Below are 112,132 nucleotides of genomic sequence, written 5' to 3' on the forward strand. Positions count from 1 at the left end.
GGCTTATCGCGGCGGATCTGACAATGATTTCTGCGCGCAACGGGGGAACCTTCCCACGTCAGGACATTATGGCGATCATCGACGGTTTGGACCGCGATCCGCACTTTTCCAATGCGATGCCGGAATTTGGCGCAGGTGATCTCGGCGAAGCTGTGATTGTCGAGGGTGAAGATGGTCTTGGGACGCCAACGCCAGTCGGGTTGATCGCGCTCGCCGATTACCTTGAAAGCATCCAAGAGCTTTAACATTCCCGTGACCCACGCAAACGTGTGGTGAAACTTTGGGTGATCCTGTTACGTGACTTGTTCAACAGGTCACCTAAAGGAGCACCCCATGACGTTTTTCCGTACTTTAGCGATTGCAGCGACTTTGGTCGCAAACACCGCGGCCGCGGGCCCGGTCAGCTTTTCCAGCGGCTGGTCCGAGCAGAAGTTGTCGCTGTTTTCCAACAATCGCTACAGCTTTGGAAACACGTTGAGCATGACGTCCGACGGCGGCGTATCAATTGCGTGGAAACGCATTCCACAAAGCGACTGGCAGGCGACAAACGGGCGGTGGAACTGGACGGTTGAACAATCCGTGCCAGCGACGGACCTGCGCCAAAAAGGCGGCGATGATCGCAATATGTCGCTCTACTTTGTATTTGTGCCCGATGATCAGGCGGCAGGTCTGCAAAACGCGAGCATCCGGCAACTACTCGGCAATGACGACGTCCGCGTTCTGCTGTACGTGTGGGGCGGAAACCATGCACGTGGATCACAGTTCCAGTCACCGTATCTGCGGGGCCAAGGCGTGAATGTGATGCTGCGGCAGGCGGGCACAGGATCGTATAGCGAAAACGTCAATCTGGCTGCGGACTATGCGCAGGCGTTTGGTGGTCAGCCGGGATCGCTTGTGGGCATTGCCGTGTCCGGCGACAGCGATGACACGGACAGTACGATCCGGGCCGCCATCGGCAACCTGACGCTTAACTGATGCGGTGGTTTGCTGCATTGGCCCTTGCGATCCTTCCGACAGGAGGGATGGCATGCGGCGCTGACACGGATTGTGTGGTGGGCGACCGTAGCTACCGGATCGCAATGCCGGACACCGTGGAAAACCCCGGTGCTATCGTGTTTTCGCACGGGCATCGTGGGTCAGCGCGCGGGGTTATGAACAATGGCGGGCTGCGCAGACTTGCGGCGGACATGGGTTATGCGCTGATCGCGGCAAATGGTGTGGATGGGACGTGGGACCTGCCGGGTAGCCCGTCAAATCCGTCATCGGACGGGGCAGGGGAACTGGCCTATTTCGAAGCTGTCTTAGACGATGCAGCAACGCAGTTTGGCATCAATCAAGACAACATCATCGCAACTGGTTTTTCGGCGGGCGGGATGATGACGTGGAACTTAATCTGCGACCGATCCGATCTGCTGCGGGCGGCTGTGCCGATGTCCGGCACGTTCTGGGAAGACATCCCAAACACCTGCGATACGCCACCCATCAGCGTTGTCCACATTCACGGCGACAACGACCCAACCGTACCGCTATCAGGCCGCGCGATCAGGACGTCGCATCAAGGCGACGTCCCGACGGCCCTTGGCATGTACGCACGCCACGGAGGCTTTGGGAACGCGGTTTCACAGCAAGTGGGCGGACTTGACTGTGCTGTGCGCGATAATGCCGAAGATCAAACGTTGGGATTCTGCATGTTTGAAGGGGGACATTCGTTCCGGCTTGAACATCTGCGTGCAGCGATCGAGATGGTGGATAAGGGGCGCCCTTAACGCGCGCCCCGACCCGGATTAATCTTGCGTCGTGACGAAAACGCCGGTTTCGGTCTGGTCGCGCGTTGTGCCAGTGTACGCGTGATTGATCGAAACTGAACCCGTGATTGCTTCAGCCGCATCGCCGGACGCTGCCGCATTCCATGACCCGTTGATCGTGGAATTCTGCGGCGTATATCCGGACGCCTGAATTGTACCACCTAACGTGCCACCACCATAAGGGGCATTGCTGCGTCCGCCCGTTAGCTCCAATCGACCAAGCGTCACATCCGCAAGATCGAAAATCTCATTGTTGCTTGCCGTTCTGTACGCGGTACGGTTCGAAATGCGCCCATCCAACACTTCGTTTCCGAAATCGGCGGTGATAGAGACGTCACCGGTCACATAGTTCGAAGTATAATTCGGGTTTAGCGTGCCCGATCCCAAGGTCAACGTGCCCACATAATCGCCGCTATAATTGGCGTTGCCGGTCAAGGGGATGGATCCGCCTGTCGTGATAAATTCGGATTGGGGGGCGTAAGACAGGTTGCCCCGATCATCCATAAATCCGGTCAAACGGGCCACAGCGCCTCCTGGACCCTTTGCTTCGAACATCCGCCAGCGGGGGCCGCTATCGGTGTTGGAAAATGATGAAAACGTGGAACCGTTCAAAGCATCCACATCCTCAAGGGTCAACGCATAGGTGGTCGTGTCCCCATCCGATGGACGGGTGCGCAAAACCGTACGGGTATCACCTGCCTCGACCCAATCGGAAAAGACCGACGCAGAGGCAACATCGGCGCGGGCCACCGCCTGGGTTGTCGGGGCAGGGGGATCAGGATTGTCGAATTCGGGTTGCGTCGTCGTGCCGCCACAAGCGGCGAGGGTTAAGGGGACGAGTAATAGCGCGAAATTGCGTGAAAATGTCATGATCAAAGCCTTCCGTAATAAGTTGATACGGAAAGTGTTAACGATTCTGACGGGGGAGGGATGTGACGGGCGTCACAGGGGGCAAGCATTAGCTCAGGTGTCGGGCAGCGCCCGACACACAAGGTCATTCAAGGTAGCGTAATTTATTCTTGATGATTTGGGTCTTTTTCTGACGCAGTGATCAGGGCCTCAGCGAGTTCTAGCGCTTCGTGCCTCTTTAGATCGTAATAAGATACAGCACCCATCTTTGATGTGCGCAAGCAGTAGTTCGTTTTTCCATCCGCGTAGCGCATTTGGACTTTCATACGTACCGAAGAAGTCGGAACTTCAAACTCAAGGTCTGGCTTGGAGAAAGATCGAAGGAATCCTGCAAATGAGCTAAAATTAAATGTGAAACTCAAACATCCAACTCCTCCACGAACCGCGCGTTTTCTTGGATGTATTGGAACCGCAGCTCGGGTTTCTTGCCCATCAGCCGCTCTACCAGATCGCCTGTTTCGCCCGGCATGTCGTCGTCGATTGAGACGCGGATCAGTTTGCGGGTTTCGGGGTTCATCGTCGTGTCTTTCAGGTCTTTTGCATCCATCTCGCCCAGACCCTTAAAGCGCTGCACGTCGATTTTGCCTTTGCCGCCCAGACCTTTCTCCATCATCACATTCTTCTCGGCGTCGTCGGCCACGTACAACCGTTTCGCACCTTGCGTCAGGCGGTACAGCGGCGGGCAGGCCAGATAGAGGTGCCCGTTGTCGATCATCGGCCGCATCTGCGTAAAGAAGAATGTCATCAGCAGCGCCGCGATGTGCGCGCCGTCGACGTCCGCATCGGTCATGATGATAATCTTGTCGTAGCGCAGGTCATCGACCACGAATTTCGGCCCGAGTTGCACGCCAAGTGCTTGTGTCAGATCGTTGATTTCCGCGTTGGAACCCAGCTTGTTCGACGCGGCCCCCAGCACGTTCAAAATCTTACCACGCAGCGGAAGTAGGGCCTGCGTTTTGCGGTCTCGCGCCATTTTGGCAGAACCACCCGCGGAATCACCCTCGACGATAAACAGCTCTGTGCCCTCGCGGTTCGTGGCCGAACAATCGACCAGCTTGCCGGGCAGGCGCAGCTTCTTTGTCGCTGTCTTTCGTGCGGTTTCTTTTTCCTGTTTGCGGCGCAGCCGTTCTTCGGCCCGCAGCACAAGGAAATCAAGGATCGCGCCCGCTGATTTCGTGTCCGCCGCCAACCAGTTGTCAAAGTGGTCGCGCACGGAATTTTCAACCATACGCTGTGCTTCGGTCGTGGCCAATCGGTCCTTCGTCTGCCCCACAAATTCCGGTTCGCGGATAAAGCAGGACACAAGCGCACCAGCCCCCGTTGTCAGGTCGTCGCGGGTGATCGTGCTGGCCTTGCGGTTGGATACAAGTTCACCGTATGCCTTGATGCCTTTCAGGATCGCGGACCAGAAACCAGCCTCGTGCGTCCCGCCTTCTGGCGTTGGCACGGTGTTACAATAGGACTGGATGAAACCGTCGCGTGTCGGGGTCCAGTTCACGGCCCATTCGACCTTGCCCGGCACGTTGAATTTGTCTTTGAAATCAACCGTTCCGGCGAAGGGTGCATCCGCATATGTCGTCGCGCCTGACAGCGTTTCGTTCAGGTAATCGGCTAGACCGCCGGGGAATTTGAACATCGCCTCTTTCGGCGTTTCCCCATCGTCGATGCCCGTTTTCCAACGGATTTCAACGCCCGAAAAAAGGTACGCCTTGGACCGTGCCATTTTAAACAGGCGGGCAGGTTTCAGCTTCAGCGACCCAAAAATTTCCGCGTCAGGATGGAAGGTCACAGATGTTCCGCGCCGGTTCGGGGCGGCTCCGATTTTCGCCAGCGGTGCTTGTGGCACACCGCGCGAAAATTCCATCATCATCAGTTCTTTGTTGCGCGCCACTTCAACCCGTAGGTGATCGGACAGCGCGTTCACAACGGATGAGCCCACACCGTGCAAACCGCCTGAGGTTTCATAGCTATCGCCCGAGAATTTACCACCAGCGTTCAGCGTACAGAAGATGATCTCGAGCGCGGTTTTTGATGGGTCTTTGGGATGCGGATCGGTCGGGATGCCGCGTCCGTTGTCACGCACCGTGCAATGGCCATTTTCGTGCAGTTCGATTTCAATCCACGTGGCGTGACCGGCCACCGCTTCATCCATCGAGTTATCGACGATTTCCGCGACCATATGGTGCAACGCGCGGTCGTCTTTACCGCCGATGTACATGCCGGGGCGCAGACGGACGTGTTCCATATCTTCCAGCACCTGAATGCTGGACGCGTCATATGTGTTTTTCTCGTTGCCGCCAGAGCCTGAAAGAAGATCGCTCGCCATACTGCCGCCCCTTATTTGTTTGGACGCATTATGATGTGCGGCGTGGATAAGGGCAATCGCATCCTTGCCCTTATCCACAAGATGTTGGGTCTACTCGCCTTGGGTGAGCGTTTCGAACCGTAGCCCAACGGCTGTTCGATCCGCAAAACCGGCCCAATAGGTGTGATCCGCACCGACGGTGCCGTCTTCCGCGATATCCCAAACACCGTCAGTGGCGTTTGGTGTCAGGTCGAAGAATTCAGCGGTATCCGCCCCCTTGAGATGTTGATCAAGGTAAGCAGTGACAAAATGCTGGGTGATATTGTTCATCCGCACGTTATCCCAAACCGCATCGCTGTAGTGATCAAAGGTGCTGCGCCCCAAGGTGTCCGAAATGCCGTAGCTTTCGGCGGGGGCAGGGATTGGCGCTGCGGCGTTGTGGTTGGCGTTGTCAAAGGTCAGCAGGTGACGCGTTGTGTTGACTGTACCTGTGAAAATTTCGCGGATTGCGCCGTAGATGGACACGTCATCAATGCCACCAGCAATCAACATCAAGGGCTTGGTGATGCCTGCAAGACCCGTATCGTCCCAGAACCCCGTGTTCTTGCCCCACGGACCGATGGCCACGAATGCTTTCACGCGGTTATCGTCCAGTGCAGCATGGCTTTCTGATCCGGCGAGGTTCCGGCCAAGCAACCCTTGCGGCGCGCCCCATTCGTAGGTCGTGCTGACCTCGGTCACGCCTGCGCCTGCATAGATCAACGCCCCGTATCCGCCCATCGAATAGCCTACAACGGCAGCGTTATCCGCGTCCGTCATCGCGCCTAAATCACCGTCGAGCGCCGCGATTTGGTCCAATACAAACCGTTGGTCCCATGGTCGGTTTACGAGTGTCGATCCAAACGCTGCCTGATCCGAATAAGTGCTGTCTGTGTGGTCAATCGACGCTACGACGTAGCCCTTGGATGCCAGGTTTTCGCCCAAATGGGACATCAGGAAGCGGTTGCCCGGATAGCCGTGGCTGAGGATCACAAGCGGATAGGTTTCGCCCGTCATCGGTGCTGCATCACGCGCGGCCTGACCGTGAAGTACGACGGGCGTGACGCCGTCGCGGGTGACGGTTTCATAGGTGCCGCCCGCCTGTGTCGTCGCCTCGGCTGGATACCAGATTTCTACGTCCAATGTCCGATCCGCGCGGGCGATGTCACCTTCTGCGGCCGTGTTGACGATGTCGATCTGATCGGGATTGGTGAAGCTGAATGTCTGCACCCCCACATTATGATCGCCGAGTGCTGCAAGTGCTGGCGCATCGGGTCGCATCCCGTCAACGCGGTTCGTGGCATGGCCATCGGCAAGGGCAGAACCTGCCATAAGGGACAAGGCAAGGGCCGTGGTCTTGGTTTGCATCGGGTATCTTCCTCCAAAGATGAGACATGAGCGGCACACCGACAAGCATTGCTATTCGGGGCGTGCGCTGCTCAGATAACCAGAACGATAGTACAAAGCTGAAGGATATCTAGATGCGTGTTTTGACGATCGGCTGTCGTGACGTGACGCAACTGCCATGCGGCGGGGCAAAAGCGTGAGCATTGGGGCATTTGATCTTGCAGCATTCGAAGCTGCGACAGGGGCTGACCGTAAAACGCGTGCTGCCGCTCTTGACGAAATGTGCTGCATGACGGGGTTTATCGTGCTGTCAGGTCACGGCGTCGCAGCAAAAACGATCCACGACATGTGGGCTGCAGCCGATGCGTTTTTTGCACTTGATAACGCATCAAAACAGGCGGTCCGTCCTCCGGTAGCTGGTGGCCCTTATGGTTACCTTGGTCCCGATCAAGAAGCGTTGGCGAAAAGCAAAGGCGTGGATACCCCGCCTGACCTCAAGGAGAGCTTTAACGGACGTGCGTTTCCGCTTCAGGTTCAAGTCGATGATCCGCAATCGCAGGCATTTGCGTCCGCGCGAACGCCTTGGCCCGAATTGGTAGGGTTTCGCGAGGCATGGGCGGCCTATTATCAGGCCGTCGAAGATCTAGGTGGCCGCATCATGTGTGCCTTTGCCGAAGCACTTGATTTGCCGACGGATTTCTTTGCCCCCTTCGGCACAGAACCGGCGTCCGCCTTACGTGCTTTGCATTATCCAGCCACACGGGGGCAGGCGCTCGTCGGCCAGCAACGGGCGGGCGCGCATACGGACTATGGCGCACTGACAATCCTGTTGCCGCAGCAGGGATCGCAAGGCCTGCAGGTAAAGCAAGATGACGGTTGGATTGATGTCAATGCGCCGAAAGATACGTTTGTGATCAATATCGGTGACCTTATGGCGCGTTGGACCGCGGACCGTTGGGTCAGCACATTGCACCGTGTTGTGGCCAAACCTGACCAGCCGAAACGCCTGTCGCTCGCCTACTTTTACCAACCGAACTGGGACGCGGTGATCAAGCCGCTGGATGGATCAGCGGCGTATCCGCCTATCGCCTTTGGGGATTACCTGATGGGCAAATTCAACGCGGCATCGGGGTGAATCTGTCGCACCCGAAGACCGTTGTTATCTGATCAGCGTGGGAGCATCGTGCGCCTGTACATGATGAGAGGATCAATCGATGCCTGCCAACACCGCCGTACACGCAATCCCGTTACCAGCAGACGCGCTGCTGCAACGCTACACAGCAGACCCGAAAAACTACACTGATTGCTACGTGAAGGACATCGCGGGGCATGTTAGTCTGTCAGACTTTATCACCGCTTTTTACACGACGCCGTTGTTCAGGGCGGAACGGCTGATCCTTAAATATGCCGTCCGTCGGCCATCGACAGACGAAGATGTCCACGCCGTTGCACATGGCGACACCCAAGAATTCGCAGCATGGACCGTCGAAGATCGCACCGAAGACCAAGTGCTGCTGTGCGACATGGCTGGACACACACGGTCGTGGTTTATGGTTTCGCCCATAGAGGGTGGTACGCGGCTACATTTTGGATCGGCGGTCACACCGGGTGATGGGGTTGTCGTGCGGGCCATTACTACGCTTCACAAACTATACGCACGCTCGCTGTTGCGCGGTGCCAATCCCGCGCAATCGGTTTCGATCATGCAATAGGCCTGATCGGGTTCCTGGCTGCAGGCTGGACAGCATCCAAAATTTGCGCCCATAGGGCGATAGGGCTGGACGCATACCAACCCTAGGCCTAAGCCTACGGCATGCAACAAATAGCCACCACATATCCGGAACATTCACGCGCTATTATGAAGCTCGGGATGCCGTTGATCCTTAGTAATCTTGCGCAATTCGCGATCCACATCACGGACACTGTGATGCTGGGGTGGTATTCGGTCACCGCACTTGCAGCATCAACGATTGCGGGGACATTTTTCTTTCTGACCTTCATCGTTGGATCCGGCTTTGCGCAGGCCGTGACACCATTGGTCGCAGCCGCCGCAGAGGCAGGCGACGACCAGCAGGTCCGCCGCGCAACACGCATGGCACTGTGGTTGTCGATTATTTATGGCGGGGTGATCATGATCCCATTTATCTGGACTGAGGCGCTCTTGATCGCGATTGGCCAAGACCCGGCTGTCGCTGCAGAAGCCCAGATTTACCTGCACATCGTGGCATTCCAGATGATCCCGGCTTTGCTGGTGATGACGCTAAAGAGCTTTCTTGCGGCACTGGAAAAAACGGCCATTATTCTATGGTCGACGATTGGATCAGCGGTTCTGAACGGGTTCGTGAACTACGCACTGATCTTCGGTAACTGGGGTGCACCTGAACTTGGGATCAAAGGGGCCGCGATTGCATCGCTGAGCCTGACGATCTTGAACGTCGTGATCCTGTTGATTTACGCATTGTGGAAAACGCCGCAGTTTCAACTGCTGCGCAATGTCTTTGCGCCAGACACAGAGGTCATGAAGCGGGTCTTTGCGCTGGGCTGGCCCATTGGTTTAACGGCCTTGGCAGAAGGCGGATTGTTTAGTGCGTCGGCTGTGATGATCGGATGGCTGGGGCCGTTGCCATTGGCGGCACACGGCATCGCAATCCAGTTGGCAAGCCTGACGTTCATGGTTCACATCGGATTTTCCCAAGCAGCAACTGTGCGGGCGGGACGCGCATTGGGGCGGCGCGACGAAGACGGTCTGCGGCGGGGCGGTAAGGTTGCGATCACATTGTCGGCTGTCTTTGCCGTGTTCACAATGTTCGTCTTCTTATTATTCCCCGAACCCCTGATTTCAGCCTTTATCGATCCGGATGAACCAGCCAAAGCGGAGCTGTTGAAAATTGGGGTCGCCTTGCTGGCTTGCGCCGGATTGTTCCAAGTTGTGGACGCATTGCAAGTCATGGCGCTTGGCCTGTTGCGCGGGGTTCAGGATACACGCGTGCCGATGGTCATGGCGACGATCAGCTACTGGGTGATTGGACTGCCGATCAGTTACATCCTGGCCTTCCCGCTTGGCCTAGAAGGCGTAGGGCTATGGCTCGGGCTGGTCGTGGGGCTGGCGGTTGCGGCGGTTCTGCTGTTGTGGCGGTTTTGGGGACGGTCGGTGCGGATCAACAGTCACGCCTAAAACGATAAAGGGCGCACCATTGCTGGTACGCCCCATAATATCTCACTTGCGCGAGACGCTGGATTTAGGAATCCGCATCATCGTCAAGGATTTCCGCAAGGTTATCGTCGTCACGTCCGTTACACAGTACCGCGATCTCTGCGATTGAATCGTCGTCTTTCATTACGCCGTCAACTTCGCCAGTCAGCGCGTTCAGTGCCTGTGTCTGGTCAATGCGTTCCATTTCCATGAATTCAGCACATGTCAAATCAGTTGCTGTTTCGTGTGCGTCGGCAAATGCTGAATTAGCAGCAGTAATTGCAAAAAGGCTCAGGGCAGCTGGTTTAATAAGGTTTTTCATTTTCGTCTCCGTTAGTTCGTTATCCGCTTGCTGCGGTTGATATAGCAACTGGGCGGAACGAAAATGGTTGCGGTGAAATTCAAGAAAAAGGTGGGGAGGATGGGATCTTTTCTTTAATATCTTGATTTTTAACGATTAAAAACTTTAAGCGTTCAGTTTTCACGGGCGGCCATCTTGAGCGCTGGAAATTCTATTGAAGGCAACGACCTGAATTCGTCTATTACAGATTTCAATTCGCGTCGTCGTTTTGGGCGATTGTGATGCGCTAATAGAATTAAAAGAACCGCGGCATCTGGATAGAGATATACAGCGCAGGAGCTGAATTATTCATTGCTGCTTTCGCGCAAAAGACGGTCTGCCTTTTTCCGTACAAGCACAGTCCGAAGATCATGCATCGCCAGCAGTAAGGAATCCGTCACCTGATCCAGTTGCTCTTCTGTTGCCCGTGATTGAACCCATTGCGTTGTCAGGTTCATGTGATCCACGGCGCGCAGAATGTCATCGACATCACGTTCGGCCAGCAAAGCGACGCGGTCGTTTAACCAGTCTTGGATGGCTGCAATGTCCGCTTCTGATAGTACGCGGTCGCCGTGTGGTTTGACCTCGCCGTTGCGCACATTCACGACCGCAATCTGATCCATCTCGATCCGACGCTGACGGTTTTCCGTGTCGACACGAAACACAAACGCGCCGTTTTCGCGAACGCGGAAGTAGTAGTCTGGTAATTCGGCGGACATGGCGAAACTCGTGTGATCAACAGGACTTATGCATGAACCTTAGCAGTAGGATGATGCACAAGCTACCTTGCTTTGCTGATCAGGAAAGGCCTTCACAGAACGTGATAATCCGGTTGCAGGCCTCGCGCAGCGACTCGTTCGAGGTGGCATAGCTGACGCGAAAATTCGGTGACAAACCAAACGCTGCGCCAAACACGACAGCGACGCCCGTTTCTTCCAGAAGCGCTGTTGCAAAGACTTCGTCATCAATAATCGTCACGCCCGCTTTCGACGTTTTTCCGATGCAGCCAGCAATCGACGGATAGACATAGAACGCGCCTTCCGGTTTCGGGCAGACGATACCAGGGGCCTTGTTCAGCAGGTCCACCACCAGATCGCGCCGGGTGATGAACAGGTCGTTGTTTGGCGCAAGGTAATCTTGTGTGCCGTTCAGGGCCTCCACCGCCGCCCATTGGCTGATCGTGCAGGGGTTCGATGTGGACTGCGATTGGACCTTGCGGATCGCCTTGATCAGCATCTCGGGTCCTGCCGCATAGCCGATCCGCCAGCCTGTCATCGCGTAGGCCTTTGAGACGCCATTGATGGTGAGCGTGCGGTCATATAATGCGGGTTCAACCTGTGCCGGGGTGCAAAATTTGAAGTCGCCGTAGGCCAGATGTTCATACATATCATCGGTCATCACCCAAACATGGGGGTGGCGAACCAGCACATCAGTTAGTGCTTTCAACTCGTCCCACGAATAGCCCGCACCAGTCGGGTTGGACGGCGAATTGAACAGAAACCATTTTGTCTTGGGCGTAATCGCGGCCTCTAGCTGGTCTGCTGTGATCTTATATCCTTGTTCCATCACGCCTTCGACGAATACAGGTTCGCCGCCGCCCAATTTCACCATGTCAGGATATGATACCCAGTAGGGGGCAGGGATGATCACCTCGTCGCCCGCGTTCAGCGTTGCGATAAAGGCATTGTACAACACCTGTTTGCCGCCCGTACCCACGGTGACTTGGGCTGTGGTATAGTCCAGATCGTTGTCGCGTTTGAATTTGGTGCAGATTGCCTGCTTCAGCTCTGGGATACCATCGACCGCGGTATATTTGGTCTTGCCCGCGTTAATTGCAGCGATGCCTGCGTCCTTGATGTTCTGCGGCGTGTCGAAATCAGGTTCGCCAGCGCCCAGACCGATTACATCGCGGCCAGCTGCCTTCAGTTCCTGCGCTTTCGTGGTCACTGCAATGGTCGGTGACGGCTTAACGCGGTCGAGTGTCGCGGACAGAAAGGTCATGGCGCTGGTCCTGTGGTCAACTAAGGTTAGCCATGTCATAGGGTGGACACGGCCCCTGACGCAAGCGACAAGGACGAGATGATGACTGACGATGATAATTGGTACGGCGACGACGCAGCAACGCTAGGGGACCGGTTGGTTGCGGCACGATCTGCAGCCGGATTGGACCAAGTGGAACTTGCAACGCAACTTGGTGTCAAAGTGACGACGCTTGATGCGTGGGAAAACGACTGGAAAGAACCACGGGCGAACCGGCTACAAATGCTGACAGGCCTGTTGGGCGTGTCTTTGCGTTGGTTGCTGACAGGCGTCGGCGAAGGGCCCGAGAACCCTGAAGACGGCACCGAAATTTCGAATGACGTGAATGATATGTTGGTCGAGATGCGCCGCCTACGGGCACAAATCGCAAAATCGTCCGTGAAGCTGGGCGAGCTGGAGAAAAGGCTGCGTAAGGCGCTGACTGAATGATGACAGAGACACGAGACACCAAAATCAAGCGGCTTCATATGCGGTCGATCCGCCGTGGGATCAAGGAAATGGACTTGATCCTGACGGCCTATGCCACGGACTATATGCCGGATCTGTCGGATGCAGAGCTTGAGACGTACGACAGCTTTCTCAAAGAATACGATCACGATATTTACGGTTGGATCACGGGTCAAGGCGAGGCACCGGAAGAATACGCAGGTATTATGACCGTGATCATGGGCCTCGCGTCAGGATTGACCCGACCAAATTAGGCCCCCCGTTTTTGGGGAAAATTTAACGAAATGTTGGGATTCTCCTGTCATTGCTCAATGAAGCAGTGATTGACGGAGATAGTGATGAGCATTCATTCCCATTTGGCGACAGAAGAAAAAGCGCCCGAACAGGCCAGCACCGTCGCGTTTATGGCCAGTTACCTTGAAGGTCTGACGCTGGTGGAACGGCTGCATCGGCTATTGCTCGATGTGATCAAAGACGAATTTGAACGTGTCGGGGTATTGGAAATTAATGCGGTGCAGGCGCTGCTGTTGTTCAATATCGGCGACAACGAAGTGACGGCAGGCGAACTGAAGTCCCGCGGGTATTATCAGGGATCTAATGTCAGCTATAACCTGAAGAAACTCGTTGATATGGGATACATGCACCATCAACGTTCCGAAGTTGATCGCCGGTCAGTGCGGGTTAGTTTGACGGAAAAAGGGCGGCACATCCGAACTATCGTGGCGAAACTATTTGCGACACATGCCGATGGTCTGATGGGACGCGGCGTGCTTGATCATCAGGGTATGGACGACATCACGACAGCTTTGCGTCGAGTCGAACGTTATTGGACTGAACAAATCCGCTATATCTATTGATCAACCGCGTGGATTAGGGGATGGCGGTGGTGCCGCATCCCCGATCATTTGAGATAGAAGTTCTCTGATCAATTTCCGACGCATTGTGTCTTCGTAATCAGCAAAGCCATCGGCGACTTCGGTGAACGATCCTGGTCCCCGAATGACTTCGTCTTGGAAGAAAGCCACAAGGTCGTCCCGCGTTTCAAGAATGGACGCATCGACGACCAAACCATTCACCGTCACGTTGTCAAACGCAAAAGCATTGTAGGCTTCGGCAGGGCCAAAACCGTCATTGTTTTTACCGTCTCCGGCGATATCAACGGTTTTTGCGAAACAATCAGGCCGTTCGCGTAGCCGCGTTGCGGCATAGCCAAGCGCGTAGCCCATTGCGGTTGGGAAATCGCGCTGACCGCGCGTCGAATTTGCGATATTTCTCGATACGTCCTGCAAATCTTGTTCACGCGTTATGTCACGCCATTCGACCAAGACTTTTTGGTGATAACGCCCGCTCCATTCATAGACCAGCAAAGCAACGGGATCGTCTGTCACGAAAAACGCGCTTTGTACGTCAGGGGCAAGTAGGGCGCTGGCAAGACCTTGGCGCTGTAATTGATCTTCGGCTTCGTCGACAGAATTCGAGACATCAATCGCGAGAACCAGCGCCAAACGGCAGGCTTGCGCGGGCAATGCTGCCCACGCAAATATCAAACAAAAGACAGCGTGTCTTACCAATGGCCGGTGTTTTCCATGCTCGCCCATGGTTCTTGAGCGGGTAGGTTTTCACCTTCTTGCAGCAGTTCGATAGACACATTGTCTGGTGAGCGGACAAAAGCCATATGGCCATCGCGTGGCGGTCGGTTAATTGTCACGCCATTGTCCATAAGATGCTGGCACAACGCATAAATATTGGATGTGCGATAGGCGAGGTGACCAAAGTGGCGGCTGTCGGATGGCAGGCCATCGTCGCCGTCCCAGTTATACGTTAGCTCAACCGGACAATCTTCGTCGCCGGGGGCGGCCATGAATAGTAGCGTAAAGCGACCACCTTCATTTTCGTGCCGCTTTGTTTCTTTCATCCCGAGCAGTTCAAAAAACGCGATAGACGCGTCTAGGTCTTTCACGCGCACCATGGTGTGCAAATATTTAAGTGACATTAAAGGCTCCTTGATTGTGGTCACAACCTAGGGCGCTGTTGCGCTTTGGCCAAGCGCAATCGGTCAGAACGATGACGTGATATCAAACCCAAAGTTCGTGAATTCGCGGTCAAACAGGTCGATCGACGATTCTTGAACTGTGCGTTCGATGTTCACAACCGGCTGGAAGCCAAGATATTCGATATCAGTGAAAACCGCACGAACGCTGGCGGATTTGATCGTCTCATCTCGCCCAAATAAAGGACTAAAGCGGGACGCTTCGAAATCGCGTGCTTCGTAGCTGAAGGTCGTGCCGATTTGCACACCGAATAGCGGCTCTGGGAAATCATAGTTGATGCCAACGCGGGCGGAATCATAGTCCGCGTCACGGTTGTTTGACTGGCTATCGCGCACCGCAATCGACACCGCCAAGTTACCATAGTCGGCAAGGTCACGCGCCCAAACCGTTTGCAGGTTATAGGTCATGACCGGATCACTGTCTTCGAGGCTGGTTTGCTTTTGCGCAAAGCCGGACAGCAGGATCGTATCTCTATCCGACAACTTCCACGACTGGGATGCCGATGCTGTTACAAAGCGCGCGTTCGCATCGCCGCCATACCAGCTTTGTCCAAAGGACAGCGTCGCACTGGTCGGTTGCATGTCTGGCGAAAGGATGAAGCGGTGCGTAGCGCCAAGACTGAGCGTCGCGTTTGAAAAATCACTGCCTGTGACGCCTTCGCCAGCTTGGTCTTTTGCATTTTCCGTTAGCCAATAGGTGCGGCCGGAAAACCCGAGGTCCAAGAATGTCGCTGACGTTTCATTCGTATGGGCGCGATAACGCAAGTTTGCACTCGCTGAGGCTTCCCAACCGGATAACGCGCGTGCATCGCCGTTGAGTACGAAGGGCAGACCAAGATCGAAAAGATCGGTCGTCTCGCTGGAGCTGCCATTGTTTACGTTTGTCGATGGCGTGATGCCGAAACGCAAATTGACGGACAGCGGATTGCGCGACCGAACGGCGCGGAAATCGCGTGCGACCGCTTCACGCGCCTGATCGTTTGGCGCATCTTGCCGCGCCAAACGCAACCAAGCTTGGGACCGCGTATAGTTTTCTTGTTCGACGTGCGCGAATGCGACCAAACGTGCCGCCGAGAACCGTTGATTTGCTGTCGCTGCATTCCAATGTGCACGGCTACCGAATTCAACAGCACCCGCAAAATCCTCCGCAAGTAGTGCAGCTTCGGTGCGTAAAATGAGCGCGCCTGCGTTTTGGGGATCACGTTCAAGGAGCGCGTTGGCCGCTTGTGCGGCTACGCGTGCATCACCTTGTTGCAGAGCGGCAAGCGCGATTTGCTGAACTTGTCCTGCAGTCAATTGCACCTGCTGGGATACAGCCGGTGAAACGCTTAGGGTTGCCGCAACAATGGCGGCGCAGACGCGCCGCCCCAATTGTTTAACGTGTGGCAATAAAGCCTCCGGTCTCTTGGAAGTTTACACCCTGAAAACGCGAATCTTCGGATTCGATCACGATCACACCAACAATTTCACCACCATCAGCCGCATCGGTCAGGTCACCTGCGATGATACCAGCGTATGTTCCCGTTTCGTAGACACGGATCGCGCCAGTACGGTCGATAATTGTGTTGGAAAGGTTGCCGCCAATTTCGCCATTCTCGGAAATTGTCGTGCCGCCTTCGCGGATAATGAATGGCAGGTTCGGCAGTTGGACTGCATTTGTGCTGCCAAGCGACGCATCAATGTTGCGGTTCGTTTCAATGGCAGAACCGAATTCGTTATAGGCCTGGCGGTTGCTAAGGACGCCTTTGATACCAGGTGTTCCGTTAAAGTCGTCAAAATCGATATCAATATTGATGTCAGCGGACGTCAGGATATCACGCACGGGCAAGTCAGACGTTGAGAACGTGTCCGAAACGCGAAGTCCGGCATATGTGCCGTTGAACGTGGCTTGGCCTGTCGTCGGAACGGTGAAATCACCCGCGCGCTGATACGCAAAGGTACCAAAACCGTAGTCGCCATATCCGCCGGTCCGTACAACTGCGAATGATGTCCGGAAAGCTTGATCATCTTCACCTTCGCCAACGATGACGTCACTGACGTCGTATAAAGCAAAATATGGAACGATCTGGTCGATTTGGTTACCTGACAAGGAATCCGTAACTTGAAGATCGCCTTGATAGACCGCAACCGTACCAATTTGCGGCAGCGCTTCGAACCGTTCGTATTGGTTCAGGCCATCAAATGCGATGCCGTCGATGACAAAAACGTCGCCATCGCCGCTATAGTTGAACAGTGATGTAACGCCCCCACCGATTTCATTCGGGGCCTCGACACGCACAATGTCGCCGCGATCAGACAATACGCCGCGCAGCGGTGGCGCAATGGTACCGGCGTTCAAGACGTCTTCTGGTTCGTCAACGTCATCCGGCTCTACGTCCTGAAAGGGGATGTCTGTTTCGGTCCCATCTGTCGCGTCTTCGACATCAAAAAGCGGCTGTCCATCGCCACAAGCCGCGAGAACGGCCAGCATGGCCAGTGTAAGTGGGGTGCGTGTCATAGGTGGCGTCCGCTTTTTCTGCAAAGTCAAGATTTGTGTCACTCTCGTGTTTGGGGGGCTGCGTGTCAACGTGCGAGAGGCGAAAATATACGCATTTTCCACGTGATATCGCGGATTTTCGGCAACGCCGCCCTATATGTAGTTGTCTGATGACAGATCAAAATGGCAATTTTTAGGCCTGAAATAGCTGTAGCAAGACATTTCCATTCCACCACACGTTGCGCGAAAATGGTTAATTATTCATGTGTTTGCACGGTGTTTTTGTCTGGATCGGCGGTAAATCGCGGGTCTTGATTCCAGTAGTACCCTTGTCGGTCCTGCCTGCTCCGTTAAGTCTTGCCCTCACAAGGCGCCGCGATTCGAGCGTCACAAGGGGACCGGCATGCAAGAATATCTTAACGCACTTCGAACCGTTCTGGACAAAGGGGTGCCGTCTGATGACCGGACCGGCACCGGCACGACGTCGTACTTCGGGATGCAATGTCGCTACGATCTGCGCGACGGCTTCCCACTAGTGACGACGAAGAAGCTGCATCTCAAGTCCATTATCCATGAACTGCTGTGGTTTCTCGCTGGTGATACAAACATCGGGTATTTGACGGAAAACGGTGTCCGCATCTGGGATGAATGGGCCGATGCCGATGGTGATTTGGGGCCGGTATACGGTTACCAATGGCGGCACTTTCCACAGGTGAAGAACGGGGCGCTAGTGGGCGAGATCGACCAGATTTCAGCGCTGGTGGAGGCGATCAAAACCAACCCATCGTCGCGCCGTCATATCGTGTCCGCATGGAACCCCGGCGACGTTGACGACATGGCGCTGCCGCCGTGCCATACGTTGTGGCAGGTGCGCGTGCAGGGCGACACGATGCACATGCAGCTTTATCAACGCTCTGCCGATATGTTCCTTGGGGTGCCGTTCAACATCGCGTCCTACGCACTGCTGCTGGAAATGCTGGCCCATGTGACGGGATACAAAGCGGGTGAATTCATCCACACGATGGGCGACGCGCATATCTATTCGAACCACATGGATCAGGTCGCGACCCAGCTTGCGCGCACGCCGCACGAAGCCCCGCGTTTGGTCATAAAACGGAAAGTCGACAGCATCTTTGACTTCAAGTTCGACGACTTTGCGTTCGAAAACTACAATCCAGAACCGGTGATCAAAGCGCCGGTGGCGGTTTAGACCATGATTTCACTGATCGTAGCACGGGCCAAAAACAACGCAATCGGGCGAGACGGGGACATGCCTTGGCACCTGCCGGAAGATCTCGCGATGTTTCAACGCGAGACGCGGGGCGGGGCGGTCATCATGGGACGGCGGACATGGGACAGCCTGCCCGAAGCCTACCGCCCGCTCAAAGGGCGCCATAATGTCGTGGTCACGCGGTCTGCGCTTGATGGACCCGATGATGTCGTCGAATCAATCGAAGCGGCCATCGCGGCATGCCATGCAGCAGGCTACACCCGCGTCTACGGGATTGGCGGCGCGGGTATCTATGCGGCGCTGCTTCCATTAGCGGACAGGCTTTTGATCACAGAAGTAGACCTGACTGTGTCGGACGCCGATACGTTTTTCCCTACATTCGATGAAACCGAATGGCGTCAGATCGGCCAGCACGTGTTGCGCCCTGAAGGACCAGCCTGCGTGTTGCGCGAATTAATTAAGTGAGGCGACCATCACCTCCGCACTTTTGGGTGCCATATGGACTAGGGCGCTGACAGGCCCGCAATAGTCTTATTGCTTCACAATGTTCCCGGCCATCTGACGACCATCGCGTCCGTCGATCAGTTCGTAGGTGACCTTTTCGTCATCTGCCAAGCCCGTCAGGCCTGATTGTTCAACCGCAGAGATATGCACGAAAACGTCGGCGCCGCCTTCTTCAGGGGCAATGAACCCGAAACCCTTGGCTGTGTTGAACCATTTTACTGTCCCGCTTGGCATTTGGACGTCTCCCAGTCATTCGATGTTGTCTTCAAATTTGATATTGCTTCACGTAAGGATAGGGCGATTTTTGAGAAGGCAAATCTGAGCGACAATAAAATCTAAAGGCGCTCGAATTGCCTAAAAAGGAGGCGGAAATGCGCTTTATTGGACTAAAAACCTGCGACACGTGCCGTAAAGCGCTGAAGGCGTTAGAGGCTGCTGGAATTGATGTGCAGGTCACCGATGTCAGGGCCGATGGATTGACCGACGCCGAAATTGAGCAAATCGTCGAGAAATTCCCCGCTAAGGCGATTAACAAGGCATCAACCACGTGGCGTGGGTTGAGTGATGCCGAAAAAGAAAGCGATCCCAAAGACTTGCTGCGGGCCCATCCAACATTGATGAAACGCCCGGTGGTGATCGGTGACGATTGGACCATCGGCTGGGACAAAGCCACGCAGGCCAAATGGCTTGGCGCATGAACATGCCATGCATATCTGCAGGCAAAGGAGAACGACATGCGTAATGCTGCTGGCATTTTAGGAATTATCGCGGGCCTGATGGGGATCGTGGTTGGATTGGTGGGCTACGGCTATGCCGAACTGACTGCGAATGTACCTGAAGTAGGCGAGACATTCTGGTTGCTTGAAAACCCTGATTACATTCGCGCGATGAGCTTTCTAGCCCCGCTATTAGCGATTGCGGGTGGTGCGATGGCCAAGACCCGCGCCTTGTGGGCCGGGATCGCGTTGCTGCTGTCTTGTGCGGCGTTCTACACGGCGTTCGGGTTCAACATCGGTACGATGTTCCCGATCGGGTTCGCTGGTTTGGGCGGTCTGTTGGCGATTGCTGCGGGTAAACCTGACGAAGAAAAGGCCCACTTTTAGGGGCTGTATTTTGGCGCAAGCGGTGATTGGGGGCCGGCCCCCAAACCCCCGAGATATTTATGACCAAAAGAAAAGGGGGCCGCGGTGGCCCCCTTTTGCGTCAGCTTCGTAGGTCGGGTGGGGTGGCTTCTAGGCCGAGATCTTTGACGATCTCGTCGAGGGCAATCACCTTGGTCTGCTTTTCACCCAAACGACGCAGGTTGACGGTCCGTTCTTCAACTTCACGCGCGCCGATCGCGAGGATCGCAGGCACCTTGCCAAGCGAATGTTCGCGGACCTTATAGTTGATCTTTTCGTTGCGAATGTCGGCTTCAGCCCGCACGCCCGCAGCTTTCAGCGCCGCAACAACTTCATGCACGTAGTCATTGGCGTCCGAGATGATCGAGGCCACGACGACCTGACGCGGTGCCAGCCAGAACGGCAGTTTGCCCGCGTGTTCCTCGATCAGAATGCCGATAAAGCGTTCAAAGGATCCGAGGGTCGCGCGGTGCAGCATGACCGGCTGATGTTTGTTGCCATCCTGTCCGATATAACTCGCGTCGAGCCGTTCGGGCAGGTTTGCGTCCACCTGAAGTGTGCCACATTGCCAGTCGCGGCCAATCGCGTCGGTTAGTGTGAATTCAAGCTTTGGCCCGTAGAACGCGCCTTCACCTTCGAGGATTTCAAACTCATGCCCTGCCGCACGACATGCATCGCCAAGCGCTGCTTCCATCTGGTCCCAAGTCTCGTCCGACCCGATCCGTTTTTCAGGACGTGTGGACAGTTTGATGGTCCAGTCGTCAAAGCCGAGATCGCTGTAGACGCGGGACAGGAAGTCGATGAAGACCTTGGTTTCCGCAGTGATCTGGTCATCGGCGCAGAAGATGTGCCCATCGTCTTGGGTAAAGCCGCGCACGCGCATGATGCCGTGCAGCGCGCCTGACGGCTCATACCGTGCGCAAGACCCGAATTCGGCCATGCGCAGCGGCAGGTCGCGGTAAGATTTCAAGCCTTGGTTAAAGATTTGCACGTGGCACGGGCAGTTCATCGGCTTGAGCGCGTTGACCGCTTTTTCACGTGCATGATCTTCGTCAACTTCGACGATGAACATGTTTTCTTGGTACTTTTCCCAGTGACCTGACGCTTCCCACAATTTGCGGTCCACGACTTGTGGCGTGTTCACTTCGACGTAGCCGCCTTTGCGCTGTTGGCGGCGCATGTAGTCTTGCAGTTCGGTGTACACCTGCCAGCCGTTAGGGTGCCAGAAGACCTGACCGGGCGCTTCTTCTTGCATATGGAACAAGTCCATTTCGCGACCCAACTTGCGGTGATCACGCAAGGCAGCTTCTTCCAGACGGTGCAAGTGTTGTTTCAGACCTTCTTTGTTGGTGAAGGCCGCGCCGTAGATACGTTGCAACATCGGACGGTCGCTGTCGCCGCGCCAGTAGGCACCTGCGATGGACATCAGTTTGAAGCAATCACCCGCGATCTGCCCAGTGTGCTGCAGGTGCGGTCCACGACACAGGTCTTGCCAGTCGCCATGCCAATACATGCGTAGCGGTTCATCACCCGGGATGCTTTCGATGAGTTCGACCTTGTACGGTTCGCCCTTATCTTTGTAGTGCTGGATTGCCCGTGGGCGATCCCAAATCTCGGTTCGGACTTCATCGCGCTTGTTGATGATTTCCTTCATCTTCTTTTCAATAGTCGCGAGATCTTCGGGAACGAAAGGTTCTTTGCGATCAAAGTCGTAGTACCAACCGTCTTTGATCACAGGCCCGATAGTGACCTGCACATCTGGCCACAATTCTTGGACTGCACGCGCCATGATGTGCGCTAGATCGTGGCGAACAAGTTCCAGTGCTTGCTCTTCATCTTTCATGGTGTGCAGCGCGATGGACGCGTCTTCCTCAATCGGCCAATGCAGGTCGAAATGCTGCCCGTTCACGGTCGCAGAAATCGCCTTTTTGCGCAGGCTGCTTGATATATCAGCAGCTACGTCAGCGGCAGTGATGCCAGCCTCGTATTGGCGCGCGTTGCCGTCAGGAAATGTAAGAGAGATTTGGGCCATGCTATTGGGCTCCTCGTCAGTTTGGCGCCTACGAAGCGCCCGGTTGCGGGTTATGTGTTTGGCCTAAATGGCGAAACTTCGCGAAGCGGTCAAGGCACCACCTGTGCGCCCGCGGTCCGCCATCTTGAAAGGTGACGGCGCGCGACACGCAATCGCCATTCAGCATCCGTCCTTGCGCCACAATTGGGCGGCAAAACGACCCCATGCAGTATTCTTATGAGCAAGGTGTCATCTAATGAGAGAGATTTTACTGGGTTTTTTCGCTTTGGCGATCCTGTCGGCCTGTGGCGGGGGAAGTACGTCAAATCCGCCGCCAATATCTGGGATTAATGCGCTCCGCGCGGAAACGTCCCGACTTGCCGCAATAGGCGAGACGCTTGATGTCACGCCCGCCGATTCAGTTGCAGTCACCGGACGCGCCGAATTTAAAGGCGTTTTGGCGGTTGGATTGCTGCCTGACTCATATGGTGGGATCGGGTTGGGCGGTGATATGATCATGGGCGTCGACTTCGATACCGGCGATGTGACTGGCGAAGTAGTCGACTTTTACAGCCGCGATGGTGATGCACTTGACGGTGCATTGGCCCTATCGAATGGCGCGGCTTTTGCCTTTGCTGATGGCGTTTTCGTCGGTGCTGAGGTATCCGGTGACCTAGAGATTTACGGCGAAGTGAAAGACGTGGAAGGCATCATAGCCGGAGGTGTCGCAGGCGACAGCGGCGATATCGTGGCTGGGCTTGTCGAATTGGACTATGACTGGCAACTGCCAGGCGACGGGCCAATCATTACTACGACGCTTGAGGGTGGATTCATCGTCGAACGTCAGTAGTCGCACAACCTGCACAATACGATCTTGCGGGGCGGTGGGCTGTGTGGTCATTTGGCCCCATGACACAGACATCTGATCCCGCATTTTTCGTGACGCCGCAGGGGCGTCGTATTGCTTATCACCTGACGGACGGCGCCGCGCCTGCGGTTGTTTTCCTAGGCGGTTTCAAATCCGATATGATGGGCACAAAGGCCATCCACCTTGAAGAATGGGCGCGTCGTGAAGGTCGCGCTTTTTTGCGGTTCGATTATTCGGGGCATGGAGAAAGCGACGGCGCGTTCACGGACGGCGCGATTGGCGATTGGTTCGAAGATGCCCGCGCCGCCATCGGTTTGATCGCTGGCAAGGTTGTCTTGGTCGGGTCCTCCATGGGCGGGTGGATTTCGTTGCTTTTGGCCCGCGATATGCCTGAACGGATTGCAGGGTTAGTGACCATCGCTGCCGCTCCTGATTTTACCGAAGACAGCATGTGGGCCGGATTTGATGATACGCAAAAGGCGGCGCTGGAAACTGACGGGCAGGTCGCATTGCCGTCAGAGTATGGTGATCCCTACATCATCACGAAGCGCCTGATCGCCGAAGGGCGTGATCGCCTTGTCCTGCGTGATCCGCTGGATCTGCCATTCCCGACGCGTTTCTTGCAGGGTACGGCGGATGCCGATGTGGATATGTCCGTCGCATTGCGCCTGCTTGATCATGCCAGTGGCCCTGACATGCGGCTGACGCTTGTGGATGGGGCGGATCACCGGTTTTCTGATGAGACCTGCCTTGATCTGATCCAAACTTCCGTCACAGACGTTCTGCAATCCCTGACCTAAAGCCGATCAAACGTGACGTCACGCTAGGGACAGCGCCACAGACCGCTTAGGCACGATCCAACCAAATACGTGGGAGGATTGGGGCATGGCGTTATCTTTGGGACAAAAGGCGGGCTGGGGGCTGGCCGACATGGGCATCGTGGTCTTTGTCGTGGTCAAACAACTGCTCGTGCTGGTTTTTCTGACGTCCGTTTTGGGGGTCCCTGTCGGGATCGCGGGATTTGTCACCACGGCTGTGTTGATCTTCGATATGATTACAGACCCGCTTGTTGGTCACTACAGCGACAGAACCCATAGCCGGTTCGGGCGACGCGCCCCGTGGATGGCGGTTGGCGCGGTTGTGATGGCAGCAGGAATGGCCGCATTGTTTGCTGTGCCCGATGGGCTGCCGTTGGCCGGCGATCTGGCCTGGGTCATCGCATTTTTTGGTGTCGCCACCATTGGCTTCACGATGGTTGCGATCCCGTTTAGTGCGCAAGCGGGCGAAATGACCCAGGATCCGCGTGAACGGTCCGCCATGACCGGCTGGCGCATGGGGTTCGCGAGTGTTGGTATCCTAATCGGCGGCGCATTGGTGCCCGGATTGGCCGCAAACATGGGATACGCCATGGCTGCTGTGGCTGTTAGCCCCCTCATCATCGGTGCGATCTGGATATCCCTGTTTGCGACGCGCAAAGCCCCGCGACTGGCGCAAACCGCCCCGATCCCATTGAAAAAAGCCTATCGTTTGGTTTTCGACAACCGCGCCTTCATGGTGTTGGTCGCGTTATATGGCGTGATGACTCTTGCAATTGCACTGATCACCGCCGGATTGCCGTTTGCTGCGATCTATCTCATCGTTGATGCGGGGGACAACGCGCTGTCAGGCGTGGCCGAGGCGTTGACGACGCTCAGCTTGATGTTCGCGGCCTTTGTTGTCGGTTCTATCGTCAGCCAAGCGTTTTGGGTTCGGCTGTCTAATCGGATCGGCAAATTAGCGGCGTTGCAAGGCGGGCTGGTTTTGTATGTGACGTTGCTGTGCGGGCTGTTTTCTGTGCTGCCGTCGGTCAATGTCACGGCGATGGCGGGGATGTTTGTGCTCGCTGGTTTTGCGAACGGATCGTACCAGCAAATCCCTTGGGCGTTGTACCCTGATCTGATGGATGTCACGCGGGCCAAGACGGGGGCTGCGATCGAAGGTGCGTTTTCTGCGGTCTGGCTGTTCGGTCAGAAATTGGCAAACGCGTTGGCACCGCTGGTGTTGGGGCTTTTCTTGCAGGCAGCGGGCTGGTTAGAGACAACAGCAGGCGTGGTCACCCAAGAACCGAGCGCGATCACAATGCTGCATGTCGCAATCACATTGATGCCTGCTGCCATTTTGGTGATTTCTCTTTTGGGGCTGGCTTTGGTATACCGACCGTTGGCACAGGCAGCACTTGGCAGATAAATGTATGAGATCCAAACGCTAGAAGCGGACATCGCGGCGGCGGAAGCAAAGGTAGACCATCTGCGTGATGGATGTGCCAAATGTATCAGTTGGGCAGGGGACGCGGGCGTACAAACGGATTTAGCGGTCGTGTTTATCCACGGGTTTTCTGCGACATGCGGTGAATTGCGCCCATTGCCCGAAATGATAGCAGAGGCGCTGGGCGCAAATCTGTTTTGCACGCGTTTGATGGGGCATGGCCTAGACGGCGACGCAATGGGCCGCGCCACCTTGGAAGGATGGCGCGCTGATGTGCGCGAGTCAGCAGCCATCGGGCAAAGCCTTGGCAAAAAAGTGCTCTACATCGGCTGTTCGACCGGGTGCACGCTGACGACCTTGGGGCTGACGAATGGTGACATTCCGACAGACACGGCGCTGGGCGCGGTGTTTGTGTCACCCAATTTCGGACTGCGGCACAAGGCGGCACAGGCCGTGTTGGACATCCCGTTCTCGGAATACTGGGCCCCTTATTTAATTGGTAAAGAACGCAAATTCGACGTTATCAGTGACGGGCACGCTCAGTTCTGGACGACACGCTATCCGACCAAGGCGGTGAAACCGATGGGGGATGCGGTGCGGGCGGCAATGCGATCTAAATTGTCGGGCATTCACACACCAATGTTTATGGCCGTGAACCCGGATGATCAGGTGATTAACCCGACGCGTGCCCGCAAAGTGATGATGGAATGGGGCGGTCCGACGTATAAGTTGGCGCTGAAACAGACCAAGGACGACGACGCCATGGGGCACGTCATGGCGGGTGATGTCTTTAGTCCCGGCCAAACTGCGCCACTTGCGGCACGTATTGTCGAATGGGCACATAATCTCTGACTTTCCCCCTTCCATTGGGGAAAGACTTGCGCCTAAAGAATGCGGACGGCAGTGTCGTCACAATCAAAAAAGTATCAGGCAAGCAGACCCATGAAATTGTTCAAGGCCCTCAAATAGTATGGGCGATCCGGTAGTCTTTATTCCGCCAATGTTGTGCGATGCCCGTGTTTTTGCGGATCAAATCGCCGAATTGTCGCGCGATAATCCCGTCCTGTTTGCGCCGACGCGCGGGATGGATACGATCGAGGCGATCGCGGCCCAGATTTTGTCATGGGCACCGCAGGAATTTGCTTTGGCTGGCGGTGGCATGGGCGGCATGGTTGCGCTTGAATTGCTGCGACGCGCGCCCAAACGTATCACGCGTGTGGCGTTCATCAATGTGAATGCCCAAGCCGATACACCTAAAACCGCCGCAGACCGCGAACCGATCATCATTGCCGCCAAGGCCGGCCGCTTTAACGATGTGATCGCCGAACGCTTCGCACCAGAACGGTTTTGCGAAGACACCGATGTCACAGCCTTGATGCCGTTGCTGCATGATATGGCAGAGGGCATTGGCGCAGAGGCGTTCGTAAAGCAGGCGCGTGCGGTCCAGCGCCGCAAAGACCAACAAGCAGTGCTGCGCAAGATCAAGCAGCCTGCGTTGGTGATATCAAGCGACAGCGACCCAGATAACACGAAACGCAGGCAAGATTTCGTGGCCGAGATGATCCCGTATGCCAAACACGAGGTGATCAAAGGCGCAGGGCTTTTGCCATCGCTTGAACAGCCCGCGCAGTTGTCGAAAATACTCAGGGACTGGTGCCGCCAGCCGCTGGTGCTGCGCTAAAGAAAAAGGCGGTCACTGGGACCGCCTTCTCTTATTTCTTGCTGTTTGCCGCTTTGCGTCCGGCCCTTGTTTTGGGGGCTGCTTTCGCTTTGGTCGGTTTCTTTTCCGTCTTTTCCGCAGCTTTCACCGGTTCGGCCTTTGGGGCAGCTTTGGTCTTTTTGGCGGCAGGCTTCTTCGGTGGATTGTCTGCGACGACTTTCAGGTCAGCCTTAGCTGGTGCTGGCTTGGCCGCGGGTGCAGGGTCTTCGGAATTGGCATCGATGAAATCCAACACCAACGGGCGGATGTTGTCCCGCCAGCTGCGCCCCGCAAAGATACCGTAGTGACCAGCGCCCGGTTCGAGATGTGACGCTTTTTTACTGTCGTCCAATCCGGTCAAAAGCCCCAACGCCGCAAGGCATTGGCCCGGCGCAGAGATATCGTCTTCTTCACCTTCGACAATCTTCACCGCGACATTATCAATTTTGCCAATATCGACCTGTTGGCCGTTCACAACAAAGGCATTACGCGCAATGTCGCGGCCTTTGAAAATACGTTCAACCGTCGACAGGTAGAATTCGGCGGTCATGTCCATCACGGCAAGGTATTCGTCGTAGAAGATGTTGTGTTTGTCATGATCGCGGGCTTCGCCCTTGGCGGACTTGATGATCTGGTCGCGGAATGCGTTTGCGTGGGTTTCGCCGTTCATCGAAATGAAGGACGCCAATTGCAGCAAACCTGGGTACACCATGCGGCCAACGCCTGCATATTTGAAGCCAACGCGCTGGATCATAGTCTGTTCAAGCTGGCCCATGGTGACGGACCGACCAAAATCTGTGACTTCAGTATGGTTCGCTTCGGGGTCAACTGGGCCGCCGATCAACGTCAGGGATTTAGGCTGGGCAGTTGGATCTTCGCCAGCGAGATAGGCGGTCGCAGCAAGCGCAAGAGGCACGGGCTGACAAACAGCAATCACGTGGATGTCTGATCCAAGCTCTTTCATGAAATCGACGAGGTATAATGTGTAGTCTTCGACGTCGAACTTGCCTGCGCTGACGGGGATGTCGCGCGCATTGTGCCAGTCGGTCACATATACTTCGCAATCGGGCAAAAGGCTGATCACCGTTTTGCGCAGCAATGTCGCGTAGTGGCCGGACATCGGCGCGGCCAGCAGAACACGACGCTTCATCGGTTCGCGGCCTTGGACCTCGATATGGATCAAATCGCCAAAATCGCGTTCCAGCACAACTTTGACGTCGACAGGGTGGTCGCGGCCGTCGCCTGTCGGGACAGGCGGGATATTCCAATCCGGTTTTACAACCATGCGACCAAATGTCCGCTCAGTTACTTCGCCCCAAGCGCGCAACCAGTCCATTGCGGGGTTTGTGGTAAGCGACATCATCGGGTAGTCTGCAAATGCGCGTGCTGTTGCGCCCAACCATTGGTTGGTGTTGCGAGTGGCTTCCATGAGGTCGTATGTCATCATGTATTTCATTTGAGACGGCTCCTGTTCGCGCGCACTTGGTATTTATTAACGCCTGTTAATACAAAAGTAACGAAATGCTGCAACTGCACGGTAGGACGCATAGATTAAGATGACAACAACTGAATCAGACGACCGCGCAATAAATGAAACAAATGCAACGACGCTTGAAGCGAATCTTTCGCGAATAGAAGAGCTTACCCAGCGGTTGCTTGTTGCAATGAATCCCAAACGGCACGTCCCAACGTCGTTGCAAGGTCCGTCTCCAGATCTTTATGCAAAGGCAGCATCCGCATACGTCACCGAAATGATGAACAATCCGGGCAAGATTATCGAACAGCAGGTCGCGTTCTGGGGCAAATCGGTCAAACACTATATTGAGTCGCAGCATCTGCTTGCCCAAGGCAAATTGGCGCATCCTGTAGATGAAACCGCACCGGACCGCAGGTTTGCCCATGAACTGTGGGACACGAACCCGTATTTCAATTTTATCAAGCAGCAGTATCTGATGAACGCGGACGCCGTACGTGATGCGATTTCCGCGATTGATACGATGGACGATGGCGAAAAGCGCCGTCTTGAATATTTCGGCGAACAGATTGTCGATATGTTCAGTCCGACAAACTTTCTTGCCACCAATCCCGAAGCATTAAGTCTCGCCGCTGAGACAGAAGGTGAAAGCCTTGTCGCGGGGTTAGAAAACCTGATCCGTGATCTTGAAGCAAACGACGGCGATCTGGTTGTGACGCTAGCCGATAAGGAAGCGTTTGAGGTGGGGCGCAACCTTGCCACGTCGCCCGGAGAGGTCGTGTACCGCAATCACCTGTTTGAATTGATCCAGTACACCCCGAGCACCGAAAAAGTGCATGAAATCCCGTTGGTGATCTTCCCGCCGTGGATCAACAAGTTCTACATCCTCGATCTGAAACCAGCCAACAGCATGATCAAATGGGCGGTAGAGCAGGGGTACACGGTCTTTGTGGTGTCTTGGGTCAACCCAGACGCAACCTACCGTGACACGTCGATGACAAACTATGTCGAAGACGGTTACCTGACGGCGATTGATCAAGTGAAATCGATCTGCGGCGTCAAGAAGGTGAACGCAGTTGGTTATTGTATCGCAGGCACAACCCTGTCGATCACACTGGCTTTGATGGCGCAGCGTGGCGATAAATCGATCAATTCAGCCACCTTGTTCACAACTCTGACCGATTTCTCGGATCGGGGCGAAGTTGGTGTGTTCTTGGATGACGATTTTGTTGACGGGATCGAAGCCGAAGTTGCGGAAGCAGGCGTGCTTGACCGGTATTATATGTCGCGGACTTTCAGCTTCTTACGTTCGAATGACTTGATCTACGGTCCGGCGATCAAAAGCTACATGCTGGGCAAAGCCCCACCTGCGTTTGATCTGCTGTATTGGAACGGGGACGGGACGAACTTGCCTGCGAAAATGTCGGTCGAATATCTACGGGGCCTCTGCCAAGGCGATAATTTCGCGACGTCCGGTTTTGATATCGCGGACACGACTGTGCGCCTGTCAGAGGTGACTGTGCCGATCTGCGCGATTGCTTGCGAAACCGATCATATTGCGGCTTGGAAAAGCAGCTACCGTGGGGTTCAGGGGATGGGGTCGAAGGATAAGACGTTCATTCTGTCAGAGTCTGGTCACATCGCGGGTATCATCAATCCGCCGTCCAAGAAGAAGTATGGACACTATACCAACCCCGAACTGGGGCTGACGCCTGATGATTGGCTTGCTGATGCGGACAAACACGAAGGGTCTTGGTGGCCACGTTGGGATGCATGGCTTGCGCCACGGTCAGGTAAACAGGTGAAGGCGCGCACGCCGGGGGACAAGAACCACCCGGTTCTTGGGCCTGCTCCGGGGACATATGTGGCCAAGTGAGTCGCGAAATCACGTTCGCCTGAAGCGTGTTTTTTCCAATTTTTCTGTGTGTTTGATCCCTGTTTTTTAGGGCTATACGGCTTAACCCTACGTAAAGATTGGATAATATGCAGGTGCAGAATTTTTATGCTGCAATGCAGAAAAAGACTTGAAATGCCGCATCGCAGCATGCATATTGGTGTCAGACGAAATGATGCGGTCCTCCCCCGCGAAACCATTTACCTGAAAGGTCAGTACCATGGCTAACACACAAGATTTTACAGCTGTTTTCAAAGACATGATGGGTTCTTTCCCAATCGACACAAAAGCAGTTGAAGAGCAGTTCAAGTCTTCTACGACATTGGCTGAAAAAATGTCCGGCGTTGCAATCGACGCTGCTGGCAAATCTGCTGAGCTGTCCGCAAAATGGACACAGGACACACTTGCTAAAGTTGAAGCAATGTCCAAAGCAAAGGCAGAGCCTGCTGATTACGCAAAAGCAATGACAGACTTCGCGTCTACATCTGCCGAAGCTGCTGCAGAGCACATGTCAGCATTCGCTGAAATCGCGAAAAAAGTTCAGACTCAGACAATGGAACTGATGATGGCTGCTGGCAAAGACATGTCCGAAGACATGACTGCTGCTGCGAAGAAAGCACAGACAGAACTGACAACAGCTGCGAAAAAAGCGACTGCTTCTGCAAAGTAAGCGTTGTAAGAAATTAACCGCGCCTCTCCTCCCTTAGGTGTCGGTATTTCGAGGCGGTCTGCAATGCGGGCCGCCTTTTTTCGTACAGAACAGCCGTCACATCCGGTTAACGATTTGTGAAGGTTGTTCGTGCAAAACAATCCAGATCACGTCGCGCTGAAGTGCTGTGATTTGCAACTTTTGTCGTAAGTGCGTATAACGTTTCCAATAAAAATAATGACTTGAGCGGTTTCTTCGAATGTTCACAATTTTAAACAGCGTCTGGGATAACATCCTCGGCCCGCTTTTGCAGCGTCCTAAACGCCAGCAAGTTGCTGCCCTTTGCTATCGTGGCGATGGGGCTGACAAAGAGGTATTGCTGATCTCTAGTCGTGATACCGGCCGCTGGATTATTCCAAAGGGCTGGCCGATCCGCGGCAAAAACGGCCCGCAATCTGCGATGCAGGAAGCATGGGAAGAAGCTGGTGTGCGTAAAGGCACAACTGATGCTGATGCGATTGGCACGTATACATACGACAAACGCCAGTCGACCGGTTGGTCCTTTCCCGTTGAGACGATGGTATATCCTGTCGCTGTGGAAACCATCGAGGATGAATTTCCAGAGGTGGCACAGCGCAAACGTCAATGGGTAAGCCCAGACGACGCCGCTGATCTGGTGCAAGAACCGGAATTGCAGAGCATCCTGCGCAGCATCTGAAACGCTAGGCTTTTGTTGCTTTATTGCGAATAATCGTTGAAAGCTGCCCCCGAATAGACGGGAGTGGGACATGACCAACAGAAACGATGACGGGCGTCACTTAGATACGCTTGATCGTGATTTAGCACGATTTTCAAATTTGGAACTTGCGACGCAATACGTGTCCCGCCCGATGGTCGGGCCCGGGATTTCGATCTTGTTCGTCGTATTGGCCGGCCTGTTGGCCTTGTTGTTTCTGGGACAGACGACGAACACCTTGATCGTTGTGATCGCAGCATGTTTGGGCGCCTACATGGCCTTGAATATCGGTGCGAACGATGTTGCCAACAATATGGGGCCAGCCGTTGGTGCCAATGCGTTGTCGATGGGCGGCGCGATCGGGATCGCGATTGTCTTTGAAAGTGCTGGCGCGTTGATTGCTGGTGGCGATGTGGTGTCCACAATTGCAAAGGGCATCATTGAACCAGAAAGCATGGGCGACGCCCAAACGTTTATGTGGGCGATGATGGCAGCGCTTTTGTCTGCCGCACTTTGGGTGAACCTTGCCACGTGGGTCGGCGCACCTGTGTCCACGACCCATTCGGTCGTTGGCGGTGTAATGGGTGCGGGGATCGCTGCGGCTGGCTTTGCTGCGGTGACTTGGCCGACAATGGGCGCGATTGCCGCAAGCTGGGTGATTTCGCCTGTGCTGGGTGGTGCGATTGCCGCCGGTTTCTTGTGGTTGATCAAGGCTAAGATCATCTACACGCCTGATAAAATCGCCGCTGCACGCAAGTGGGTGCCAATTTTGGTCGGCATCATGGCGGCTGCTTTCGCCGCGTATCTGGCGCTGAAAGGCATCAAGAAGCTGATCAAAATCGACATCCTGACAGCCTTGATGATTGGTGCTGCGATTGGTGTGATCACGTGGCTGGTAATGATCCCCGTCATCAAAAAGCAGTCCGAAGGTCTAGAAAATCGCAACAAATCCCTGAAGGTTTTGTTCGGTATTCCGTTAGTCGTGTCGGCTGCATTGCTCAGCTTTGCGCACGGTGCGAACGATGTTGCGAACGCCGTTGGCCCATTGGCTGCGATTGTGCAGGTGGCTGAATCCGGTGATTTTACGCAGGCGTTTAGCATCCCTGCTTGGGTTATGATCATCGGTGCCTTCGGGATTTCCTTTGGTCTGTTCCTGTTCGGGCCGAAACTGATCCGCATGGTGGGTGGTCAGATCACAAAGCTGAACCCGATGCGTGCGTATTGTGTGGCGCTGTCCGCGGCGATCACCGTGATCGTGGCCAGCTGGCTGGGGCTGCCCGTTAGCTCTACTCACATTGCCGTCGGTGGTGTGTTTGGTGTTGGTTTCTTCCGCGAATGGGACGCGGAACGCCGGATCAAAGCCGCACGTCAAGCAATGCCAGATCGGCCAAGCTATGGACCAGAAGAACGCCGTCGCCGCAAATTAGTACGCCGTTCACACTTCATGACGATCATCGCCGCATGGGTCATCACTGTGCCTGCTGCCGCGATTTTGTCTGCGCTGATCTTCTTCGGGATCACTGCGATCGTTGGTTAAGTAAACCAAAAAAGGGGGCCGCGCGGCCCCCTTTGCTATCTCCAAAACGACCCCTCCCGTTTTCTTTTCTTTTCTTTTGCGGCACTGCCGCTTAGGCTTTGCTGCAATGCAGTACGTCTAGGGAGGGACAGCATATGGCCGAGGCTAACAAACCATTGCTTATCAAGCGCTACGCGAGCCGTCGTCTCTACAACACCGAGACGAGCGATTACGTGACGCTGGAAGATATCGCGACGTTCATTCGTGAAGGGCGTGAGGTCCAGATCGTTGACCTCAAATCAGGTGATGACCTGACCCGTCAGTACCTGCTGCAAATTATCGCAGAACACGAAAGCCGCGGCGAAAGCGTGTTGGGCGTTGATATTCTGACCGATCTCGTGCGCAGCTACACCAGTCAGGCGTCTTCCGTCGTTCCGGATTTTCTGCGGGCGAGCTTTGAGATGCTACAAAACGGTCAATCCAAGGCGATGGAGAACATGACCAAGGTGAACCCGATGGCCGCGATGCCCGGGTTTGACGCGATGCGTGCGCAGCAAGAAATGTTCATGAAGGCGATGACCGGTGGCATGATGCCTGGTGGCACCACACCGGACAGTTCGTCCCCTGAAAAATCATCCGGCGACGACCTGAGTGACATCAAGGACCAGCTGTCCGCATTGCAAGAAAAACTAGCCAAAATGGGCAAATAACGCCTTTTCGGCGCGAAGGATAAAACGATGGTTACGACGGCCGGACGTGTCACCTTATGGGGGATCGAAGTCTTTGTGGCGACGGCAGAAGAAGGGGCGATTTCAGCAGCTTCGCGCCGGCTGGGCACTTCTGCAGCGACGGTCAGCCAACAGTTGACGAACCTTGAAGGCGCGATTGGCACGACCCTACTTGATCGGGGCGCACGTCCTGTGACGTTGACACCTGCTGGCGAAATGTTCCTTCGCCGCGCGAACACCATCTTGAACGAAGCAGAGCAAGCCCGCGCTGAATTGGCGATGGCAGATTTGTCGCGTCTGACGCGGTTACGTCTGGGGATGGTCGAAGATTTCTCGGCGGATGTGACGCCAGCGCTGCTCGCTGAAATGTCCGCTGATCTGATGAACTGCCACTTCCTGCTTGAGACGGGCGCGACCCATCAACTGACCGAACTTCTCGATTCTCGGGCCTTGGATATCATCGTTGCTGCTGAGACAGGTCGCCATGATCCGGGCGTTGAAGTTTACCCGCTGATGGAAGAACCGTTTGTCGCCGCTGTGCCAAAGGGCCGGATCAAGGAAGGCGACATCGCCAAACAGCTACGCCGCATGCCGTTGATCCAATACACGACGCGCCATCATATGGGGCGCATGGTCAAAGCGCACTTGGATGAAGAAGGCATCACATTGTCCCACAGGTTCGAACTGGACAGCTACCACGCGATTATGGCTATGGTCGCTGAAGGGGCAGGGTGGTCCATCCTGACGCCGCTGGGTTGGATGCGGGCTGCGCGGTTCCGCGATGATGTGGATCTGATTGAACTGCCATTTGCGCCAATTTCACGCAAAATCACACTGACATCCCGCAAAGATGTGCTGTCAACGATGCCCGCGACGATCGCCGAACGGTTGCGCCCGTTGCTCAAAGACATGATTGTTGATCCGGCTGTCGCAGAGCATCCTTGGTTGGCTGAAAAACTCCGCCTGATTTGATTGCCGTTTGTGCGGCGACCCCTTAGACATTTTGAAAAGGGGGACGTGATGCAAAACAACGATGTCGCTGAACGGGGTTTGGTCTTGCTGGGATGCGGTAAGATGGGATCTGCAATGCTGGCCGGATGGCTGGCGGGTGGTTTACCTGCTGCGTCGGTCTGGGTGTTGGACCCGCATCCGTCGGATTGGGTGAAGGCCCAAGGCGTTCATATCAATACAGATTTACCCGCTAACCCCGCGATCATTTTGGTCGCTGTGAAGCCGCAGATGATGGGCGATGCTTTGCCCAGCCTAAAGGCGCTTGGCAATGGCGAAACATTGTTCGTGTCCGTTGCTGCGGGCACCTCAATTACGACATTCGAAGACGTCTTGGGGGCGCAAACCCCGATCGTGCGCGCCATGCCAAATACACCGGCGGCCATCGGGCAGGGGATCACTGCACTGATCGGCAACGCCCGTGTGACGGACGCCCAGCTTGATCTCGCGGATCAGTTTTTGGCGGCCGTAGGCCAGACAGTGCGTTTGGAAAATGAAGGACAGATGGATGCGGTGACGGCTGTGTCGGGATCAGGCCCAGCTTACGTCTTCCACCTGATAGAGACCTTGGCCGCAGCGGGGACTGCGCGTGGTCTGCCCGCGGACATGGCGATGCAACTGGCGAAAGCGACAGTCGCGGGCGCGGGTGCACTGGCCGCGCAAGCAGAAGAACGACCGGATCAATTGCGGGTAAACGTGACATCGCCGGGTGGTACGACGCAGGCGGCACTCAATGTGCTTATGAATCAAAATGATGGTTTTCCCGCGCTATTAATGCGTGCAGTTGATGCAGCTGCCGACAAATCAGAGGAATTGGGCCGTGACTGACGAGATTACATTTGATGATTTCCTGAAGGTGGATGTGCGTGTCGGCACCGTCCGACGCGCCGAAGCCTACCCAGAGGCACGCGTGCCCGCGATCAAGCTTTGGATCGATTTTGGCGAAGAGATCGGCGAGAAAAAAACGTCTGCCCAGATCACTGCGCATTACGATCCCGATATGATTATTGGCAAACAAGTTCTGGCCGTTGTGAACTTTCCACCGCGCCAGATTGGTAAGTTCATGTCAGAGGTTCTTGTGCTTGGCATGCCTGACAAAGATGGTGGCGTGGTGCTTGTTGGGCCAGACCAGAATGTACCCGTGGGAGGGCGACTGCATTGAAAACACTTCTGATAACGCGCCCGATTGCCGAAGCGGTGATCGACCAAGCCCGCGAATTGTTTGATGTGACCGTCAGCGAAACGGGCGCATTGGACGAAGCCGCAGCAGAACAAGCGTTACAAAGCTACGATGCTATTTTGCCGACTTTGGGCGATCTATTCAGCGCGCAGGCGTTTGCAGGTGCGGCTGGAAATATGCGTTGCAAAATGCTGGGCAATTTTGGCGTGGGCTACAACCATATCGACGTGGCCGCTGCGAAACAGGCCGGCGTTCTGGTGTCCAACACGCCTGACGTGCTGACCGACGCGACAGCAGATATCGCGATGACGTTGCTTCTGGCAACCGCGCGGCGTGCAGGAGAAGGCGAACGACTTGTCCGGTCTGGCAACTGGGCCGGCTTTGGCCCGAAGGACCTGCTTGGCACGCATGTGACAGGGAAAACCGTCGGGATCGTTGGTATGGGCCGGATCGGCCAAGCGATTGCGCGACGGTGTCACTACGGTTTTGGAATGGACGTCGTGTTCTACAACCGCTCCGCGAAGGCTGTCGATTTCCCCGCGACGCAACTGCCAACGCTCGCAGACACGATGGGGGGCGCTGATTTTGTCGTTGTGGCAACCCCTGGAGGTGCCGCGACAACCCACCTGATCGACGGCGCCGCCCTATCGGCGATGAAACCGTCCGGCATTTTTGTGAATATCAGCCGTGGCGAAGTTGTTGATGAACCTGCGTTGGTCGCGGCGCTTGAAACGGGGCAGATTGCGGGTGCTGGTTTGGACGTCTACGAAAACGAACCGGCCGTGCCTGAGGCGCTGAAAGCAATGGATCACTGTGTGCTACTGCCGCATCTTGGCAGCGCGACAGTCGAAACACGGCAGGCGATGGGCCAAATGGCTTTGGACAATATTATTGCGTGGTCAAATGGAAACGTTCCGCCGCAATCCGTTTGAATTGAAACGATTGTTGCGCAGAACAAACAAATTTCCGTGACCGACGGAAATTCTTACGGCTAGGGTCGCTATTCTTTTGGGTAGTTAATTCGTGTCGCCAACGGCGGCGCGCCAATGGCGCCTGCACAAAGAAACATAGCGTTCATTTCCGCCGATGGATACTTGATCCCCGTCCGTTAATACGCGGCCAGTGTCGTCTTTGCGAACGACCATCGTCGCCTTTCTCCCGCAATGACAAATCGTGCGGACTTCGCGCATTTCGTCACAAATCGCGAGCAATGCGGCAGAGCCCGGAAATAGTTTTCCTTGGAAATCGACCCGCAGGCCAAAGCACATAATCGGCACTTTCAGATCGTCCACTGCACGGGCCAATTGCCAAACCTGATCTTCACCTAGGAATTGTGCTTCGTCGATAAAGACGCAGGCGCATGGACCTGCGTCGAGGCGCGTTTTGAGCTTAGAAAAAAGGTCTTCGCCGGGGCAGAACGTGTCGGCGTCTTCGCCAATACCAATGCGGCTGGCAATACGTCCTTCGCCCGCACGATTGTCGAATTGGGCGGTCAGCAAATAGGTCTGCATGCCCCGTTCGATGTAGTTATGGGATGCCTGCAAAAGGACAGTCGATTTGCCTGCGTTCATTGTCGAGTAATTGAAATAGAGCTTTGCCATGCGCCCAAATAGCGTCGCCTGGCGACTAAATGCAAGATCGTCATCTGCGCTTTAGCCACCAGACGTCAGACCCTTACCACCAACCGTGAGTGGCCAGTTGTTGGAAACTGGCTGCACCGCGTTTCAAATCAGAAAGCGAATGCAATAGATGGTCGGGTCTTCTGTGTGCCCCCGTCCCAAGGACACTTTCCAAATGACAAACAACCGTGATTTGAATAATGGGAATGACAGAATGCTTTTCCCCTCCATTGCCTATACGTGGTGGGGTGCGTAAAGTGCATGAAACACCTTGGGGGACGCGATGGCCGAATATAACGGTTACCTAAAGAAGCACACCGAAGCCTTGGTCAAGGATGTCGGTATTGAAAACGCATGTAAGCTAACTGGTCGGTCCAAGGCGACGTTGGGACGGTACTATTCGGACAGCGAAGAACATTCTGATCGGTTCATGCCTGTTGATGCTGTTGCCGCATTGGAAGCAGCTGCATCCTATCCGCATGTCACGTCAGCATTGGCAGAAATGCGCGGCATTACAATGTCTTACAATGATGAACGCCCGAATAAAGAAGGCGGCATCAATTCTGATGTGATCATGCTGAGCCAACGTTTTGCGATGTTGATGGGTGAATACAACCAGTCGATAGAAGACGGTGTGATCTCTGCAAACGAAGCAAAGCGCCTGCTGCGCGAAACGCTCGCTTTGCAAAAAGTTCTGATCGAAATGAAGTTGCATCTTGAAGATGAGCACGAGTGATTACGATCCATCCGCACCGATCGATCTAGCCGATCTTCCCTTGATTGTGCCGGATGCGCTGCATCCAATCGACGTTACGTCACTCGCTGGGCCGGATGGGCCGCAACATCCGCCACGCATCCTGATTCTATACGGAAGCCTGCGTTCTGGTAGCTATTCGCGGCTTGCCGCCGAAGAAGGGGCGCGTGTTTTGCGTGTTCTGGGCTGCGATGTGCGCTTTTTTGATCCGACGGGTCTTGGCGCGCCGGATGATCCAACAGCGGACGAAGGCAAGGTTCAAGAATTGCGTGATCTGGTCATGTGGTCCGAAGGAATGGTTTGGTCCAGCCCCGAACGGCATGGCGCGATGACGGGTCTGATGAAGACGCAGATCGACCATATTCCGTTATCTCCGATTGGCGGAATTCGCCCAACGCAAGGCAAGACGCTTGCTGTGATGCAGGTGTGTGGCGGTTCGCAATCGTTTAACACTGTGAACCAGCTTCGCATTCTGGGGCGCTGGATGCGTCTGATCACGATCCCGAACCAGTCGTCCGTACCAGCCGCTTACAACAAGTTTGAAAAGGGCCGGATGCTGCCCGGGTCGCATTACAACCGGATCGTTGACGTCATGGAAGAACTCGCGCGTTTCACGATCATGACGCGGGGTCGTCCGCAATTAACGGATCGCTATTCCGAACGCGTTGAAACGCTGGAACAGACGCACGAGCGTGTCATCAAGCTTTAGCTGCGTGTGACGATCACGGAACCGACGGAATAGCCCGCGCCGAACGAACAGATGATTCCAGTGTCACCTGCCTGCAAATCCTTAGAATTCTGAGAAAACGCAATGATCGATCCCGCAGAGGACGTGTTGGCGTAATCTTGCAGGATGTTCGGTTGTTCACCCTCGGCAGGTTCACGGCCCAGTACCTTTTTGCCAATATAATCGTTCATCGTCTTGTTGGCTTGGTGCAGCCAGAGGCGGTTCAGATCGTCCGCTTGAACGCCTTCGTCGGCCATGTGTTCTGCAATATGTCGGCTGACAAGCGGCAGGACCTCTTTGAAGACTTTCCGACCGTTCTGCATGAATTGCATGTCGCGCTGATCATCCATTTGGTCATGGGCGCGGCGCAAGAATCCATTGTTGTTGCGAATGTTGTTCGAAAACTGTGTAGCGCACCGCGTCGACTTGACTTTGAAATGCGGCTTGGTCAGGCGTTCGTCGCGTTCCAGCAAAGTCGCTGTGGCGACGTCGCCAAAGATGAAGTGGCAGTCGCGGTCGCGCCATTCCAGATGCGCCGAACAAATCTCTGGGTTCACGACCAACGCGCGGCGGATCGATCCGGATTTGATCATGTCGGCGGCTGTCTGGATGCCAAAGGTGGCAGAGGAACAGGCGACATTCATATCGAAGGCAAAGCCGCTCGCACCAAGAAGCTGTTGGATTTCAACCGCAATGGCTGGGTAGGCGCGTTCATGGTTGGACGCTGCACAGATCACCAGATCCACATCTGCGGCATCGATGCCTGCTTCGTCCAACGCCTTTTGACAGGCGTCGACACCGATCTCTGCCATGATGCTTGGTGCGTCGTCGTCGCGTGGCGCCAGTGATGGGGACATGCGGTCCGGATCAAGAATGCCTGACTTATTCAAGACATAGCGCTGTTCAATGCCCGATGCCGCAAGGATGAAGTCCGCAGATGAATGCGGTACGGGGTCCATATCACCGGCCGCAATCGCGTCTGCGTTTTTGGCGTTCTGCTTATCCGCATAGGCGTTAAATGCGACGACCAATTCGTCGTTGGTGATCGCGTCTTTAGGGGTAAAGACGCCGGTGCCGGTGATTGCAACTTTGAACATGTGACCATCCATTTTAGGTCCGCAAACCTTATGCGCGGTTGGGCGAAGCGTCCATCTTAACGACACGTTACTCTACGTTACGTATGCGCCAAAATGTACCGTCGCCAAAGGGAACGGGGGACAGCATAGGGCGACTTGCCGCTGGCAGTCCGTCGTTGATCAATCCGCTCATGTCGTCGATGATCCGCGCATTATCCCCGAAATACGTGTGTCCAAAGAAATCGCTTTCCGCACCTGTTGCATCGACGATCTCAATCCCATCGATCAGAACAAGCCCGTCACTACTATCGCCAATTCGTGGAAAACCGCGTGCGGCCTGTGATGCCTTCAGGGCGGTGTCTTCGGACGATGCGTATAGCGTGACGGTCGCGTTGGTCATGGCGGTCAGGCGCGGCGCGATATCGTCGATGAAAACCGCTTTGTCGATGTCAGGGGCGGCAAGGATGACTGTTGTGATCCGGTCCGCCGCCGGGTTTCGTTCGGCGACAAGTTCTTGCAACGCGCGGCTTAAAACCCGCGTCCCCATCGAATGTGCGATCAGAATGATCCGGTCGGCATCTGCGGACGTTCCGAGGTCAGTCAGCACTTGTTTCATCACCCTGACGGATCGTTCTGCCGTCGTGTCATCAACCAGATAATCTTTCGCCTGACCCTGCGATGGCCAGCTGTAAAAGAACGTCCCGCCCGTCCAATTCAGGTCATACGCCATCTGCCCCATGCGCCGCGCCGCTTTGTCAAAACTGGTGTTGTAGCCATGGATATAGGCCAGAATTGCACGGTTCCCATCGGCGGCTTGACCGTTCAGGATCGACAAAACAGTGTCGCGGTCAATGACTGCAAGGTCTTGGACCAATACATGGCTTTCCGGATTAGGCGCGACGATCAGCGACATGAACCAGTTCTGACTTTCCAGCACGCCGGGTTCGTGGTCGTGTGGGATCGATACCGTCGCAGTACCATAGACGAGTTCAGCCAGTTCCCCGCCAAAGCGTTCGGGGAGTGGGGCGTTGGGAATTTCCGCCCGGTTTGTTGCAAAGGTCAGATCAACGGTCGCGTAGTTTTCGTCTTGCACTGGCGGCGGCGCGGCAGCCACCGGTGGTGGTGGCACCGCTTGGGGGAATAGTTCGGCGATTGGGGGCTCCGAGCCGCGGTTGATATCGCCGCCATCCCATGGCGCATCTGGCACCACGATCATTGCCTCAGGCACAACGGGTTGCGGGCTGGCTGTCCAGTTGTACCCCAAGAGGGCCGCAATCATTGTAATCAGTCGCAAAAGGATCATGATAATGCCAAGCGTCTTACTATAATTGGAATGTATGGAGTTTGGCAGCGACAGCTGTGATTGCATAGGGGGCATTTTGCTGCCACCAGTGAACACCTGTGTAGTAATGCTTGAAATTTTACACCAGTGTTGCTATGTTGATCCTGTAAAGGAGCACCAATGACCTTACAATTGAAACCACGTGACGTTGATCAAAGGGCAACTGTGTTGACCAAGGCGGTGTTGCGCGCTGCGGCATTGTTAAAGGTCACGAATAGGGAACTGTCTGAAATTATTGGCGTTTCCCCCTCGTTTGTCAGTAACCTGAAATCTGGGTCCGCCGTTTTGGCGATGGAAAGCAAACCTGCGGAACTTGCGGCTCATTTTATCCGTGCGTATCGGTCATTGGATGCGATCGTTGGTGGCGATGAAGCGACTGCTGCTGCTTGGTTGCGTCATGAAAACACGGCATTGGGTGCACCGCCATTGCAGTACATGAAATCTGTTTACGGGCTCGTTGATACCGTCAGCTACCTTGACCAACGCCGCGCCCCCCTTTGAATTAAGCCCCTATCTGGGGGCCTGTTGGCGGTTTGTGGAGGATCAGAATACATCCTCCACGATGAAACTTGTCGATAGTGTGGATGAACAGGCGTTGCTGGAAGACATGCTGGATCTGTCCAAACCGCCTGTGCCTGCGGCCTGCCAACACCTGCACTATCTGCAATACACGCCCTTCAGATACACAGCCCGCCATGCTACGCGATTTCGCGAAAAGGGGGACCGGCGCGGTGTCTATTACGCCTCTGAAAAGGTCGAAACATGCGCGACCGAAGTCGCCTTCTATCGTGTGCTATTTTACCTCGAAAGCCCCGATACTTCCCCATCACCACGCCCCTTTGAGATGACGGCGTTTCGAACGCAAGTAGGCGGGGCAACTGTAGACATCACAACTTTTGACGACGTTGGGCCATATGTGGACCCTACGAATTATGCGGCACCTCACACGTTGGCAGCACAAGTTCGCGCAGCGGATGGACAGATTATCCGGTTCCCGTCGGTTCGCGATAAAGGCGGGGTCAACCTTGCCGTGCTCACATGTGCCGCGTTCAAATCTGGCATCGGTGAAACCCAAGGGTGGTGGTTTCGATTTGGGGAACACGGCCTTTTCGCGACCCAACGGTTCGGGGAAGGGCGGTTAGAATTCCCGTTTACCATGTTCGCGGACGACCCGAGGATCATCATCCCATAAAAAATGGCCATGCTTTTCAGCACAGCCATTCTTCAAACCGATTGTTGTCAGGTTAGCCCTGCAAAGACCGCACACCAACTTCACCACCTGCTTGTTCGCGCAGGGCCAAGGCGGCAGCGTGGGAAGCCGCAGCCGTAGTGAAGTACGGGATCTTGTCGTAAAGTGCGACGGCGCGGATTTCACGACTATCTTCAACAGCTTGCGCACCTTCGGTGGTGTTCATGACAAGCGCAATATGCCCGTCTTTCAGGCGGTCAACGATCGTCAATCCGCCTTCATAGACCTTGTTCACAACTTCGCAGGTAACGTTGTTCTCTGACAGCCACGATGCTGTCCCGCGCGTCGCCACGATGTCATAGCCAAGCGATGTCATAATGGTGCAGGCTTCGATCATCGCGTCGGTTTTGTCCATATCTTTGATCGACAGGAACACGGTGCCTTCAGTTGGCAGATCAACGCCTGCGCCCATCTGCGCTTTCAGAAATGCGCGGGCAAAGTTACGATCCCAGCCCATGACTTCACCAGTCGACCGCATTTCTGGCCCAAGGATCGTATCCACGCCGGGGAAGCGTGCGAATGGCAGCACGGCTTCTTTCACAGAGAACCACGGTGTTTTTGGATCGGCCAATGTAAACGCGTCGCCCATCGGCAGCACATCCATTGGATTTTCAGACACAGGATATGGCTCGCGCAGCGGGAAGTTGGACAGCGGTTCACCCGCCATCAGACGCGCAGCGATAGATGCGATTGCGCTGTCCGTTGCTTTCGCGACAAACGGTACGGTACGGGATGCGCGTGGGTTCACCTCGATCAGATAGACCTCTTCGTCTTTCACCGCGAACTGAATGTTCATCAGGCCAACAACGTTCAGCGCCTTTGCAAGTGCTTCTGTTTGCTTGCGAATTTCAGCAATCATCGCGTCGGACAAGCTGTGCGGCGGCAGTGAACAGGCACTGTCACCGGAATGAACGCCAGCTTCTTCAATATGCTGCATGATGCCTGCAACATGGGTCGCTTTGCCATCAGACAGGCAGTCAACATCGACCTCAACAGCGCCAGACAAGTAGCTGTCGAGCAGAACAGGGCTGTCGCCAGACACCACAACGGCCTCAGAAATATAACGGCGCAGCTGGTCCATATCGCGCACGATCTCCATCGCGCGGCCACCCAGAACAAAGGACGGACGAATGACCAGCGGGAAGCCGATGCCTTCAGCAATTTCGAGCGCCTCAGCATCTGTCGATGCGATGCCGTTCACAGGCTGCTTAAGACCAAGTTTGTTCACAAGCTGTTGGAAACGCTCACGGTCTTCCGCCAGATCAATTGCGTCTGGCGTGGTGCCAAGGATCGGAATACCTTCGGATTCCAGCGCGTTCGCCAGTTTCAACGGCGTCTGACCGCCAAATTGGACGATCACACCGTGAAGCGTGCCATTTTCCTGCTCAACCCGCAGAATTTCCATCACGTGTTCGAACGTCAGCGGTTCAAAATACAAACGGTCAGAGGTGTCATAGTCAGTCGACACGGTTTCTGGGTTGCAGTTGATCATGATCGTCTCATAGCCCTGATCGGTCAGCGCAAAACAGGCGTGACAGCAGCAGTAATCGAATTCGATCCCTTGGCCGATCCGGTTTGGACCACCGCCAAGAATGACGACTTTCTTACGATCAGACGGACGCGCCTCGCATTCCACGTCGCCCATCACGGGGGCTTCGTAGGTGGAGTACATATAAGGCGTTTGCGCCTCAAATTCTGCCGCACAGGTGTCGATCCGTTTGAACGATGCATTCACGCCGAGGTTCTGACGCGCGCGGCGCACGTTATCTTCATCGCGACCCGTCAGCTTTGCAAGGCGGGCGTCGGTAAAGCCCATCATCTTAACGGCACGCAAACCAGACTCGGTCACGGGCAAGCCGTTCACCGCGATTTCGGCTTCTTTCTGAACGATCTCGCGAATACGCGCGAGGAACCAAGGGTCGAATTTGGTGACCGCATGGATATCGTCGTCGGACAAGCCGTGCCGCATGGCTTGGGCGATCACGCGGATACGATCCGGAGTTTGTTTGGCCAGCTCTTTGGTGATCGCAGGAATTTCAGGTGCACCGGGGATGTCGATTTCGTCAAAACCGGTCAGACCCGTTTCCATCGACGCGAGCGCCTTTTGCATGGATTCGTGGAACGTCCGACCAATTGCCATCGCTTCGCCAACGGACTTCATCGCTGTGGTCAGATGTGGTTCAGAGCCAGCGAATTTCTCAAACGCGAACCGCGGGATCTTTGTGACGACATAGTCGATTGTAGGTTCAAATGACGCAGGGGTGACGCCTGTGATGTCATTGTCCAGCTCGTCCAACGTGTAACCAACCGCCAGTTTCGCGGCGATTTTCGCAATCGGGAAACCTGTGGCCTTGGATGCCAAAGCAGACGAACGCGACACCCGCGGGTTCATTTCGATGACGACCATACGACCGTCAGCAGGGTTCACAGCCCACTGTACGTTAGACCCGCCAGTCTCGACCCCGATCTCGCGCAGAACGTTGATCGAATGGGTCCGCATGATCTGATATTCTTTGTCAGTCAGCGTCAGGGCAGGGGCCACCGTGATCGAATCGCCGGTGTGCACACCCATTGGGTCGACGTTTTCGATGGCACAGACGATGATCGCGTTGTCGGCTTTGTCCCGGACGACTTCCATCTCGAACTCTTTCCAGCCGAGCAGTGATTCATCGACGAGGATCTGACCGACGGGGGACGCTTCCATCCCAGAGCGGCAGTAAAATTCGTATTCTTCGCGGTTGTATGCGACGCCACCGCCGGTGCCGCCAAGAGTAAAGGCAGGGCGGATAATGGCTGGCAGACCCACGTATTCGATAGCATCAATCGCAAGCTGAAGACCCGCTTGAATGTCGAATTTACCGGCATCATTTTTTGGTGCTGTGACGATCGTGGCCTTCGGGTTTTCGATACCAAGGCGATCCATCGCTTCGCGGAACAGTTTGCGATCTTCTGCCATTTCAATGGCTTCGCGGTTTGCACCAATCATCTGAACGTTGAACTTTTCCAAAACGCCCATTTCTTCGAGCGCAAGCGACGTGTTCAAACCAGTCTGACCGCCCATTGTTGGCAGCAGCGCATCGGGACGTTCTTTTTCGATGATCTTGGCGACGACTTCAGGCGTGATCGGCTCAATATAAGTCGCGTCTGCCAGACCCGGATCAGTCATGATCGTCGCAGGGTTAGAGTTCACGAGAACGACGCGGTAGCCTTCTTCGCGCAGCGCCTTACAGGCCTGAGCACCGGAATAATCGAATTCGCAGGCTTGCCCAATAATAATAGGGCCTGCACCGATAATCATGATCGACTTGATATCATCACGTTTTGGCATGGTAGACCCCCAGTATATGCAAATTGTCCTGCGTTATAGGGATGGCGCGGGCATGTGCAAGGTAGATTTTGGATGTTTTTCACAGTCGACACGGCAAGGCGATCTTTCCGGAAAAGTCGGATGAAATTTCGCGAAAAATCGGGGTGCGTCGCGCTGATTGCACAAAACAAGCCATGTCGCGGTTTGGTTTGCTTGACTTTGGTTGTGCAACAAGGTGTAGACGGGGCAAATTCGTCTCGTGAAGGACCTTATAATGCACGCCTATCGTTCCCATTCCTGCGCCGCCCTGACTGCCGCCAATGTTGGCGAAACTGTTCGTCTGTCCGGTTGGGTCAATCGGGTGCGCGATCATGGCGGTATCCTTTTTATCGATCTGCGCGACCACTACGGCATCACACAGGTGTTGTGTGACCCGGATTCGGCGGCCTTCGCGGACGTGGAAAAGGTACGGTCGGAATGGTGTATCCGCATCGATGGCGAAGTGAAGGCGCGTGACCCTGAACTGGTGAACAGCAAATTGCCAACCGGCGAAGTCGAAGTGTTCATCCGCGCGATCGAAGTGTTGGGTGAATCCAAAGAACTGCCTTTGATGGTGTTCGGCGATCAGGAATATCCTGAGGAAACACGCCTGAAATACCGCTACCTCGACCTGCGTCGTGAAGCGATGCAAGAGAACATGAAGCTACGGTCAGACGTTGTGGCGTCCATGCGCAAACGCATGTGGGACACCGGTTTCCGCGAATACCAAACGCCGATCATCACATCGTCATCGCCAGAAGGTGCGCGCGACTTCTTGATCCCGTCTCGTCTGCATCCGGGCAAATTCTACGCATTGCCGCAGGCCCCACAGCAGTTCAAACAGCTGATCATGGTGTCTGGCTACGACAAGTACTTCCAGATCGCGCCGTGTTTCCGCGACGAAGACCCACGCGCTGATCGTTCGCCGACAGATTTCTACCAGCTCGACCTCGAAATGTCGTTTGTTGAACAGCAGGACGTGTTCGACACGATCCAGCCTGTCATCACGGGTATTTTCGAAGAATTCGGCGGTGGCCGTAAGGTTGACCAGACGTGGGAACAGATTTCTTACCGCGATGCTGCCCTGTGGTACGGGTCTGATAAGCCTGACCTGCGGAACCCGATTAAGATGCAGGTTGTGTCCGAACATTTCAAAGATTCCGGCTTTGCGATCTTCGCGAAGTTGCTGGAACAAGACGGCACCGAAGTCCGCGCCATTCCTGCTCCAACAGGCGGATCGCGTAAATTCTGTGATCGCATGAATGCCTTTGCGCAAAAAGAAGGTCTGCCTGGCATGGGCTATATCTTCTGGCGCGAAAAGACAGCGGATGCCGTGGCTCAAGAGCTTGGGATCACTGTAAAAGAAGCGCAGGCCAAACTGAAATCCGGCGAAGTTGAAGGCGGCATGGAAGCGGCTGGACCATTGGCGAAAAACATCGGGCCAGAGCGGACCGAAGCGATCCGTCAGCAGCTGGGCCTTGGACTTGGCGATGCGGCGTTCTTCCTTGGCGGTAAGCCGAAAGCGTTTGAAGCGGTCGCTGGCCGTGCTCGTGTCACTATCGGTGACGAACTTGGCCTGACCGACACGAACCGTTTTGCATTTGCTTGGATCGTCGATTTCCCGATCTACGAGCGTGACGAAGAAACTGGCAAAATCGATTTCGAACACAACCCGTTCTCAATGCCGCAAGGTGGTATGGCCGCACTCGAAGGCGATCCAGAGGACGTCTTGGGCTACCAATACGATCTGGCCTGTAACGGCTACGAATTGGTGTCCGGTGCGATCCGGAACCACCGTCCTGAAATCATGTTCAAGGCGTTTGAAATCGCAGGTTACGGCGCAGACGAAGTTGAAAAGCGCTTCGGCGGGATGGTGAATGCGTTCCAATACGGTGCCCCGCCACACGGTGGTTGCGCCGCTGGGATCGACCGGATCGTGATGCTTTTGGCCGACGCCACCAACATCCGCGAAGTCATCATGTTCCCGATGAACCAACGTGCCGAAGACCTGATGATGGGCGCGCCAAACGATCCGCAGAACGAACAATTGCGCGAACTGAACCTGCGCGTTCTGCCAGTCGAAAGCTAAAGATCATTAGAGTTTGGGAATGGGCGCGGGCATTGGCTTCCGCGCCCATTTTCGTTTTTGATCGCTGTCTTGTTGTTTTGCCCTAGCAAATGCCCACCAAGTTGGGCCACGTTGGCCAAAATCGAGAAAGAAAGTGAATTATGTCCCGCCCTCTTGGTCCGATTGTCGAGAACTGGAAACCTGCCCGACGTCCGACAGATTTAACATTGTCTGGTCGATGGGCTGCTATTCGCCCGCTCGACGCGGCGACCGATGTCGATGGTTTGTGGGACGTCTTTCAGGATGCGCCTCAGGTCTGGGATTACCTTTACGGGGAAGCGCCCGCCAACAAAGCAGCGTTTACCAAGATCGTGCACGACAACGCATCACGCCCCATGCAACCTTGCTATACGATCACCGCGGCAGATGATCCAAAACCGCTCGGCTATGCCTGCTTTTGGACGGTCGACCCTGATATGGGCAGCATCGAGATTGGGAATGTGAACCTGTCGCCCGCGTTGCAGCGCACACCCATCGCGACAGAGGCGTTTTTCCTGATGATCGATTGGGCGATTGCCAACGGGTATCGCCGTGTCGAATGGAAATGTAACGCGCTGAACATGCCATCGCGCAAAGCGGCGCAGCGTATGGGTTTTTCGTATGAAGGCGTGTTTCGTAAACATCTGATTGTGAAAGACCGGAACAGGGATACAGCTTGGTTCGCGCTGACGGACGATGATTGGCCCAATGTGCAATCCGCATTTGTGAAATGGTTCGCCCCATCCAATTTCGATGCGTCTGGCCAACAACGGGTGTCGCTAGCCGAATTGACTCGGCCACATCTGTTTCAAGCCGATCCAGTCACATAAATTCCGCGCTCGCCAATCGCGCCTGCACCAGCGCTGCAAGCTGCGCAATTTGCGGCTTTAGCGGTTCACCGTTGGTGCGTCGCAGGGCAAGTTCGTCGACCGCGTTACCTAGATCAGGGTCTGATACACTACGCGCAACGCCGCCAAGGAATTGGGTTACATAGTCGATTGAGGCAAGTTCCTGACCGCCATCAAGCACTTGCGCCACGTGGCTTAGGTCGTCGTGGAACGCGATCATGTCTGGCTGCACTTCTTCATCGCTTAACAAACGCGGGCCGGGCGGTTGCCTGTCCTGCGGCAAATGCGACAGGATCGCGTCTTGAAACGCAGACAACGACAGGATCGGTTTCGCGAGAAATCCATCGGCCCCGTTCGCCATGACCTGCGATGCCATCGCGTCGTCACCGCTGGTGCCCAGAATAACGTCGATCCGTGGCACGGCGCTGGACATGTCATTGATCAGTTTCAGCCCCGATCCGTCCGGCAGGCCAACATCGACGATCATCACGCAAGGTCGGTAAATGCGCAGATGTCGTTCTGCATGTGCTAGGCTGTCGGCGCGCCGAATACGTGCACCTGAACGTAAGCAAAGCAGGCGAATTGCTTCGCTTGCAAAACGACTGTCTTCGACCACCAAGACGGTCAATCCCAGAAGGGGCCGTCGCGCGGTGGCGGGTTGGTGTAGAAATAGATCCTCTGTGCCGTCCATGTTATTCCCCGATTCTGATAGCTGTCCCTATTGACGCATCACAAGGTGAACAGGTCCTTAAGACAGGCCAGAATGCCGCAGCTTGGCCAATTGCGGGGGCAGGGGTTGGCTGGCATAACACCCCAAGCCAAAGACGAATACCTGATCCAAAGGAGACCCGATATGATCGGTCGCTTGAACCACGTTGCTATTGCCGTTCCTGATCTAGAAGCCGCAAGCGCGCAGTATCGCAACACGCTTGGTGCAAATGTCGGCGCCCCGCAGGATGAACCGGATCACGGTGTAACTGTTGTCTTTATCGAATTGCCAAATACGAAGATCGAATTGTTGTACCCGCTTGGCGACGAATCCCCGATCAACGGCTTTCTGGAAAAGAACCCAGCAGGCGGTATCCATCACATCTGCTATGAAGTTGATGACATTCTTGCTGCACGCGACCATTTGCTTGCCGAAGGCGCTCGGGTTTTGGGGTCCGGCGAGCCAAAAATCGGTGCGCATGGCAAGCCGGTTTTGTTCTTGCACCCCAAGGACTTCAACGGATGCTTGGTTGAGCTCGAACAGGTCTAAACGACTGATTGCGCGATTGGCCCTTGCCGGAGCCTCCGGCGAGGATATTTAGAGCCAAAAGAAACAGGGCCCTGTGCCCGGAAAGGTCCATGATGGGCATTACGTCTGCGATTGTTCTGTTTGCCGTGATCTGGTTCATGGTGTTTTTTGTGGTGCTGCCCCTGCGCATGGTCAGTCAAGGCGACGAAGGCGAAATCGTGCCGGGCACCCATGCGTCCGCACCCGCCCATCCGCAGGTTAAACGTAAAGCCAAGATCACGACCTATTGGGCATTTGGTCTTTGGGTTATCATCGCGGGAACGATCCTGTCAGGTGCGATCACCGTGCGCGATCTTGATTGGTTCGACCGGATGGCCACCCCTGCAGTCAGCGCCGACTAAGCCTGTGAAACAGATGGGTGAATGTCGCCGCGCCTAAGATTGGGATCACAAGATTGATCAGCGGGATCGACAGCGGGACAGCCATCAGGCAGCCTGCCATCCAGATTTGGCCTTTGTGCTGTTTGCGCAGGTCTTTTGCGCCTTGGCGTCCCAAGCGCCGCATCGCGACGACTTGGAAATATTCCCGACCTAGCAGATAGCCGTTGAGACCGTAAAAGATGGCAAACGACAGAAACGGCAGCGCGATATAAGCAAATATCGCAAGAATATTTGCCCCGATCAGAACGCCCAGAAAATTAACGGTGTCCCGCAATCCGTCAAAGAACGGCACGCGCGGCACAGGTTTGAGATGCGGGTAGTGTTTGTCTTCGACGGCTTGGGCGACGTCGTCCAGAAAGAGCGATGTAATTGCTGACGCCACAGGCACCATCAGGAACACTGACAGGACCAGCATGATCGCAAGCGACCCCCAGCCAAGCAAATCACCGATCCATGTCACCGGTCCATCAACGCCCGGAATCTCGATCCCTTCGCTGGTGGTGGCTGAAATGAACCAAAGGATTAGCGCATAAGCACCGACCAGCAATGCAATCGTCAGCATAATCCCAAGCCACAAAACGCGACGGAATCTTGGGTCCGGCATTTGGCCGATGGCTTTGAAGAAGTCGTCAAATATCATTCGGCTACCCATGTGGTGATCGTATCAATATCCGGACGCGGGCGTTCGGGCGGGGCAGATGTTTCTGTTCCGATATGGATAAAGCCCGCAATCGTTTCGTGATCGGCCAGACCAAGCCCTTCGCGCGCGAAAGTCGCATCGTGCGATGCCCATCCGGACAGCCAGTTCGCGCCCCATCCAGCAGCGAGTGCCGCGTTCAGCAACGACAAACAGACCGCGCCCGCCGAATAGATTTGTTCAATCGCAGGGATTTTTTCGGACGGTTTTGGTGCGCTAATCACCGCCACGGCCAATTCTGCATTCGCATATTGATCGATGGCTTTTGTGATCATGTCTTTGTCTTTACCCAAAGCAGTTCCACGATCCAGAACCAGCGATGACAAGCGCAACAACGCCTGCTTTTCCAGAACGATAAAGCGCCAAGGTTCCAGTTTACCGTGATCGGGCGTGCGGGCTGCGGCCGTCAGCAATGTCAGCAATGTGTCCTGATCTGGCACAGGCCCAGTCAGCGTCTTCGCAGGACGTGATCGGCGGGTCATCAGGAAATCGAGGGCAGCGTCGTTACGTGTAGGCATGAAAGCTCCGAAGGACCGTTTGGACGTGTTATAAGGTTAACCCAGCGCTTGTGCCATATCTGTAATGATCCCGTCGAGGTAAGCATCAAAACGTGCATCAGGTTGGCGTTTGATCCAGGTTTCACCGTAGGGATCAGGTGCCGTGATCCCGCTGCCCGACATTTCCGACAGCACGGCATGGCCGCAAAATGGGACATAGGTTTCTGAATATCCGCCCTCATGCACCATGACCAGATTACCCGCGCAAACCTCTGCGGCGAGGTCCATGACGCGGGCGGTCATGGCTTGAAACGTGCCTTGATGCGCCATCGTGCGCGACAGCGGGTCTGTCGCTGCGGCATCAAAACCGCAAGCAATGATCAATACGTCAGGGGCAAAAGCACGGATCGCGGGCAGGGCAAGGCGATCCATCGCTTGCAGATACCCAATATGACCTGTTCCGGGGGGCAGGGGGATGTTCAGGTTAGCGCCTTCGCCGGCGCCACGCCCACGATCTGCAAAGTCGCCGGTATCAAGCGGGTAATTGCGTTCTTGGTGCAGGGACACGGTCAGCACATCTGCACGGTCGTAGAAAATCGCCTCCGTGCCATTGCCGTGATGCACGTCCCAATCCAGCACCGCGACCTTTTGGGCCTTGCCTTGCGCCATGGCGGCTTCAATCGCGATTGCGATATTGGCCAGCAGACAGAACCCGTTCGGGAAATCGGGTAGGCAATGATGTCCAGGCGGACGCGACAAAGCATAAGCATTGCCGACATGACCGTCCAAAACATCAAGCAAAGCCTGTTTCGCAAGCCCCGCCGACAAGGCTGCGATTTCGAAACCGCCCTGACCGAACGGCGTGCGCAGACCGATTTCTCCGCCGCCTGCGTCTGACATCGCTTTGAACGTCGCCAGATAGCTTTCGGGATGAACGCGCAAAAGGTCTTCCATGCTAGCAGGGACTGCGCCGCGCAGATCGAGATCGCGGGCCAGCCCCGTCACGTCGATCAGATTCTTCAACCGCCGTTTTGTCTCGGGACTTTCGGGAAGGCCGCCATCCAAGGGCTGAACCAAACCACCGACGGGCAAGGTGCCAGCATAGTTGCCGCCGCCATGCCAAAAGCACCGCTCATCCCAATAAAACCCAGTCGTCATCATCGGTCCCTTTGCTAATTTAGGCGTTAAATACCCCCGCCGGAGCGGCCTGCGCCACGCGCCTAATCTTGCTCTGGCCTGATCCGGTAAATACCTTCTGGCAGATCCAGAGCGGCCCCCAGATCACGGACTTGTTCAAGGGAAAGCGTGATTTTGACAGCTTCTTCAGTGCGCGGATCAAACTGCGTGACTGTGATGCAGTCTTCAAATGCATTCAGGATCACGTCTTCGTTCAGGGGGGCCTGTCCTTCGTCCACTAGGGTGATAACGGAACAGTCAAATGTGTGCTCGATTGTAAACATATCAGAAGCTTACCTGTGTCCGGACGGTTTGCAAGCGACAGTATGCCAATCGTGTGATCACGGGCTGTGAAGGGCTGGAAGAACTGTGTGAAGCTTCGTAAACTGCTGCCGTACAAGGATTGTTCATGAATGGTCGCTAGAACACCATGCAAACGATAAGGACGCCGATCAACATGGTCAGACACCTCCCATTGCTTCTGTGTGGTTTGCTTGGCGCATGTGCGGTTCCAATTGATCGCAGCGGCAACACGCCCGATACGATCGCCAAAACGCCCGTAGAGGTCAGCGCACCTGATCCCGCGACCATTCCCGAAGGTTCCCGCGCATTTGCCCGCAATGCGGTCCGCAGTTTTATCGAAGTGATCGAAACCGTCGAACCGGTCGCCGAAGCCGAATGCCGCGCAAGAGCCCCGCAAGCCAACTGTGATTTCCGTATCGTTGTGGACGACCGTCCTAACCTGCCGCCCAATGCCTATCAGACGTTGGATGACAGCGGTCGACCGATTGTCGCCTTCACAATTCCGCTGATCGTCGAGGTCCGTAATCGCGATGAAATGGCTTTTATCCTTGCGCATGAAGCGGCCCATCACATCGAAGGGCATTTGATGCGGCAACGTCAGAACGCGACCGTGGGGGCTGCGGTCTTTGGACAGGTGGCAGGCTTGATCGGGGGGGCAAATCCGGATGCCGTGTTAGCAGCGCAAGAATTTGGTGCGGCCTTGGGGGCGCGGACCTATTCGAAAGACTTCGAACTCGAGGCCGACGCGCTAGGCACCATTATCACCGCAAAAGCAGGGTATAACCCGTTGCGCGGTGCTGACTTCTTTTTCCGTATCCCTGATCCGGGCAATTCGTTCTTGGGCACCCATCCGGCCAATGCTGATCGGGTCGCAATCGTACAGCGGACCGCCGCGCGGTTTGGTTTCTAGCTTTTGGATTGGTGGGCAAAAACGGGGTCAACGGGTTTGCGTAGGCGGATGATGATCGCGATGATGGAGATCACGATCCAAAAGATCTGGATCAACGCTGCGGCTAGGTTAAAGGCGCTCATGAGGCCGATCAGCACCATAGCGGCGGCCAATCCATTGATCATGAAATACAAGGCCTGATGGGACTGGATGCGTTGAACGGTCAAGAGCCCGTAATTCATCACGTATAAACCGAAGCCCGCGACGCCTATGGCGTCGAGAACTTCGGTTGGGATACTGCTAAAATACGTCATCGTTCTATGTGTCCTGTCAAAAAGAGCACCGTGAACAAGGAAGCAAATAGTCCTTTGGGAGGCCGTCCACGGTGCGGTATAAACACTGTAGAAACGGCCATCCTTGACGTCAGGTCAGGCAATCCTGACTTTCAGGGGAATGCAGGGTAAGGTTTCCCCGCCTTTTCGGAATGCGCTGTTAGATTGACGACATCGCACCGATCAAAATCGCGGCCCAGAAACAAGCTGACGCTGCCACGACAAACCCATGCCAGATCGCTGTCGTGTACTTTTTCTTACTGATGTAGAACAGAACGCCGACCGTGTAGGTCAGCCCGCCCGCCGCGATCAGCGCGATGACAGAGCCGGGCAACACAGGCCAGATCGACCAGATCAGCCCGACGCTGAGCCAGCCCATCACCAGATAAAGCGCCGGACCATAACGACCGGGTGTCTGCCAGAAGAACAGTTTTAGCGTCATGCCGATCAGCCCCAGCAGCCAGACAATACCAAGGATCGTATAAGCAAATGGCGTACCGACCATGACGACCAAAGGCGTATAGGTGGCGGCAATCTTAAGATAGATCGCGGCGTGATCAATCCGGCGCAGGATCGGGCGGATCGTGGGCCACGGCGTCATATGGTAAAATGCAGACGCGGCAAACGTCGTGATCAGCCCAACGCCATAAACCGCCAACGCGGTCATCTGCCACGCCGATACATCGCCCGCCGTCCAAACCATCAACAGGATCGTTCCGGTCAACGCGCCGATCACGCCAATTGCGTGCATGCTGCCGTCGGCAATACGTTCTGATTTCGCGTAGGTAGGGTACATCTGGGCCTCTTTATCGTTTGGCGGCAGGGTGCGACCCGCGAGGCACTGGGTCAATCGTTCCCTTAGGTCACAGCCTTGCGTTGGCGGCGCTTGTGCCAGCCATAGATCAGCGGGGCAACCACACGATCGTACAGAAACACGGTCGCGGGCCGGACGACGGGCCATGAGCACAGTGTCGCAAGCCACCCATAACGAGGCAAATCCCGCCACAGCAAGATGAACGCATCCATACCAACATAAATCTGACCATCGCGGCGCACATGAATGCGCTTTGCTGCATCATCCGGATCAATGCCCCAATCGGCGGCGTTGTCCTTCAGCGGTTGGAACGTCATCGGTAGATCGTCGCGATCCGCGATTTTAGCGTAATGGTCCATCTCGAACGAACAAACGGGACATTCGCCATTATATAATACGTCGGTCTTTGTCATAAGACACAGATACCGTCTGGGCAGCACCGGACAAGGGGGTGCGTCATTAAGACTATCATGAATGCGTTAACAGACCGTGGATCGAAATACGCGGTGTCTGGCGGACCTGTGACGACGCAGGACGACGCCAAGGCCTTTGTTAAGCAGCTGTGCCGCAACAAGAAATTCGCCAAGGCCACGCATAACACTTGGGCGGTGATCCTGCCGGACGGGACGCCGATCAAGAACGACGACGGCGAAAGCGGGGCGGGGATCGTGATCTTGCGGATGCTCGAACGCGAAGACCTGACGGGCCATATCATCGTTGTCACCCGCTGGTTCGGGGGCACAAAGCTGGGCGGAGATCGGTTCCGCCGTGTCCAAGATGCGGTCCGCGTCTATCTGGACGATTTGGCCTAAAACCAATTGTGATTTGCGTGCACAAGGCGTGCACAACCCGTGCACTGCGGTGTCGGGGTTGGCGGCGTTTGGGCGCGTCATTTGATCTAGCGCAAAGCGCAGCGTTTTCCGGCAGGGCAGGCTGACCCCACCAAAGGAGAACGCGATGGATACCAAACCAAACCTGAAACCCTTGGGCGCGGCCCGGGATCATTACTGGAAAGTGACCGATATGGCTGCCGCCGTGGGGGTGTCGTTAGCAGATGCTTGGGACAAGGGGGAGCTTTCGACAGCCGACCACGCAGCCATGATCAATCGGTGCCGCGGATGTACTGGCGTCGCGGCCTGCGGACGTTTGTTGGAGGACAAACCCACGCTCGACGCGGCGCCAAGCTATTGCGAGAATAAGGATGTGTTTGCGGGGTTGAAGGGTCGGTGAAAATTAGAAATTGATTAGCTTTTGAATTGGGCTGCAGTCACGAGTTTCCTTGTGTCTCATCCTTGGTAGTATACGTCACAAAATTCATGACCTGTCGCATCGCTAAATCCCCGCGAGGTGAAAACTGATGACCTGCTTTCCCCTCTTTGTCGAAAAAGAATTGCATTATGTCTTCATCACCGGCGAAACTGTCGCTCGAAAGTGGCGTTTCGGCATTGGGGTTGTGGAAAACGCGCAATCCGTCGGCTAACGTTTCGTAGTATGTTCCAGATGGTTCATGTATTTGTATCGGGGTAGTCAAATTTTTGATACGCGTAGCCCTGAAGATGCTTGAGCCCGACTTGTCTCTAAGAGCTCTCGCTTTGCCTGTAGTTGCAGTACTGCTGTATATGACGGCACTGACGGTTTTGAATTCGTCTTTCTTGAACAATCCGAGATCAATGCTTGCACCGTTTCTTTTTGTAAGCTGCATCTCATTGTCGTCATCATACAAAAGCTTTTGTAGAGCAACGTCACCAAGTTGAAAGAAATCTTGCGTCGAGTAATTTCCAATCGCGATGATGAATGCCTTATCGCTGCACTGAGAAAGCTCGCGATAGCTCCTCAAGTACTTTTCGTGCTTCGAATGGACGCTATTTGACAACCGTTCAATAGATATCGCTTGCTGGACTTTGACATCCGCCTCGGCAACTCCTTCAAATGTCTTCTGCCACTCCGGAAGATCCCCCAAAGCTGCGTTCGCTGTGACGGCTTCAACGACAAAGTCAGTTCCTTTGAAGCAAAAATCAGGGGCGTTGTGTTCAAAGTCTACGTCATATCCCAACGTTTTAAAGATCGCGAAAAGGTAGAGTTCCCAAAACGAGGAGTTGAAGGTGGTTTGAAACTCTTTTCGAAACTTATCGTTTCCATCCCTATCAATGAAGCCTTCTGCCCAGACTAGAATTTCTTCGACGATGATCCGTCGGTCAGCTTGTTTCAAAGCTATAAAATTGGGGTGTTGCTGCTCTAGATCAACAACATCCTCGAAAAGGTTTCTCATTTCAAACTCCCCCACAAGTCATACTCCCCAGCTTCTTCAGCTTCAACGCGAACGACGTCTCCAACCGAAAGCCCTTCAAACCCTTCGTCGATGAACAGGTTCCCGTCGATCTCTGGCGCGTCGGCCCATGTGCGGCAGGTGGCGGCTTCATCGTCGATCTCGTCGACGATAACCTCTAGCGTCCGCCCGACTTTTGCTTCCAGCTTCGCCGCTGAAATCGCTTGTGCTTTGGCCATGAAACGGTCCCAGCGGTCTTGCTTTACCGCTGCATCAACGTGGTCGGGCAGGGCGGCTGATCTTGCCCCTGCGACGTTTTCGTATTGGAAGCAGCCCACACGGTCCAGTTGTGCTTCGTCCAGCCAATCGAGCAGGTGTTGGAATTCGGCTTCGGTTTCACCGGGGTAGCCGACGATGAAGGTCGACCGCAGGGTGATGTCGGGGCATTGGGCGCGCCAAGCTGCGATTTCGTCAAGCGTTTTCGCCCCCGCCGCAGGCCGCGCCATGCGCCGCAGCACGTCGGGGTGGCTGTGTTGGAACGGGATGTCGAGGTAGGGCAGAACGCCATTCGACGGGTCCGCCATGACCGGAATCAGGTCGCGCACATGCGGGTAGGGGTAGACGTAATGCAGCCGCACCCACGCTCCGAGCGTCCCTAATTCCCGTGTCAAATCAAGGATATGGCTGCGCACATCGTGATCTTTCCACGGGTTTACGTCGTATTTACGATCCAGCCCGTAAGCTGAGGTATCCTGAGAAATCACGAGGAGTTCTTTGACACCGGCATCGACCAGTTTTTCCGCCTCGCGCAGCACCGCGTGGGCGGGCCGTGACGCGAGTTTTCCGCGCATGTCCGGAATGATGCAGAACTTACATTTATGGTTACAGCCCTCTGAAATCTTGAGGTAGCTGTAGTGGCGCGGCGTCAGGGACACGCCGGACGCAGGCAGCAGGTCGATAAACGGATCGGGCGCGGGCGGCACGTTGGCATGCACAGCGTCGAGCACCTGTTCGTATTGATGCGGCCCCGTGACGGCGAGGATTTGCGGATGATGTTCGCGGATGTAGTCCGGTTCGGCGCCCAAGCAGCCCGTCACGATGACCTTGCCGTTTTCCTGTAGGGCCTCGCCAATGGCATCGAGGCTTTCCGCCTTTGCGCTGTCGAGAAACCCGCAGGTGTTCACGATCACCGCTTCGGCGCCTGCGTAATCAGGTGAGATCGCGTATCCTTCAGCCCGCAATCGCGTGAGGATACGTTCGCTATCGACCAAGGCTTTTGGACAGCCCAGCGACACCATACCGATGGTCGGCTGATCAGGGCGCTTTGGCTCTGTGAAGGTGGCTTTCGGGGCAAGGTCGGGGCGAAGATTTGGCGGATTCTGGGACATTTGGCGGGTTTAGCCGATGTGTGGGGCGTTGGGAATGGAAAGATATCGCGTGGGCCGCGAGGGCTTGATCGGGCACTCTTTTTTGTAATAGGTATCCCTCAGCGACGGTTGTAATCTATGGAGCGGTGTACGCATGCTAAAAGGAATTTGTAGGGGGCTTGTTGGCTTCGTCTTTATGTCTGCTTGTGGTGGATCAGGCGGACCGGCCATCCAAAATGTCGAAACGCCCGACCTACCGGTGGATGAGGTAACTGAAGAGATCCTCGCGTTCGATGAAGAACAAGGCAATGTCGATGATGGTGCGCCGACCGAACCGACGGTACCAGTTGTTGAACAGCCAATCATTGTCGAGACGCCTTCATTTCAGGCGTTGGATGAACTGCAGAACAACGCATCTGATGTTGCTTTAGCGCTTCGCAATGGTGACTTTTCGGGCCCGGAATTGACGAACATGGACGCGCCAGTTGGCCGCGCTTTTTATCACGGAATAATGACAATTCGACGTGCTGACGGCTATACTGGGCCAACGTCTAATGATTTCGTTTCAGGCCAATTTAACCTGACTGTCCCATTCAACGGCGATGACATGAGTGGCATAGCGAGATCGTTTGTCTATTTCCCTGAAGGGGCCACCATTTTGGGCGATACCGCTGGGGCACGTTCTGTCTTGGGCTCAGTTTCAATGACGGGCAACGTGAATGATACAGGGGTCAACCCGTCCGCACCGATTGGTGCCAGCCTTAGCTTAAACGGTTCGGTGGTCTTTCCCGATGCGCCGGATGACATGCAAAATACATTCGTTTCTGTCCGAGGGCCGAATGACGTATCATTTGTCGAGGGCGGAATCGCGTTCGGTGGTCGGGTGGACGGTAACCTCGCAGATCGGTCATCGCTGCCAACACTTGTCGTCGGCGCAATTGGGGTGACGAACTAAGACCTCCCTGTCCCGACGGTGTGCGATGCCTGCGGCAATACGCTGGTATTATTGTTTGATCTTCTTGACGCAGGTCAAAGCCGTGGCCGCTGCTCTTTGTTAGGTAGACCTTAACAAAGAGGGGGCCGCGATGGTGGATGATCAAGAGACGACGCTGGGCGAGGATCGCAAGGTCCGGTCCCAACAGATAACTGGTTTTGAACAGGGCGAATATCCGTATGCGACGCGTTTGACGCGGCGTGCTTATGAAGCTGAGAAGGCTGCGTTGCAGGTCGAATTGTTGAAGGTGCAGCACTGGATCGAGGAGACGGATCAGAAGTTTGTTCTCTTGTTCGAGGGCCGTGATGCTGCTGGTAAGGGCGGCACGATTAAGCGGTTCACGGAACATCTGAACCCGCGACAGGCGCGTGTTGTTGCGCTGAACAAACCAACGGACAAAGAACGCGGGCAATGGTATTTCCAGCGTTATGTCAAACACTTGCCGACTGCCGGTGAAATGGTTTTGTATGATCGGTCGTGGTACAACCGCGCGGGCGTCGAGCGCGTCATGCAGTTTTGCGAGCCGAATGAATACCTCGAATTCATGCGTCAGACGCCCGAATTTGAACGGATGCTGACCCGCAGCGGGATTAGGCTGTTCAAATATTGGTTCTCGGTCACGCAAGAAGAGCAGCGGCTGCGTTTTGCGTCACGCGAAACCGACCCGTTAAAGCAATGGAAATTGTCCCCGATTGATCGCGCCAGTTTGGATAAATGGGGCGCGTACACCGAAGCCAAGGAAGCGATGTTCTTTTACACCGACACCGCCGACGCGCCATGGACGGTGATCCGATCCAACGACAAAAAACGGGCGCGTTTGAACTGCATGCGTCACTTTCTATCCGTGTTGGATTATCCGGATAAGGATCTGAAGGTGGCCAAGGCACCTGATCCCAAAATCGTTCACAACCCCGATGATGTGGTGCACAGCGCCCCGCATTTCTAGTGGAAGTTGAAAACAATAAATCTATCCAAAAGAGAGGCTTACAATGTCACATACCCCACACGAACTCGCTGCGGACTTTCCTGAGTTTGCAGATAAAATTCACAGCCTGCGCGAAACGGATGCGCATTTTGTGAAGATGGCCGATGCTTATCATCAGCTGAACCGCGACGTTCATCGTGCCGAAACCGATGTTGAACCAACGTCGGATGATCACCTTGCGCAGATGCGGAAAGAACGCATTGCATTGAAGGACGATCTGTTTGCGTATCTGAAGAAATAGTTGGTGGGGCTTGGCCTGAAACGTCTGGCCAAGCCGCCGCTTTTAGCTGGATTTTCCCTGCATTTTGCGGACTTGCTTCAGCTTCATGCGGTTTGGCAGCCATGGGAACACCCAGTTCAACATAAACCGCAGTTTTCCGTCATTGATCGCGCGCAATTCGCCGCGCCGCATGGCGTCGTAGCCGTATTTCGCGACCGAACGCGGCGTCGCGCCGGATTTGGTCAGAGGCGTATCTTCGAGGTTTGCGGAGGCCGCGAATTCTGTTTCGACGTAGCCCGGTTCAAGCGCTGTGACGGTCACGCCCTTGTCTCGCAGTTCTTCGTCTAACGCCATCGAGAAGCTGGACACAAAGGCCTTTGTCGCAAAGTAAGTCGCTTGCAACGGTCCGGCCATGTAGGATGCTGTGGACGACACGTTCAGGATTTTCCCACCGCCGTTTTTGACCATGTCAGACCCGATCATGTGGCATAACGATACCAAGGCTTTGACGTTCAGGTCGATCATCGCGAGGTCCGCGTCGAGATCGCGTTCAATGAACAAGCCGTGCCCGCCGAACCCTGCATTGTTGATCAGAATGTCGATCTTGTGGCCTTTCACCGCATCATACAGCGCCTGCGCGCCATCTGCGGCACCTAAATCAAGGGCGACGGTTGTGACAGTGACGCCGTGCGCTGCTTCGATTTCGGTTTTGAGCGCATCTAACGCGTCGCCACGTCGTGCCGTGATGATCAGATCGCCGCCTTTTTCCGCGTGATACCGTGCAAATTCCGCGCCAATCCCAGAGGAAGCGCCAGTTACAAGTGCTGTATTTGCCATGTGATGTCGTCCTTTTGTGACAGGCTTTGAGAAGATGTAAGTCGTCGGATGGTGTTTGTAAGTGGGTCCGACGCCCGTTTGTCATTGCGTTAGAGGTACCGCAGTCCGGTCGATTGGTTCCCGTCCGTTGCAAAAGTCTTGGGCGATTGGGCGAAAAACCTTGTGTGTTTCAGGTGCGTCCGGTTTGCTGGTCGCATCAATTGGGGGGACGAACTGATGCTGTCAGGAACAATTGGGCGGGTGCAATCGCCGCGGATAATTCGGATTGGTGGCGGTGTTGCGGGTGAAGTCGCGGAAACCTTAGCGCAGCTTGGTTTGTCCCGTCCGTTGATTGTGACGGACAAGGGCGTGCGGTCGCTGGGGCATCTGGGCGCCGTGACCGGACCTTTGGATGCTGCGGGGATGTCCTATGCGGTGTTTGATGGCGTTGTCGAAGACCCGACGGATACCTGTGTCGATGAAGCCTTGGCTGCATTTCGTGCGGGTGATTTCGACTGCGTGATCGGATTTGGCGGTGGTAGTCCGATGGACACCGCGAAGGCCGTATCTTTCATGGCGGTTAACCCTGGTCATGTGCGCGATTATAAAGCGCCGTTTCAGATTGATCGGTGTGGCGTCGCGATTGTGTTGATCCCAACGACGGGCGGAACAGGGTCTGAATTGACGCGTTGGTGCGTGATTACCGATACGCAAAGCCCTGAAAAGTATAACCTGTCCGGCCTTGCCTGCGTTGCGACGGTCGCGTTGATCGATTGGACGTTTAGCGTGACAAAGCCGCCGCGTATCACGGCCGATACCGCCGTTGATAGCCTGACCCATGCGATTGAAGCTTTCGTCAGCCGTCGCGCATTTCCCTATACCGATGCTTTTGCCTTGTCCGCGATGCCGCTGATCGCGGATCATGTGCGCCGCGCCTATGCCGATCCAGAAGATGCCGTCGCCCGTGAGGCGTTGATGTTGGCGGCAGGACAGGCCGGAATGGCGTTTTCGAATGCCTCTGTGGCGTTGGTACATGGCATGAGCCGCCCGATCGGCGCCCATTTCCACGTGGCCCATGGGTTATCGAACGCGATGTTGTTGCCCGCTGTGACCGCGTTTTCTGTCGATGCCGCGCCGGACCGATATGCGACCTGTGCGCGTGTCATGGGGATGGCGCAGGACACGGACACAGACGCTGTGGCATGCGGCAAGCTGATCGACGGTTTGCGGCAGTTGAATGATGATCTGGCGGTGCCATCGCCGTCCGCGTTGGGCCATGTTGCAGATGATGACATGCTGGGATTGATGGCGCGACAAGCGCTGGCATCAGGGTCGCCCGCGCATAACCCGAAGGTGCCGACCGAGGCGGAGATTGTCGGCCTTTACAAGGAAATGTGGTGAAATGAACCGCTACGTCGGCCTTCTGCGGGCGGTGAATGTTGGCGGTACGGGCAAGCTGCCGATGGCGGATTTGCGTGCGATGTGTGCAGACATCGGGTTCGCTGACGTGGCCACCTACATCGCGAGCGGGAACGTCGTATTTTCATCTGCGTTGGATGCGGGAATGGCCAAAGTGAGACTGGAACAAAGCCTCGCGCAGTATGCAGGAAAGGCAGTTCCTGTCATGATCCGGACAGCGGACGAAATGGCGGCTGTGCTGGCGGCTAATCCATATGCCGACGCGGCCGGCAATAAGGTCGTCACCATCTTTTGCGACGACCTGATCCCGGCGGATGCAGCGGCGCAGGCGCGCAACATCAAAGACGAAGCCATTACGCTGGGATTACGCGAAATTTACGTGCATTATCCGCTGGGGCAGGGTGGGTCGAAATTGATGATCCCAGCCGCCGCGGGAGGGACCGCGCGAAACATGAACACGGTTGCAAAACTGGTAGCGATGACGGGACGATAACGTGGCGCAATTTCTTTGGGGTCTTTTGAAAGACATTGCATTCTGGACGCTAACGCCGCTGGTCTTGATTGCGCTCGGTGTTGGTATCGGTTGGTTAGGCGGGGTGCTGTCCAGTCCTGTGCTTGGCGTTGTGGCTATCATCTTTATTGGCGTCGGCGTGGTATGGCTGGCGCTTCTTTGGCTAGGGATCACTGACTGATGGATGCTGCGTTCTGGCACGATAAATGGGAAAAACAACAGATCGGTTTTCACCAGCGCGCAGGAAATCCGCTGTTGGTCGCTTTCTTCGATCACCTGAAGTTACCTAAAGGGGCGCGCGTTTTTGTGCCCCTTTGCGGCAAGACCCGAGACATCGCATGGATCAGGGATCAAGGCTGCAAGGTCATCGGGGCGGAACTGTCCGAAATCGCGGTGCAGGACCTGTTCGCAGAGATGGGCGTCGTTCCCGAAGTCGTCGATTTGGGGGACCTCAAGCGATATGCGAGCGGTGATGTCACCGTCTTTGTTGGCGATGTCTTTGCAGTGACTGCACAGCTGTTGGGGCAGATTGATGCGGTGTTTGATCGTGCGGCTTTGGTTGCTCTGCCGGATGCGGTGCGCCGGAAATACGCGATGCATCTTCTTGAAATTACAGGAAATGCGCCGCAACTGGTGGTCACATTCACCTACGATCAAAGCCAAATGAATGGCCCGCCATTTTCGATATCTGAGGATATGATCAAAGTGCTGTATGCGGACAGCTACACACTGACGAACCTGAAAACGCAGGACGTTCCGGGGGGATTTAAGGGTGAAGTGCCCGCAACGGAAACCGCTTGGCTTCTTAGCCGATAAGTCGTTGGGGTGATCGTTCGGTATTGCAGCCGAAACGAAAGGCCAGGCACAAAAAAGGCGACAGTTGATCTGCCGCCCTTTTAAATCTGTTTTGCTCGTCGGTCTTACCGACGGCGATCGCGACGGCTGCTCATCGGCTGGAAGGCCACGCCGACGTGGGCTTCGCAGTATGGTTTGCCAGATTGTACAGGCAGGCCACAGAACCAGAAGTCAGGTGTCGCAGGATCACCAACAGGCCATTTGCAGGTCTTTTCGGTCAATTCCATCAGGCTGATCTTCTTGGCCGTCTTTTCAACCTCATTAACCTTTGCCAATGCTTCCGGCGAAATTTCGTTCGCAGACGGCTGCGGCGGCAGCGGCTGGCCGGCTGGAATAATCGCGCGACGGGCGGCGGAAATAGGAATACCGTTTTCGTCCAGCAAAACCTCTTCCTTCACCGCAGGCACGGATGCCTTTGGCGTGGCTGGCTTTGGCTTGATCGCGGGTTTTGTTTCCATCTTTGTGGGTGCAGCGGGTGCTGCTTTTTCCTTGGCCGCAGGTTTAGCAGGCGCAGACGCACCTGATCCCGCACGGTTGGAAAGCCCAAGCCGATGCACTTTACCGATAACCGCGTTGCGGGTGACGCCGCCAAGTTCCTTGGCAATCTGGCTTGCCGACTGGCCTTCGCCCCACATTTTTTTGAGCGTCTCGACGCGCTCGTCTGTCCAGGACATGCAATTTCCTTATGTCAGGGTGCCGAATGTTTTGACATCTGGCCTTGTCTAATTCCTTGATCCCCTATTCTAAGCATTGCAAGCGGGGATGTGAAGCGCATCCGCTGAAATGAAATGAGGTATGGCAATGTCGGAACAGACAACTTTAGCAGCAAACATGGGTGAACGCCGGTTTGGGCGCGTGAACTGGACTGGCACAGCGACCTTAATGGAGCGTGAAGTCCGGCGGTTTATGAACGTCTGGTCGCAGACAATTATGGCGCCGTTGATCAATGCGGGCCTGTTGTTGATGATTTTCACCATCGCGATTGGTCCGAATCGTGGCGATGTGATGGGTGTCGATTTCATGACGTTTCTGGCCCCCGGTATCCTGACGATGACCGTTATTCAGAACGCTTTTGCAAACACATCGTCGTCGATGGCGTCTGCCAAAGTGCAGGGCAATATCGTCGATACGTTGATGCCGCCCTTGTCCGCGGGCGAACTGCTGGCAGGGTATATCTTCGGATCGTTTGCGCGGGGGGCGATGGTTGCCACAGTGATCGCGCTTGGGTCTTGGTTGTTCTTGGGTGTGGGCATGCAGAACCCGTTTTGGGTGATCACATTTGTTTTGCTCGGGTCCATCTTTATGGGCGGTTTGGGTTTGATTGCCGGTATCTATGCGAACAAATTTGACCAATTGTCCGCGATTTCGAACTTCATCGTGACGCCGCTCGCGTTTTTGTCGGGGACTTTTTATTCCATCGATGCGCTGCCTGCGTTGATGCAGACGCTGTGTCACATCAATCCGTTCTTCTACATCATCGACGGTGTCCGCTTTGGCATGATCGGCGTGAGCGACAGTAGCCCGTGGGTCGGGCTTGGCATTGTGGCGCTGGCCTGTGCGGTTGTGATGGCGATTTGCTGGACGTGGCTTGATCGCGGGTATCGGCTGAAGGCGTAACGCCTTTTCGCAAATATTTGGGGGCGGCAGCGCGTGTTACGACCGCTTTGCGCGGCCTTCTCGCCATGCCAGCAGCGCGGCGCCCCCGATAATGATCGCAGCACCCGTCCAACTGATGATGTCGGGGACTTGGTGGTAGAATAGCGCGTCGTAGATCGCCGCAAAGATCAGGGTCAGATAGCTGAAGGGCGTCACAAAACTGGCGTCCGCCCGCGCCATTGCGTTGATAAAACAGGTCTGGGCACCGGCCATAAGAACGCCGATGCCGGCAAGTGCCGCCCATTGGCCCATCGTCGGCATGGTCCAGAACGGGATCACGGCAATTGACGCGATCAGCAGGCCAAGCGCGTTGTTGATCAGCAATATCTGAAAAGGTGGCTCGCGGTCTGCCAGCTTTTTGATGAAAATCAGCTCCATCCCTAGCAGTGCAGCGGCCCCCAATGACAAAAGCCCGGCCCACTGAAACGTCTCAGGCCCGGGGCGTAACAAGATCATCGCGCCCAGCAAAGCCAGACCTGCCGCGGTCCAGCGCCATGGCCCAACCCGTTCGCCGAGCAGCGGGATTGCCAGCAACATCCCGAAGACCGGATTGAGAAAGCTGATGGCGGTTGCGTCGGGCAGGGGGATGAAGGCGACTGCCGCGAACATCAACGTTACGCCGCCCCAGCCGAACAAAGTACGTCCGATGTGGATCGGAAGCGCAGGTCGCGAAAATGTGGGCCGCATCACAAGGGTCGCAGTGCCAATCGCAAGGAATGCAAAAACAAAACGGGCGTGGCTGACTTGGAGCGGATGCAAGGGGTCGCCCAACACGCCCGTGCCGATGGTCTTGGCCAAGACCATGGTGCCCGCGATAAACGCGGTCGCGGTCAGCATAAATGCGATGGCAAGTGGCGGGTTCGGGCGTTTCAAAGTCATGCGACGGTCATTGTCCCAAACTGGGCCGCTGTAAAGCACCTGATTTAAGGGGTTCACAGGTCGTCCGCTGTCCGCTAAGTCAACCGTCATGAAGACACTGACCACACAGAACATCCGACGCCGACGCTAAGCCCGTCCGCCGTTTCTGCACGTCCTCTCTTCTTTTTCACAAATATCGTTGACTTAGCCCCTGCCGCTTGGCACCACTCGGGCTTCATTTTTCGCAAAGGCTGATCGCTATGATCCCCTCAATCTTGCCTACCTATTCTCGTGCTCCGATGTCCTTCGTCAAAGGCGAAGGGTCTTGGTTGATAGAAGCTGACGGACGACGTTTTCTGGATCTAGGCGCAGGGATCGCGGTGAATTCTTTGGGGCACGCGCACCCCAAATTGGTTGCAGCCCTGACAGAACAGGCGCAAGCGGTTTGGCACACATCGAACCTGTATCACATTCCGGCCCAGCAAAAGCTGGCGGATATGTTGGTCGAAAAGACATTTGCAGACACCGTGTTCTTTACGAATTCCGGGACAGAAGCCTGCGAATTGGCCGTGAAAATGGCGCGTAAGTACTGGTTTGAGAAAGGCCAGACCGATCGAACCGAGATCATCGCGTTCGAAGGATCGTTCCATGGGCGGTCATCCGCAGGGATTGCGGCGGCCGGGTCCGAGAAGATGACCAAGGGTTTTGGACCGCTTTTGCCGGGCTTCACGCATTTACCTTTGGGTGATCATGATGCGCTACAGGCGGCTATTAGCGACAAAACGGCGGCGATTATCGTGGAACCTGTATTGGGCGAAGGCGGGATTATCCCGCTGCCAGACGCCTGCCTGAAAGGGCTGCGCGACCTGTGCGATAGCCACGGTATTCTGATGATCCTTGACGAGGTGCAATGCGGTGTGGGCCGGACCGGTAAGCTGTTTGCGCACGAATGGGCAGGGGTCACACCTGACATTATGATGGTGGCCAAAGGCATCGGTGGCGGCTTCCCACTGGGCTGTGTGCTGGCGACCGAAGATGCGGCATCCGGCATGACGGCGGGCACGCATGGGTCCACTTATGGCGGCAACCCGTTGGGCTGTGCGGTCGGTTGCGCGGTCTTAGAAGAAGTCGGCAGCGACGCTTTCCTTGCAGAAGTGAACCGTAAGGCAGGTTTACTGCGCCAGAAATTGGAAGGTTTGGTTGCAGCGCATCCCGACGTGTTTGAACTGGTGCGCGGGTCTGGTCTGATGATGGGCATCAAATGCAAAAAGCCAAACATCGACGTGGTGAACGCGGGCTACGCGGCGGGCGTCATGACGGTGCCAGCGGCTGATAACGTGATCCGCCTGTTGCCAGCATTGAACATCCCGGACGAAGACATCGCTGAAGCGGTGACGCGTCTTAACATCGCGGCGGAAAGCCTTGGCTGACTTCTTTTGGCCCAAAATATCCCACGGGGGTTTGGGGGTGTGAAACCCCCAAGCGACCTCGCAAACAAGAGCATACAATGACACATTTTCTCGACATTCACACAACCGATCCTGCTGATCTGCACAAGATTATCGACCAAGCGAAATCAATGAAGACGGCACGCAAGGGCCTGCCCAAGGGCACACCGGACGCCGATACGCCGCTGGCCAATCACATGGTCGCGTTGATCTTTGAAAAGCCATCCACACGGACCCGCGTCAGTTTTGACGTTGGTGTGCGCCAGTTGGGCGGTCAGACAATGGTGCTGTCTGGTGCCGACATGCAATTGGGTCATGGTGAAACGATTGCAGACACTGCCCGCGTGTTGTCGCGTTACGTTGATTTGATCATGATACGGACATTTGAAGAGCAGACACTGCTCGACATGGCGGAATACGCAACTGTCCCTGTGATCAACGGTCTGACAAACCGCACCCACCCCTGCCAGATCATGGCGGATATCATGACGTTCGAAGAACATAACGGTCCAATCAAAGGCAAGAAGGTTGTGTGGTCCGGTGACGGGAACAACGTTTTTGCGAGCTTCGCCCATGCCGCCAAGCAGTTTGAATTTGATCTTGTCTTTACGGGGCCAGAACCGCTGGACCCAGAGCCTGCTTTGGCTGGTCTGTACACCACGGTGCGCGATCCGAATGAAGCCGTTGAAGGGGCTGATCTGGTCGTGACCGACACGTGGGTGTCGATGCACGACCCGCAATCCGCACGTGAACGTCGCCATAACCAACTGCGCGGTTATCAGGTAAATGACGCGTTGATGGCAAAGGCAAAGCCGGATTCATTGTTTATGCACTGCCTGCCGGCACACCGTGATGACGAAGCCACCAGTTCGGTGATGGATGGCAAACATTCGGTGATTTTTGACGAGGCCGAGAACCGGTTGCATGCCCAAAAGGCGATTATGCGTCACTGTTTGGGAGTCTAAGCGAGGATTTGCGCCGCCTTTGGCATAGCACCGCTGGAGGGGCCAGCCCCTCCAGACCTCCCGGGGATATTTTTGACCAAAAGAAGGGTCAGGTGCCGCGGGGTTTTGCCCTTAGCGTGGGGTCCGCTTGTGTTGGGTCTTCGGGCCATGGGTGGCGTGGGTAGCGGCCCCGCATGTCTTTGCGCACATCTGCGTAGGATGTTTTCCAGAAGTTCGGCAAGTCGGTTGTCGTTTGTACCGGCTTTTGTCCCGGTGAAAGCAGCGTGATCCGCAGTGGAGTTTTGCCGACTGTCGGGTGGCGGGTCACACCGAAGAGTTCTTGCAAACGCAGCGTGATTTCAGGGGCTTCGCCGTCGTAGTCGATGGGTGTCTTGCGCCCCATGGGGGTTGTGAAATGCGGTGGCACGGTCGTGTCGAGCCGTTGCATTTGCCCCCAGTCGAGCATTGATCGTAGCGCTTGCAATGCGTCGAAGTTTTTCCAATCGGCCGTGGTTTTTACGCCGTCTAGGTGCGGGAGAAGCCAGTCGTCGAGTGTCGCCATCAACCTCTCATCGGTCATGTCCGGCAGGCTGGGGTCACTGTCGCGTCCTAGTGCGACGCGGGCACGGAAACGGTTGGCCGCTGCTGAAAAACGCAGGCCGAGCTGCCTGATGCCGTCGCACATGGCGGTAGCGACCATCATCGGATCGGGGTCAGTCCAGTTGCGGTCGTCGAGGATGAGCGCCCCGAAGGTTTCTTGCTTGCGCGTCAGAACCCGCCCATCGCGCTTGGACCATGTGCAAATGTCGTGCCAGTGGATTTGATCGCCGTAGAGGTCGCGCAGAGTGGCTTCGTCGATTGCGGCGGCCTGTCTGATCTTTGCTTCGCGGGTGTCGCCGTCCAGATCTGTCGCGACGATCAGGCGCTGGCCCGCGAGGGTGTCGGCCGCGTCAAACACCGCCCCTTTGCCCCCTGACAGAACGTAGCGTGGCGCGTCCCCTTTGCGCCGTAGCCCGATCCGATCGGGATAGGCTAAGGCCAGTTGTGCGGCCAATTCCAGATGAGGTTTGTCGTCCAACCCTTTGGCAAGGCGGGGAATGTCAGCTTTGATCTGCTGTAGGGCCGCATGGTTGATTTGACCGGGGCCGTCGTAATTGCCACGTAAGGCCTTCATCCGCAACGACAGGTCAGCTGGTGCGCCACGTAGCGGATCGCGGGCGGATAGAAGGGCGGCTGTCGGGGCTGCCTGTTTGCCTGCAGTGAGAAGCATATGCCCCAAGCGCGGCTGGACTGGCAGCGCGGCGAGTTTACGGCCGTGCGCCGTGATTTTACCCTGTCCGTCGCGTGCGCCAAGTGTGGTGAGCAGCGCGCGCGCTTCGGCCAATGGTCCCGGTGGTGGTGGCGTCAGGAACGACAGGTCGTCGCTGCCCCAGACGTCAAGTTCTATGGCCAGCGGGGCGAGGTCTTCGACTTCGATGCCTGCGGGCGGGAATGCCGCGAGCGCCCCGTCTTCGCCTTTGGTCCAGAGCGCATATGCGTCCCCTGCCGCGACACGACCCGCCCGACCTGCGCGTTGGGTGGCTTCGGCGCGGCTGACTTTTTCGGTGACAAGGCGCGACATGCCCGAGTTCGGGTCGAACCGTGATCTGCGCGCGCGGCCTGCGTCGATGACAACCGTGATGTCTTCGATGGTCAGCGAGGTTTCGGCGATGGATGTGGCCAGCACGATTTTGCGACCCTGTGTGACTGGCGCGATGGCGGCGCGTTGGTCTTTGAAGGGCATCGCCCCATAAAGGGGGCGGATGTGATGGTCGGCGGGCAGGTTCAGGCGTTTCGCGGTTTCGCGGATTTCGCCCTCACCGGGGAGAAAGACGAGGATGCCGCCTGCGGATTGCGGCGCAATCTCGTGGATCATATCCGCCGTCGCATGTGCGATCCGCGTTTTCGGGGGCAGGGCGCGGGGTAGGTAATGGCGAGTGACGGGGAAGGTCCGGCCTTCGGAGGTGATGATCGGCGCGTCGTCCAAAAGAGCCGCGACGGGGGCTGCATCCAACGTGGCGGACATGACGACAATCTGCAGGTCATCACGCAGGACTTGGGCGATTTCCCAAACGAAGGCGAGGCCAAGGTCAGCGTTTAGTGACCGTTCGTGGAATTCGTCGAATATCACGGCACCGATGCCCGGTAGTTCGGGATCGGATTGGATCATGCGGGTCAGGATGCCTTCGGTCACGACCTCGATCCTGCTGCCCGATTTGCTATCGCCGCGCATGCGGTAACCGACGGTTTGGCCTGTTGTTTCCCCGAGTTGTTCCGCAAGGCGATCCGCTGCCGCCCGCGCGGCAAGGCGGCGGGGTTCGAGCATGATAATTTTGCCGGGGGTCACCTCCGCGTCGAGCATCGCCAATGGCACCCGCGACGTCTTACCTGCGCCAGGTGGGGCTTGCAGAACGGCGCGGTTGTGGCTGCGCAGGGCGGCAATCAGGTCCGGTAAGACGATATCGACGGGAAGTTTGGTCATGCTGCTTGGTGCGTGTTTGTGCGCATGGGGTCAAGCTGGGGGCGGATTTTCTGGAAAAATCCGTGCCTAGATCGCCATGCGAAATCTGGGGCCGCCGGGGTCTGGACGTGCCTCAAAACCACACGCGAGGTATGCGTTTTGCGCCGATGTATTTTCAGCCGCTGTTGCGATGTGCAGGTAGCTGCAGGCGTTGGCCGCCGCAAACCGCGCGGCTGTCTCGATGAAAGCACGCCCGACGCCTGCGCCCCTGTGCCCGTCGCGCAGGTAGAGATGGTTGATGTCGATCCCGCGCGCCCCGTCTGCGATCTTGGAGAGCGGAAGCAGCACCATGTAGCCGATCAATTGCCCGTCCAGAACCGCGACAAAGACATGCCACCACGGGTTTGGGCCTGTGGTGTCGCGTGTGACCGTTTCAATACTGGCGGTGCCGGTGTCATTGTGAAACGCGGTCAGTTCGTGGATCATCCGCACGACATCCGGAATGTCATCCGTTTCAAGCGGGCGGATTGTGAAAGGGGGCATCGGGGATCCTCAAAACGAAAAACCCGGCTGTTCTAAAACAACCGGGCCTTCCAATTCAAATCAACGGGACTGGCTTAAGCCGCAGTCGCCTTTGAGATCTCTTTTTTGACTTTGAGCGCGCCATCGGACAGCTCAGCGTCTTTTGCTTTCGCCATGAACGCGTCCAGACCACCACGGTGATCAACGGTGCGCAGGGCAGCGTTAGAGATACGGAATTTGAAAGAGCGGCCCAGAACGTCGGACTGCAAAGTCACGTCCTGAAGGTTTGGCAAGAACCGACGACGTGTACGGTTTTTCGCGTGGCTGACATTGTTGCCAGACATTGGGCCTTTTCCGGTAAGTTCGCAACGGCGCGACATATGATCATTCCTTGTCTTAGCAGGTGTCACACGCCCCTATGGCGGGTCACCTCGGTATCAGCAAAAGGGCCATGCGGGGCATAGCCATAAATCAGTTCCGGCCAGATATGAGGATTCCTGTCGTGCGTCAACCCAGATTGACGTGAAGTTGGCCCCAAAATGCCGATTGCGACAAAGCTGTCGTTCTTCGCCTGTTGCCATCGGCATATCGCATGTTAGGCGCGACGCATCAACGTGGTCGTTCAGCGGCCTGATTGCCCAGTATTCATTTAGACAGAAAAGGGGAAGACGATGGCCGCAGTGCTTACGTCGATCATTACATTCGGAACGGTGCTGGCCTTGGGCCTGACACTGTTTTGCACGATAAAGTGGTGGAATTTGCGTATTGTCGGGGTCACACCCGTCCCATTGTTCACGTTTATTGCGATTTTGTTCACATCCGGCTTGGATGTTGGGTTGATTATGTTCCCGCTGGCCTTCGATTATCCGCTCTATGCGGACACAGCGACAGAGCCTGCTTACGGGTTCACCAACCCCTTGGCGCTTGAATTCGGGTTTTGGGGGTTCCTGATCTGGGCCTTCTATTTCCTGACTGCGTTTTACTTCTGTGTGGTTGAACCGCGCGTGAAGTTTTTCGAAATTCCGGCGGTTAAATTGCTGAATAACATCGTGATCATCACAACCTGTGCCTTCACGGGCGCGTTGTTCCTGATCTACATGCCGTATTACATCGTTGAAGTGGGCGATGGTGAGACGATTTTGCCGGTCTTTTACCTGATCTGCTTCTTGGTGATTCTTCTGGCCGCGTTTTCGTCAACAGACATCAAGTTCGTGAAGATTCTATCAATCAGCTCCAGTGTGCTGTTCTTTGCCTTGATCGCATTCATGTGGTTGAACGCGGGCATGGGCTTTGCGGACTTCACGGGCACGGCTGGCAATATCAGCGGTTATTTCGCGAACATCCACAAATTCATCATTCCGCTTACGGATTACCATGAATTCTACCTGTTCTGGTGGTTTGCTTGGTCGATTATGATTGGCCAGTTTACCGCGCGTTTTGTGGGGGGCCTGAAGACGTGGCAGTTGCTGGCGTCATTGCTGGTGTTCCCATCGATCCCATTGGGTATCTGGTTCTCGGTTCTGTATTTCTACCACGAGAACGGCATTGCGACTGCGGGTGCGGCGAACTGGTTCATGACCATCGTCGGGATCATCTTTGTGATCAATTCATTCGACAGTTTGATCCGGCTTTACACAGATAACCTGAACTTGACGACGAACCGCTTGGGAACGGCGACCTATGTGCTGGGCAATGCGGTTGTGTTGTTTGCGCTGACGTTGTTGTTCCAAAGCCAGTGGCTGCAAATCCAGTGGGTCGGTTCGATTGTTGTCGGTATCTACTTGGCCTGTCTGGCCTACGTTGTTTTCGTCAAGCGTGACGCGGTGCTGGGGATCACACGGTCCCCCAAGGCCAATACGCTTGATTTCAGTAAAATCGACGACGCGTAAGTCAACATCACGATAGCGAAAGGGGCCCCGTTGGGCCCCTTTTGATTTGGGTCAAAGCACCCGCAGACGGATTTGTTATCCATAGGGAAGGATTTCCTGAAGGAGAGTTTTCATGTTCCGTCTCGCCACAATGCTTTACGCTATGATCGCCACGACATTGGCTGGCAGTTTGATCGTTGCGGCCTTGGTCGCTGGATACGACACATGGCTTCAACTGATCGTCGCGGCTTGTATCGGGGCTGTGCTGGCCGTGCCTGCCAGTTTCTATATTGCCCAAGCCATCGTCAAAAACGTGAAATAGGCCTGCAGCCTCAATCTGGCCAAGCGGCCGGATCAAGCTGCAACAGTGTGGACAGCTGCGCATAAAGTGCTGGTTCATGTTCTTGCAGCTGTTCTGCTTTTTCAAAGAATGCTTCGACTGAAACGGCCAAGAATTCCTGATGGTTCGTGGCCCCGTAAGCATCCAGCAAAGTCTTGCGCCCGCGCCGCACCTTTTTGAGATGCCTGTCGTAGGCGTCAACAAAGACCCGTTCCCATTGCGCGAATGACTGCCGCTTTTGGAGCACTGGAATGCCGTTCACACCCCCTGACAGGTCATCAAGCTGATGGGCGAATTCGTGAAGCACAACGTTGTGCCCGTCTTCATCGTTCATCGCACCCTGTTGGCTATGCGCCCAAGACAGGATCACAGGGCCGCGCGCCCAGCTTTCACCTAAGCGGATGACCCGTTCTTCTTTGACGACAAAACCGTCGCTCGATTTCCGAACCGAATGAAATGCGCTTGGATAGATCAGAATGGTCCGCAGGTTTTTGTACCATGCGTCGGTATTGACGATCAGCAGGCAGGCTTGGCCCGCGATGGACAGGACCATTTCATCGGTGACCTCTAGCCCGTCGCAGCCGTACATATCTGTCTGGTGCAGGAAGAGGTTGATCTTACCCTCTAATGGCGCGTGCAGTTCTGGCGGCAATCGCCGGATCAGCGGGACCTGTGTGTGAAGGATCGTGCGATCCGCGTCAGAGAGGGGGCTGACCAACAGGTGTTTGCGGGTCTGCGCCGCCGCCCATGACCTGTAGGCAAGATAGCAAAGGCCCGCGATGATCAGGATAGAGATCAGGTATATCATTGGTCCGCCTTATGATTGACGCAGGACGTGCGCGGCTGCGGCAGCGGGGGACATTGTCCCTGCAACGACTTGGCCTTCCATTTGCGTCAGACGGTCGCGCAGACCCGCATCTGCGGTCAGTTGCGCCATAAGCTGAAGGTGGACCTCTTCTTGGAACCAGTGCCGCGCTTGATCCGCGCGGGTTGTATCCCAGACGCCGTTATCTTGCCGCCACTGCATCAGCGTCTGCATCTGATCCCATGCCTCTGTCAGGCCTTCGGTTTCTAGCGCAGATACGGTGCGGGCCATCGGGAATCCGTCGGGATCTTGGGGGCGTTTACGCAACAACCGCAGCGCGCCTGCATAGTCGGCACAGGTGCGCGTGGCTCGGGCTTTCAATTCGCCGTCGGCCTTGTTGACCAAAACCATATCGGCGATTTCCATGATGCCGCGTTTGACGCCTTGCAGTTCATCCCCGCCAGCAGGGGCTAATAGCAAGACAAACAGGTCCGACATCTGCGCCACAACGGTTTCGGATTGACCAACGCCGACAGTCTCGATCAGTACAACGTCGTAACCTGCGGCTTCGCAGAGTGCCACTGCTTCGCGGGTGCGACGTGCAACGCCACCCAATTGGGTTTGCGATGGGGACGGGCGGATAAAGGCGTTAGGATCGCGGGCCAGAAAATCCATGCGGGTTTTGTCGCCAAGGATGGACCCGCCGGATCGGGCCGAAGACGGATCGACGGCCAGCACGGCAACCTTTTTGCCAAGACCCGTCAACATCAAGCCAAAGCTTTCGATGAAGGTCGATTTGCCAACACCGGGTGTCCCGGACAGACCGATGCGCAAGGCCTGCTTGCTGGTGCCTAAGGTGTCGAGCAAAGCAAGCGCGGTTGCGCGGTGATCATCCCGCGCGCTTTCGACAAGTGTAATCGCGCGGGCCAAGGCGCGGCGGTCACCGGATGCGATCTTGGCGGCGGTATCGGTCAGGGCTGCGGTGGTGTTCATTTGCGTGGTCATATCGCTTTTTATCGCGCCTTAGGGGGATGTCCACTGCGTCAAATCCACCAATTGATCATGGATGCGCCACAATCCGGCCCCTGTTTCATCCGATGGTTGCGCGAATGTCGATCGAATAACGCGTGTGGGACCTGCCTAATGATGAACAAAGATACGGTAATTTTCAGCTTTGTCGGCCCGCTGGGCGTTCGGGTGGAGGTCGGGCACACGCTGCTTGGGCTGCTCGCGATCCTGTTCTATTTCAGCATTGGCGTTGATCTGACCTACGCTGTGATGATCTGCGTCGCCATTGTGTTGGCGATCTACCTACACGAGCTGGGCCATGCTTGGGGCAACCAAATCCAAGGCGTTCCTGTCAGGCGGATCATGCTGCACGGGTCGGGGGGATTTTGCGAAAGCAAACGGACATCGAGCACTTATCAGCAAGAACTGATCGTGGCGATGGGCCCGATTGTGAACGCGACCCTTTGGGCGACTTGTTCGCTTTTTGATACCTTCATGTGGAACCATTGGGCGAATGCGGGGACCGAACCCAACTATCTGGCGTCCGAGGTTATGTATTTCATTTGGCTGTTCGGGCAGATCAATTTCTACCTTGCTGTGTTCAACATGATCCCTGTGCAGCCGCTGGATGGCGGTAAGTTATTCCATCTGCTGATGCTGCGTTTTATGCGCGGTGAGGCGGCCCAACAGGTCACAGGCGCAGTTGGTTTGGCCATGTCGATCATGTGGATTCCGGCCATGGTTGCCGTGTTCTACTTCCAAGGCTGGGTGCTGTTCTTTATCCCGTCCATTGCTGCGCATTACCGCATGATGCGGGGTGAACCTGCCTACTGATCCGAACCTGACCCGCGAAGCAATCCTTGCCCGAATGGCAAGCCCGTCATAGCATTCAAGCGTGATTGGTAAGGGGATTGGGTATGAAAACACCGTTTCATGTGTGGATCGTCGGGATCATAGCGCTGATTTGGAATGCGGGTGGCGCGTATGATTACGTGATGACGCAGACCGAAAACGAAGCCTATCTCGCGATGCTAAGCGACGCGCAAAAGGCGTTTCTTGATAACGGGCCGATCTGGTTCGAAACGGCGTGGGCTATTGGGGTCTGGTTTTCGATGTTGGGGGCTTTGTTGCTGCTGTTACGGTCACGTTTGGCGGGGCCTGCCTTTGGACTGTCGTTGGTCGGGCTGATTGTGTCGTCCGTTTACAGCTTTGGCATCGCGGACCGCACCGGAATGGATATGACGCCAACTCAACTCGGCTTTACGGTGGCCATCTATGTGGTGCTGGTGTTGCTGTGGATCTACGCGCGCGCCATGACGCGGCGCGGTGTTTTACGCTGACCTCAGATTTGGGGGCCAGCCCCCAAACCCCCGAGATATTTATGACCAAAAGAAGGGGGCAGCGCAGCCCTTAGCCGCATTGACGGCGGGCGGAATTGGCGAAGGCGCGGTAGCGTTGCCAGAATGCTTCGGAGCGTGGGTTGTCGGATTGCCGTGTGTCTTGGGCCAGCTGCGGTTCTTCGAAGAACTTCACCGCAAGGGACTGGTCAGAGCCGCTGAGCGATTGGTCAGCCACGCGTTGCACACATGAACACAGGCGGTTGCTGGCGGCGGACCTGTCCGCGTCGATACATGCTTTACCCACTTTGCCGTTCACGCCGGAACTACAGGCGGCGGTCAATGCTACAAGGGAAAGTGTCACAAATGCACGACGCATGGGGGCCTCTTTTTCGTCGAAATGGGATGCGTTAACTATGCCGCGCCCGCAGGCCTGATGCAATCAGACAAATTGCGCGCACGACTGTTTATGAGCGGTCAGTCGCCGTCGAATGCACACAGTGCGTGGACGTCCATGCCCATCGTTTCCAGCTTTTTGCGGCCGCCCAGATCGGGCAGATCGATGATGAATGCGCAGCCGATGACTTCTGCCCCCATTTTTTCGACCAGTTTGATGCCTGCCTCTGCCGTCCCGCCGGTTGCCAGCAGATCATCGACGATCAGAACCTTTTCGCCGGGCTGGAGGGCGTCGTCGTGCACTTCCATCACGGCTTCGCCGTATTCGAGCGTGTAGGCTTGTTCGATTGTCTTGCCGGGCAGTTTGCCCTTTTTGCGGATTGGCACAAAGCCAAGCGACAATTGGTGCGCAATCGCCCCGCCGAGGATGAAACCGCGCGCCTCTAGCCCCACGATCCGGTCAATTTTCACGCCGACGTAAGGGTGCAGCAACTGGTCGATGGCCAAACGGAACCCGCGCGGGTCGCTGAACAGCGTGGTCACGTCGCGGAACATGATCCCTTCGTGCGGGAAATCGGGGATCGTGCGAATGTAATCTTGGACGGTTTTCATCAGGTGTCTTCTTTCACAGCACGCGGCCTGCGACCGCATCTAGTTTTGCTACAAGGGTCGCATCCCGATGATCGGGTGCGGTCATAATCGCGTGTTCCAATGCCGTATCGCACCCGTGGGGGCAAGTCGTTGGGCGCTGGGTCAGCAAAGCGGGCAGGCGTGTGATCAGATCAGCGGCCTTGGTGCCGTTACCTTGGAGCGTTTTAATGACGTCGCTAACGTCCACCGCACCGTGATCGGGATGCCAACTGTCATAGTCGGTGACCATGGCGACGGTGATGTAGCAAATCTCAGCTTCGCGGGCGAGTTTGGCTTCGGGCATGTTGGTCATCCCGATCACATCGCAGGCCCACGATTTATACAGCTGCGATTCGGCCATTGATGAAAACTGCGGACCTTCCATCGCCAGATAGGTTCCGCCTTGGTGCATTGTGATGCCTGCGTCTTGGCCCGCTTGCAGACAGGCGTCGGACAGACGTTGGCAGGTCGGGTGGGCAACACTAACGTGACCTACGCACCCCGGACCGAAGAACGATTTCTCCCGCGCGAATGTCCGATCAATGAATTGATCGACAAGCACAAAGTCACCCGGCGCCATGTGGTCTTGGAACGATCCGCAGGCGCTGACGCTAATGATATCGGTCACGCCAAGCCGTTTGAGCGCGTCGATGTTGGCCTGATACGGCACGGTCGTTGGCGTGTACGTATGGCCCCGTCCGTGGCGTGGCAGAAACACCATGTCGGTCCCACCCAGTTGCCCTGTCAAAACCGCGTCGGATGGCGTCCCCCAAGGCGTTTCGACTGTTTCCCACTGCGCGTTTTCCAGACCAGCCATCTGATAGATGCCCGACCCGCCGATGATGCCTAATTTTGTCATGGATGTGCCCCTGTTGCCGCGCCACCAGACAAGCAGAGGGTTAACATGCTGACAAGAGGGCGTGCGCTGTGCTGCGTCAGTGGCGGTCAAGGCGTCGTAATTTTGACCTAAAGTACGTGTTTGAACGGGACATGAAATTAGCTTTACGCCTACTAAAACATGTACCTTTGCCTAAGGTGGATTACGTTATTGCGCGCCTGGCAATCGTCATCGTTTTTGTTGTCTTCCAATCTCGCGAGACCGTCATTCTTGGCTTCGAGATACATGCTTTAGGAGTCGCGGTTTGCACCTTTTTGCTTTTGAGTTTGGCTACGAACTGGGCAGCGGACAAGCCAATTGGTCGCATTCAGCAGGTGAACCGAAATGATGACATGCGGTCCATGCGATGGTTGGCGTCCGGCATAAGTTTCCTATTTGTGCTTTACGCCGCCATCATGCCATTTCTGCAAGATATATACGTTCAAGCGATATGCGTGTTTATCAGCTTTTGCGTCGTTTTGCAGCGGTACCGAAAGGTTATGACGCGGCCAAAACAATCCTCTGCCTCGCAATATGACAGGTGGGACGCTGAGTCGGCTGTCGTTATTGCCTGAATGAAGTTTTTTGCCCTATTTGGTTCGACTGTCATTGGCGCCTTTGCAGCGTTGTTTTTGCCTCCAATCGTGTGGATCGTTCATTTGAGCATATTTGTCCCGTTGAACGAATTCATTTGTGCGTGGTGTTTGGTGGTGTTGCTTGCGCGAGGTAGGATTACGCGTAAAACGTGGCGGAGCCTTCAACCTCCTAAATGAGAGATCTGTCATGACCCAAGCCATATCCCACGCCGAACTCGCGCGCCAAATCGCTGATATTGCGACGTTGGAGGGGGCATTCACTTTGCGGTCGGGCCAAGTGTCGAGCCGGTATTTCGACAAATACCGTTTCGAAGGCGATCCGAAGCTGTTGCAACCGTTGGCCAAAGAAATGGCAAAGCTGTTGCCCGCAGGGACAGAGATCATCGCAGGGCTGGAATTGGGCGGGGTGCCGTTGGTGACGGCGCTTTCGATTGAAACCGGACTGCCAGCGGCGTTCATCCGCAAGGAAGCGAAGACATACGGGACATGTCGCGCGATTGAAGGCCAAGATGTGGCTGGCAAGAAGGTGACATTCATTGAGGACGTGATCACCACAGGTGGTGCGGTGGCGGACGCCTACGGGTTGGCCAAGCAGGAAGACGCGAACGTGCTGGGGGTGATCTGTGCGATCTGGCGCGGTGAAGGCGATCCTGCGATTGCGAACGCGCCAACGCTGCCCGTCTATCCGGTCTTTACGCGCGCCGATCTGGAATAAGCGGCGCTGTTAAGCTGGTCTTCATTTTGTCAGGCTAGATTGCAGGTATTGAATGCCGGTTCATGGCTGTCACACCTGCGGGGGTGACATTTGGGCTGGCCTAGGGTAGGGGCGGGCGCAACTGACCTTCCTCACAGGATATCGATATGCCCCGCGCACTTCTGGCGAGCTTCGCCGATAGTATTGCTTTGACTGACAAGGACGCCCCGTTGAATGCGGGACGTCTCCGGACTGAAGTGTTGTCCGGTCTTACCGTGGCTTTGGCGCTTGTGCCTGAAGCCGTTGCTTTTGCCTTTGTGGCCGGTGTTCACCCACTGGTCGGTCTTTACGCCGCCTTTATCGTGGGTCTGATCACGGCGATCTTCGGCGGACGGCCGGGGATGATTTCAGGTGCGACAGGGGCCTTGGCGGTTGTGATGGTGTCGCTCGTGTCGTTGCACGGCGTGGAGTATCTGTTTGCGACTGTCATCTTGATGGGCCTGATCCAGATATTTGTGGGCATTATGAAGTGGGGTAAGTTTATCCGGCTTGTGCCGCATCCGGTGATGTTGGGCTTCGTGAACGGCCTCGCGATCGTTATTTTCTTGGCCCAGTTGGGGCAATTCCAAGTGCCGGGTACTGCCGAAGCATCTGGTCACGGTATGGCCAGCGGTGAATGGCTGTCGGGCATGCCGCTGTATCTGATGTTGGGTCTGGTCGTTGTGACAATGGCGATCATCTGGGTGATGCCAAAGATCACAACAGTCATTCCGGCCCCGTTGGCGGGCATTGGTATCGTGGCCGCGGTCGTGATCGGCTTTGGTCTGGATGTACCACGCGTTGGTGATTTGGCGTCCATTTCCGGTGGTTTGCCGCAGTTCCACGTGCCTTTCGGTGACGGGATGGGCATCTATGGAACAATGCTGGCACCGTTCAATCTGGAAACACTTTGGATTATCTTGCCATTCGCCCTGATCCTGTCGGCCATTGGCCTGATTGAAAGCCTGCTGACGCTGAACCTTGTTGGTGAAATGACCAACAAAAGGGGCGGTGCGTCACAAGAATGTATCGCACAGGGCGTGTCCAACACCGTGACCGGTTTCTTCGGTGGCATGGGCGGTTGTGCGATGATCGGTCAGTCGATGATCAACGTGAAATCCGGCGGCCGGACACGGATCGCGGGCATCGCCGCAGCGCTGTTCCTGCTTGCGTTCATCCTGTTTGCATCAGGCCTGATCGAACAAATCCCGCTGGCCGCACTGGTCGGTGTGATGTTCATGGTTGTGATCGGAACGTTCGCTTGGAACTCGCTGACGATCCTGCGTAAGGTCCCGAAAATGGACGCGTTTGTGACGATCCTTGTGACGATCGTAACCGTTTGGACCGACCTTGCGACGGCCGTTGTTGTTGGCGTGATTGTGTCGGCCTTGGCCTATTCATGGAACAACGCGACACGCATCTCTGCGAAAATCCACCAGACACCAGAGGGTGCAAAAGTCTACGGCGTGCAAGGCCCGCTGTTCTTCGGGTCATCCGAAGGGTTTGCCGAATTGTTCGACGTCCACAATGACCCATCCTTGGTGATCGTGGACTTTGCGGACAGCCGTGTCGTGGACCAATCTGCGTTGCAGGCCATCGAAGGCATCGCTGGCAAATACGAGGCACAAGGCAAGCAAATCCAGCTACGTCACCTCAGCCGCGACTGCCATAATCTGCTGTCAAAAGCGGGTCACCTTATGGTCGATAGTGACGATGATCCCGATTACGAAATCGCTGTGGATTACTCTGTCCGCACCGGCATTCTGGGCGGTCACTAAACAAAAATGGGGCCCCTGAAGTAGGGACCCCATACCTCCGGCGGGGATTTGGAAGACGTCAAAGAAACCCCGAACAGTCCCTAGTCTTGGCCGGGGCGCGTCAGGCTAAACAGGTCGCGGACTGTCGAATAATCCTTGTAGCCCAAGCGCGACAGCGGGCTGAACGATGTCACATCAAACATCCCGTCTTTCAAACACGCGTCCTCCATGTGGACGCCTGTCACCTCTCCGATGATCATCGTGTTGTAGTCGCCCGCGAGGTCCACGATCTGCGTCAATTTGCATTCCAAAGCTGCGGGGGATGCCGCAACGCGCGGACAATTGATGGTGTTGGATTCGGCCTTTTCCAACTCAGCCAGACCAAATTCGTCTTGATCTTTGTCCCATGGACCAGAGGTCACGTTCATCGCGTCTTTCAGTGCATAGCTGACGACATTGACCACAAACACGCCCGTTTCGCGGATATTAGCAACGCTATCTTTGGTCCCGTCGCGGTCCGGTTTCGCGCTTGTTGAGGAAAACATCACTTGCGGCGGGGTGTAGGCAACCGCGTTGAAGAAGGAATAGGGCGCGAGGTTATCCTTGCCATCCGCACCCCGGGTTGAAATCCAACCAATCGGGCGCGGCGTGACAATCGCATTAAACGGATTGTGCGGCAGTCCGTGCCCATTTTTTGGTTCATAAAACATGACGGTAGTCCCTTAACCTTTGTCTTCGTCTTGGGTAGCGTGGCGACAGCCCTTACACCAGACAAAAGCCCGAGCGACCCGCATGCAAGAGATCAAGATACATCTGGCGCGCGAAGTCCCCGACGACTGGTGGGAAGTCGAAGAACTGTATGACCTCACATTCGCACCGGGCCGGACCGCGTTGTCGTCTTATCGTTTGCGCGAAGACGTAGCGCCGCTGCCCGATCTATGCCTGACAGCCCGTGACCCATCGGGCGTTTTGGCGGGCGTCGTGCGATGTTGGCCCACACGTGTGGGTGACGCGCCTGCAGTTCTGTTGGGACCAATCGCCGTTCATCCAACCCGTCAAGGTGAAGGGATTGCCGCGATTTTGATGATGAATTGCATCGATGCTGCGCGATCTGCTGGCTGGTCACGTGTTCTGTTGGTGGGCGATCATCCCTATTACAAACGTTTCGGCTTTGATCCTGTGGCAGACGTCATTATGCCCCCGCCGACCAATCCGGATCGCGTCTTGGGGCTTTCGCTGGTTGATGGGGCTTGGGACGGCATCACGGGACAGGTTAGACGCCCAAAAGATTGCATTTGATCGGCAGAGGACCCATTTAGGTCGCATGAACAAATCGCAGAACGACGTCCAAGTGATGCCTGACAAGACCAACCGTGTTGCCTTGGATGAAGATGCTCTTCGTCAGATCAAGGCGCTCGCCGTGCGTCAAAATTCGGCGAATGGCGTTCTGATGAAGGCCATCAACTATGTTGGCGGTCAGGTGGAAAGCGGCATGAACGTTTTTCCGCAAGGCGTGCGTGACCAAATCGATAACGTGGCGCGGATCGCGCTTGAAAAAAGCTTTAACCTTGCTGCACGGACCCGCACAGGCCGGATCGGGCGCGCGATTGGCACGGACCGAATGCACCGCGTGCTGGGCACCGTATCCGGCGCGATTGGCGGCGTTGCGGGCATTGGGACGGCACTGACAGAATTGCCATTTGCGACGACGATCATCTTTCGGTCGGTCCAAGCGGTCGCCGAAGAATACGGCGAAGACCCGCAATCAGCCGAAACGCGCATGGAATGCTTGGCCGTTTTTGGGGCAGGTGGGCCTGGCACCGACGACGATGGCGTTGATACGTCGTTCATCGGCGCACGGTTGAGCATTACAGGACCAGCCTTGAACACGTTAATCAGCAAAGTGGCACCACGTTTTGCAACCGTGATGTCCCAGAAACTGGCGTCACAATCTGTGCCGGTTCTGGGGGCGATTGCAGGTGCTGGCACCAACTATGCGTTCGTGAATTACTACATCAGCATGGCGCATGTGCATTTCGGCCTGCGCAAATTGATGCGCGAACATGGCGAAGACCCTGTGCTGGATGCGTTTCATAAATTCTTGGTGACCAATGATCTGCCGATTAATCGGGCGACCGATTAGACTTGATAGGCTAGCCAATCGGCAACCGCACGTCTGACGGACGTGTCGCCATCCGCCATGGACTGATCAATCACGGCCCGTACTTCGCCCAGATCGACACGCCGCAGGATATGCTTGACCGGACCGACAGAGGCAGGGCGCATCGACAGCGACCGCAGGCCGAGTGCGGCAAAGCACAAGGCTTCAACGGGGCGACCGGCATCTTCGCCGCAGAATGAAATCGGTGTGCCGTTCTGTTCGCAGCGCGCGATCACCATGGACAGGAAGTTCAAAAAGCTGGGTGACAACGTGTCATAACGTTTGCGCACCCGTTCGTTTTCACGGTCGGCCGCAAAGAAGAACTGTTTCAGGTCGTTCCCGCCAATAGAGATGAAATCGACATCCTTGAAAAAGGCGTCAGGCGCGTAGGCCAGTGACGGCGTTTCCATCATTGCGCCGACTTCCAGTGATGAAGGCACCGGATGGCCCAACCGTTTTTCGCGCGCCAACGCTTTGTCCATTTCGGCCTTGGCTGCGATGAATTCTTCGTGGAGCGTGATGAACGGGAACATGACCGTCAGGGGGCCACCGTCTGCCGCACGGATTAACGCCTGCAACTGCATCCGCAGCACGCCGGGCTTATCAAGCCCTACGCGGATCGCACGCCAACCCATGGCGGGGTTTGGTTCGTCGTTCGGTTTCATGTAGGTCAGCACTTTGTCAGACCCGATATCAAGCGTCCGGAATGCAACCCGTTTACCCGCAGAGGCTTTCAGCACCCGCGAATAAAGCGCGGACAGTTCACCGCGGCGGGGCATTTTGTTGCGGACCAGAAACTGCAATTCGGTGCGGAACAGGCCAACGCCTTCGGCACCGGACCCTTCAAGCGACGGCAGATCGGCCATCAGGCCCGCGTTCATATCCAGCCGGATGACTGACCCGCATTTGGTCTTCGCCGGATGTTCGCGGATCGATGCGTAACGTTCTTGTGCCAGCGCTTGCATCGCGATTTTTTCGCGGAACGCGCTTTGCACTGTATCGTCCGGACGCAGGTGCACAAAACCCTGATCGCCATCGACCAGCATGTTGTCGCCGTTCAGCGCCTGTGTCGTGACGCCTTTTGCGTTGATCACAAGCGGAATGGCCCATGCCCGCGCAACGATGGTCGCGTGAGACCCGACAGACCCTTCTTCCAACACAATCCCGCGCAGCTTTTTGCCGTAGTCCAGCAGTTCGCCGGGGCCGATGTTTTTGGCGACAAGGATCGGATTATCCGGCATTTCAGCGCCGGTTTCTGCCCCTTGGCCGGTCAGGATCCGCAGCAAACGGTTCGATAGATCGTCGAGATCGTTCAGCCGTTCACGCATGTAAGCGTCGCCCGCATGGCTGAGGCGGGCCTTGGCAAGGGATTGTTCTTTTTCGACGGCGGCTTCGGCGGATAGACCGTTGCTGACGTCGTCTTCCATCCGCTTTTTCCAACTGCGCGAGTTGGCAAACATGCGATAGGCTTCAAGGATCTGTTTTTGTTCACCGTTTAGCGAACGATTACCGGACAGCATGTCGTCGACGGATGTCCGCAGGGTTTCAATCGCTTCGCGCAAACGGGCCAATTCGACTTCGGGATCGTCCGAGATCGGGTTTGTGACAACGACGCGCGGTTCGTGCAGGTAAACGCGGCCTTCGGCGGCACCTTCTTGTGCAATCGACCCTTTGATCAGGCTTGGGCGCTGATGGGGGGCAGCAAGAGCCGCACCTTCACCGATAAAAGCGCCAAGCTCGGCCATCTCGGCCAACACCATCGCGACCACTTCAAGCGCGTAGATTTCGTCAGGCGTGAATTTGCGGGCGGTTTTGGACTGAACAACAAGCACGCCAAGGATATCGCCAACACGCTGCACAGGGACACCGCAGAACGACGAAAACCGTTCTTCGCCTGTCTCTGGCATATAGCGGAAACCGCGTTCAGACGGCGCATCTGCCGTGTTGATCACACGACGGGACCGCGCGGTGCGCCCGACTAGGCCTTCGCCCAAACGCATCCGTGTTTCGTGAACCGCAGCAGCAGCCAGACCCTGCGTCGCGCAAAGTTCGAGCGTTTCAGAATCGCGGAACAGATAGATCGAACACACTTCGGCCTGCATCGACATCGCGATCAACGCGACGATTTCGTCCAGCCGTTCCTGACCGGCGGTCTGTGCCGCCATCGTTTCACGTAATTTGCCCAGCAGTTTTCTGCTTTCGGATTCAACCCGGTGCGGCATGATGTTCCCTTTGTTCCTGCCACCGCTATATGGGCAAACAAGCCGGATTGGGAGAGCTAATGGCAGGTGATCCCGTGCAATTCGCCTTATAGTGGTATTTTTTGGGGGCTTTGTGCCGACGGGCCTAAAAACGCGGCGATTGGGCGTCGGTGATATTCCGGGCGGGAAGGGCGCGATCCGCGTTAATTGGCGGGCAACAATGCAATGAGATCTTCGGTCAAATATGGTTTTCCCAAGGTCTTGGCCCCCGCAAAGCCACCCGTTAGTTGATCTTCGGTGTAGCCAGTCGCCACGACAAACGGGATGCCCTTTTGTGTAAGGGCGGAGGCAATGACTTCGGATGTTTCAGCGCCAAGGTTCAGGTCCAAGATCCCGAAATCAACCGTATGGGCGGCCAATCCAACAAGCGCCTTTGCAACGCCTGTGTAGGGGCCGACAACCGCGTACCCCGCGTCTTCAAGCTCCATGACCAACGACATGGCGAGAAACGCGTCATCTTCGACAACTAGGATTTGCTTTGGCATTTAGGTGCCTGCGACAATAAAAAAGGACAACTCGCGTTTGACGCTAGCTGCCCTTCTTTCATTTTCCAAGTGCGTATACGTAAAGCTTACGCTGCTTTTTCCAGTTCAAACGCGTCGTGCAGGGCTTGAACGGCAAGCTCCATGTACTTGCGATCAATGAGGACCGAGATTTTGATCTCGGATGTGGTGATGACCTTGATGTTGATGCCTTCAGCCTGAAGGGACGCAAACATTTTGGCCGCGACACCCGCGTGGGACCGCATCCCGATGCCAACGACAGATACTTTGGCCACGCCGTTATCAGTCACCAGATCGTGGTAGTTGATTTCGCCGGATGCCATCGCGTCGGCCATCGCTTTTTCAGCGCGGGCCACCTGATCAGTCGGGCAAGAGAAGGTCATGTCAGTGCGACCTTCCTCAGAAATGTTCTGAACGATCATGTCGACGTTCACGCCTGCCTCGGCCAATGGGCCAAAGATAGCTGCCGCGATGCCGGGGCGGTCAGCCACGGAAATCAGCGTCATTTTGGCTTCGTCGCGGCTGTACGCCACACCTGCAACTGCGTTCTGTTCCATGATTTCCTCCTCATCGCAGACGAGCGTACCGGCGTCGTCCGATGGTTCTTCAAATGATGACAGCACCCGCAGGCGCACTTTGTAACGCATGGCCAATTCAACTGACCGCGTTTGTAGAACTTTTGCGCCCAGCGACGCCAATTCGAGCATTTCCTCAAACGCGATCTTGTCGAGCTTGCGGGCCTTGTCGGTGATCCGTGGGTCGGTTGTGTAAACCCCGTCCACGTCAGTATAAATATCACAACGTTCCGCATCAAACGCGGCGGCAAAGGCCACAGCGGTGGTGTCAGACCCGCCACGACCCAGCGTGGTGATCCGGCCTTCGGGGCTGATACCTTGGAAACCCGCAACGACCGCAACCTTCATACCTTCGCCGAACTTGGCGTTGATGTTGTCGGTCGGGATTTCCTCGATCCGTGCGGATGAATGGGCCGAATTCGTGACAAGCGGGACTTGCCAACCTTGCCAACTGCGGGCCGGAATATCCATTTCTTGCAAACGCAACGCCATCAGGCCAGCCGTCACGTTTTCACCGGACGATACAATCGCGTCGTATTCACGCGCGTCATAAAGTGGAGACGTTTCATTGACCCAGCCGACCAGTTCGTTGGTCTTGCCGGACATGGCCGATACGATGACGATCACGTCATAGCCTTTGGCGACTTCAACAGCCACACGTTTGGAGGCCCGCGCAATACGGTCAAGGTTCGCGACGGAAGTCCCGCCGAATTTCATCACAAGCGTTGGCATCGCTGTTCCTTTAGCAAAACCGGAGCCGTCCCGGAATATCGCGCCCCCTTTAGACTGCTCGCGCGGGCGGGGCAAGCGGGGGGCGATTTTTCAGGACAAATCGATCAAACTATCAGGAATACGGGGGCAGGCTGATCAGTTGGTTTTCTTGGTCGGCACAAAGGGCAGGGGCAGTACGGGAACGCCGTCCTCTAGCAGTTTCTTCGTGTCAGCCGCAGATGCTTGCCCATAAATCGCCCGTTCCGGCTTTTCGCCGTCGTGCATGGCACGTGCTTCGGTTGAGAAATCTGTGCCGACGTCTGTCGCATTGCTTTCCACGTGCTTTTTCAGCTTCGTGATCGGGTTTTCCTCATCACGTAGGAGCGGTGCGGTTACGGCGTCGGATGTTGCAACCTTCGGGGCCATCAACGCTTTGCGGATGTCAGTGTCGCCACAGGTCGTGCAAGTGACCATGCCCGTTTTCAAAAGCTTGTCGCAGTCCGCCCCTGACCGAAACCAGCTGTCGAACGTATGATCATTGGCGCAGGTCAGATCGAAGCGGATCATCAGGTGGGATGCTTTCTAAACGGGGTGTGCATCAAAAATAGAGATCGGTGCGTGGATCACAAGTCCTACAGGATCAAAGACTTTTACCGCTTTACCATATCGGGGGTGAAGCTGGCGATGATCCGTTTCAGTTCCGGTTCTTGCACGCGGCTGGCGGCTTTTGACAGGCTGACCCATTTGCGGCGTCTTTGGTGGGCTTCGGGCCAGTCACTGTGCACGGCTGTCACCTTGACCGGATACACCAATGTAATGACGGGAAATGTTTCGGTCTTGGTGCGCTTGGGATAGGTGTAGACGCCCAAACAGCGATCATATGCTTTGCCTGTTAGTCCCGCTTCTTCCCACGCTTCGGTCGCGGCGGCCTGTGCTGGCGTTTGTTTGTGCATCGGCCAGCCTTTGGGCAATATCCAACGTTTCGTCCGGCGCGACGTGATGATGCAAACCTCGACCCGATCCTTGCGCATCCGGTAGCATAGGGCCGCGAACTGCGTCCGCACATCGGTTTTCCCAAAGCGCCGCAGCTTAAGCGGAAGTTGTTTCGGTTTGATCGGTTTAGGCATGGCGCTTTATCGATTGCGGGTTAGGTATGGCGAATGTCGTTTACGTCCCACGCCCAGCCACAGCTTACAAGCCCCGCGCCTGACACGTCCTTGCCTAAAATGATCGGCCACGAGCTTTATCGCGGATCGAGCTACGGGGCGCATCATCCGCTGCGTGTGCCGCGCGTATCCACCGTGATGGACCTGTCGCGTGCGATGGGGTGGTTGCCGCGGCACCAGTTTGTGCAAAGCCCGCGCGCAAAACCCAACGCCCTAACCGGATTTCACACGCTAGACTACATCGCCGCGTTGCAGGCGGCCGAGGCGACCCAATCCGTCAGCCCCGCCGTCAAAGCCCGCCACGGGCTTGGCACACCTTCCAATCCTGTGTTCGCCGAAATGTACCGCAGACCTGCGACATCGGCTGGCGCATCGTTGCTGGCGGGCGAAATGTTGGCGCGTGGCGGGACGGTGTATTCGCCAGCAGGGGGCACGCACCACGGGATGCCGGACTGCGCAAACGGATTTTGCTATTTCAACGATCCGGTCCTTGCTATCCAATCGCTGCGCCGCAACGGGGCGGCAAAGATCGCGTATATTGATATTGATGCGCATCACTGCGACGGGGTGGAACATGCCTTTGCCGATGATCCCGATACCTTGCTCATCTCCACGCATGAAGAAAACCGCTGGCCGCGCACCGGTGCAATGACGGACGTTGGGGTGGGCAACCTGTGGAACCTGCCGTTGCCTGCGGGCGTGGGGGATGATGTTGCGGCTATGGTGCGCGACACGTTGATTTTGCCGTTGGTACAAGCGTTTCGACCAGATGCGATCGTGTTGCAATGCGGGGCGGACGCCGTGTTGGAGGACCCACAGTCACGGCTGGCGTGGTCGAACAATGCGCACCGCGCCATCGTGCAGGCGTTAATGGGCATGGCGCCACGTTATCTCGTCTTGGGCGGGGGCGGCTACAATCCGTGGTCTGTCGGGCGTTGCTGGACTGGCGTTTGGGCCGTGCTGAACAACCACGAAATCCCTGATGCGTTACCAGAGGCGGCACAGTCCGTGTTGCGCGAATTGCGGTGGGACGGGCAAAGACGCGTGAAGACGCCGCCGGATCATTGGTTAACCACGTTAGCCGATGCGCCGCGTATGGGCGGCATACCGGATGATGTCAGAACACGGGTGGCCACATTGCAGGCGCGGCTGCGTCAGTGGATCTAGACTTGTCAGCGCGGGCCTTGGTGCCGATAAGGTTGCTATGCGTATGATGTCCCTTTGTCTTTTCATGTGTCTGCTGCCGATAAAGGCGCTGGCCGATGACCTTGTCGTCTTCGCTGCCGCGAGCTTGAAAGGGCCTTTGGACGCCATCGCCGCTTCCTTTGAAAATGTCGCTATCTCATATGCTGGAAGCGGGACGTTGGCCCGTCAAATTAACCAAGGTGCGCCCGCTGATGTTGTTCTACTGGCGAACGCGGCGTGGATGGACGTGCTTGTTGACGCGCAAAGCGTGGCGGACCCGATCACCTTTGTTGGCAATCGTTTGGTTATTGTGGGCCAGCCGAACGCGGCCGACGTTGCACTGACGCCTGATGGTTTGGCCAATGGACTAAATAGCGGACGCTTGGCCATGGGCTTTACCAGCAGTGTGCCTGCGGGCATTTACGGGAAAGCGGCGCTGGAAAACTTGGGTCTGTGGCACACGGTTGCGCCTTCGGTGGTTGAAATGGATAACGTGCGCGCGGCCTTGAACCTTGTCGCGCGTGGTGAAGTGCCGTTGGGCATCGTGTACCAAAGCGATGCGCTGATTGTGCCGGACCTGAAAATCGTGGCGCAGTTTCCGCAGGGCAGTCACCCGGACATTGCATATTACGCAGCAATGACAGCGGCATCCGACCATCCTGACGCACAAAGCTTTGTTGACGCATTGCGCGGGCCGACCGCGAAAGAGATCTTCGATGCCGCAGGGTTTTGCACTGATGCGCGGTGGTGCTGAGCATGCAATTTGATCCGGCCTTCTGGACCATCGTTTCACTGTCTTTAAAGGTAGCGTCTGTCGCGATCTTGGTGACTTTGCCCTTTGCGACCATCACGGCGTGGGTTCTGGCGCGGCGGCAGTTTTGGGGCCATGGTTTGTTGAACGGCATCGTCCATTTGCCGCTGGTTTTGCCACCCGTCGTGACCGGTTATCTGTTGCTCATCACGTTTGGGCGCAATGGGCCTGTGGGCGGGTTCCTGTTTGATACGTTCGGCATCACCCTGGCTTTCACATGGACGGGGGCCGCGTTGGCGGCTGGGATCATGGCGTTCCCATTGATGGTCCGCGCGATCCGGTTGGGGTTTGATGCGGTCGATACGGGGCTTGAGGCGGCGGCGGCCACCCTAGGCGCATCGCCCATGCGGGTATTCATAACAGTCACATTGCCCTTGATCGCCCCCGGTATTTTAGCGGGCGCTGTGCTGGGCTTTGCGAAGGCGCTGGGCGAATTTGGCGCGACGATCACCTTTGTGGCGGCCATTCCCGGACAGACGCAAACGATCCCGTCTGCCATCTACGGTTTGCTACAGGTGCCGGGTCAAGAGGGCGCGGTTGTGACTTTGGTCGTTGTCTCGATCATCTTGGCGATGGGGGCTTTGATCGTGTCAGAATGGCTGTCGTCGCGCATGGCCAGAAGGTTAGCCGCATGACGTTGCAGGTCGATATTCAAGCGCAACTGGGTGATCTGTCACTTAACGTGCAATTCGACGCACCAGTTGGTGTGACGGTTCTGTTCGGGCCATCTGGGGCAGGCAAAACATCGGTCATCAACGCGATTGCGGGACTGATCAAACCCGATGCAGGGCGAATTTCGTTAGACAAACAGGTGCTTTTCGACGGTCAGAACAGCGTTGCGGTGCACAGGCGAAAGGTCGGCTATGTCTTTCAAGACGCACGCCTTTTCCCGCATATGACCGTGCTGCAGAACTTGACGTATGGCGGCAAACATGACTTTGAACGGATCGTTGATGTCCTTGGGCTGCACGATCTGTTGGACCGCAGACCTGCAGGGTTATCGGGCGGTGAAAAGCAGCGGGTCGCATTGGGGCGTGCGTTGATGGCGCAGCCTGATGTGGTGCTGATGGATGAACCGCTCGCGGCGCTCGACGGGCCACGCAAAGCAGAGGTGCTGCCCTACATCGCCGATATCGCCGCGACCCAGAAAATACCCGTCATCTACGTCACCCACGCAATGGCAGAGGTCACCCAACTGGCCGACCAATTGGTTGTGATTGATCAAGGAAAGGTCGCGCGCAAAGGGCCGGTATCGGACGTTTTAGCAGACCCGATGGCCGCACGGTATTTTGCGAAACGCGACGCGGGGGCGCTGGTTTCCTGCGTGGTCGACCGTCACGATCTGGACGAAGGCGTCACCGTGCTGGCCTCTGGCGCGGGGCCGATCCTGTTGCCGGGGCAGGTGGGGAAAGTCGGCGCTGGGCTGCGATTGCGGATACCCGCGCAGGACGTGATCTTGGCGCAATCAGCGCCGGTCGGGCAATCCGCGCTCAATGCAATTGCGACCGTCATCACTGAAATAACGCCGCTGCCAAACGGCAATCTGGCGGTGATGTTGCGGGCGAAGGAACTGCCGATCTGGGCGGAAATCACACCGTTATCAGTGCGTCGCCTTGGACTTGAGACAGGGCAAAACGTCTTTGCGATTTTCAAAGCAACGGCAGTCGGGCCAGTTTAGACAGGCGGTTTTGCTTTTTCGAGGTAGGCGTCCATCGCGGGTTTGTAAGCGATCAGTTCTTTCGCGACTTCGGGAAATCCGCGCAGACGCGCATCATAGGCCAGTACCGCTTCGGGCCACTTGATCGGCAGGTCGATGGCGGTTTCAAACGCTTTGATCCATGCGAAGGTCACGGCAAAGCCGCAGTCACACATCCACAACGTATCGCGATCCAGCGGGTCGGTGGACAGCAGTAGCGCCAGTGACGCGAGGTGTTTGGAAATGGCCGCACCACCTGCATTCACGGCGTCGACATCGCGGGTGGCATAGGCCACTTGCGGATAAATAGCCCGGACAGCGGGTTCCAACCGCGTGTCGTGCATCCTGCTCTTTTCGCGGGCCTTGGCGCGCAGCTGCATATTGGCGGGCAGCATCGGGACATCCGGAAAAGCGTCTTCGATGTATTCTGCGATGGCTTCTGAATCGGCAAGCACGAGGTCATCGTGGATCATTGCCGGCAGATTGCCGGACGGGATCAACGCCTTGTATTCCGCCGATCCGTACCCACCCGGAGGCGGCAATTCCGTAAATTCCACACCCTTGTGGCGCAGCAAAATCCGCAGTTTTGCGTTATAAACGGAAACCGGAACGGCGTAGATCGTCAGCATCGTGATATCCTTCAATGCAAAGGCCGACCGCAATCATACGGTCGGCCCATTGTTCGAAAAGGTAAGATTATTCAGCCAAAAGCTGCCATTTCACGCCCAGCTCATCGAAAAAGCCCTGTTCTTGTTTCAGGGTAATCCATGTGTTCACGTAGTTGATCCACACCTGATCGTCCTGCGGCAACAGCATCGCGATTGGTGTCGGCGCGCGGCCTGCGTCCACAGGTACGATCATCAGTTCATCGTATTGCGCGACCAGTTTGTTGGCCTCGACGTTGGATGTGATGCTGGCATCTGCGCGGCCAACCAGCACTTCTTGGAAGTCGCGGGCAGGGGCTTCGACAATGCGGTGCTCTGCGTCTGGGAAGAAATCCTTAACCTGTGCTTCTTGGGTCGTGCCAAGTGTTGCTGCGACAGAAACGTCCGCCATGTTCAGGCTGTCCCATGACGTGAAGCGTTCAGCGTTTTCTTTCAGCGTCAGTGGCACAGTCGCCAATGAGAAATAGCTGTCGGAATACCCTGCGGCCTTTGCACGGGACGGGGAAACAGAGGCAGAGCCAGTGATGTGGTACTGACCTGCGGTGACGCCGCTGACCAATGTTTTCCAATCTGTCGCGACGAATTCAACTTCGACACCCAGATCTGCGGCAAGCGCTGTCATCACGTCGATGTCGTAGCCGGTGTAAGAATTTGTGGCGACGTCTTTCATTGTCATCGGGTTCCAGTCGCCTGTTGTGCCGACTTTCAACACGCCTTCGCTAAGGATGTCGTTCAACGCAGATTGCGCTGTCGCAGACACGGTGCTGGCAGCAAGCACGACAGTCGCGGCCGCAATTTTGAAGAATTTCATGGGGTTTCCCTTTTCGTTTGAACGTTGCTACCTAGTTTGCCTGACACAGGCGGCAATGCAAAGTGCTGACACTTTTTACTTGCGCTATCCCCGGTCACGGCTGCGTGATCTGATCAAGGACGACCCGATGACCGACGCCAAGCCGCCCATTATTACGATGAAAGATGTGTCCAAGTTCTTTGGTGATTTCCAAGCCTTGAAGGGCGTGAACCTTGACGTGGCGCTGGGTGAACGGGTGGTCGTGTGCGGGCCGTCAGGGTCCGGAAAGTCCACCTTGATCCGCTGTATCAACCGTTTGGAGGCGCATGAAAGCGGCGAGATCACGGTCGATGGGACGGTGTTAACCGATAAGCCTGAAAGTCTGGACAAGATCCGCGGGACTGTCGGCATGGTCTTTCAGCAGTTCAATTTGTTCCCGCATCTGACCGTTCTTGAAAACCTCACGCTTGGTCCGCGCCGTGTGCTGGGCCTGTCCGTAGAAGAGGCGAATGCGCGGGGGATGAAATACCTAGAACGCGTGCAAATCCCTGATCAGGCAGGTAAATTCCCGCGGCAGCTGTCGGGTGGGCAACAGCAACGCGTCGCCATTGCGCGGTCGTTATGTATGGAACCACGCATTTTGTTGTTTGATGAACCGACGTCTGCGCTCGACCCCGAAATGATTGCTGAAGTGTTGGATGTGATGACAGAACTCGCGTCATCGGGCATGACCATGATCGTCGTGACCCACGAGATGGGGTTCGCCCGCAAGGTTGCCGATACGATGGTGTTTATGGACAAGGGTGAAATCGTCGAAGTCGGCGCGCCCGAAGACGTGTTCACCGCACCAAAATCGCAGCGTTTTGCGACTTTCCTACAGCAAATTTTGAACCACTAGGGGCCGCAAGATGAAACGTTTGATGATCTTCGCAGCGCTGATCGCCCTTGCTGGATGTTCCGGCAACTGGGGGTGGTACGTGGTGGATCCGACAACCCCTAAGGGGCTGATAAACCTAAAATTCATGCTGTCCGGCATGTATTATACGATCCTGCTGTCGGTGACGGCGATCTCGATTTCGGTGGTGGTAGGCCTGTTGGTCGCCCTGCCGGGGTTGTCCCAGAAAAAGGGATGGCGGCGGTTCAACCGGACCTACGTCGAAATCGTGCGGGCGGTGCCCATCTTGGTGCTGATCCTGTGGGTCTATTACGGGTTGCCGACGTTGTCTGGCATCACGCTGAATGTCTTTTGGGCAGGTGTTCTGGCGCTCGCGCTATCCGATAGCGCATTCCAAGCCGAGATTTTCCGGGGCGGCATCCAGTCCATCGCACGCGGACAATATGAGGCAGCGCAGTCCATATCGCTGAACTACCGCGACACGATGCGTTACGTGATCTTACCACAGGCGATCCGCCGTATCTTGCCCGCGTTGGGTAACCAATTGGTTTACATGTTGAAAATGTCGTCGCTGGTGTCCGTCATCGGCATGCAAGAACTGACGCGAAAGGCGAATGAGTTATCGGTGTCAGAATACCGACCGCTGGAAATCTACACGGTGCTGGTGCTCGAATACCTCGTTCTGATCCTGATCGTATCGGCTGGCGTGCGCTGGTTGGAACGCCGCATGCAAGCGTCGGAAGCATGAGCAGCGCGCGCGACCTTGATCTGACGTCGGGTGGACTGGTCGGCCATTTCCGAACGCTCGCGATCCCTGCGGCCTTCGGGATGCTGTTTTCCACGCTGTATAACGTCGTCGATGTCTACTGGGCGGGGCGGTTGTCGACCGAAGCGCAAGCGGGGCTGTCGATCGGGTTTCAAGCGTTCTTTATCATGATGGCGGTCGGATTTGGTCTTGGCTCTGCCATGTCGGCGTTGGTGAGCAACGCGAAGGGTGGGAAGAACAACAGCGAAGCGCGTAAGTTCACGGCGCAGGGCATCACATTTGGCGTGATTGCGACCGCCACACTGATGGTCATCGGCTGGATCGGCGGGCCGTATCTGATTGCGCTTGTTTCCGAACCGGGAGGTTATCGTGACGCTGCAACCGGTTATTTTCGTTGGCTGATATTCTCGCTTCCCGGTTTCATGCTGGCTTATGGCATCAATGGTGTTCTGCAAGCCCATGGCGACACGGTCACATTGCAACGCGGGCTGATGGTCGCGTTTTTTGTGAACATCGGGCTGAACCCGCTGCTGATGTTTGGCGTACCGGGTATCTGGGACGGGCTAGGGTTCAACGGCATCGCGTTGGCCACTGTGATCAGCCAAACAGGCGTGATGCTGTGGGTGATGTGGCAGGTTTTCGACCTTGAAATTATGGACGGCATCAAGCGTGTGGAATTCATCCCCGACGCCACCAAAATACGCGAAATCACCGTGCAACTCTTGCCCGCAAGCACCGCGATGATGGTCATGTTCGTCTCGGGCTTTGTTGTGCAATACGCGTTGAAAGGGTTTGGCGAACATGCAATTGCGGCCTACGGGGTCGCGCTGCGGATCGAACAAATCCTGCTCCTGCCGGTCCTTGGCATGACCGGTGCGCTTTTGCCGATTATCGGGCAGAACTTTGGCGCATCCAACCCTGATCGCGTACGCGAAGCGTTGTTTCTGTGTTGGAAGATCGGCTTTGCCATGACGCTGATCGCGACGCCCGCACTCTGGTTCGGGGGGCGATTTGCGATGGGGCTATTCACAGATGATCCGGATGTGATTGACGTTGGCGTCAGCTACCTGCGGGTCGATAGTTTTCTGTTCCCGATCTACATGATGTTGTTTTCGATCAATTCCTTCTTGCAAGGATTAAAGAAACCGATCTGGACCCTGTGGATTAGCGTCTATCGCCAAGGCATTGGGATCGCGTTGTTTATTTGGATCTATGTCGGCTTGATGGGCTTTGACGTCTGGGGCGTCTGGTTCGGCATCGGCACGGCGGTCACGACAGGTTGGATCATCGCACTGGCCGTGGCGCACGGCATCGCAAAACGTGAAATCGGCGGGTTGCGCGGCTAGAATGCTTCGTCGACGACGGACTGCATCGACACATGCGTCGATGTATTTGCGACATGTGGCAGCGCAGAAATCTTTTCGCCCAAAACACGGCGGTATTCGTGAATGTCGGCAGTGCGCACCTTCAAAAGATAGTCGAACGCACCAGCGATCATATGGCACATTTCGATTTCAGGGGTGGCGCGAACGGCATTATCGAAGGCCTGCAGCGCCTTTTCGGTCGTGTCGTTCAGTTTGACCTCTATAAAGGCCACATTGCTGCGGCCCAACTTTGCCGGGTTCACGACGGCCCGAAAACCCGTAATATAACCATTATGGATCAACCGCTTAAGCCGCACTTGGCACGGGGTTTTTGTCAGGCCAACTTTGTCCGCCAGTGCGGTCACAGAGATTCGACCGTCGCTGCGCAAGATCTTGATAATCGCGATATCGAAACGGTCTAGCTGACTTCCGTTATCTCTATTTTCGGTTTCATCGGCCATGGTTGTTCCAATATTTGGTTTTTTATCTCGTCCATTTCGATATTCTAGGCTGAACGACTTTTTGCCTTATGCTATGTTTTGACTACTCTTATCAAGGTTTTTAGACATGAATGACCTCTCAACCCTGCGTCAGAAAATCCGTGCGGACCATCTGCGTGACGAAGATGCCGTACTGGCCGAATTGCAAGAACGTGCTGATTTTTCAGATACTTTCCGTGCTGACGCCGTACGGCGCGGCACGCGGTTTGTCGAAGCCATCCGCAACGACAGTAAGCCGGGATTGATGGAGGTCTTTCTGGCCGAATATGGCCTTTCCACAGACGAAGGCATCGCGCTGATGTGTTTGGCCGAGGCATTGTTGCGTGTCCCTGACGAGGACACGATTGACGCGTTGATCGAAGACAAGATCGCGCCATCCGCGTGGGGCGAACATCTTGGAAAATCAAGCTCTTCGCTGGTGAACGCGTCGACGTGGGCCTTGATGCTGACAGGCAAGGTTTTGCAAGACGGCACGGGCATGGCAGGGGTTCTACGATCCGCCGTCAAACGGTTGGGCGAACCCGTGATCCGCGTGGCTGTATCACGCGCGATGAAGGAACTTGGTGCGCAGTTTGTGTTGGGCGAAACGATCGAAAAAGCGCTGGAACGGGGCAGGGCGCGCGAAAAACAGGGCTACACTTTTTCTTATGATATGCTGGGCGAAGCGGCGTTGACTGCAGCGGACGCACAGGATTATTTTGACGCCTACGCTGATGCGATCAAGGCGCTCGCAAGCGAATGCACATCTGAAGATATCCGCGAAAACCCCGGTATTTCGATCAAGCTGTCCGCGCTTCATCCACGTTATGAGGTTGGCCAGCGTGACCGCGTAATGACGGAACTGACAGAACGTACGTTAGCGCTTGCCAAGATGGCGCGCGACGCGGGCATGGGGTTGAACATCGATGCAGAAGAGGCTGACAGACTTGATCTTTCTCTTGATGTGATCGCGCAGGTTTTGTCGAATGAAGCGCTAAAGGGCTGGGACGGTTTCGGTGTTGTCGTGCAGGCATACGGGAAACGGGCGTCGGGCGTAATCGACTTCCTTTACGGGATCGCGGCTGATCTGGACCGCAAAATCATGGTACGGCTTGTGAAGGGCGCGTATTGGGACACCGAAATCAAGCGGGCCCAAGTTGAAGGGCTGCGCGGCTTTCCTGTGTTTACCCAAAAGGCGGCGACGGACGTGTCGTATATTTGCTGTGCCAAGCAATTGCTGGGGCTGACCGACCGGATTTATCCGCAGTTCGCCACGCATAACGCGCATTCGGTTGCGGCGATTTTTGAAGTCGGGGCAGATCCGAAAACCTATGAATTCCAACGGCTTCACGGCATGGGCGAAGCGTTGCACGACGTTGTTCTGAAGCAGAACCAAACACGTTGCCGCATCTATGCACCTGTTGGGGCCCACGAAGATTTGCTCGCCTATCTTGTGCGCCGATTGTTGGAAAACGGCGCGAACAGTTCTTTTGTTAACCAGATCGTAGACGAAGATGTGCCGCCCGCTGAAGTCGCAGCTGACCCGTTCGCGGCAATTGTGAAGGGGCGGCAATCGGTTCTAGCGCCTGCCGATCTATACGCACCTGAGCGTCCGAATTCCAAAGGCTGGGATTTGCATGATCAGGATGATCTGGACGCGATCGAAGAAGCACGCGGCGCGTATGCCACAACAAAGTGGCGTGTTGGGCCGATTGTGGCAGCCGAAAGTTCGAATGGTGAAACAGTTGCCGTTCAAAATCCGGCAAGACCTGCGGACTTGGTCGGATTAGTACAATTCAGTTCTGAAGAAACGGTACAAACAGCGATCGACGATGCCCGCAAATGGGACGCGCCGGCCATCGAACGTGCTGCGATTTTGAACAAAGCGGCCGATCTGTATGAGCAGAACTTTGGCGCATTTTTCGCGTTATTGGCACGCGAAGCGGGCAAAACCCAAATGGACGCGATTGCGGAATTACGCGAAGCGGTCGATTTCTTACGCTACTATGCGGCGCGTGCGGTCGAATTGGATCGGCCTGCGCGCGGGATCATCACGTGCATTTCGCCTTGGAATTTCCCGCTCGCGATCTTCACGGGGCAGATCAGCGCGGCATTGGCCGCTGGGAACGGCGTGCTCGCAAAACCCGCGGAATCCACCACCTTGACCGGTGTTTTTGCAACCCAATTGCTGCACGAAGCAGGGGTTCCGGTCGCGGTGCTCCAACTACTGCCGGGGGAAGGGCATGATGTCGGAACATGGTTAACGGGATCAGCGAAAGTCGATGGCGTTTGTTTCACGGGTTCAACGCGCACCGCTCAAGCCATTAACCGTAATATGGCGCAAAACATGTCACCAACCGCGCCGCTGATTGCTGAAACAGGTGGGCTGAACGCGATGATCGTGGACAGCACCGCGCTACCAGAACAGGCCGTGCGCGATATCGTGGCATCAGCGTTTCAGTCCGCAGGGCAAAGGTGTTCCGCGCTTCGCGTTCTGTATTTACAAGAAGACATCGCAGATCCGTTTCTCAAAATGCTCTTCGGGGCCATTGATGAATTGGTCATTGGTGATCCATGGCACCTGAAGACAGACGTTGGACCACTGATTAACCAAACCGCGAAAAAAGGCATCGAGGCGCATGTTAACCCTTATGGGCAAGCAGGGCGGGTTTTGAAGCACGTGCGTTTCCCTGCAGAAGGTCATTTTGTCCCGACATGTGTCATTCAAATCGACAGTATTCGTGATCTGAAAGAAGAAGTCTTTGGCCCGATCTTACATGTTGTGCGTTACAAGGCCGACGACCTTGATCAGGTGATTGCGGACATCAATGCGACCGGTTTTGGGCTAACATTCGGCATTCACACGCGGATCGATGATCGCGTGACCGAGGTCACCAACAAAGTAAACGTCGGGAATATCTACGTGAATCGCAACCAGATCGGTGCGGTTGTTGGATCGCAACCCTTTGGCGGTGAAGGGCTTTCCGGAACCAGCCCGAAGGCGGGCGGCCCCGATTACGTCAAACGGTTTACCGATCCGGGACGCGTTGCGTTGAACGGTGATCTGGCTGCAGCATCGCAGGGAAGCGCGCAAAACGGGTTGGATGATATCGACGTGCCAACAACGGCCTTAACCGCCACCGCTTTGCCGGGCCCGACAGGGGAATCGAACATGCTGTCGGTTTATGGTCGCGGAAAAGTTCTCTGCCTCGGACCGGGGCAGGCGGCAGCTGATGACCAAGCAAACATCGCAAGGGCCGCTGGTTGTGCCGCCGCGATCTTGCCTGACGGCATTACGCCTGACGCCCTGACGGCTTTGACCGGTTTGGATGCGGTCGTATCTTATGCAGACGAGGAGACGTTGAAATCGTACCGCGCGGCCTTGGCGGCAAGGGATGGAAAGCTGATCCCGTTGTTTGCCGAAAAGGACTTGAACGAACGGTGTAGGCTGGAACGTCACATCTGCATCGATACGACTGCGGCGGGTGGTAACGCGAGCCTGCTCGCATCGGTCTAAGCTGCGCGTCACGACGGATTGCATGTGGGGGCGGATAACCGCTTGACGCCCCCGCACACACGCCATAATCAAGCGCAAGGACGGCGAGTTGGTAGAGTGGTTATGCAGCGGATTGCAAATCCGTGTACACCGGTTCGATTCCGGTACTCGCCTCCACACCTTTTCAATGACTTAGCAGTTTTCGCCCAAAAGGGCGCTGAAAAGTCTAAACAAATGTCTAAACATTCTGTTTTTGTTCCGTTCTCAAATTGAGAGTGGCTAGGCTGTCTTTTTGCCCAGAACCCAGAGCAGAAAGATTGCCAAAAACGGGCTGAAGAGAAGCGAGATGAGAACCCAAATAATGGCGCTGCGGTTTCGGTATTTAGCCATTTCAGCCGGAATTAGGATGAACAGCCAAAAGACAACCAAGAGCACCATCCCAAGAGCGAACAGGGTAACGATTGCTTCGATCATTTGCTTTGCTCCGAACGCATCCGCTGCGCTTGAACGGCTCTTATCCGTTGGCGCAGCTTTTTAGTGTAGTGCTGGACCATAGCGGGGCTTTGTCCGGTTACGGCTGCGATGAGGTCATCATTGCAACCAGCCTCCAGTAGCTCACAGGCTGCGTTGTAGCGCCAACTGTGAATGTCATAGTCGAGCGCCTTGATTGCTTCACGCACGTTCCTTACGGCTTGTGACGCGCCCCGATAGGACCAGCAATTGGTTCCACGCTCATTGGTCAGGATGAAAACTGAATGGCGGCTGGCTGCGTCTAGGGCGACTTGCAGTTCCGGCAGGATAGGGACCCACAATTCTTTCGCGGTTTTGTTCTGCTTGATCACGAACGCGCCGTCCTGAATGTCGGACCATCGCATTTCAAGAACATCGCCGATCCGCTGGCCTGTTCCGACACACAGCTCCATAACAAGGCGTTCACGAGTTCCGATCGGGCAAGTTGCTCGGTAAACGTCGAGCAGCTCGCGCGGCCATGGTTCACGGGCGACCTTATCGGTTTTAATTTCTGGAACGCCTTTGGCTGGGTTTGTCTCACGCCAGCCGAGATCAACGGCATGTTCCATGAGAATTCGCAGAACGCGAAGCGAGTAGTTTGCGAAGTAGGGTTTATCGGCGTTTGCGTCGCGAAGCCGGATCACGTCTTTACGTTGCATCTTGGCTGGATTTGCGTCGCTCATGATCGACAGAAAGAACTTGAGGTATTTGTCGTAATCCAGAGCGGTACGCGGTTTGAGGCGCTTGTAACGGGGCGATTTATGATAATTTGCAATCAGAACCGCGAAGCTGCGCGAAATCACCCGAAGCGGCTTCTCTTTCCCATTCAGGATATCTGCATATTCTTTCCAGAATTCAGGAGATCCAAATTCGTTTTGGAACTTCTGGGATGGCCAACCGCGTCTTTGAAAATACAGCCCATTGCGCTGTTTGTAGACGTGTTTTGGAAGCTCACGTTTCGCCATGGCGCATATTTATCCTCTCAAATTCGTCTCTGACGTCTTTTTTGGAAAGCTCTATTTCAATCCTGCGACCTTCAATAGTGACACGGCTGACGGACTTGCCCGCACCTTCGAAGGTGCGGAGCAGGCTTAATGCTTTTTGTTCAACCGATGACGCCATTTTAACTCTCTTTTCGCCGCTGTATTGCGGCCGCGACCAATTTATCTTTCGCCTTATTTGGGTTTGCGCATCCACGGGCTGAATGACGATTTTATCTTCATGCAAACAATTATGCTGTAGAATCTAGTAGCTAGCTTGATTCAGTGGCAAGCGATTTATGAGTGGAAATCGCGCCTAAGTTGTATGATCAAATTTAACATAATAAAAAGGTGCAGATATTTCGGGAGGCTGTCAGTTATTTCTGTCACTAAAGATTCTTAGAAATATTTGACTGAAATATATCGTTACCCGGACCTCGGAATTTTTCTCGACCAATTTGGGTAATTCCTGTCACTAAATGTATACATAGGCAAGTTGGTGCGTGTTTCCCGCCTCCTGCCCCCTCCGATTCGTATGTCTACGGGGGCATGAGGCTAGTGCTATAGGCTTAAATTCAGACGGTCTGAAACTGCGAGCGTTGGGGGCTCGCTGGATTTGCGCGATCAGTGGTCGCAGGGCGTCGCGCAGAGCGCTGTGTGGGGTCCTGACGTGCAAAACGTCTATCTTGGCTTTTCTAAACGCCTCTCCGTGACGCTGTGGTCGCAATGCACGTTGGGGGCGCGACTTAGGCAGGCCACAATGACGGAGAGCCGGCATTCGCTGCTGTAGCAACCTGAGCGTTACTTAAAGACAAACCAGACAATCACTTCTTCTTTTGTAACTAGTGCCCTTCTGCATTATTGTATTTCAAAGACATCTAGTGCCGCGATAACTAAGTATCGAAAGTCTCTCATAGTGTTCGCTCGGACTCTCGGTCTGCCCGTTCTGCGGTCGGATTGACGCGCGTCATAAATATCAGGAGCAAGATGGTAATCTAGTTCATCAATGATTTGGTAACGTCCATCCAATCTGGCCTCTTCGCTGAAAGATCCGATTTCAAATTCAGAACGAATGTCCTCAACTGATAGGGTCCCATTCCGTGCTTTAGCAAATACATCTGGAAACCAAGTCTTCAGCATCACTAACAAAACTAAAAGCGGCTGTGAAAGCTCTTCATCGTACTGACCCCGAAAGCGAGGAGGATGCCAGACAGCGGGTGTGATCGCCAATACACTTGCGAGTCGTTCGAAACCTCTAAGGGAAACTACGTCTGGCTCTTTTATCCAAGTCGTAATTTCTCGAACTATGCGTAGCAGTCCGGCTTCTAATCCAATTTTTGCCGATATTTGTTCGAAATATCGTTCCGCTACCCCAGCGCCCCGACCTCCATTTAGATGCTCGGGCAATCTCATGGTGAGCGTCACAAATTTCTGCAAATAGAGCGCGGCATCAATTCCCGCTCCATACCGTGCGCTGACACTATTTTGCAATTCGCGCATATTCGCCCCCAACACAAAATGCACATGCGGGACATCAAAGAAATGCTTGATGATCTCCAGTAATGACAACGCATAATCAGGGCGGCAGCGGTCCAACTCATCTACGACGATGACAAGCTTTTGCGGGGTATCGCTTCCCAAGGCAGGGACGGTCAACGCGATCAGAGCCTCGCGAAACTGTTCCATCGCGACACGCGTCCCGCTTTCCCGCGCCCAGAAATCGGCGGCGGCTTTATTCAACTCTTTACTGGCTTGCTTTGTCATTGCATCGAATAGTGCGCCGCCAGCCTCAGTCGCCCCATAGCTGGCCACAGCAAGCGCAAGCCGTGTTAACGGCAATGCGGCCGCGCGAATTTTTTGGACGGCTTGTTTGGCGAAGCTGGGCCCATTCTCAGCTCCTTCCAGCCGCTCCGCAATAACCCCCATTAACGACGCAAGCGGGCTATCAATAAAGTCATGCTCGAACGCATCGAAATACACCGTCTGTGCTTGGTGTTCTTCATCCTTCAGGTGTTGGCCCACCCAACATTGCAGGAAGTAACTTTTACCCGTCCCCCATCCGCCGTCCAATGCGATGACCATGGGATCTTCGATCCGTTCAACAAGCTTGGATAACGCGACACCTGTTTGAACGCGTTCTAGCTGGTCTTTAGCCTCAGCAAACCCGTGTTTGTATAGTTCGATATTAGGTTTTGGTAAGTTTAAACGTGGCATGATAATCCGATTCAATTGTAGATTTTTCAGCCTAGTTTGAAATCAAAATTCAATCTAGAGCTGTTCTCATGCTTGAGCTTTGCGCATGCAGGCTGACGCATATAACGCCTACTGGGTAGCGCCGCCAAAGGTCAGCAGCAGAATGACCAATGAATTTCCATATGTCATTTCAAGAATTAACATCAGCTGGTGATGCGCACTCATGATCTACCACCTTAGAAGCCCAGTCACGAATACTGAAGGGCAAGGATGGACTGTAACCTTCAGGAGGGGCACTGCCAGGCCTGAAAATTCCGCCTTCATGCGCAATAGCATTGCGGCATTGATAAGCGAGCCTCACCTCTGAATAAAAATCACGTCCGTTTCCAGCGTGTAGTCCAAGAATCCCAGCCCCAACGTGATCGCGAAGATAAATAATCACGCGGCCCAAGTCCTTGGCCGTTGTCAGGACACGGCCAGACACTCGAACGGACACCCCGTTTTCATCGAGAATAGGCACTTCTCCCCTCGGTATCCGCCTTTTCGCAGCCGACTCGATGAGCGACCAGGCGAGGAACAGCATCGCCTCTTCATTCGTTTGCTTTCTTACCGATGCCATGAGGTTCAGGAGGAATTCCAACCATGGTCGCTTTGAACCGGCTTCAGTTACTTTATTCAGAAGTGGTGTAACACTAGGCCCGAAGCCGTGCGCTAAGTTACCGCGATAAATGTTTGATGGGGTGAAGAGTTCAAAGTCCTTGGGGCTCTGCTCCCTGAGATAAGCTAGTATCTCTGGCGCGGCACCGCGATCTTGCCCGAGTGCGGCCATGATGAGCCGGATGGTTGGATAGATTGCTTTGACGCTGTCAGATAAGTCCATCGCGCGGACGTTTTGGAAAGTGACAAGGCAAAGAGGATGTTCTCGACCGTATGCTTCATCAATCCGGTCAGTTTGATCGAAAACAATACCCTCCGGCAGCAACGCATTGACTGCTGTAATCACACTCTGCGGACGCAGTCTCATATTGAGCGGTTTTAGGACGCCGCCGTAGAATACTTGCTCGTAATCAAGAAAGCACTTATCGAGAAGCACATGCATCTTGCAGGCGGTCTGACCGAGATGGTTATCACCAAGATATTCGGCGTTTCTGAATGCATCCTGCGCTGCCTTGGCGTCCCTGACCTCAGCAGGACTTACAGTGTAGCTTTGCCCGTCAACCAGTTTGAAAGCGGCCTCCCAAACCTCAGGTTTCGCAGCGTCCGATTCCGGATGAATTTGAAAGACGTAAACATCGTTCTGCCATCGACCAACTCTCGCAATCGCCGCAAAATTTGTTTCACCTATTCGGATCTGTCCGGTAGCGAAGACCTGAGTTGGACCGGAGGCGTTCATCTTGAATACGCGGACCCCAAAGTTCAGCTCGCTTTTTGAAGTGAAGTTTAACCCGATCTCTCCATCGTTGTTCAGCTTTATATCAAAGCTGACCCCCCCACATTGTATCTGCGCCATGTTTCACCAAGTATTTTGAAATCTTCGGTCTAGTTGGTCGTCTGCTCTGACCCTATTCGCCTCTTCTTTAGTGGCATCTGTACCAATAAGATATCTGTGTTTGGTCATGTTGATCCAGATTGAACTCAAATCAAAAAGCTAATTAACCGGATGACGACTTTGGGGAAGCTGCAATGCAGCATCGCGTCATTTAACGAACGGCAGCACCGGGCCGTATTCGTCCAATTAGGGGCCTTATTCGTCTAAACTTTCATGATATGTTCTTGAGTAATCCTAGCTCAGTCTAAATAGAAAATGTATTGTTTTCAATTGGGTGCCTAGTCTTGCAAATCCGTGTACACCGGTTCGATTCCGGTACTCGCCTCCACCTTACCCTCAGTTTGCATGTTTACGCGACGCCGACCGCGATCAGGCTAAGATCGCTGTTCAGAGCCAAGACGTCGCGCGCCGGTTGGTTGATCAGCGTTCCGCGCGTATCTAATCCTATGAGATCGTAGACGTTTGGTCCGCACATTTGTAGTGCCGTCTCAAGCGGCACGCCGAAGCCGACCATGTTTTGAAGCGCTTCAAGAAGCGTAAGGTGCGCGCCTGCAAGTGCGCCTTCCGCGTTCACCAGCCGCCCGTCTTTCAAGAAGATATCGTGCCCGTAGAGATCAAAATGGTCTGGCCCGCCGACTGTTGCCATCGCATCCGACACAGCGATCATCCGGTGACGCGTGGGGCGGGCGTTCATCGCGATCAGCAGCATCGTCGGATCAACGTGATGCCCGTCTGCGATGAAAGAACACCACGCGTCACTTGCGATTGCCGTGCCGGTCACGCCGGGCGCACGTGACAACATGGGCGACATCGCATTGAAAAGATGGGTGAAACAGGTGGCACCTGCGTCAATAGCTTGCTGTGTCGTTGCGGCATCCGCGTCGCTGTGCCCGATGGACACGACAGCACCCATATCGCGCAGGGTGCTGATCTGGGATACGCTGATCGCTTCGGGCGCGACCGTGATCAGTGTCGGTATGTCATGATCCCGCAGCGTTCGAACGAGGTTAATGGTGTGGGCGTCGCACGGCCGAATATAGCGTTCGGCGTGGGTGCCGCGCCTTGCTGTGTCGATGTGTGGACCTTCGATATGTAGGCCAGCGAAACCGTCCACCCCGATCGCATCAATCGCCGCAGCAACCGCGGCATCGAGCACCTCTGGCCGGTCGGTGATCACCGTTGGAAATAGGGCAGTGGTCCCGAATGTCCGATGTGCGGCGGCAATCTTGGCGATCCCAGCCGCACTGGGATCCGAATTCAGCATGACGCCGCCGCCACCGTTGACTTGGATGTCAAAGAAACCCGGGGTGATGATGCCCTGATGATGGCGGTGAATGTGCTCGGCGGCCAGGTCGTCTGTCGCTTCGATCTGTGTGATCACGCCGTCCTTGATGCCGACAGCACAATTGTCACGCAGATTGCGCCCATCAAAGACCTGATCGGCGGAAATCCAATGCGTCATGTGGCGCCTTTCACCATGTGTTGTTGCGCATAGATCGCCGCGCCGAATGCACCGCTTGCATCACCAAACTGCGCGGGCAGAATACGCGGCGGTGTGGTGCCGGCCAAGAGTTCGCCATCAAGTGACTCAGCTAGATCGTCCGCAAGACCATGCGCCGTGCCCAGGCCACCGCCAAGCACGATGACATCGGGGTCCGCGGTGCGACTGATGATGCCCACCAAAGACGCCGCAATGCGAAGCCACGTTGATTTCAATTCCGGCATCGTCGTCCAAATGTCCGGCGCGGTTTGATCTTGTCCGGTCATGTGGTGGGCAAGGCGCGTCAATCCCGGACCAGACAGCAGCGTTTCGAAACATCCGACCAAACCACATCCGCAAGACAAAATTGGCAAATCCAGTTCTGACACAATGTGCGCGGGTAGGGGCAGGTGCCCGAATTCGCCGCTTTGGCCATTGTGATCGGGTGGTATTGCGCGGTCGATCACATGGCCGCCAGCCACGCCCGTGCCGATGATCAAACCGATGACACTGCGATATTCAGCGCCCGCACCATGGGTGGCTTCCGCAAGCGCAAAAGCTCTGCAATCTTTGATCACGGGGATGGCGTGACCCGTTAGCGTGGTAAGATCAGCGCCCAAAGCGTGCCCAGTCGCGGGAAGGTTCGCGCTTAACATCCGCCCCGTTTCGGGATGGATCAGCCCCGGTGTCCCAAGTCCAATCGTTGACGTAACACCTTGATCTTTCAGCCAAGACACTTGATCGGCGATGCTTGCGAGTAGCGCCTGATAGGATGTGGTGCCAGTCGGGATACGGCGACGGGACACTTCGGTCAACGCATCATCATAAGCGCGGGCTTCAATCTTTGTGCCGCCAAGATCAATCCCGCCGATCAAGGTGCTAATCCCATCCAGAATCGTGCCTGTGTCCAATCGCATTGCTTCGTCATTGATCGGTGGCTTTCTACGAGAATGGGGTGTTGCCCCACGTTATCAGGCAATTATGCGGTCGTGCGCAACGCAGTTCAATGCGATTAGCATCCGCCATACTGAAGCAAGTTGCGATTGATACAGCATTGGGGCGGCGCAAATGCGCGATGTCATCTCATGTCAGCGCCGCGTTTCGTCCATCCATTCCCGAAATTTCACCGCCAAATGCGGCCAAAATGAATGGAACGCCACGGAAACCTGACGACGACCTAGCGTCATGGAAACAAGCCGAATGCGGCGTGAAAATCAAAATTGATACACCATTGTGTCATAATCTGGTGCGTGCTACCAATTTTGGGTGGTCAATATGACAGGCAATTTCAAAGCCTGTCATATGCATGTTGCATCATTCATTCAGTTGACAGATGCGCCCTGCTGCGTTGACCATGAAAAGGTGGGGCACGTCGTGTCTCGCGATGGCCGGGGAGGGTCGTCAAACACAAGTCGGGGGGAGACGCTGCATGGCAGTCCTGTTTGGCCTTTTGTGGCCATTAGAGCGTATCAATTCCATCGTGCTTGCGATTGGTAAAGTCGTGGCCGTTGCTGCCCTTGCCATCATGGTTTGCTTGATCCTTGGCCAGGTTTTCTTTCGCTACATTCTGAATGATGCCCCGAACTGGACCGAAGAAGCCGCGCGCTTTGGGATGTTGTGGATGACGGGTCTGATGGCGCCGCTTGCATACCGCATGGGCGGATTTGTCGGCATTGATATGCTCGAACGGGCGTTGCCGCGTGTCTTGGCCGGCATCCTGTCGCTTGTCCTGATGGTCCTCACGATGTGGGTTCTGATGGTCGCGTGGGAACGTGGTTTGAACAACCACATCGACACCTTGTCCGGCAAAGGCTGTTCTGCTTCGTTGCGCTGGCCGTTCGGTATCGAAGTCGGCAAATGCGGTGAAAAATTCCAGAACCGGTTCCAATACGCATCGCTTTGGGTCGGGGTGAACCTGTTGATCCTCGTGAACCTTGAACTGATCATCCGTCAAATCATTACGCTCGCAGGGCAGGGTGATCGCCTGAGCCGTCTGACGGCGGACGAAGATATTGCAGGGGCCTCATAATGCTACTTTGGTTCCTTCCGCTCTTCCTGATCCTGATCATGATCGGCCTGCCAGTCGTCTTTGCACTGCTCGTGTCGCCGTTCGCGTTGATCATGATCGAAGGCGATACACGCAACGTCGTCGCGGGCCTTTATCGTAACTTTTACAACGGCATGGACAGTTTTCCATTGATGGCGTTGCCGTTCTTCATGCTGGCTGGTGAGGTCATGAACCGCGGCGGTATCACCGTCCGTCTGGTCGAGTTTTCGCAAGCGTTCATGGGCCACCTGCGCGGCGGTCTGGCGCATGTGAACATCCTGTCGTCGATCCTATTCGCAGGCCTGTCTGGGTCTGCTGTCGCCGACACTTCGGCCCTTGGGTCCACCTTGATCCCCGCGATGGAAAAGAACGGCTATAGCCGGAAATTTGCAGCGGCCATTACCGCAGCTTCATCCGTCATCGGCCCGATCATCCCGCCATCCGGCATCATGATCATCTACGCCTATGTCATGGGCGAAAGCGTCGCGGCGTTGTTCTTGGCAGGTATTGTGCCGGGTGTCCTTGTCGGTGTGGGGCTGATGGTCATGGTCCGGCTTTTGGCGGACAAATACGACCTGCCCAAAGCTGAACGCATCGTGCAGAAAAACCAGTCGATGACGGCGCTGGAAAGCTGGGTTAGCTTCTTCCTGATCCGGATCAACATTGCAGGTTTGCTGTACGCAGTGTCCGGCATCGTCACCCGTTTCATCCCGCAAGAGGTCAACGGCTGGCTGATCTTCCTGATCGCGCTGCCAATTGCACATGCCATTGCGACAGCCACCAAAAAGCGGGTCAGCCATGATTTCCGCATCGTCTGCAAAAAGGCCATCGCGCCGCTGCAAACGCCGATCATCATCCTTGGCGGTATCCTCGT

At 55.6% G+C, this 112,132-nt stretch carries 121 protein-coding genes and 1 tRNA gene (2 of these 122 only partly in view); 68 read left to right on the top strand and 54 right to left on the bottom strand.

Features of this window, described 5'->3' with window-relative positions; all coding sequences use genetic code 11:
- The 3 genes from K3729_06705 to K3729_06715 form a co-directional block, all read left to right on the top strand.
- Positions 1–245 carry the 3' portion of a cytochrome c gene (locus K3729_06705; GenBank protein UWR00459.1) on the top strand. Its footprint begins 151 nt before the window's first position, so the window shows 245 of its 396 coding nt (coding positions 152–396); the start codon falls outside the window, past its left edge; it ends in the stop codon at positions 243–245.
- A gap of 88 nt (positions 246–333) precedes the next feature.
- Complete coding sequence (locus K3729_06710; protein UWR00460.1) at positions 334–975, top strand: DUF3047 domain-containing protein; 642 nt, start codon at positions 334–336, stop codon at positions 973–975.
- A complete protein-coding gene (locus K3729_06715; GenBank protein UWR00461.1) occupies positions 975–1,766 on the top strand; it encodes a prolyl oligopeptidase family serine peptidase in 792 nt (263 codons plus the stop codon). The genes K3729_06710 and K3729_06715 overlap by 1 nt, the downstream gene beginning before the upstream one ends.
- A gap of 18 nt (positions 1,767–1,784) precedes the next feature.
- Here the strand turns inward: K3729_06715 and K3729_06720 are convergent, their stop codons facing one another.
- The 3 genes from K3729_06720 to K3729_06730 all read right to left on the bottom strand — a co-directional run bounded on the left by K3729_06720 (position 1,785) and on the right by K3729_06730 (position 6,426).
- Positions 1,785–2,675 carry a hypothetical protein gene (locus K3729_06720; protein ID UWR00462.1) on the bottom strand — a complete coding sequence of 297 codons (891 nt, stop codon included), beginning with the start codon at positions 2,673–2,675 and terminating at the stop codon, positions 1,785–1,787.
- A 397-nt stretch (positions 2,676–3,072) separates the two neighbouring features.
- A complete protein-coding gene (locus tag K3729_06725; GenBank protein UWR00463.1) occupies positions 3,073–5,040 on the bottom strand; it encodes a type IIA DNA topoisomerase subunit B in 1,968 nt (655 codons plus the stop codon).
- 90 nt (positions 5,041–5,130) lie between these two features.
- Complete coding sequence (locus K3729_06730; protein UWR00464.1) at positions 5,131–6,426, bottom strand: alpha/beta fold hydrolase; 1,296 nt, start codon at positions 6,424–6,426, stop codon at positions 5,131–5,133.
- Between the two features lie 157 nt (positions 6,427–6,583).
- Between K3729_06730 and K3729_06735 the strand changes: the two genes are divergently transcribed.
- The 3 genes from K3729_06735 (at position 6,584) to K3729_06745 (ending at position 9,580) form a co-directional block, all read left to right on the top strand.
- Positions 6,584–7,540, top strand: a complete 957-nt coding sequence (locus K3729_06735; GenBank protein UWR00465.1) for an isopenicillin N synthase family oxygenase — start codon at positions 6,584–6,586, stop codon at positions 7,538–7,540.
- 79 nt (positions 7,541–7,619) lie between these two features.
- Positions 7,620–8,117 carry a hypothetical protein gene (locus tag K3729_06740; GenBank protein ID UWR00466.1) on the top strand — a complete coding sequence of 166 codons (498 nt, stop codon included), beginning with the start codon at positions 7,620–7,622 and terminating at the stop codon, positions 8,115–8,117.
- Between the two features lie 101 nt (positions 8,118–8,218).
- The gene (locus K3729_06745) at positions 8,219–9,580 is read left to right on the top strand and encodes an MATE family efflux transporter (protein ID UWR00467.1); all 1,362 of its coding nucleotides are present in this window, start codon (positions 8,219–8,221) and stop codon (positions 9,578–9,580) included.
- 64 nt (positions 9,581–9,644) lie between these two features.
- On the opposite strand, the gene K3729_06750 is transcribed toward K3729_06745, so the two are convergent.
- The 3 genes from K3729_06750 to K3729_06760 form a co-directional block, all read right to left on the bottom strand.
- The gene (locus tag K3729_06750; GenBank protein UWR00468.1) at positions 9,645–9,920 is read right to left on the bottom strand and encodes a hypothetical protein; all 276 of its coding nucleotides are present in this window, start codon (positions 9,918–9,920) and stop codon (positions 9,645–9,647) included.
- Between the two features lie 323 nt (positions 9,921–10,243).
- The gene (locus K3729_06755; GenBank protein UWR00469.1) at positions 10,244–10,657 is read right to left on the bottom strand and encodes a hypothetical protein; all 414 of its coding nucleotides are present in this window, start codon (positions 10,655–10,657) and stop codon (positions 10,244–10,246) included.
- Positions 10,658–10,736: 79 nt separating this feature from the next.
- On the bottom strand, positions 10,737–11,939 hold the full coding sequence (locus tag K3729_06760) for a pyridoxal phosphate-dependent aminotransferase (protein ID UWR00470.1): 1,203 nt from the start codon (positions 11,937–11,939) through the stop codon (positions 10,737–10,739).
- A 78-nt stretch (positions 11,940–12,017) separates the two neighbouring features.
- Between K3729_06760 and K3729_06765 the strand changes: the two genes are divergently transcribed.
- The 3 genes from K3729_06765 (at position 12,018) to K3729_06775 (ending at position 13,282) form a co-directional block, all read left to right on the top strand.
- On the top strand, positions 12,018–12,407 hold the full coding sequence (locus K3729_06765) for a helix-turn-helix domain-containing protein (GenBank protein UWR00471.1): 390 nt from the start codon (positions 12,018–12,020) through the stop codon (positions 12,405–12,407).
- Positions 12,407–12,679, top strand: a complete 273-nt coding sequence (locus K3729_06770; protein UWR00967.1) for a succinate dehydrogenase assembly factor 2 — start codon at positions 12,407–12,409, stop codon at positions 12,677–12,679. Before K3729_06765 ends, K3729_06770 begins: the two co-directional genes overlap by 1 nt.
- 84 nt (positions 12,680–12,763) lie before the next feature.
- Positions 12,764–13,282: a winged helix DNA-binding protein gene (locus K3729_06775; protein ID UWR00472.1), complete on the top strand. Its 519-nt coding sequence runs from the start codon at positions 12,764–12,766 to the stop codon at positions 13,280–13,282.
- Here K3729_06775 and K3729_06780 read toward each other — a convergent pair whose 3' ends face one another.
- The 4 genes from K3729_06780 to K3729_06795 all read right to left on the bottom strand — a co-directional run bounded on the left by K3729_06780 (position 13,283) and on the right by K3729_06795 (position 16,972).
- Positions 13,283–14,023 (bottom strand): DUF1194 domain-containing protein, encoded by a 741-nt coding sequence (locus tag K3729_06780; protein ID UWR00473.1) that lies wholly within the window; start codon positions 14,021–14,023, stop codon positions 13,283–13,285.
- Positions 13,990–14,418 (bottom strand): VOC family protein, encoded by a 429-nt coding sequence (locus K3729_06785; GenBank protein ID UWR00474.1) that lies wholly within the window; start codon positions 14,416–14,418, stop codon positions 13,990–13,992. Before K3729_06785 ends, K3729_06780 begins: the two co-directional genes overlap by 34 nt.
- A 63-nt stretch (positions 14,419–14,481) precedes the next feature.
- On the bottom strand, positions 14,482–15,864 hold the full coding sequence (locus K3729_06790) for a hypothetical protein (protein ID UWR00475.1): 1,383 nt from the start codon (positions 15,862–15,864) through the stop codon (positions 14,482–14,484).
- Entirely contained in the window at positions 15,851–16,972 is a 1,122-nt protein-coding gene (locus K3729_06795) for a hypothetical protein (GenBank protein ID UWR00476.1), read from the bottom strand. The genes K3729_06790 and K3729_06795 overlap by 14 nt, the downstream gene beginning before the upstream one ends.
- Positions 16,973–17,354: 382 nt before the next feature.
- Between K3729_06795 and K3729_06800 the strand changes: the two genes are divergently transcribed.
- Entirely contained in the window at positions 17,355–18,161 is an 807-nt protein-coding gene (locus K3729_06800) for a thymidylate synthase (protein ID UWR00477.1), read from the top strand.
- Between the two features lie 3 nt (positions 18,162–18,164).
- Positions 18,165–18,647: a dihydrofolate reductase gene (locus K3729_06805; protein UWR00478.1), complete on the top strand. Its 483-nt coding sequence runs from the start codon at positions 18,165–18,167 to the stop codon at positions 18,645–18,647.
- A gap of 66 nt (positions 18,648–18,713) precedes the next feature.
- Here K3729_06805 and K3729_06810 read toward each other — a convergent pair whose 3' ends face one another.
- Complete coding sequence (locus K3729_06810; GenBank protein ID UWR00479.1) at positions 18,714–18,920, bottom strand: cold-shock protein; 207 nt, start codon at positions 18,918–18,920, stop codon at positions 18,714–18,716.
- 137 nt (positions 18,921–19,057) lie between these two features.
- Between K3729_06810 and K3729_06815 the strand changes: the two genes are divergently transcribed.
- Positions 19,058–19,384 (top strand): arsenate reductase, encoded by a 327-nt coding sequence (locus K3729_06815; protein ID UWR00480.1) that lies wholly within the window; start codon positions 19,058–19,060, stop codon positions 19,382–19,384.
- 36 nt (positions 19,385–19,420) lie between these two features.
- Positions 19,421–19,789, top strand: coding sequence for a hypothetical protein (locus K3729_06820; GenBank protein ID UWR00481.1), 369 nt, complete (start codon positions 19,421–19,423; stop codon positions 19,787–19,789).
- A gap of 100 nt (positions 19,790–19,889) precedes the next feature.
- Here K3729_06820 and thrS read toward each other — a convergent pair whose 3' ends face one another.
- Positions 19,890–21,839, bottom strand: coding sequence for a threonine--tRNA ligase (gene thrS, locus K3729_06825; GenBank protein UWR00482.1), 1,950 nt, complete (start codon positions 21,837–21,839; stop codon positions 19,890–19,892).
- Positions 21,840–22,074: 235 nt separating this feature from the next.
- Here thrS and K3729_06830 point away from each other — a divergent pair, with 235 nt between their 5' ends.
- From K3729_06830 to K3729_06850, 5 genes are all read left to right on the top strand, one after another.
- Positions 22,075–22,668: a hypothetical protein gene (locus tag K3729_06830; GenBank protein ID UWR00483.1), complete on the top strand. Its 594-nt coding sequence runs from the start codon at positions 22,075–22,077 to the stop codon at positions 22,666–22,668.
- 59 nt (positions 22,669–22,727) lie between these two features.
- Positions 22,728–23,486 (top strand): alpha/beta hydrolase, encoded by a 759-nt coding sequence (locus tag K3729_06835; GenBank protein ID UWR00484.1) that lies wholly within the window; start codon positions 22,728–22,730, stop codon positions 23,484–23,486.
- Positions 23,487–23,571: 85 nt separating this feature from the next.
- The gene (locus K3729_06840) at positions 23,572–24,912 is read left to right on the top strand and encodes an MFS transporter (GenBank protein ID UWR00485.1); all 1,341 of its coding nucleotides are present in this window, start codon (positions 23,572–23,574) and stop codon (positions 24,910–24,912) included.
- Entirely contained in the window at positions 24,913–25,782 is an 870-nt protein-coding gene (locus K3729_06845; protein ID UWR00486.1) for an alpha/beta hydrolase, read from the top strand. It begins immediately after the preceding gene.
- Between the two features lie 148 nt (positions 25,783–25,930).
- Positions 25,931–26,611, top strand: a complete 681-nt coding sequence (locus K3729_06850) for an alpha/beta hydrolase (GenBank protein ID UWR00968.1) — start codon at positions 25,931–25,933, stop codon at positions 26,609–26,611.
- Between the two features lie 31 nt (positions 26,612–26,642).
- On the opposite strand, the gene phaZ is transcribed toward K3729_06850, so the two are convergent.
- Positions 26,643–28,085, bottom strand: a complete 1,443-nt coding sequence (gene phaZ, locus K3729_06855; GenBank protein ID UWR00487.1) for a polyhydroxyalkanoate depolymerase — start codon at positions 28,083–28,085, stop codon at positions 26,643–26,645.
- A gap of 100 nt (positions 28,086–28,185) precedes the next feature.
- Here phaZ and phaC point away from each other — a divergent pair, with 100 nt between their 5' ends.
- The 9 genes from phaC (at position 28,186) to K3729_06900 (ending at position 36,746) form a co-directional block, all read left to right on the top strand.
- Positions 28,186–29,979 carry a class I poly(R)-hydroxyalkanoic acid synthase gene (phaC, locus tag K3729_06860; protein ID UWR00488.1) on the top strand — a complete coding sequence of 598 codons (1,794 nt, stop codon included), beginning with the start codon at positions 28,186–28,188 and terminating at the stop codon, positions 29,977–29,979.
- A gap of 238 nt (positions 29,980–30,217) precedes the next feature.
- Complete coding sequence (locus tag K3729_06865) at positions 30,218–30,667, top strand: phasin family protein (GenBank protein ID UWR00489.1); 450 nt, start codon at positions 30,218–30,220, stop codon at positions 30,665–30,667.
- Positions 30,668–30,905: 238 nt separating this feature from the next.
- On the top strand, positions 30,906–31,364 hold the full coding sequence (locus K3729_06870) for an NUDIX hydrolase (protein ID UWR00490.1): 459 nt from the start codon (positions 30,906–30,908) through the stop codon (positions 31,362–31,364).
- A gap of 70 nt (positions 31,365–31,434) precedes the next feature.
- The gene (locus tag K3729_06875; protein UWR00491.1) at positions 31,435–32,919 is read left to right on the top strand and encodes an inorganic phosphate transporter; all 1,485 of its coding nucleotides are present in this window, start codon (positions 31,435–31,437) and stop codon (positions 32,917–32,919) included.
- A 134-nt stretch (positions 32,920–33,053) separates the two neighbouring features.
- The gene (gene phaR / locus K3729_06880) at positions 33,054–33,608 is read left to right on the top strand and encodes a polyhydroxyalkanoate synthesis repressor PhaR (protein UWR00492.1); all 555 of its coding nucleotides are present in this window, start codon (positions 33,054–33,056) and stop codon (positions 33,606–33,608) included.
- A gap of 27 nt (positions 33,609–33,635) precedes the next feature.
- A complete protein-coding gene (locus K3729_06885; GenBank protein UWR00493.1) occupies positions 33,636–34,598 on the top strand; it encodes a LysR family transcriptional regulator in 963 nt (320 codons plus the stop codon).
- 48 nt (positions 34,599–34,646) lie between these two features.
- Positions 34,647–35,462: a pyrroline-5-carboxylate reductase gene (gene proC, locus K3729_06890; protein ID UWR00494.1), complete on the top strand. Its 816-nt coding sequence runs from the start codon at positions 34,647–34,649 to the stop codon at positions 35,460–35,462.
- Positions 35,422–35,796 (top strand): tRNA-binding protein, encoded by a 375-nt coding sequence (locus K3729_06895; GenBank protein ID UWR00495.1) that lies wholly within the window; start codon positions 35,422–35,424, stop codon positions 35,794–35,796. The genes proC and K3729_06895 overlap by 41 nt, the downstream gene beginning before the upstream one ends.
- Positions 35,793–36,746 (top strand): D-glycerate dehydrogenase, encoded by a 954-nt coding sequence (locus K3729_06900; protein ID UWR00496.1) that lies wholly within the window; start codon positions 35,793–35,795, stop codon positions 36,744–36,746. Before K3729_06895 ends, K3729_06900 begins: the two co-directional genes overlap by 4 nt.
- A gap of 84 nt (positions 36,747–36,830) precedes the next feature.
- Here K3729_06900 and K3729_06905 read toward each other — a convergent pair whose 3' ends face one another.
- Positions 36,831–37,415, bottom strand: coding sequence for a thymidine kinase (locus tag K3729_06905; protein UWR00497.1), 585 nt, complete (start codon positions 37,413–37,415; stop codon positions 36,831–36,833).
- Positions 37,416–37,716: 301 nt separating this feature from the next.
- Here K3729_06905 and K3729_06910 point away from each other — a divergent pair, with 301 nt between their 5' ends.
- Both K3729_06910 and arsH read left to right on the top strand, forming a co-directional pair.
- Complete coding sequence (locus tag K3729_06910) at positions 37,717–38,169, top strand: hypothetical protein (GenBank protein UWR00498.1); 453 nt, start codon at positions 37,717–37,719, stop codon at positions 38,167–38,169.
- Positions 38,156–38,896 (top strand): arsenical resistance protein ArsH, encoded by a 741-nt coding sequence (gene arsH / locus K3729_06915; protein ID UWR00499.1) that lies wholly within the window; start codon positions 38,156–38,158, stop codon positions 38,894–38,896. The genes K3729_06910 and arsH overlap by 14 nt, the downstream gene beginning before the upstream one ends.
- Here arsH and K3729_06920 read toward each other — a convergent pair.
- Both K3729_06920 and K3729_06925 read right to left on the bottom strand, forming a co-directional pair.
- Entirely contained in the window at positions 38,893–40,011 is a 1,119-nt protein-coding gene (locus K3729_06920) for a beta-ketoacyl-ACP synthase III (GenBank protein ID UWR00500.1), read from the bottom strand. The genes arsH and K3729_06920 overlap by 4 nt on opposite strands.
- A gap of 67 nt (positions 40,012–40,078) precedes the next feature.
- Entirely contained in the window at positions 40,079–41,293 is a 1,215-nt protein-coding gene (locus K3729_06925) for an alpha/beta hydrolase (GenBank protein ID UWR00501.1), read from the bottom strand.
- Positions 41,294–41,452: 159 nt separating this feature from the next.
- Between K3729_06925 and K3729_06930 the strand changes: the two genes are divergently transcribed.
- Together K3729_06930 and K3729_06935 are read left to right on the top strand one after the other, a co-directional pair.
- Positions 41,453–41,833 (top strand): MbcA/ParS/Xre antitoxin family protein, encoded by a 381-nt coding sequence (locus tag K3729_06930; GenBank protein ID UWR00502.1) that lies wholly within the window; start codon positions 41,453–41,455, stop codon positions 41,831–41,833.
- A 61-nt stretch (positions 41,834–41,894) separates the two neighbouring features.
- Entirely contained in the window at positions 41,895–42,524 is a 630-nt protein-coding gene (locus K3729_06935) for an RES family NAD+ phosphorylase (GenBank protein UWR00503.1), read from the top strand.
- Between the two features lie 52 nt (positions 42,525–42,576).
- On the opposite strand, the gene carB is transcribed toward K3729_06935, so the two are convergent.
- A complete protein-coding gene (gene carB, locus K3729_06940) occupies positions 42,577–45,909 on the bottom strand; it encodes a carbamoyl-phosphate synthase large subunit (GenBank protein ID UWR00504.1) in 3,333 nt (1,110 codons plus the stop codon).
- Positions 45,910–46,162: 253 nt separating this feature from the next.
- Here carB and aspS point away from each other — a divergent pair, with 253 nt between their 5' ends.
- Together aspS and K3729_06950 are read left to right on the top strand one after the other, a co-directional pair.
- Entirely contained in the window at positions 46,163–48,016 is a 1,854-nt protein-coding gene (gene aspS, locus K3729_06945) for an aspartate--tRNA ligase (protein UWR00505.1), read from the top strand.
- A gap of 140 nt (positions 48,017–48,156) precedes the next feature.
- Positions 48,157–48,864, top strand: coding sequence for a GNAT family N-acetyltransferase (locus tag K3729_06950; protein ID UWR00506.1), 708 nt, complete (start codon positions 48,157–48,159; stop codon positions 48,862–48,864).
- Here K3729_06950 and K3729_06955 read toward each other — a convergent pair.
- Positions 48,857–49,573 (bottom strand): response regulator, encoded by a 717-nt coding sequence (locus K3729_06955; GenBank protein UWR00507.1) that lies wholly within the window; start codon positions 49,571–49,573, stop codon positions 48,857–48,859. The two genes, K3729_06950 and K3729_06955, sit on opposite strands and share 8 nt — an antisense overlap.
- A gap of 162 nt (positions 49,574–49,735) precedes the next feature.
- Between K3729_06955 and mce the strand changes: the two genes are divergently transcribed.
- Complete coding sequence (mce, locus tag K3729_06960; GenBank protein ID UWR00969.1) at positions 49,736–50,140, top strand: methylmalonyl-CoA epimerase; 405 nt, start codon at positions 49,736–49,738, stop codon at positions 50,138–50,140.
- Between the two features lie 92 nt (positions 50,141–50,232).
- A complete protein-coding gene (locus K3729_06965; GenBank protein UWR00970.1) occupies positions 50,233–50,520 on the top strand; it encodes a DUF1467 family protein in 288 nt (95 codons plus the stop codon).
- Here the strand turns inward: K3729_06965 and K3729_06970 are convergent.
- The 4 genes from K3729_06970 to K3729_06985 form a co-directional block, all read right to left on the bottom strand.
- Positions 50,507–51,199, bottom strand: coding sequence for an EI24 domain-containing protein (locus tag K3729_06970; GenBank protein UWR00508.1), 693 nt, complete (start codon positions 51,197–51,199; stop codon positions 50,507–50,509). The two genes, K3729_06965 and K3729_06970, sit on opposite strands and share 14 nt — an antisense overlap.
- The gene (locus K3729_06975) at positions 51,196–51,774 is read right to left on the bottom strand and encodes a nitroreductase (protein UWR00509.1); all 579 of its coding nucleotides are present in this window, start codon (positions 51,772–51,774) and stop codon (positions 51,196–51,198) included. The genes K3729_06970 and K3729_06975 overlap by 4 nt, the downstream gene beginning before the upstream one ends.
- Before the next feature lie 36 nt (positions 51,775–51,810).
- On the bottom strand, positions 51,811–52,911 hold the full coding sequence (locus K3729_06980; GenBank protein ID UWR00971.1) for a class II histone deacetylase: 1,101 nt from the start codon (positions 52,909–52,911) through the stop codon (positions 51,811–51,813).
- Between the two features lie 62 nt (positions 52,912–52,973).
- Entirely contained in the window at positions 52,974–53,213 is a 240-nt protein-coding gene (locus tag K3729_06985; GenBank protein UWR00510.1) for a hypothetical protein, read from the bottom strand.
- 146 nt (positions 53,214–53,359) lie between these two features.
- On the opposite strand from K3729_06985, the gene K3729_06990 reads away from it, so the two are divergent.
- Positions 53,360–54,142: a M48 family metalloprotease gene (locus tag K3729_06990; protein ID UWR00511.1), complete on the top strand. Its 783-nt coding sequence runs from the start codon at positions 53,360–53,362 to the stop codon at positions 54,140–54,142.
- Here the strand turns inward: K3729_06990 and K3729_06995 are convergent.
- The 3 genes from K3729_06995 to K3729_07005 form a co-directional block, all read right to left on the bottom strand.
- Positions 54,139–54,435 (bottom strand): hypothetical protein, encoded by a 297-nt coding sequence (locus K3729_06995; GenBank protein UWR00512.1) that lies wholly within the window; start codon positions 54,433–54,435, stop codon positions 54,139–54,141. The genes K3729_06990 and K3729_06995 overlap by 4 nt on opposite strands.
- A gap of 178 nt (positions 54,436–54,613) precedes the next feature.
- The gene (locus K3729_07000) at positions 54,614–55,249 is read right to left on the bottom strand and encodes a hemolysin III family protein (protein UWR00972.1); all 636 of its coding nucleotides are present in this window, start codon (positions 55,247–55,249) and stop codon (positions 54,614–54,616) included.
- 62 nt (positions 55,250–55,311) lie between these two features.
- Positions 55,312–55,680, bottom strand: coding sequence for a DUF393 domain-containing protein (locus K3729_07005; GenBank protein ID UWR00513.1), 369 nt, complete (start codon positions 55,678–55,680; stop codon positions 55,312–55,314).
- Positions 55,681–55,737: 57 nt separating this feature from the next.
- Between K3729_07005 and K3729_07010 the strand changes: the two genes are divergently transcribed.
- Positions 55,738–56,079 (top strand): YigZ family protein, encoded by a 342-nt coding sequence (locus K3729_07010; GenBank protein UWR00514.1) that lies wholly within the window; start codon positions 55,738–55,740, stop codon positions 56,077–56,079.
- A 145-nt stretch (positions 56,080–56,224) separates the two neighbouring features.
- A complete protein-coding gene (locus K3729_07015; GenBank protein ID UWR00515.1) occupies positions 56,225–56,497 on the top strand; it encodes a hypothetical protein in 273 nt (90 codons plus the stop codon).
- 37 nt (positions 56,498–56,534) lie between these two features.
- On the opposite strand, the gene K3729_07020 is transcribed toward K3729_07015, so the two are convergent.
- Together K3729_07020 and rimO are read right to left on the bottom strand one after the other, a co-directional pair.
- The gene (locus tag K3729_07020; protein ID UWR00516.1) at positions 56,535–57,536 is read right to left on the bottom strand and encodes a hypothetical protein; all 1,002 of its coding nucleotides are present in this window, start codon (positions 57,534–57,536) and stop codon (positions 56,535–56,537) included.
- Positions 57,533–58,921, bottom strand: a complete 1,389-nt coding sequence (gene rimO / locus K3729_07025) for a 30S ribosomal protein S12 methylthiotransferase RimO (protein ID UWR00517.1) — start codon at positions 58,919–58,921, stop codon at positions 57,533–57,535. The genes K3729_07020 and rimO overlap by 4 nt, the downstream gene beginning before the upstream one ends.
- Positions 58,922–59,054: 133 nt before the next feature.
- Here rimO and K3729_07030 point away from each other — a divergent pair, with 133 nt between their 5' ends.
- The 3 genes from K3729_07030 to K3729_07040 all read left to right on the top strand — a co-directional run bounded on the left by K3729_07030 (position 59,055) and on the right by K3729_07040 (position 61,120).
- On the top strand, positions 59,055–59,855 hold the full coding sequence (locus K3729_07030) for a hypothetical protein (protein UWR00518.1): 801 nt from the start codon (positions 59,055–59,057) through the stop codon (positions 59,853–59,855).
- Between the two features lie 130 nt (positions 59,856–59,985).
- Positions 59,986–60,840: a polyphosphate kinase 2 gene (gene ppk2, locus K3729_07035; protein UWR00519.1), complete on the top strand. Its 855-nt coding sequence runs from the start codon at positions 59,986–59,988 to the stop codon at positions 60,838–60,840.
- Between the two features lie 43 nt (positions 60,841–60,883).
- Positions 60,884–61,120, top strand: a complete 237-nt coding sequence (locus K3729_07040) for a DUF465 domain-containing protein (protein UWR00520.1) — start codon at positions 60,884–60,886, stop codon at positions 61,118–61,120.
- Between the two features lie 42 nt (positions 61,121–61,162).
- Here the strand turns inward: K3729_07040 and K3729_07045 are convergent, their stop codons facing one another.
- Positions 61,163–61,936 carry an SDR family oxidoreductase gene (locus K3729_07045; protein UWR00521.1) on the bottom strand — a complete coding sequence of 258 codons (774 nt, stop codon included), beginning with the start codon at positions 61,934–61,936 and terminating at the stop codon, positions 61,163–61,165.
- A gap of 216 nt (positions 61,937–62,152) precedes the next feature.
- Between K3729_07045 and K3729_07050 the strand changes: the two genes are divergently transcribed.
- From K3729_07050 to tmpT, 4 genes are read left to right on the top strand one after another with little or no spacing between them, the layout of a single operon-like run.
- Positions 62,153–63,316, top strand: coding sequence for an iron-containing alcohol dehydrogenase (locus K3729_07050; GenBank protein ID UWR00522.1), 1,164 nt, complete (start codon positions 62,153–62,155; stop codon positions 63,314–63,316).
- Position 63,317: 1 nt separating this feature from the next.
- Complete coding sequence (locus K3729_07055) at positions 63,318–63,827, top strand: DUF1697 domain-containing protein (GenBank protein ID UWR00523.1); 510 nt, start codon at positions 63,318–63,320, stop codon at positions 63,825–63,827.
- 1 nt (position 63,828) lies between these two features.
- Positions 63,829–64,026, top strand: a complete 198-nt coding sequence (locus tag K3729_07060; GenBank protein ID UWR00524.1) for a hypothetical protein — start codon at positions 63,829–63,831, stop codon at positions 64,024–64,026.
- Positions 64,026–64,661, top strand: a complete 636-nt coding sequence (tmpT, locus tag K3729_07065; GenBank protein UWR00525.1) for a thiopurine S-methyltransferase — start codon at positions 64,026–64,028, stop codon at positions 64,659–64,661. The genes K3729_07060 and tmpT overlap by 1 nt, the downstream gene beginning before the upstream one ends.
- A gap of 104 nt (positions 64,662–64,765) precedes the next feature.
- On the opposite strand, the gene K3729_07070 is transcribed toward tmpT, so the two are convergent.
- Positions 64,766–65,374, bottom strand: coding sequence for a GcrA cell cycle regulator (locus K3729_07070; protein UWR00526.1), 609 nt, complete (start codon positions 65,372–65,374; stop codon positions 64,766–64,768).
- A 157-nt stretch (positions 65,375–65,531) separates the two neighbouring features.
- Here K3729_07070 and K3729_07075 point away from each other — a divergent pair, with 157 nt between their 5' ends.
- A complete protein-coding gene (locus K3729_07075) occupies positions 65,532–66,317 on the top strand; it encodes an ABC transporter permease (GenBank protein UWR00973.1) in 786 nt (261 codons plus the stop codon).
- A gap of 36 nt (positions 66,318–66,353) precedes the next feature.
- On the opposite strand, the gene K3729_07080 is transcribed toward K3729_07075, so the two are convergent.
- Positions 66,354–67,235, bottom strand: a complete 882-nt coding sequence (locus tag K3729_07080) for a DMT family transporter (GenBank protein ID UWR00527.1) — start codon at positions 67,233–67,235, stop codon at positions 66,354–66,356.
- Between the two features lie 239 nt (positions 67,236–67,474).
- On the opposite strand from K3729_07080, the gene K3729_07085 reads away from it, so the two are divergent.
- Complete coding sequence (locus K3729_07085; GenBank protein UWR00528.1) at positions 67,475–68,644, top strand: aspartate aminotransferase family protein; 1,170 nt, start codon at positions 67,475–67,477, stop codon at positions 68,642–68,644.
- Between the two features lie 77 nt (positions 68,645–68,721).
- A complete protein-coding gene (gene argF, locus K3729_07090) occupies positions 68,722–69,627 on the top strand; it encodes an ornithine carbamoyltransferase (protein UWR00529.1) in 906 nt (301 codons plus the stop codon).
- Positions 69,628–69,715: 88 nt separating this feature from the next.
- On the opposite strand, the gene hrpB is transcribed toward argF, so the two are convergent.
- The 3 genes from hrpB to rpmB all read right to left on the bottom strand — a co-directional run bounded on the left by hrpB (position 69,716) and on the right by rpmB (position 73,008).
- Positions 69,716–72,127 carry an ATP-dependent helicase HrpB gene (gene hrpB / locus K3729_07095; protein ID UWR00530.1) on the bottom strand — a complete coding sequence of 804 codons (2,412 nt, stop codon included), beginning with the start codon at positions 72,125–72,127 and terminating at the stop codon, positions 69,716–69,718.
- A 66-nt stretch (positions 72,128–72,193) separates the two neighbouring features.
- A complete protein-coding gene (locus K3729_07100; GenBank protein UWR00531.1) occupies positions 72,194–72,649 on the bottom strand; it encodes a GNAT family N-acetyltransferase in 456 nt (151 codons plus the stop codon).
- A gap of 74 nt (positions 72,650–72,723) precedes the next feature.
- Positions 72,724–73,008 (bottom strand): 50S ribosomal protein L28, encoded by a 285-nt coding sequence (rpmB, locus tag K3729_07105; protein ID UWR00532.1) that lies wholly within the window; start codon positions 73,006–73,008, stop codon positions 72,724–72,726.
- 291 nt (positions 73,009–73,299) lie between these two features.
- Here rpmB and K3729_07110 point away from each other — a divergent pair, with 291 nt between their 5' ends.
- The gene (locus tag K3729_07110) at positions 73,300–74,517 is read left to right on the top strand and encodes a BCCT family transporter (protein UWR00533.1); all 1,218 of its coding nucleotides are present in this window, start codon (positions 73,300–73,302) and stop codon (positions 74,515–74,517) included.
- 112 nt (positions 74,518–74,629) lie between these two features.
- A complete protein-coding gene (locus K3729_07115) occupies positions 74,630–74,818 on the top strand; it encodes a CTP synthetase (GenBank protein ID UWR00534.1) in 189 nt (62 codons plus the stop codon).
- Between the two features lie 10 nt (positions 74,819–74,828).
- On the opposite strand, the gene K3729_07120 is transcribed toward K3729_07115, so the two are convergent.
- Together K3729_07120 and meaB are read right to left on the bottom strand one after the other, a co-directional pair.
- Positions 74,829–75,644: a zinc-dependent peptidase gene (locus K3729_07120; GenBank protein ID UWR00535.1), complete on the bottom strand. Its 816-nt coding sequence runs from the start codon at positions 75,642–75,644 to the stop codon at positions 74,829–74,831.
- A 9-nt stretch (positions 75,645–75,653) separates the two neighbouring features.
- Positions 75,654–76,634 carry a methylmalonyl Co-A mutase-associated GTPase MeaB gene (gene meaB, locus K3729_07125; GenBank protein ID UWR00536.1) on the bottom strand — a complete coding sequence of 327 codons (981 nt, stop codon included), beginning with the start codon at positions 76,632–76,634 and terminating at the stop codon, positions 75,654–75,656.
- A gap of 150 nt (positions 76,635–76,784) precedes the next feature.
- On the opposite strand from meaB, the gene K3729_07130 reads away from it, so the two are divergent.
- Both K3729_07130 and K3729_07135 read left to right on the top strand, forming a co-directional pair.
- A complete protein-coding gene (locus K3729_07130; GenBank protein UWR00537.1) occupies positions 76,785–77,483 on the top strand; it encodes a site-2 protease family protein in 699 nt (232 codons plus the stop codon).
- Between the two features lie 83 nt (positions 77,484–77,566).
- Complete coding sequence (locus K3729_07135; GenBank protein ID UWR00538.1) at positions 77,567–77,989, top strand: hypothetical protein; 423 nt, start codon at positions 77,567–77,569, stop codon at positions 77,987–77,989.
- A 70-nt stretch (positions 77,990–78,059) separates the two neighbouring features.
- On the opposite strand, the gene K3729_07140 is transcribed toward K3729_07135, so the two are convergent.
- From K3729_07140 to K3729_07150, 3 genes are all read right to left on the bottom strand, one after another.
- Positions 78,060–78,365, bottom strand: coding sequence for an arginine transporter (locus K3729_07140; protein ID UWR00539.1), 306 nt, complete (start codon positions 78,363–78,365; stop codon positions 78,060–78,062).
- A gap of 98 nt (positions 78,366–78,463) precedes the next feature.
- Positions 78,464–78,994 carry an adenine phosphoribosyltransferase gene (locus K3729_07145; protein ID UWR00540.1) on the bottom strand — a complete coding sequence of 177 codons (531 nt, stop codon included), beginning with the start codon at positions 78,992–78,994 and terminating at the stop codon, positions 78,464–78,466.
- Positions 78,995–79,007: 13 nt separating this feature from the next.
- Positions 79,008–79,871, bottom strand: coding sequence for an S-methyl-5'-thioadenosine phosphorylase (locus K3729_07150; GenBank protein UWR00541.1), 864 nt, complete (start codon positions 79,869–79,871; stop codon positions 79,008–79,010).
- Positions 79,872–80,002: 131 nt separating this feature from the next.
- On the opposite strand from K3729_07150, the gene K3729_07155 reads away from it, so the two are divergent.
- The 3 genes from K3729_07155 (at position 80,003) to K3729_07165 (ending at position 82,996) form a co-directional block, all read left to right on the top strand.
- The gene (locus K3729_07155; protein UWR00542.1) at positions 80,003–80,464 is read left to right on the top strand and encodes a hypothetical protein; all 462 of its coding nucleotides are present in this window, start codon (positions 80,003–80,005) and stop codon (positions 80,462–80,464) included.
- A gap of 208 nt (positions 80,465–80,672) precedes the next feature.
- On the top strand, positions 80,673–81,200 hold the full coding sequence (gene pyrE / locus K3729_07160) for an orotate phosphoribosyltransferase (GenBank protein UWR00543.1): 528 nt from the start codon (positions 80,673–80,675) through the stop codon (positions 81,198–81,200).
- A 146-nt stretch (positions 81,201–81,346) separates the two neighbouring features.
- Entirely contained in the window at positions 81,347–82,996 is a 1,650-nt protein-coding gene (locus K3729_07165) for a SulP family inorganic anion transporter (GenBank protein ID UWR00544.1), read from the top strand.
- 80 nt (positions 82,997–83,076) lie between these two features.
- Here K3729_07165 and K3729_07170 read toward each other — a convergent pair whose 3' ends face one another.
- Positions 83,077–83,685, bottom strand: coding sequence for a flavin reductase family protein (locus K3729_07170; GenBank protein UWR00545.1), 609 nt, complete (start codon positions 83,683–83,685; stop codon positions 83,077–83,079).
- A gap of 82 nt (positions 83,686–83,767) precedes the next feature.
- Here K3729_07170 and K3729_07175 point away from each other — a divergent pair, with 82 nt between their 5' ends.
- A complete protein-coding gene (locus K3729_07175; protein UWR00546.1) occupies positions 83,768–84,274 on the top strand; it encodes an N-acetyltransferase in 507 nt (168 codons plus the stop codon).
- A 55-nt stretch (positions 84,275–84,329) separates the two neighbouring features.
- Positions 84,330–85,118 (top strand): EcsC family protein, encoded by a 789-nt coding sequence (locus K3729_07180; protein UWR00974.1) that lies wholly within the window; start codon positions 84,330–84,332, stop codon positions 85,116–85,118.
- Here K3729_07180 and ptsP read toward each other — a convergent pair.
- The 5 genes from ptsP to K3729_07205 form a co-directional block, all read right to left on the bottom strand.
- Positions 85,115–87,358 (bottom strand): phosphoenolpyruvate--protein phosphotransferase, encoded by a 2,244-nt coding sequence (gene ptsP, locus K3729_07185; protein UWR00547.1) that lies wholly within the window; start codon positions 87,356–87,358, stop codon positions 85,115–85,117. The two genes, K3729_07180 and ptsP, sit on opposite strands and share 4 nt — an antisense overlap.
- Positions 87,359–87,540: 182 nt before the next feature.
- Positions 87,541–87,882, bottom strand: coding sequence for a response regulator (locus tag K3729_07190; protein ID UWR00548.1), 342 nt, complete (start codon positions 87,880–87,882; stop codon positions 87,541–87,543).
- Between the two features lie 86 nt (positions 87,883–87,968).
- Positions 87,969–89,207, bottom strand: a complete 1,239-nt coding sequence (locus K3729_07195) for an aspartate kinase (GenBank protein ID UWR00549.1) — start codon at positions 89,205–89,207, stop codon at positions 87,969–87,971.
- A gap of 135 nt (positions 89,208–89,342) precedes the next feature.
- Positions 89,343–89,753: a DUF1178 family protein gene (locus tag K3729_07200; GenBank protein ID UWR00550.1), complete on the bottom strand. Its 411-nt coding sequence runs from the start codon at positions 89,751–89,753 to the stop codon at positions 89,343–89,345.
- 83 nt (positions 89,754–89,836) lie between these two features.
- On the bottom strand, positions 89,837–90,313 hold the full coding sequence (locus K3729_07205) for an NUDIX hydrolase (protein ID UWR00551.1): 477 nt from the start codon (positions 90,311–90,313) through the stop codon (positions 89,837–89,839).
- A gap of 33 nt (positions 90,314–90,346) precedes the next feature.
- Between K3729_07205 and K3729_07210 the strand changes: the two genes are divergently transcribed.
- The 4 genes from K3729_07210 to modC are packed head-to-tail and all read left to right on the top strand — an operon-like array spanning position 90,347 to position 94,026.
- On the top strand, positions 90,347–91,519 hold the full coding sequence (locus tag K3729_07210) for an acetoin utilization protein AcuC (GenBank protein ID UWR00552.1): 1,173 nt from the start codon (positions 90,347–90,349) through the stop codon (positions 91,517–91,519).
- A gap of 37 nt (positions 91,520–91,556) precedes the next feature.
- Positions 91,557–92,291, top strand: coding sequence for a molybdate ABC transporter substrate-binding protein (gene modA, locus K3729_07215; GenBank protein UWR00553.1), 735 nt, complete (start codon positions 91,557–91,559; stop codon positions 92,289–92,291).
- Positions 92,292–92,293: 2 nt separating this feature from the next.
- Positions 92,294–92,983, top strand: a complete 690-nt coding sequence (gene modB / locus K3729_07220) for a molybdate ABC transporter permease subunit (GenBank protein ID UWR00554.1) — start codon at positions 92,294–92,296, stop codon at positions 92,981–92,983.
- Positions 92,980–94,026, top strand: a complete 1,047-nt coding sequence (gene modC, locus K3729_07225; GenBank protein ID UWR00555.1) for a molybdenum ABC transporter ATP-binding protein — start codon at positions 92,980–92,982, stop codon at positions 94,024–94,026. Before modB ends, modC begins: the two co-directional genes overlap by 4 nt.
- Here modC and K3729_07230 read toward each other — a convergent pair.
- Both K3729_07230 and K3729_07235 read right to left on the bottom strand, forming a co-directional pair.
- The gene (locus tag K3729_07230) at positions 94,023–94,673 is read right to left on the bottom strand and encodes a glutathione S-transferase (protein ID UWR00556.1); all 651 of its coding nucleotides are present in this window, start codon (positions 94,671–94,673) and stop codon (positions 94,023–94,025) included. The two genes, modC and K3729_07230, sit on opposite strands and share 4 nt — an antisense overlap.
- A gap of 67 nt (positions 94,674–94,740) precedes the next feature.
- Positions 94,741–95,520, bottom strand: coding sequence for a transporter substrate-binding domain-containing protein (locus tag K3729_07235; protein UWR00557.1), 780 nt, complete (start codon positions 95,518–95,520; stop codon positions 94,741–94,743).
- Positions 95,521–95,668: 148 nt separating this feature from the next.
- Between K3729_07235 and K3729_07240 the strand changes: the two genes are divergently transcribed.
- Genes K3729_07240 through K3729_07250 form a run of 3 tightly spaced genes read left to right on the top strand, consistent with a single transcriptional unit; the run spans position 95,669 to position 98,506 of the window.
- Positions 95,669–96,397: an amino acid ABC transporter ATP-binding protein gene (locus K3729_07240; protein ID UWR00975.1), complete on the top strand. Its 729-nt coding sequence runs from the start codon at positions 95,669–95,671 to the stop codon at positions 96,395–96,397.
- Between the two features lie 10 nt (positions 96,398–96,407).
- Entirely contained in the window at positions 96,408–97,142 is a 735-nt protein-coding gene (locus K3729_07245) for an amino acid ABC transporter permease (protein UWR00558.1), read from the top strand.
- Positions 97,139–98,506, top strand: coding sequence for an MATE family efflux transporter (locus tag K3729_07250; GenBank protein ID UWR00559.1), 1,368 nt, complete (start codon positions 97,139–97,141; stop codon positions 98,504–98,506). The genes K3729_07245 and K3729_07250 overlap by 4 nt, the downstream gene beginning before the upstream one ends.
- On the opposite strand, the gene K3729_07255 is transcribed toward K3729_07250, so the two are convergent.
- On the bottom strand, positions 98,503–98,985 hold the full coding sequence (locus K3729_07255) for an Lrp/AsnC ligand binding domain-containing protein (protein UWR00560.1): 483 nt from the start codon (positions 98,983–98,985) through the stop codon (positions 98,503–98,505). The two genes, K3729_07250 and K3729_07255, sit on opposite strands and share 4 nt — an antisense overlap.
- Before the next feature lie 106 nt (positions 98,986–99,091).
- Here K3729_07255 and putA point away from each other — a divergent pair, with 106 nt between their 5' ends.
- Together putA and K3729_07265 are read left to right on the top strand one after the other, a co-directional pair.
- Positions 99,092–102,520, top strand: a complete 3,429-nt coding sequence (gene putA, locus K3729_07260; protein ID UWR00561.1) for a bifunctional proline dehydrogenase/L-glutamate gamma-semialdehyde dehydrogenase PutA — start codon at positions 99,092–99,094, stop codon at positions 102,518–102,520.
- Positions 102,521–102,602: 82 nt separating this feature from the next.
- A tRNA-Cys gene (locus K3729_07265) sits at positions 102,603–102,676 on the top strand.
- Between the two features lie 102 nt (positions 102,677–102,778).
- On the opposite strand, the gene K3729_07270 is transcribed toward K3729_07265, so the two are convergent.
- The 7 genes from K3729_07270 to K3729_07300 form a co-directional block, all read right to left on the bottom strand.
- On the bottom strand, positions 102,779–102,973 hold the full coding sequence (locus tag K3729_07270; protein ID UWR00562.1) for a hypothetical protein: 195 nt from the start codon (positions 102,971–102,973) through the stop codon (positions 102,779–102,781).
- Positions 102,970–103,974 carry a tyrosine-type recombinase/integrase gene (locus K3729_07275; GenBank protein ID UWR00563.1) on the bottom strand — a complete coding sequence of 335 codons (1,005 nt, stop codon included), beginning with the start codon at positions 103,972–103,974 and terminating at the stop codon, positions 102,970–102,972. Before K3729_07275 ends, K3729_07270 begins: the two co-directional genes overlap by 4 nt.
- A complete protein-coding gene (locus K3729_07280; GenBank protein UWR00564.1) occupies positions 103,961–104,236 on the bottom strand; it encodes a hypothetical protein in 276 nt (91 codons plus the stop codon). The genes K3729_07275 and K3729_07280 overlap by 14 nt, the downstream gene beginning before the upstream one ends.
- A gap of 611 nt (positions 104,237–104,847) precedes the next feature.
- Entirely contained in the window at positions 104,848–106,203 is a 1,356-nt protein-coding gene (locus K3729_07285; GenBank protein ID UWR00565.1) for a KAP family NTPase, read from the bottom strand.
- 169 nt (positions 106,204–106,372) lie between these two features.
- Positions 106,373–107,692, bottom strand: coding sequence for a hypothetical protein (locus K3729_07290; GenBank protein ID UWR00566.1), 1,320 nt, complete (start codon positions 107,690–107,692; stop codon positions 106,373–106,375).
- Positions 107,693–108,080: 388 nt separating this feature from the next.
- Positions 108,081–109,193 carry an N-acetylglucosamine-6-phosphate deacetylase gene (gene nagA, locus K3729_07295; protein UWR00567.1) on the bottom strand — a complete coding sequence of 371 codons (1,113 nt, stop codon included), beginning with the start codon at positions 109,191–109,193 and terminating at the stop codon, positions 108,081–108,083.
- A complete protein-coding gene (locus K3729_07300) occupies positions 109,190–110,128 on the bottom strand; it encodes an ROK family protein (protein UWR00568.1) in 939 nt (312 codons plus the stop codon). Before K3729_07300 ends, nagA begins: the two co-directional genes overlap by 4 nt.
- 512 nt (positions 110,129–110,640) lie before the next feature.
- Between K3729_07300 and K3729_07305 the strand changes: the two genes are divergently transcribed.
- Both K3729_07305 and K3729_07310 read left to right on the top strand, forming a co-directional pair.
- Positions 110,641–111,240: a TRAP transporter small permease subunit gene (locus K3729_07305; GenBank protein UWR00569.1), complete on the top strand. Its 600-nt coding sequence runs from the start codon at positions 110,641–110,643 to the stop codon at positions 111,238–111,240.
- Positions 111,240–112,132, top strand: the 5' portion of a protein-coding gene (locus K3729_07310) for a TRAP transporter large permease (GenBank protein UWR00570.1). Its footprint extends 646 nt past the window's final position; only the first 893 of its 1,539 coding nucleotides appear in the window; its start codon is at positions 111,240–111,242; its stop codon lies beyond the right edge, outside the window. The genes K3729_07305 and K3729_07310 overlap by 1 nt, the downstream gene beginning before the upstream one ends.

It is taken from the genome of Rhodobacteraceae bacterium S2214 (assembly GCA_025141675.1).
Taxonomy (GTDB): Bacteria; Pseudomonadota; Alphaproteobacteria; order Rhodobacterales; family Rhodobacteraceae; genus Yoonia.

Bases quoted from the DNA above. Each gene is read 5' to 3' on its own strand.
- K3729_06710 (UWR00460.1), top strand. From the start codon at position 334: ATGACGTTTTTCCGTACTTTAGCGATTGCAGCGACTTTGGTCGCAAAC.
- K3729_06715 (UWR00461.1), top strand. From the start codon at position 975: ATGCGGTGGTTTGCTGCATTGGCCCTTGCGATCCTTCCGACAGGAGGG.
- K3729_06720 (UWR00462.1), bottom strand. From the start codon at position 2,675: ATGACATTTTCACGCAATTTCGCGCTATTACTCGTCCCCTTAACCCTC.
- K3729_06725 (UWR00463.1), bottom strand. From the start codon at position 5,040: ATGGCGAGCGATCTTCTTTCAGGCTCTGGCGGCAACGAGAAAAACACA.
- K3729_06730 (UWR00464.1), bottom strand. From the start codon at position 6,426: ATGCAAACCAAGACCACGGCCCTTGCCTTGTCCCTTATGGCAGGTTCT.
- K3729_06735 (UWR00465.1), top strand. From the start codon at position 6,584: ATGCGGCGGGGCAAAAGCGTGAGCATTGGGGCATTTGATCTTGCAGCA.
- K3729_06740 (UWR00466.1), top strand. From the start codon at position 7,620: ATGCCTGCCAACACCGCCGTACACGCAATCCCGTTACCAGCAGACGCG.
- K3729_06745 (UWR00467.1), top strand. From the start codon at position 8,219: ATGCAACAAATAGCCACCACATATCCGGAACATTCACGCGCTATTATG.
- K3729_06750 (UWR00468.1), bottom strand. From the start codon at position 9,920: ATGAAAAACCTTATTAAACCAGCTGCCCTGAGCCTTTTTGCAATTACT.
- K3729_06755 (UWR00469.1), bottom strand. From the start codon at position 10,657: ATGTCCGCCGAATTACCAGACTACTACTTCCGCGTTCGCGAAAACGGC.
- K3729_06760 (UWR00470.1), bottom strand. From the start codon at position 11,939: ATGACCTTTCTGTCCGCGACACTCGACCGCGTTAAGCCGTCACCGACC.
- K3729_06765 (UWR00471.1), top strand. From the start codon at position 12,018: ATGATGACTGACGATGATAATTGGTACGGCGACGACGCAGCAACGCTA.
- K3729_06770 (UWR00967.1), top strand. From the start codon at position 12,407: ATGACAGAGACACGAGACACCAAAATCAAGCGGCTTCATATGCGGTCG.
- K3729_06775 (UWR00472.1), top strand. From the start codon at position 12,764: ATGAGCATTCATTCCCATTTGGCGACAGAAGAAAAAGCGCCCGAACAG.
- K3729_06780 (UWR00473.1), bottom strand. From the start codon at position 14,023: ATGGGCGAGCATGGAAAACACCGGCCATTGGTAAGACACGCTGTCTTT.
- K3729_06785 (UWR00474.1), bottom strand. From the start codon at position 14,418: ATGTCACTTAAATATTTGCACACCATGGTGCGCGTGAAAGACCTAGAC.
- K3729_06795 (UWR00476.1), bottom strand. From the start codon at position 16,972: ATGACACGCACCCCACTTACACTGGCCATGCTGGCCGTTCTCGCGGCT.
- K3729_06800 (UWR00477.1), top strand. From the start codon at position 17,355: ATGCAAGAATATCTTAACGCACTTCGAACCGTTCTGGACAAAGGGGTG.
- K3729_06805 (UWR00478.1), top strand. From the start codon at position 18,165: ATGATTTCACTGATCGTAGCACGGGCCAAAAACAACGCAATCGGGCGA.
- K3729_06810 (UWR00479.1), bottom strand. From the start codon at position 18,920: ATGCCAAGCGGGACAGTAAAATGGTTCAACACAGCCAAGGGTTTCGGG.
- K3729_06815 (UWR00480.1), top strand. From the start codon at position 19,058: ATGCGCTTTATTGGACTAAAAACCTGCGACACGTGCCGTAAAGCGCTG.
- K3729_06820 (UWR00481.1), top strand. From the start codon at position 19,421: ATGCGTAATGCTGCTGGCATTTTAGGAATTATCGCGGGCCTGATGGGG.
- thrS (UWR00482.1), bottom strand. From the start codon at position 21,839: ATGGCCCAAATCTCTCTTACATTTCCTGACGGCAACGCGCGCCAATAC.
- K3729_06830 (UWR00483.1), top strand. From the start codon at position 22,075: ATGAGAGAGATTTTACTGGGTTTTTTCGCTTTGGCGATCCTGTCGGCC.
- K3729_06835 (UWR00484.1), top strand. From the start codon at position 22,728: ATGACACAGACATCTGATCCCGCATTTTTCGTGACGCCGCAGGGGCGT.
- K3729_06840 (UWR00485.1), top strand. From the start codon at position 23,572: ATGGCGTTATCTTTGGGACAAAAGGCGGGCTGGGGGCTGGCCGACATG.
- K3729_06845 (UWR00486.1), top strand. From the start codon at position 24,913: ATGTATGAGATCCAAACGCTAGAAGCGGACATCGCGGCGGCGGAAGCA.
- K3729_06850 (UWR00968.1), top strand. From the start codon at position 25,931: ATGTTGTGCGATGCCCGTGTTTTTGCGGATCAAATCGCCGAATTGTCG.
- phaZ (UWR00487.1), bottom strand. From the start codon at position 28,085: ATGAAATACATGATGACATACGACCTCATGGAAGCCACTCGCAACACC.
- phaC (UWR00488.1), top strand. From the start codon at position 28,186: ATGACAACAACTGAATCAGACGACCGCGCAATAAATGAAACAAATGCA.
- K3729_06865 (UWR00489.1), top strand. From the start codon at position 30,218: ATGGCTAACACACAAGATTTTACAGCTGTTTTCAAAGACATGATGGGT.
- K3729_06870 (UWR00490.1), top strand. From the start codon at position 30,906: ATGTTCACAATTTTAAACAGCGTCTGGGATAACATCCTCGGCCCGCTT.
- K3729_06875 (UWR00491.1), top strand. From the start codon at position 31,435: ATGACCAACAGAAACGATGACGGGCGTCACTTAGATACGCTTGATCGT.
- phaR (UWR00492.1), top strand. From the start codon at position 33,054: ATGGCCGAGGCTAACAAACCATTGCTTATCAAGCGCTACGCGAGCCGT.
- K3729_06885 (UWR00493.1), top strand. From the start codon at position 33,636: ATGGTTACGACGGCCGGACGTGTCACCTTATGGGGGATCGAAGTCTTT.
- proC (UWR00494.1), top strand. From the start codon at position 34,647: ATGCAAAACAACGATGTCGCTGAACGGGGTTTGGTCTTGCTGGGATGC.
- K3729_06895 (UWR00495.1), top strand. From the start codon at position 35,422: ATGCAGCTGCCGACAAATCAGAGGAATTGGGCCGTGACTGACGAGATT.
- K3729_06905 (UWR00497.1), bottom strand. From the start codon at position 37,415: ATGGCAAAGCTCTATTTCAATTACTCGACAATGAACGCAGGCAAATCG.
- K3729_06910 (UWR00498.1), top strand. From the start codon at position 37,717: ATGGCCGAATATAACGGTTACCTAAAGAAGCACACCGAAGCCTTGGTC.
- arsH (UWR00499.1), top strand. From the start codon at position 38,156: ATGAGCACGAGTGATTACGATCCATCCGCACCGATCGATCTAGCCGAT.
- K3729_06920 (UWR00500.1), bottom strand. From the start codon at position 40,011: ATGTTCAAAGTTGCAATCACCGGCACCGGCGTCTTTACCCCTAAAGAC.
- K3729_06925 (UWR00501.1), bottom strand. From the start codon at position 41,293: ATGATCCTTTTGCGACTGATTACAATGATTGCGGCCCTCTTGGGGTAC.
- K3729_06930 (UWR00502.1), top strand. From the start codon at position 41,453: ATGACCTTACAATTGAAACCACGTGACGTTGATCAAAGGGCAACTGTG.
- K3729_06935 (UWR00503.1), top strand. From the start codon at position 41,895: ATGAAACTTGTCGATAGTGTGGATGAACAGGCGTTGCTGGAAGACATG.
- carB (UWR00504.1), bottom strand. From the start codon at position 45,909: ATGCCAAAACGTGATGATATCAAGTCGATCATGATTATCGGTGCAGGC.
- aspS (UWR00505.1), top strand. From the start codon at position 46,163: ATGCACGCCTATCGTTCCCATTCCTGCGCCGCCCTGACTGCCGCCAAT.
- K3729_06950 (UWR00506.1), top strand. From the start codon at position 48,157: ATGTCCCGCCCTCTTGGTCCGATTGTCGAGAACTGGAAACCTGCCCGA.
- K3729_06955 (UWR00507.1), bottom strand. From the start codon at position 49,573: ATGGACGGCACAGAGGATCTATTTCTACACCAACCCGCCACCGCGCGA.
- mce (UWR00969.1), top strand. From the start codon at position 49,736: ATGATCGGTCGCTTGAACCACGTTGCTATTGCCGTTCCTGATCTAGAA.
- K3729_06965 (UWR00970.1), top strand. From the start codon at position 50,233: ATGGGCATTACGTCTGCGATTGTTCTGTTTGCCGTGATCTGGTTCATG.
- K3729_06970 (UWR00508.1), bottom strand. From the start codon at position 51,199: ATGATATTTGACGACTTCTTCAAAGCCATCGGCCAAATGCCGGACCCA.
- K3729_06975 (UWR00509.1), bottom strand. From the start codon at position 51,774: ATGCCTACACGTAACGACGCTGCCCTCGATTTCCTGATGACCCGCCGA.
- K3729_06980 (UWR00971.1), bottom strand. From the start codon at position 52,911: ATGACGACTGGGTTTTATTGGGATGAGCGGTGCTTTTGGCATGGCGGC.
- K3729_06985 (UWR00510.1), bottom strand. From the start codon at position 53,213: ATGTTTACAATCGAGCACACATTTGACTGTTCCGTTATCACCCTAGTG.
- K3729_06990 (UWR00511.1), top strand. From the start codon at position 53,360: ATGCAAACGATAAGGACGCCGATCAACATGGTCAGACACCTCCCATTG.
- K3729_06995 (UWR00512.1), bottom strand. From the start codon at position 54,435: ATGACGTATTTTAGCAGTATCCCAACCGAAGTTCTCGACGCCATAGGC.
- K3729_07000 (UWR00972.1), bottom strand. From the start codon at position 55,249: ATGTACCCTACCTACGCGAAATCAGAACGTATTGCCGACGGCAGCATG.
- K3729_07005 (UWR00513.1), bottom strand. From the start codon at position 55,680: ATGACAAAGACCGACGTATTATATAATGGCGAATGTCCCGTTTGTTCG.
- K3729_07010 (UWR00514.1), top strand. From the start codon at position 55,738: ATGAATGCGTTAACAGACCGTGGATCGAAATACGCGGTGTCTGGCGGA.
- K3729_07015 (UWR00515.1), top strand. From the start codon at position 56,225: ATGGATACCAAACCAAACCTGAAACCCTTGGGCGCGGCCCGGGATCAT.
- K3729_07020 (UWR00516.1), bottom strand. From the start codon at position 57,536: ATGAGAAACCTTTTCGAGGATGTTGTTGATCTAGAGCAGCAACACCCC.
- rimO (UWR00517.1), bottom strand. From the start codon at position 58,921: ATGTCCCAGAATCCGCCAAATCTTCGCCCCGACCTTGCCCCGAAAGCC.
- K3729_07030 (UWR00518.1), top strand. From the start codon at position 59,055: ATGCTAAAAGGAATTTGTAGGGGGCTTGTTGGCTTCGTCTTTATGTCT.
- ppk2 (UWR00519.1), top strand. From the start codon at position 59,986: ATGGTGGATGATCAAGAGACGACGCTGGGCGAGGATCGCAAGGTCCGG.
- K3729_07040 (UWR00520.1), top strand. From the start codon at position 60,884: ATGTCACATACCCCACACGAACTCGCTGCGGACTTTCCTGAGTTTGCA.
- K3729_07045 (UWR00521.1), bottom strand. From the start codon at position 61,936: ATGGCAAATACAGCACTTGTAACTGGCGCTTCCTCTGGGATTGGCGCG.
- K3729_07050 (UWR00522.1), top strand. From the start codon at position 62,153: ATGCTGTCAGGAACAATTGGGCGGGTGCAATCGCCGCGGATAATTCGG.
- K3729_07055 (UWR00523.1), top strand. From the start codon at position 63,318: ATGAACCGCTACGTCGGCCTTCTGCGGGCGGTGAATGTTGGCGGTACG.
- tmpT (UWR00525.1), top strand. From the start codon at position 64,026: ATGGATGCTGCGTTCTGGCACGATAAATGGGAAAAACAACAGATCGGT.
- K3729_07070 (UWR00526.1), bottom strand. From the start codon at position 65,374: ATGTCCTGGACAGACGAGCGCGTCGAGACGCTCAAAAAAATGTGGGGC.
- K3729_07075 (UWR00973.1), top strand. From the start codon at position 65,532: ATGGGTGAACGCCGGTTTGGGCGCGTGAACTGGACTGGCACAGCGACC.
- K3729_07080 (UWR00527.1), bottom strand. From the start codon at position 67,235: ATGACTTTGAAACGCCCGAACCCGCCACTTGCCATCGCATTTATGCTG.
- K3729_07085 (UWR00528.1), top strand. From the start codon at position 67,475: ATGATCCCCTCAATCTTGCCTACCTATTCTCGTGCTCCGATGTCCTTC.
- argF (UWR00529.1), top strand. From the start codon at position 68,722: ATGACACATTTTCTCGACATTCACACAACCGATCCTGCTGATCTGCAC.
- hrpB (UWR00530.1), bottom strand. From the start codon at position 72,127: ATGACCAAACTTCCCGTCGATATCGTCTTACCGGACCTGATTGCCGCC.
- K3729_07100 (UWR00531.1), bottom strand. From the start codon at position 72,649: ATGCCCCCTTTCACAATCCGCCCGCTTGAAACGGATGACATTCCGGAT.
- rpmB (UWR00532.1), bottom strand. From the start codon at position 73,008: ATGTCGCGCCGTTGCGAACTTACCGGAAAAGGCCCAATGTCTGGCAAC.
- K3729_07110 (UWR00533.1), top strand. From the start codon at position 73,300: ATGGCCGCAGTGCTTACGTCGATCATTACATTCGGAACGGTGCTGGCC.
- K3729_07115 (UWR00534.1), top strand. From the start codon at position 74,630: ATGTTCCGTCTCGCCACAATGCTTTACGCTATGATCGCCACGACATTG.
- K3729_07120 (UWR00535.1), bottom strand. From the start codon at position 75,644: ATGATATACCTGATCTCTATCCTGATCATCGCGGGCCTTTGCTATCTT.
- meaB (UWR00536.1), bottom strand. From the start codon at position 76,634: ATGAACACCACCGCAGCCCTGACCGATACCGCCGCCAAGATCGCATCC.
- K3729_07130 (UWR00537.1), top strand. From the start codon at position 76,785: ATGATGAACAAAGATACGGTAATTTTCAGCTTTGTCGGCCCGCTGGGC.
- K3729_07135 (UWR00538.1), top strand. From the start codon at position 77,567: ATGAAAACACCGTTTCATGTGTGGATCGTCGGGATCATAGCGCTGATT.
- K3729_07140 (UWR00539.1), bottom strand. From the start codon at position 78,365: ATGCGTCGTGCATTTGTGACACTTTCCCTTGTAGCATTGACCGCCGCC.
- K3729_07145 (UWR00540.1), bottom strand. From the start codon at position 78,994: ATGAAAACCGTCCAAGATTACATTCGCACGATCCCCGATTTCCCGCAC.
- K3729_07150 (UWR00541.1), bottom strand. From the start codon at position 79,871: ATGACAAAATTAGGCATCATCGGCGGGTCGGGCATCTATCAGATGGCT.
- K3729_07155 (UWR00542.1), top strand. From the start codon at position 80,003: ATGAAATTAGCTTTACGCCTACTAAAACATGTACCTTTGCCTAAGGTG.
- pyrE (UWR00543.1), top strand. From the start codon at position 80,673: ATGACCCAAGCCATATCCCACGCCGAACTCGCGCGCCAAATCGCTGAT.
- K3729_07165 (UWR00544.1), top strand. From the start codon at position 81,347: ATGCCCCGCGCACTTCTGGCGAGCTTCGCCGATAGTATTGCTTTGACT.
- K3729_07170 (UWR00545.1), bottom strand. From the start codon at position 83,685: ATGTTTTATGAACCAAAAAATGGGCACGGACTGCCGCACAATCCGTTT.
- K3729_07175 (UWR00546.1), top strand. From the start codon at position 83,768: ATGCAAGAGATCAAGATACATCTGGCGCGCGAAGTCCCCGACGACTGG.
- K3729_07180 (UWR00974.1), top strand. From the start codon at position 84,330: ATGCCTGACAAGACCAACCGTGTTGCCTTGGATGAAGATGCTCTTCGT.
- ptsP (UWR00547.1), bottom strand. From the start codon at position 87,358: ATGCCGCACCGGGTTGAATCCGAAAGCAGAAAACTGCTGGGCAAATTA.
- K3729_07190 (UWR00548.1), bottom strand. From the start codon at position 87,882: ATGCCAAAGCAAATCCTAGTTGTCGAAGATGACGCGTTTCTCGCCATG.
- K3729_07195 (UWR00549.1), bottom strand. From the start codon at position 89,207: ATGCCAACGCTTGTGATGAAATTCGGCGGGACTTCCGTCGCGAACCTT.
- K3729_07200 (UWR00550.1), bottom strand. From the start codon at position 89,753: ATGATCCGCTTCGATCTGACCTGCGCCAATGATCATACGTTCGACAGC.
- K3729_07205 (UWR00551.1), bottom strand. From the start codon at position 90,313: ATGCCTAAACCGATCAAACCGAAACAACTTCCGCTTAAGCTGCGGCGC.
- K3729_07210 (UWR00552.1), top strand. From the start codon at position 90,347: ATGTCGTTTACGTCCCACGCCCAGCCACAGCTTACAAGCCCCGCGCCT.
- modA (UWR00553.1), top strand. From the start codon at position 91,557: ATGCGTATGATGTCCCTTTGTCTTTTCATGTGTCTGCTGCCGATAAAG.
- modB (UWR00554.1), top strand. From the start codon at position 92,294: ATGCAATTTGATCCGGCCTTCTGGACCATCGTTTCACTGTCTTTAAAG.
- modC (UWR00555.1), top strand. From the start codon at position 92,980: ATGACGTTGCAGGTCGATATTCAAGCGCAACTGGGTGATCTGTCACTT.
- K3729_07230 (UWR00556.1), bottom strand. From the start codon at position 94,673: ATGCTGACGATCTACGCCGTTCCGGTTTCCGTTTATAACGCAAAACTG.
- K3729_07235 (UWR00557.1), bottom strand. From the start codon at position 95,520: ATGAAATTCTTCAAAATTGCGGCCGCGACTGTCGTGCTTGCTGCCAGC.
- K3729_07245 (UWR00558.1), top strand. From the start codon at position 96,408: ATGAAACGTTTGATGATCTTCGCAGCGCTGATCGCCCTTGCTGGATGT.
- K3729_07250 (UWR00559.1), top strand. From the start codon at position 97,139: ATGAGCAGCGCGCGCGACCTTGATCTGACGTCGGGTGGACTGGTCGGC.
- K3729_07255 (UWR00560.1), bottom strand. From the start codon at position 98,985: ATGGCCGATGAAACCGAAAATAGAGATAACGGAAGTCAGCTAGACCGT.
- putA (UWR00561.1), top strand. From the start codon at position 99,092: ATGAATGACCTCTCAACCCTGCGTCAGAAAATCCGTGCGGACCATCTG.
- K3729_07270 (UWR00562.1), bottom strand. From the start codon at position 102,973: ATGATCGAAGCAATCGTTACCCTGTTCGCTCTTGGGATGGTGCTCTTG.
- K3729_07275 (UWR00563.1), bottom strand. From the start codon at position 103,974: ATGGCGAAACGTGAGCTTCCAAAACACGTCTACAAACAGCGCAATGGG.
- K3729_07285 (UWR00565.1), bottom strand. From the start codon at position 106,203: ATGCCACGTTTAAACTTACCAAAACCTAATATCGAACTATACAAACAC.
- K3729_07290 (UWR00566.1), bottom strand. From the start codon at position 107,692: ATGGCGCAGATACAATGTGGGGGGGTCAGCTTTGATATAAAGCTGAAC.
- nagA (UWR00567.1), bottom strand. From the start codon at position 109,193: ATGACGCATTGGATTTCCGCCGATCAGGTCTTTGATGGGCGCAATCTG.
- K3729_07300 (UWR00568.1), bottom strand. From the start codon at position 110,128: ATGCGATTGGACACAGGCACGATTCTGGATGGGATTAGCACCTTGATC.
- K3729_07305 (UWR00569.1), top strand. From the start codon at position 110,641: ATGGCAGTCCTGTTTGGCCTTTTGTGGCCATTAGAGCGTATCAATTCC.